92 protein-coding genes, 13 tRNA genes, 2 pseudogenes and 1 riboswitch are annotated in these 97,271 nt (G+C 38.6%); of the genes and pseudogenes, 40 read left to right on the top strand and 67 right to left on the bottom strand.

Annotated elements, in window-relative coordinates:
• Together B0169_RS13315 and B0169_RS13310 are read right to left on the bottom strand one after the other, a co-directional pair.
• Positions 1-591: transposase (locus B0169_RS13315; protein ID WP_412842136.1), on the bottom strand; the 591-nt coding region annotated here is incomplete at its 3' end.
• A 515-nt stretch (positions 592-1,106) separates the two neighbouring features.
• The gene (locus B0169_RS13310; RefSeq protein WP_158077091.1) at positions 1,107-1,895 is read right to left on the bottom strand and encodes a DUF2971 domain-containing protein; all 789 of its coding nucleotides are present in this window, start codon (positions 1,893-1,895) and stop codon (positions 1,107-1,109) included.
• A 391-nt stretch (positions 1,896-2,286) separates the two neighbouring features.
• Between B0169_RS13310 and B0169_RS13305 the strand changes: the two genes are divergently transcribed.
• Positions 2,287-3,180, top strand: coding sequence for an integron integrase (locus B0169_RS13305; RefSeq protein WP_412842140.1), 894 nt, complete (start codon positions 2,287-2,289; stop codon positions 3,178-3,180).
• 289 nt (positions 3,181-3,469) lie between these two features.
• On the opposite strand, the gene recQ is transcribed toward B0169_RS13305, so the two are convergent.
• The 3 genes from recQ to B0169_RS13290 all read right to left on the bottom strand — a co-directional run bounded on the left by recQ (position 3,470) and on the right by B0169_RS13290 (position 7,996).
• Positions 3,470-5,287 (bottom strand): DNA helicase RecQ, encoded by a 1,818-nt coding sequence (recQ, locus tag B0169_RS13300; RefSeq protein ID WP_077286545.1) that lies wholly within the window; start codon positions 5,285-5,287, stop codon positions 3,470-3,472.
• Between the two features lie 346 nt (positions 5,288-5,633).
• Positions 5,634-6,722 (bottom strand): MBL fold metallo-hydrolase, encoded by a 1,089-nt coding sequence (locus B0169_RS13295; protein ID WP_077286543.1) that lies wholly within the window; start codon positions 6,720-6,722, stop codon positions 5,634-5,636.
• A 59-nt stretch (positions 6,723-6,781) separates the two neighbouring features.
• Positions 6,782-7,996 (bottom strand): CaiB/BaiF CoA transferase family protein, encoded by a 1,215-nt coding sequence (locus B0169_RS13290; protein ID WP_077286541.1) that lies wholly within the window; start codon positions 7,994-7,996, stop codon positions 6,782-6,784.
• 206 nt (positions 7,997-8,202) lie between these two features.
• Between B0169_RS13290 and B0169_RS13285 the strand changes: the two genes are divergently transcribed.
• On the top strand, positions 8,203-9,660 hold the full coding sequence (locus B0169_RS13285) for an NAD-dependent succinate-semialdehyde dehydrogenase (RefSeq protein ID WP_077286539.1): 1,458 nt from the start codon (positions 8,203-8,205) through the stop codon (positions 9,658-9,660).
• A gap of 149 nt (positions 9,661-9,809) precedes the next feature.
• Here the strand turns inward: B0169_RS13285 and B0169_RS13280 are convergent, their stop codons facing one another.
• Positions 9,810-11,048, bottom strand: coding sequence for a bifunctional alpha/beta hydrolase/OsmC family protein (locus tag B0169_RS13280; protein WP_077286536.1), 1,239 nt, complete (start codon positions 11,046-11,048; stop codon positions 9,810-9,812).
• Positions 11,049-11,228: 180 nt separating this feature from the next.
• On the opposite strand from B0169_RS13280, the gene B0169_RS13275 reads away from it, so the two are divergent.
• From B0169_RS13275 to B0169_RS13260, 4 genes are all read left to right on the top strand, one after another.
• On the top strand, positions 11,229-12,449 hold the full coding sequence (locus B0169_RS13275; RefSeq protein ID WP_077286534.1) for a M24 family metallopeptidase: 1,221 nt from the start codon (positions 11,229-11,231) through the stop codon (positions 12,447-12,449).
• 149 nt (positions 12,450-12,598) lie between these two features.
• A complete protein-coding gene (locus tag B0169_RS13270) occupies positions 12,599-13,150 on the top strand; it encodes a septation protein A (protein WP_077286532.1) in 552 nt (183 codons plus the stop codon).
• Between the two features lie 45 nt (positions 13,151-13,195).
• Positions 13,196-13,498, top strand: coding sequence for a YciI family protein (locus B0169_RS13265; RefSeq protein ID WP_077286530.1), 303 nt, complete (start codon positions 13,196-13,198; stop codon positions 13,496-13,498).
• Between the two features lie 80 nt (positions 13,499-13,578).
• On the top strand, positions 13,579-13,920 hold the full coding sequence (locus B0169_RS13260; RefSeq protein WP_158077090.1) for a lysozyme inhibitor LprI family protein: 342 nt from the start codon (positions 13,579-13,581) through the stop codon (positions 13,918-13,920).
• Between the two features lie 70 nt (positions 13,921-13,990).
• Here B0169_RS13260 and B0169_RS13255 read toward each other — a convergent pair whose 3' ends face one another.
• From B0169_RS13255 to B0169_RS13225, 7 genes and pseudogenes are all read right to left on the bottom strand, one after another.
• On the bottom strand, positions 13,991-14,794 hold the full coding sequence (locus tag B0169_RS13255; protein ID WP_077286526.1) for a lipoprotein intramolecular transacylase Lit: 804 nt from the start codon (positions 14,792-14,794) through the stop codon (positions 13,991-13,993).
• Positions 14,784-15,503 carry a hypothetical protein gene (locus B0169_RS13250; RefSeq protein WP_077286524.1) on the bottom strand — a complete coding sequence of 240 codons (720 nt, stop codon included), beginning with the start codon at positions 15,501-15,503 and terminating at the stop codon, positions 14,784-14,786. The genes B0169_RS13255 and B0169_RS13250 overlap by 11 nt, the downstream gene beginning before the upstream one ends.
• Positions 15,503-16,315, bottom strand: a complete 813-nt coding sequence (locus tag B0169_RS13245; RefSeq protein ID WP_077286522.1) for a hypothetical protein — start codon at positions 16,313-16,315, stop codon at positions 15,503-15,505. Before B0169_RS13245 ends, B0169_RS13250 begins: the two co-directional genes overlap by 1 nt.
• Positions 16,316-16,430: 115 nt before the next feature.
• Positions 16,431-16,769 (bottom strand): annotated as a pseudogene (locus B0169_RS13240) (cupredoxin domain-containing protein); the annotation flags it as partial.
• On the bottom strand, positions 16,769-18,205 hold the full coding sequence (locus tag B0169_RS13235) for a sensor histidine kinase (RefSeq protein WP_077286518.1): 1,437 nt from the start codon (positions 18,203-18,205) through the stop codon (positions 16,769-16,771). The gene B0169_RS13235 and the pseudogene B0169_RS13240, both read right to left, overlap by 1 nt.
• 8 nt (positions 18,206-18,213) lie before the next feature.
• Positions 18,214-18,873, bottom strand: a complete 660-nt coding sequence (locus B0169_RS13230; protein WP_077286516.1) for a response regulator — start codon at positions 18,871-18,873, stop codon at positions 18,214-18,216.
• 447 nt (positions 18,874-19,320) lie between these two features.
• Positions 19,321-20,049: a hypothetical protein gene (locus B0169_RS13225; protein WP_085328675.1), complete on the bottom strand. Its 729-nt coding sequence runs from the start codon at positions 20,047-20,049 to the stop codon at positions 19,321-19,323.
• 381 nt (positions 20,050-20,430) lie between these two features.
• Here B0169_RS13225 and B0169_RS13220 point away from each other — a divergent pair, with 381 nt between their 5' ends.
• Complete coding sequence (locus B0169_RS13220; protein ID WP_077286512.1) at positions 20,431-20,898, top strand: hypothetical protein; 468 nt, start codon at positions 20,431-20,433, stop codon at positions 20,896-20,898.
• A gap of 142 nt (positions 20,899-21,040) precedes the next feature.
• Positions 21,041-21,529 carry a YchJ family protein gene (locus tag B0169_RS19395; RefSeq protein ID WP_077286510.1) on the top strand — a complete coding sequence of 163 codons (489 nt, stop codon included), beginning with the start codon at positions 21,041-21,043 and terminating at the stop codon, positions 21,527-21,529.
• Here the strand turns inward: B0169_RS19395 and B0169_RS13210 are convergent.
• The 3 genes from B0169_RS13210 to B0169_RS13200 all read right to left on the bottom strand — a co-directional run bounded on the left by B0169_RS13210 (position 21,526) and on the right by B0169_RS13200 (position 24,664).
• Complete coding sequence (locus tag B0169_RS13210) at positions 21,526-22,059, bottom strand: VC2046/SO_2500 family protein (protein WP_235838569.1); 534 nt, start codon at positions 22,057-22,059, stop codon at positions 21,526-21,528. The two genes, B0169_RS19395 and B0169_RS13210, sit on opposite strands and share 4 nt — an antisense overlap.
• A 519-nt stretch (positions 22,060-22,578) precedes the next feature.
• Positions 22,579-23,871, bottom strand: a complete 1,293-nt coding sequence (locus B0169_RS13205; protein WP_077286508.1) for an ATP-binding protein — start codon at positions 23,869-23,871, stop codon at positions 22,579-22,581.
• Between the two features lie 76 nt (positions 23,872-23,947).
• Complete coding sequence (locus tag B0169_RS13200; protein WP_077286506.1) at positions 23,948-24,664, bottom strand: response regulator; 717 nt, start codon at positions 24,662-24,664, stop codon at positions 23,948-23,950.
• A gap of 366 nt (positions 24,665-25,030) precedes the next feature.
• On the opposite strand from B0169_RS13200, the gene B0169_RS13195 reads away from it, so the two are divergent.
• On the top strand, positions 25,031-26,287 hold the full coding sequence (locus B0169_RS13195; protein ID WP_077286504.1) for an MFS transporter: 1,257 nt from the start codon (positions 25,031-25,033) through the stop codon (positions 26,285-26,287).
• A gap of 24 nt (positions 26,288-26,311) precedes the next feature.
• Here B0169_RS13195 and B0169_RS13190 read toward each other — a convergent pair whose 3' ends face one another.
• The 8 genes from B0169_RS13190 to B0169_RS13155 form a co-directional block, all read right to left on the bottom strand.
• Entirely contained in the window at positions 26,312-28,591 is a 2,280-nt protein-coding gene (locus B0169_RS13190; RefSeq protein ID WP_077286502.1) for a hypothetical protein, read from the bottom strand.
• Positions 28,588-31,164, bottom strand: a complete 2,577-nt coding sequence (locus tag B0169_RS13185) for a hypothetical protein (RefSeq protein ID WP_077286500.1) — start codon at positions 31,162-31,164, stop codon at positions 28,588-28,590. The genes B0169_RS13190 and B0169_RS13185 overlap by 4 nt, the downstream gene beginning before the upstream one ends.
• Entirely contained in the window at positions 31,164-32,750 is a 1,587-nt protein-coding gene (locus B0169_RS13180; protein WP_077286498.1) for a BatA domain-containing protein, read from the bottom strand. Before B0169_RS13180 ends, B0169_RS13185 begins: the two co-directional genes overlap by 1 nt.
• Positions 32,750-33,685: a DUF58 domain-containing protein gene (locus tag B0169_RS13175; RefSeq protein ID WP_077286496.1), complete on the bottom strand. Its 936-nt coding sequence runs from the start codon at positions 33,683-33,685 to the stop codon at positions 32,750-32,752. Before B0169_RS13175 ends, B0169_RS13180 begins: the two co-directional genes overlap by 1 nt.
• Before the next feature lie 19 nt (positions 33,686-33,704).
• Positions 33,705-34,700, bottom strand: a complete 996-nt coding sequence (locus tag B0169_RS13170; RefSeq protein WP_077286494.1) for an AAA family ATPase — start codon at positions 34,698-34,700, stop codon at positions 33,705-33,707.
• Positions 34,701-34,737: 37 nt separating this feature from the next.
• Positions 34,738-35,439 (bottom strand): DUF4159 domain-containing protein, encoded by a 702-nt coding sequence (locus tag B0169_RS13165; protein ID WP_077286492.1) that lies wholly within the window; start codon positions 35,437-35,439, stop codon positions 34,738-34,740.
• Positions 35,440-35,567: 128 nt separating this feature from the next.
• Positions 35,568-36,902 (bottom strand): TldD/PmbA family protein, encoded by a 1,335-nt coding sequence (locus tag B0169_RS13160; protein ID WP_077286490.1) that lies wholly within the window; start codon positions 36,900-36,902, stop codon positions 35,568-35,570.
• A gap of 65 nt (positions 36,903-36,967) precedes the next feature.
• Positions 36,968-38,596, bottom strand: a complete 1,629-nt coding sequence (locus tag B0169_RS13155) for a TldD/PmbA family protein (protein ID WP_077286489.1) — start codon at positions 38,594-38,596, stop codon at positions 36,968-36,970.
• A 331-nt stretch (positions 38,597-38,927) separates the two neighbouring features.
• Here B0169_RS13155 and xthA point away from each other — a divergent pair, with 331 nt between their 5' ends.
• Both xthA and rlmA read left to right on the top strand, forming a co-directional pair.
• Positions 38,928-39,737: an exodeoxyribonuclease III gene (xthA, locus tag B0169_RS13150; protein ID WP_077286487.1), complete on the top strand. Its 810-nt coding sequence runs from the start codon at positions 38,928-38,930 to the stop codon at positions 39,735-39,737.
• A 70-nt stretch (positions 39,738-39,807) separates the two neighbouring features.
• Positions 39,808-40,632, top strand: coding sequence for a 23S rRNA (guanine(745)-N(1))-methyltransferase (rlmA, locus tag B0169_RS13145; protein ID WP_202971830.1), 825 nt, complete (start codon positions 39,808-39,810; stop codon positions 40,630-40,632).
• A gap of 88 nt (positions 40,633-40,720) precedes the next feature.
• On the opposite strand, the gene yfbV is transcribed toward rlmA, so the two are convergent.
• Positions 40,721-41,152 (bottom strand): terminus macrodomain insulation protein YfbV, encoded by a 432-nt coding sequence (yfbV, locus tag B0169_RS13140; RefSeq protein WP_077286485.1) that lies wholly within the window; start codon positions 41,150-41,152, stop codon positions 40,721-40,723.
• 170 nt (positions 41,153-41,322) lie between these two features.
• Here yfbV and B0169_RS13135 point away from each other — a divergent pair, with 170 nt between their 5' ends.
• From B0169_RS13135 to B0169_RS13105, 7 genes are all read left to right on the top strand, one after another.
• Positions 41,323-42,537, top strand: a complete 1,215-nt coding sequence (locus tag B0169_RS13135) for an acetate kinase (protein WP_077286484.1) — start codon at positions 41,323-41,325, stop codon at positions 42,535-42,537.
• Positions 42,538-42,539: 2 nt separating this feature from the next.
• Positions 42,540-44,651, top strand: coding sequence for a phosphate acetyltransferase (pta, locus tag B0169_RS13130; protein ID WP_077286483.1), 2,112 nt, complete (start codon positions 42,540-42,542; stop codon positions 44,649-44,651).
• Between the two features lie 457 nt (positions 44,652-45,108).
• Positions 45,109-45,489, top strand: coding sequence for an ACT domain-containing protein (locus tag B0169_RS13125; protein ID WP_077286482.1), 381 nt, complete (start codon positions 45,109-45,111; stop codon positions 45,487-45,489).
• 13 nt (positions 45,490-45,502) lie between these two features.
• A complete protein-coding gene (locus B0169_RS13120; protein ID WP_179143637.1) occupies positions 45,503-45,847 on the top strand; it encodes an ArsC family reductase in 345 nt (114 codons plus the stop codon).
• A 15-nt stretch (positions 45,848-45,862) separates the two neighbouring features.
• A complete protein-coding gene (gene dapE, locus B0169_RS13115) occupies positions 45,863-47,011 on the top strand; it encodes a succinyl-diaminopimelate desuccinylase (RefSeq protein WP_077286480.1) in 1,149 nt (382 codons plus the stop codon).
• Between the two features lies 1 nt (position 47,012).
• Complete coding sequence (locus B0169_RS13110; protein ID WP_235838568.1) at positions 47,013-47,693, top strand: M15 family metallopeptidase; 681 nt, start codon at positions 47,013-47,015, stop codon at positions 47,691-47,693.
• A 42-nt stretch (positions 47,694-47,735) separates the two neighbouring features.
• A complete protein-coding gene (locus B0169_RS13105; protein ID WP_077286476.1) occupies positions 47,736-47,966 on the top strand; it encodes a hypothetical protein in 231 nt (76 codons plus the stop codon).
• A gap of 35 nt (positions 47,967-48,001) precedes the next feature.
• On the opposite strand, the gene bamC is transcribed toward B0169_RS13105, so the two are convergent.
• Positions 48,002-49,087, bottom strand: a complete 1,086-nt coding sequence (bamC, locus tag B0169_RS13100; protein ID WP_077286474.1) for an outer membrane protein assembly factor BamC — start codon at positions 49,085-49,087, stop codon at positions 48,002-48,004.
• Between the two features lie 555 nt (positions 49,088-49,642).
• Here bamC and B0169_RS13095 point away from each other — a divergent pair.
• Both B0169_RS13095 and bcp read left to right on the top strand, forming a co-directional pair.
• Positions 49,643-50,170 (top strand): glycine cleavage system transcriptional repressor, encoded by a 528-nt coding sequence (locus B0169_RS13095; RefSeq protein WP_077286472.1) that lies wholly within the window; start codon positions 49,643-49,645, stop codon positions 50,168-50,170.
• Between the two features lie 182 nt (positions 50,171-50,352).
• Positions 50,353-50,817: a thioredoxin-dependent thiol peroxidase gene (gene bcp / locus B0169_RS13090; RefSeq protein WP_077286470.1), complete on the top strand. Its 465-nt coding sequence runs from the start codon at positions 50,353-50,355 to the stop codon at positions 50,815-50,817.
• A gap of 328 nt (positions 50,818-51,145) precedes the next feature.
• Here bcp and B0169_RS13085 read toward each other — a convergent pair whose 3' ends face one another.
• The 13 genes from B0169_RS13085 to B0169_RS13025 form a co-directional block, all read right to left on the bottom strand.
• Positions 51,146-52,462 (bottom strand): outer membrane protein transport protein, encoded by a 1,317-nt coding sequence (locus B0169_RS13085; RefSeq protein WP_077286468.1) that lies wholly within the window; start codon positions 52,460-52,462, stop codon positions 51,146-51,148.
• A gap of 261 nt (positions 52,463-52,723) precedes the next feature.
• Positions 52,724-52,810 (bottom strand) — tRNA-Leu (locus B0169_RS13080).
• A gap of 77 nt (positions 52,811-52,887) precedes the next feature.
• Positions 52,888-52,963 (bottom strand) — tRNA-Gly (locus tag B0169_RS13075).
• A gap of 39 nt (positions 52,964-53,002) precedes the next feature.
• A tRNA-Leu gene (locus B0169_RS13070) sits at positions 53,003-53,089 on the bottom strand.
• Positions 53,090-53,157: 68 nt separating this feature from the next.
• Positions 53,158-53,233, bottom strand: a tRNA-Gly gene (locus B0169_RS13065).
• A gap of 52 nt (positions 53,234-53,285) precedes the next feature.
• Positions 53,286-53,361 (bottom strand) — tRNA-Gly (locus B0169_RS13060).
• Between the two features lie 66 nt (positions 53,362-53,427).
• Positions 53,428-53,513, bottom strand: a tRNA-Leu gene (locus B0169_RS13055).
• A 2-nt stretch (positions 53,514-53,515) separates the two neighbouring features.
• Positions 53,516-53,589 (bottom strand) — tRNA-Cys (locus B0169_RS13050).
• Between the two features lie 57 nt (positions 53,590-53,646).
• Positions 53,647-53,722, bottom strand: a tRNA-Gly gene (locus tag B0169_RS13045).
• A 147-nt stretch (positions 53,723-53,869) separates the two neighbouring features.
• Entirely contained in the window at positions 53,870-54,448 is a 579-nt protein-coding gene (gene pgsA / locus B0169_RS13040; RefSeq protein WP_143323547.1) for a CDP-diacylglycerol--glycerol-3-phosphate 3-phosphatidyltransferase, read from the bottom strand.
• A 74-nt stretch (positions 54,449-54,522) separates the two neighbouring features.
• Positions 54,523-56,376, bottom strand: coding sequence for an excinuclease ABC subunit UvrC (uvrC, locus tag B0169_RS13035; protein WP_077286464.1), 1,854 nt, complete (start codon positions 56,374-56,376; stop codon positions 54,523-54,525).
• 3 nt (positions 56,377-56,379) lie between these two features.
• Entirely contained in the window at positions 56,380-57,024 is a 645-nt protein-coding gene (uvrY, locus tag B0169_RS13030) for a UvrY/SirA/GacA family response regulator transcription factor (RefSeq protein WP_077286462.1), read from the bottom strand.
• A gap of 128 nt (positions 57,025-57,152) precedes the next feature.
• Positions 57,153-57,407, bottom strand: a complete 255-nt coding sequence (locus B0169_RS13025; RefSeq protein ID WP_077286460.1) for an anticodon-binding domain-containing protein — start codon at positions 57,405-57,407, stop codon at positions 57,153-57,155.
• Positions 57,408-57,583: 176 nt separating this feature from the next.
• Between B0169_RS13025 and fabA the strand changes: the two genes are divergently transcribed.
• Positions 57,584-58,099 carry a bifunctional 3-hydroxydecanoyl-ACP dehydratase/trans-2-decenoyl-ACP isomerase gene (gene fabA, locus B0169_RS13020; protein ID WP_077286458.1) on the top strand — a complete coding sequence of 172 codons (516 nt, stop codon included), beginning with the start codon at positions 57,584-57,586 and terminating at the stop codon, positions 58,097-58,099.
• Between the two features lie 108 nt (positions 58,100-58,207).
• Here the strand turns inward: fabA and gltX are convergent, their stop codons facing one another.
• Complete coding sequence (gene gltX / locus B0169_RS13015) at positions 58,208-59,620, bottom strand: glutamate--tRNA ligase (RefSeq protein WP_077286456.1); 1,413 nt, start codon at positions 59,618-59,620, stop codon at positions 58,208-58,210.
• Between the two features lie 279 nt (positions 59,621-59,899).
• Here gltX and B0169_RS13010 point away from each other — a divergent pair.
• The 5 genes from B0169_RS13010 (at position 59,900) to B0169_RS12990 (ending at position 60,444) form a co-directional block, all read left to right on the top strand.
• Positions 59,900-59,975 (top strand) — tRNA-Val (locus B0169_RS13010).
• Positions 59,976-60,011: 36 nt separating this feature from the next.
• Positions 60,012-60,087: transfer RNA gene (locus tag B0169_RS13005), tRNA-Val, on the top strand.
• 53 nt (positions 60,088-60,140) lie between these two features.
• A tRNA-Val gene (locus B0169_RS13000) sits at positions 60,141-60,216 on the top strand.
• A gap of 38 nt (positions 60,217-60,254) precedes the next feature.
• Positions 60,255-60,330 (top strand) — tRNA-Val (locus tag B0169_RS12995).
• 38 nt (positions 60,331-60,368) lie between these two features.
• A tRNA-Val gene (locus B0169_RS12990) sits at positions 60,369-60,444 on the top strand.
• 321 nt (positions 60,445-60,765) lie between these two features.
• On the opposite strand, the gene B0169_RS12985 is transcribed toward B0169_RS12990, so the two are convergent.
• Both B0169_RS12985 and B0169_RS12980 read right to left on the bottom strand, forming a co-directional pair.
• Entirely contained in the window at positions 60,766-61,494 is a 729-nt protein-coding gene (locus B0169_RS12985) for a DUF1499 domain-containing protein (RefSeq protein ID WP_077286454.1), read from the bottom strand.
• A gap of 349 nt (positions 61,495-61,843) precedes the next feature.
• Positions 61,844-62,188 (bottom strand): DUF3718 domain-containing protein, encoded by a 345-nt coding sequence (locus B0169_RS12980; protein ID WP_077286452.1) that lies wholly within the window; start codon positions 62,186-62,188, stop codon positions 61,844-61,846.
• Between the two features lie 70 nt (positions 62,189-62,258).
• A riboswitch (cyclic di-GMP riboswitch) is annotated at positions 62,259-62,342 on the bottom strand.
• 207 nt (positions 62,343-62,549) lie between these two features.
• Here B0169_RS12980 and B0169_RS12975 point away from each other — a divergent pair.
• Positions 62,550-62,951: an RNA-binding S4 domain-containing protein gene (locus B0169_RS12975; RefSeq protein WP_077286450.1), complete on the top strand. Its 402-nt coding sequence runs from the start codon at positions 62,550-62,552 to the stop codon at positions 62,949-62,951.
• 4 nt (positions 62,952-62,955) lie between these two features.
• Here B0169_RS12975 and B0169_RS12970 read toward each other — a convergent pair whose 3' ends face one another.
• Positions 62,956-63,822: a DMT family transporter gene (locus B0169_RS12970; protein WP_077286448.1), complete on the bottom strand. Its 867-nt coding sequence runs from the start codon at positions 63,820-63,822 to the stop codon at positions 62,956-62,958.
• A gap of 272 nt (positions 63,823-64,094) precedes the next feature.
• Here B0169_RS12970 and B0169_RS12965 point away from each other — a divergent pair, with 272 nt between their 5' ends.
• The gene (locus B0169_RS12965) at positions 64,095-65,171 is read left to right on the top strand and encodes a Kelch repeat-containing protein (protein WP_077286446.1); all 1,077 of its coding nucleotides are present in this window, start codon (positions 64,095-64,097) and stop codon (positions 65,169-65,171) included.
• A 127-nt stretch (positions 65,172-65,298) separates the two neighbouring features.
• Positions 65,299-67,011 (top strand): proline--tRNA ligase, encoded by a 1,713-nt coding sequence (locus tag B0169_RS12960; RefSeq protein WP_077286444.1) that lies wholly within the window; start codon positions 65,299-65,301, stop codon positions 67,009-67,011.
• 127 nt (positions 67,012-67,138) lie between these two features.
• On the opposite strand, the gene B0169_RS12955 is transcribed toward B0169_RS12960, so the two are convergent.
• Positions 67,139-67,726: a C40 family peptidase gene (locus tag B0169_RS12955; RefSeq protein ID WP_077286442.1), complete on the bottom strand. Its 588-nt coding sequence runs from the start codon at positions 67,724-67,726 to the stop codon at positions 67,139-67,141.
• 214 nt (positions 67,727-67,940) lie between these two features.
• Between B0169_RS12955 and B0169_RS12950 the strand changes: the two genes are divergently transcribed.
• Positions 67,941-69,158 (top strand): pyridoxal phosphate-dependent aminotransferase, encoded by a 1,218-nt coding sequence (locus tag B0169_RS12950; RefSeq protein ID WP_077286440.1) that lies wholly within the window; start codon positions 67,941-67,943, stop codon positions 69,156-69,158.
• Between the two features lie 30 nt (positions 69,159-69,188).
• Positions 69,189-69,794 (top strand): 5'-deoxynucleotidase, encoded by a 606-nt coding sequence (gene yfbR, locus B0169_RS12945; protein ID WP_077286438.1) that lies wholly within the window; start codon positions 69,189-69,191, stop codon positions 69,792-69,794.
• A gap of 82 nt (positions 69,795-69,876) precedes the next feature.
• Here yfbR and B0169_RS12940 read toward each other — a convergent pair whose 3' ends face one another.
• On the bottom strand, positions 69,877-70,623 hold the full coding sequence (locus tag B0169_RS12940) for a hypothetical protein (RefSeq protein ID WP_077286436.1): 747 nt from the start codon (positions 70,621-70,623) through the stop codon (positions 69,877-69,879).
• Positions 70,624-70,858: 235 nt separating this feature from the next.
• On the opposite strand from B0169_RS12940, the gene B0169_RS12935 reads away from it, so the two are divergent.
• Complete coding sequence (locus B0169_RS12935) at positions 70,859-71,425, top strand: paraquat-inducible protein A (RefSeq protein WP_077286435.1); 567 nt, start codon at positions 70,859-70,861, stop codon at positions 71,423-71,425.
• A 481-nt stretch (positions 71,426-71,906) separates the two neighbouring features.
• Entirely contained in the window at positions 71,907-72,140 is a 234-nt protein-coding gene (locus B0169_RS12930) for a DUF2789 family protein (protein WP_077286434.1), read from the top strand.
• On the opposite strand, the gene B0169_RS12925 is transcribed toward B0169_RS12930, so the two are convergent.
• Positions 72,137-72,502: a Rieske 2Fe-2S domain-containing protein gene (locus B0169_RS12925; RefSeq protein ID WP_077286432.1), complete on the bottom strand. Its 366-nt coding sequence runs from the start codon at positions 72,500-72,502 to the stop codon at positions 72,137-72,139. The two genes, B0169_RS12930 and B0169_RS12925, sit on opposite strands and share 4 nt — an antisense overlap.
• A gap of 597 nt (positions 72,503-73,099) precedes the next feature.
• Here B0169_RS12925 and B0169_RS19740 point away from each other — a divergent pair.
• The 3 genes and pseudogenes from B0169_RS19740 to B0169_RS12915 all read left to right on the top strand — a co-directional run.
• A pseudogene (locus tag B0169_RS19740) lies at positions 73,100-73,861 on the top strand (PAS domain-containing protein); the annotation flags it as partial.
• A gap of 105 nt (positions 73,862-73,966) precedes the next feature.
• Positions 73,967-74,398, top strand: a complete 432-nt coding sequence (locus tag B0169_RS19735; RefSeq protein ID WP_268875724.1) for a methyl-accepting chemotaxis protein — start codon at positions 73,967-73,969, stop codon at positions 74,396-74,398.
• Positions 74,399-74,698: 300 nt separating this feature from the next.
• Entirely contained in the window at positions 74,699-75,202 is a 504-nt protein-coding gene (locus tag B0169_RS12915; protein ID WP_077286428.1) for a hypothetical protein, read from the top strand.
• Between the two features lie 175 nt (positions 75,203-75,377).
• Here the strand turns inward: B0169_RS12915 and B0169_RS12910 are convergent, their stop codons facing one another.
• Together B0169_RS12910 and B0169_RS12905 are read right to left on the bottom strand one after the other, a co-directional pair.
• A complete protein-coding gene (locus tag B0169_RS12910; RefSeq protein WP_077286426.1) occupies positions 75,378-75,671 on the bottom strand; it encodes a S24 family peptidase in 294 nt (97 codons plus the stop codon).
• Between the two features lie 176 nt (positions 75,672-75,847).
• Positions 75,848-76,273 (bottom strand): tetratricopeptide repeat protein, encoded by a 426-nt coding sequence (locus tag B0169_RS12905; RefSeq protein WP_077286424.1) that lies wholly within the window; start codon positions 76,271-76,273, stop codon positions 75,848-75,850.
• 220 nt (positions 76,274-76,493) lie between these two features.
• Here B0169_RS12905 and B0169_RS12900 point away from each other — a divergent pair, with 220 nt between their 5' ends.
• Positions 76,494-77,300 (top strand): substrate-binding periplasmic protein, encoded by an 807-nt coding sequence (locus B0169_RS12900; RefSeq protein ID WP_143323545.1) that lies wholly within the window; start codon positions 76,494-76,496, stop codon positions 77,298-77,300.
• A 299-nt stretch (positions 77,301-77,599) separates the two neighbouring features.
• Here B0169_RS12900 and B0169_RS12895 read toward each other — a convergent pair whose 3' ends face one another.
• From B0169_RS12895 to B0169_RS19150, 5 genes are all read right to left on the bottom strand, one after another.
• Positions 77,600-79,426, bottom strand: a complete 1,827-nt coding sequence (locus B0169_RS12895; RefSeq protein WP_077286420.1) for a DUF885 domain-containing protein — start codon at positions 79,424-79,426, stop codon at positions 77,600-77,602.
• Positions 79,427-79,655: 229 nt separating this feature from the next.
• Positions 79,656-80,381 carry a hypothetical protein gene (locus B0169_RS12890; protein WP_077286418.1) on the bottom strand — a complete coding sequence of 242 codons (726 nt, stop codon included), beginning with the start codon at positions 80,379-80,381 and terminating at the stop codon, positions 79,656-79,658.
• Between the two features lie 145 nt (positions 80,382-80,526).
• Positions 80,527-81,417, bottom strand: a complete 891-nt coding sequence (locus B0169_RS12885; RefSeq protein WP_077286416.1) for a cation diffusion facilitator family transporter — start codon at positions 81,415-81,417, stop codon at positions 80,527-80,529.
• A 158-nt stretch (positions 81,418-81,575) separates the two neighbouring features.
• On the bottom strand, positions 81,576-82,880 hold the full coding sequence (locus B0169_RS12880; protein ID WP_077286414.1) for an inosine/guanosine kinase: 1,305 nt from the start codon (positions 82,878-82,880) through the stop codon (positions 81,576-81,578).
• A 244-nt stretch (positions 82,881-83,124) separates the two neighbouring features.
• Positions 83,125-83,301 (bottom strand): DUF3545 family protein, encoded by a 177-nt coding sequence (locus B0169_RS19150; RefSeq protein ID WP_143323544.1) that lies wholly within the window; start codon positions 83,299-83,301, stop codon positions 83,125-83,127.
• Between the two features lie 545 nt (positions 83,302-83,846).
• On the opposite strand from B0169_RS19150, the gene B0169_RS12875 reads away from it, so the two are divergent.
• A complete protein-coding gene (locus B0169_RS12875) occupies positions 83,847-84,779 on the top strand; it encodes a DHH family phosphoesterase (protein ID WP_077286412.1) in 933 nt (310 codons plus the stop codon).
• Between the two features lie 170 nt (positions 84,780-84,949).
• Here B0169_RS12875 and B0169_RS12870 read toward each other — a convergent pair whose 3' ends face one another.
• The 13 genes from B0169_RS12870 to B0169_RS12805 all read right to left on the bottom strand — a co-directional run bounded on the left by B0169_RS12870 (position 84,950) and on the right by B0169_RS12805 (position 94,112).
• Positions 84,950-85,684 (bottom strand): outer membrane beta-barrel protein, encoded by a 735-nt coding sequence (locus B0169_RS12870; RefSeq protein WP_077286410.1) that lies wholly within the window; start codon positions 85,682-85,684, stop codon positions 84,950-84,952.
• A 444-nt stretch (positions 85,685-86,128) separates the two neighbouring features.
• Positions 86,129-86,749 (bottom strand): EF-hand domain-containing protein, encoded by a 621-nt coding sequence (locus tag B0169_RS12865; RefSeq protein WP_077286408.1) that lies wholly within the window; start codon positions 86,747-86,749, stop codon positions 86,129-86,131.
• A 520-nt stretch (positions 86,750-87,269) separates the two neighbouring features.
• Positions 87,270-87,593, bottom strand: a complete 324-nt coding sequence (locus tag B0169_RS12860) for a ribonuclease E inhibitor RraB (protein WP_077286406.1) — start codon at positions 87,591-87,593, stop codon at positions 87,270-87,272.
• A 262-nt stretch (positions 87,594-87,855) separates the two neighbouring features.
• Positions 87,856-88,494, bottom strand: a complete 639-nt coding sequence (locus tag B0169_RS12855) for a hypothetical protein (RefSeq protein WP_077286404.1) — start codon at positions 88,492-88,494, stop codon at positions 87,856-87,858.
• 1,097 nt (positions 88,495-89,591) lie between these two features.
• The gene (locus tag B0169_RS12840) at positions 89,592-90,176 is read right to left on the bottom strand and encodes a hypothetical protein (protein ID WP_077286400.1); all 585 of its coding nucleotides are present in this window, start codon (positions 90,174-90,176) and stop codon (positions 89,592-89,594) included.
• 72 nt (positions 90,177-90,248) lie between these two features.
• Entirely contained in the window at positions 90,249-90,527 is a 279-nt protein-coding gene (locus B0169_RS12835) for a hypothetical protein (protein WP_077286399.1), read from the bottom strand.
• The gene (locus tag B0169_RS12830) at positions 90,520-90,831 is read right to left on the bottom strand and encodes a hypothetical protein (protein ID WP_077286398.1); all 312 of its coding nucleotides are present in this window, start codon (positions 90,829-90,831) and stop codon (positions 90,520-90,522) included. Before B0169_RS12830 ends, B0169_RS12835 begins: the two co-directional genes overlap by 8 nt.
• A 108-nt stretch (positions 90,832-90,939) precedes the next feature.
• Complete coding sequence (locus B0169_RS12825; protein ID WP_143323543.1) at positions 90,940-91,326, bottom strand: hypothetical protein; 387 nt, start codon at positions 91,324-91,326, stop codon at positions 90,940-90,942.
• A 105-nt stretch (positions 91,327-91,431) separates the two neighbouring features.
• Positions 91,432-91,800 (bottom strand): hypothetical protein, encoded by a 369-nt coding sequence (locus tag B0169_RS12820; RefSeq protein WP_077286396.1) that lies wholly within the window; start codon positions 91,798-91,800, stop codon positions 91,432-91,434.
• 122 nt (positions 91,801-91,922) lie between these two features.
• On the bottom strand, positions 91,923-92,492 hold the full coding sequence (locus B0169_RS12815; RefSeq protein ID WP_143323542.1) for a hypothetical protein: 570 nt from the start codon (positions 92,490-92,492) through the stop codon (positions 91,923-91,925).
• Between the two features lie 446 nt (positions 92,493-92,938).
• Positions 92,939-93,280, bottom strand: coding sequence for a hypothetical protein (locus tag B0169_RS12810; protein WP_077286394.1), 342 nt, complete (start codon positions 93,278-93,280; stop codon positions 92,939-92,941).
• Positions 93,281-93,395: 115 nt separating this feature from the next.
• Positions 93,396-93,578: a hypothetical protein gene (locus tag B0169_RS19145; protein WP_143323541.1), complete on the bottom strand. Its 183-nt coding sequence runs from the start codon at positions 93,576-93,578 to the stop codon at positions 93,396-93,398.
• A 192-nt stretch (positions 93,579-93,770) separates the two neighbouring features.
• Positions 93,771-94,112 carry a DUF5713 family protein gene (locus B0169_RS12805; protein ID WP_077286393.1) on the bottom strand — a complete coding sequence of 114 codons (342 nt, stop codon included), beginning with the start codon at positions 94,110-94,112 and terminating at the stop codon, positions 93,771-93,773.
• Between the two features lie 360 nt (positions 94,113-94,472).
• On the opposite strand from B0169_RS12805, the gene B0169_RS12800 reads away from it, so the two are divergent.
• A complete protein-coding gene (locus B0169_RS12800) occupies positions 94,473-95,741 on the top strand; it encodes an IS110 family RNA-guided transposase (RefSeq protein ID WP_077286392.1) in 1,269 nt (422 codons plus the stop codon).
• Positions 95,742-95,769: 28 nt separating this feature from the next.
• On the opposite strand, the gene B0169_RS12795 is transcribed toward B0169_RS12800, so the two are convergent.
• Positions 95,770-96,114: a hypothetical protein gene (locus B0169_RS12795; RefSeq protein ID WP_077286391.1), complete on the bottom strand. Its 345-nt coding sequence runs from the start codon at positions 96,112-96,114 to the stop codon at positions 95,770-95,772.
• A gap of 730 nt (positions 96,115-96,844) precedes the next feature.
• On the opposite strand from B0169_RS12795, the gene B0169_RS12785 reads away from it, so the two are divergent.
• Positions 96,845-97,207 (top strand): site-specific integrase, encoded by a 363-nt coding sequence (locus B0169_RS12785; RefSeq protein ID WP_077286389.1) that lies wholly within the window; start codon positions 96,845-96,847, stop codon positions 97,205-97,207.
• The last annotated feature ends 64 nt before the right edge of the window (positions 97,208-97,271 follow it).

The following is a 97,271-nucleotide window of genomic DNA, read 5'->3' as shown; positions in this document are numbered from 1 at the left end:
TGGCGTGTCAGCGATATTGGCGCGAACAGGGTTTAAGTCAACATAAGCCATACAAGCCACTAGCGCTGTTTCATCCAACAGTGCTTGGGATTTAAAGCGTGCTTCCCAAAACCGGCCTTTGCAATCATCTTCTTGATTCGCCTGACGTGCTATTTTTTCATTAATTTCACGCATAAACCAACTGACGTCAATAAGGCGCTGGCGATATATATCAGCCGTAGTATTCACCATATCCAGTAGTGGCTCTGCGAGCGTATCGCCATTGAGGTATTGCTGGGTTAATAGCGTACCTTTGTGCAACCGATGCCAGCGCTCAAGTACCTCATTCATACTCCATTGCTTGGCTTTGTCTTCATCAACAAATACCACCACATGATAATGATTGCTCATCACCGCATAAGCACACATTTCAATAGCAAAAACCGTGGTGAGGAAATGTAATTTATCTTCTATCCACCCTCGCCGATGTTCAAAGCTTTGCCCTGAGTGCTTATCTTCACCGCATAAAAAGGCACGCCTGACACAGCGAGTCATACAGTGATAGTAAGGTGTATCTGCTAAACTAATTTGTTGCTTTCTGGGGCTAGTCATCACGTATCTGATATAAATGAGAAAAGGTCATTTGAGCTTAGTACACAGACTAGGTTAGTTCAATTTGGGATGGGTGTCCTTTATATTAATTTAGGATGGGTGTCCTTTATATTTTTCTCTGAGTGCTTATCTTCACCACATAAAAACGCACGCCTGACACAGCGTGTCATACAGTGATAGTAAGGTGTATCCACTAAACTGATTTGTTGCTTTCTGGGGCTAGTCATCACGTATCTGATATAAATGTGAAAAGGTCATTTGAGCTTAGTACACAGACTAGGTTAGTTCAATTTGGGATGGGTGTCCTTTATATCTACGATCACGCACCTGACATAAATAAGAAAGGGTCATTTGAGCTTAGTAGACAGACTAGGTTAGTTCAATTTAGGATGGGTGTCCTTTATATTGTTGTAATGCTAACGCCCAATTAACAGGCTAAAAATTGTTGGCTAAAATAGCGACGAAGGAGCAAAAGCCAACTGTTTTTTGTCCTTGTTTAATTTCTTGTTATGTTTTTATCTATACTGACCATCAGAAGTTGTAACATTGACATCCTGATAACCTGTAGCTAAAAGCATAAACTCCATATCACCTTTTGAAATATTACACTTAGGCCCTAAGCTAACGGTTTTTATTGAAGTACCATCTTTATTACCAAGGCTCACATTACAAAAAGGAGTTAATCCAAATTTCGATGTACGAAAGTTTAAATCAAATAATTTATGCTTTTTTAGTGATTCGTCTAAATATAACTCTGAACGTTTTGAATGCTCGATTATAGCTCTTACTTCTTGCTCATTTTTATAGAAGTCAGACTTGAATGAAGCAGCTAATCTTGAAAGTCCAATGGATAGTTTGTAACTTTCAACTCTGTCAGTAATGAAGTCACCTATACTATCTAGTAATTTGGCAACAGAATCTTCAAATGCTTTCTGAGAGTATATAACCTCATGAAATTGAACAAAACTAACTTTTCTTTCATCACCTTTATAAAATGAAGGGATAACTGTTGTGTTATTCGAACTCAAGATGGCTTTATCAATACCAATAACTACACCTTTTCCATCATCGCCATAAGCTCTCCATTGACTTAAATCATCTGGATTTTCAGAAAATGAACAGCCTAATAGAAGTTGTTCATTTTCGTTGCCCAAAAAATGATTAGTTTCAAACCAATCAAATAAATCAGGAAATTTACTTTTAAAAAGATTCTCGATCAACTTTATGCCAAATATGAACTCCTGAGGATCATTCATTTTTGAAAGATCTGAAGCCCATAAAGATTGGCTATCAAGGACTTTCATAAAAGTATCTACGCTTGTGTAATGGTAAATTAACATACAGGACTCTCATGAAAAACATAACAGCTTATTATGAGGAAAAAATCCTTGTTTAAACAAGGAAAAAATCCTTCTTTCATATTTTAAGATAATCAAAACATACCCGATTTGTTCCCTATCTACAATAAGTTACTAATAAAACATTTCGTTATGACAAAGACATAAACGAGAATATTTCCTTTTTATTGGATGAAAGCAGGAAACCACACTGAGCTGTATAAATATACAGCACAATTTATGACGTAACAAAATAAATAAGGATAACTATATGAGCTCTCTTTTTCTTACTCATATTAAAGAGCAGATGTGGACAAAAAGATATGCAAAACGCACTATCGAGTCTTATTTATATTAGATAAAAGCGTTTATCATTTTTAATAATAAGCGACACCCGAGCACTTGCCATAATCGTGAAGTTGAGTATTTTCTCTCTCACTTGTCTAATGTTATCAATGTGGCACCTAAAACACAGGCGTTAGCATTGAATGCCTTATCGTTTATGTACAAATATGTACTTAAAAATGAGTTAACCTTGGAATTGAATTTTAATAAAAGCCATATTCAGCAAAAATTACCTGTCGTACTAACTCAAAAAGAAGTATCAGCACTGCTTGTACAAATTGACGCTAACTATCAATTAATTTGTCAACTTATGTATGGTAGCGGCCTACGATTAATGGAAGCTGTTCGTTTAAGAGTACAAGATATAGACTTTGATTTTTACACGGTAAGAGTATGGCAAGGTAAGGGAGGAAAAAACCGCTGCGTGACATTGGCAAAAGAGCTTGTTGATGCATTAAAGATGCAAATAAATAGCGTTGAATTACTTTTTAATGGTGACTTTAAAAAACCTGATTATCAAGGGGTGTATTTGCCTTTCGCACTCAGTAGGAAATACCCAAACGCACGAAAAGAGTTAGGATGGCATTATTTATTTCCTTCAAAAAGACTCAGTATAGACCCTAAAGTTAATGCGCTTAGACGACATCATATAAATGAAACATCGATAAGAAAAGTCGTAAAAAAAGCAGCTAAGCAAGCCCATATAAAAAAGAATATTACTTGTCATACATTACGTCACTCTTTTGCTACACACCTATTACAACGAGGAGCTGATATTCGCACAGTGCAAGAGCAATTAGGCCATACTGACATTAGAACAACACAAATTTACACTCATGTGATTGAATGTGGTGCTGATGGCGTCACTAGCCCTTTATCTGATCTAATGAAAACAATGTCAAATTGATCAATGTAAATGATTTGATATGGAACAAAAAAGCTACAACCTCTTCTTTGAAAGCTTTAGTGTAAGTTTTGTATTGTTGTTTTTGATGCATAAAACACCTCAAGTAATGATGATATTATCCTTAATCAAAGTGTCCTATGCCATTAAACCAGAACAAAATACGACAACACTACATAAAAGAACACTTATCTAGCGTTATTTTTACCATTAAATAATCTCAAGTTGAAAGCCTGATGACAGCTAGCTGGCTGTAAAACGAGACATCAATTATCGATGATAATTGAAGTGATTACGCATCGAACTCGCTGAGCACCGCTAAGAATTGATCCCCGTATTTGTCTAGTTTACTAACGCCAACACCACTTATCGCTAACAGTTGCTCTCGATTACCCGGCTTGGTGGTGATCATGTCAATTAGGGCACTGTCATGAAATACCGTAAAAGGTGGAATACCATGCTCGTCAGCCAATTTTTTGCGTAATGCTCGTAGTGCTTGCCATAACGGCTCTGCATGCTCTGGTACATTAGCTTTTACTTTTGATTTTGATGATTTTCTCGCGTTTTGTTTTTTGCTTAGCTGGGTATTGTCTTTTCGCAGTTCAACGCTTTCTTCACCCCGCAATAAGGGCCGGCATTTATCGGTCAATTTAAATGCGCCAAAGCTATCCATATCAGCGTAAATATAGCCGCGAGAAACCAGTTGCCTGAACACCGAATGCCATTGGTTAGTGTCTAGCTCGGTGCCAATACCAAAGGTAGTGAGTTGTTGGTGTTGAAATTGCGTTATTTTTGCGCTGTTTTTACCCAATAAAATATCAATGAGGTGATTAACCCCAAAGCGTTGGCCGCTACGATAGACACAACTTAGTGCTTTTCGCGCGGCATCGGTGCCATCCCATTTTTCAACGGGTGTAATGCAGGTATCACAGTTTCCGCAGGGCTTGGCCAAGTGCTCAGCAAAATAATGCAGCAGTGTTTGTCGACGACACGTGGTTATTTCACAAAGCCCTAACATGGCATCAAGTCGTTGGCGCTCAATACGTTTTTGTTGCTCGGGGGCTTGTGATTTGTCTAACATTTGTTTTAATTTAATAACATCTTGCAAGCCATAAACCATCCAGGCGTTTGCTGCTTGACCATCGCGCCCTGCTCGGCCGGTTTCTTGGTAGTACGATTCAATGCTTTTAGGTAAATCAAGGTGTGCAACAAAACGCACATCGGGCTTATCGATACCCATACCAAAGGCAATAGTGGCAACGATGATCAGGCCATCTTCTCTTAAAAATCTGTTTTGATGCAGCTCTTTAACCTCGTTAGGTAAACCCGCATGATACGGCAGTGCCTGTAAACCTTGTTGGCATAGCCAGTTGGCGGTTTCTTCGGTTTTTTTACGTGATAAACAATAAATAATACCGGCATCGTGTGCATGCTCGTGGCGAATAAAATTGAGTAACTGTTGACGAGCATTTGCTTTTTGACCAATGCGATATTGAATATTGGGTCGGTCAAAACCGGCAACGAAATGCTTAGCATCGTCAAGCTGTAATTTTTCACTGATTTCTTTGTGGGTTCTGGGATCCGCGGTTGCAGTTAAGGCTATGCGTGGCACCAATGGGAACTGCTGAGGTAGTAACGATAGCTGCAAGTAGTCGGCTCTAAAGTCGTGCCCCCATTGTGAAACACAATGGGCCTCATCGATGGCAAATAAAGCAATATTGCATTGTTGTAGCAGTGATAACATGCGCGGCTGAGTTAAACGCTCAGGGGCAATATAGAGTAGGTCTAACTGCCCTTGCATTAGGGCCTGCTCAACATTATTGGCTTGCTGGTGATCGAGGGATGAGTTTAAAAAGCTGGCCTTAACACCAAGCAGCGTTAAGGCATTGACTTGATCTTGCATCAAGGCAATTAATGGCGATATAACAATAGCGCAACCTGAGCGAATAAGCGCCGGCACTTGATAACATAAAGATTTACCGCCACCGGTAGGCATAAGCACAAGTGCATTGTTACCGTTGATAACCGTGTTAATCACTTCATCTTGGGGCTTTCTAAACTCGGCATAGCCAAAAACAGTATTAAGAACTGACAGTGCTGAATTATTCATAAAAGGCCGCCATTGTTATATTATTTAGGGTGTAAACATGGGTAGTCATTGTTTCTCGCTCAAGTACTTTTAGCCTATATATAACCGAATTATTCGCTAAACAGAATTCATTAGCGTGGGATTATTTTACTGGCTATTAGTTGACTCGCTATGAGTCGGCTCGCTATGTTGAGTATAATGCTAGCCTTTAATAATTATGTAGTCACGCTAGGCTGAGGATATTTAGTGCCAATAGTAAATAGCCATTTGAATTGACTATTTGCTGCTGGCTAATAACGTATGACTCATACCTTCTGATTCATACCTTCTGATTCATACCTCCTAGCTAATCGCTTTTACTTAATCGCTATTGGCTAACAGCAACCGATGGTATTGCCATTACTTGCTGCCACCACGCCATGGTTTTTTTAGGGTTTTTAAGTAGCACCATCTCACCAAAACGTGGCGTTAATACGTTTACCTGCTGCGCCTTTGCTAACGCTGTAATACGCTCAAGCGGTTCAAACCAGTCATGCACAGCTAAGTCAAAGGTTGCATTGTGTACTGGAATGATATATTTGCCTTTTAAATCAAGATGCGCTTGCAAGCTTTGCTCTGGTGTCATGTGTATTTCTTGCCATAGCGTGTTATAGGCGCCTGTTTCCATTAAGGTAAAATCGAACGGGCCTAAGCGTTGGCCAATTTCTTTAAAACCCGAAAAGTAGCCGCCGTCGCCGCTATAAAATAGCTTTGTATCTTTTGACTCAATTACCCAGCTTGCCCAAAGCGTTTCGTTTCTGTCGAATAATCCACGGCCTGAAAAGTGCTGCGCTGGTGTTGCGGTCAATTTGAAATGCGAAAATTGACGGGTTTGCCACCAATCAAATTCAATAATTTTATCTTCTGCAATACCCCAATCTCGCAAATGTTCACCCACTTTTAGCGGCGTGACGAAGTAATCCACTTTATCGGCGAGCTGCAAAATAGTTTCTTGGTCTAAGTGGTCATAATGATCATGGCTAATAATAACCGCGCTTATATTTGGTAGTTGTGCAACACTCATTGGCGGTTGATGAAAACGTTTTGGCCCAGCCCATTGTACAGGCGATGCCCGTTCACTAAAAATAGGGTCTATTAAGATAAATTTACTGTGCAATTTTATCAGTAATGTTGAATGACTAAGGCGATAAAGTACGTCGTTAGTCTCCTTCAGTAAATTCGCCGTTGTTATGCTCTCAACAGGGATTATTTTTGTGGGTACTGGCTCAGCTCTTTTGGCTTGCCAAGACTGCTTTACTATATTCCACATATCAGCCAAGGAGCTGTGAAAAACAATTTCACTGTTTTGAAACTCGCCATTGAGCAGCCTGCTTGTATGGGGTGTATCACGTGCGGCGAATAAACTTAACGACATCACTATCGCGCCCAACGCAATCAAGCAAATTAATTTATACATTTTTACCTACTAAACAAACCAGCAAACCAGTTTTAGCGTCGAACGACCAAGATAGTCAATCAAGCGACAGTATCATTTTCTAATAACGTAGCGACTTGTTCTTCATTATATTGCAAAAATTGCGTTAAAATTTGTTCGCTATGTTGGCCAATGTTTGGCGCCGCATGTTTATATTGCAATGGCGTTTCTGACAAGTTTATTGGTGAAGCAATGGTGTTGATCAATTCGCCATTTTCATCAGGCAGTTGCCTAACCATATTGCGATGCTGCACCTGCGGATGATTAAACACTTGCGCTAAAGTATTCACTGGGCCACAAGGCACCGCTATTGCTTCTAAAGTGGCAACCCAATAATCAGTACTGTGCTTCGCAATAATACTAGCCAGTATGGGGATAAGCGCAGCGCGATTTTCGACTCTTTGTTGGTTGGTTTTAAATAATGTATTACTGGCTAATTCATGACATTGTGCAGCTTGGCAAAACTTTTTAAATTGCAGGTCATTACCTACGGCTAATATTAAACTGCCATTTTGAGTGGCAAAGGTTTGGTATGGCACGATATTAGGGTGGCCATTGCCGAAACGTTCGGGGTTTTGTCCTGTGGCCAAATAATTCATGCCTTGATTGGCCAAAGTGGCAACTTGTACATCAAGTAAGGCAATATCAATATGCTGACCTTTACCGGTATGTGTTTTCGCGAGCAATGCCGCAAGAATAGCGTTAGCGCTATAAAGTCCGGTCATAACATCAACTACGGCAACGCCCACTTTCATTGGCTCACCATCAGCGGCGCCAGTTAAGCTCATTAAGCCCCCCTCACCTTGGATCATCGCATCGTAGCCGGCTTTGTGCGCGTAAGGCCCTTGCTGACCAAAGCCGGTAATTGAACAATAAATCAATTGAGGGTTAAGTAATTTAACCTGCTGATAGCTCAAGCCATACTTTTCAAGGCCACCCACTTTATAGTTTTCTATCAGAACATCGGCTTTAGCGATCATATCTTTGATCACTTGTTGTCCTTCTGGTTGAGTGATGTCGATAGCAATTGATTGTTTGTTACGGTTTGCACAGTGATAATATGCCGCTTGGGCAGGTTGTTGATTATTAGCGGCCTTGATAAAAGGAGGCCCCCAATGTCGGGTATCATCGCCTGTTTTAGGGCGTTCAACTTTAATCACCTCTGCGCCCATATCCGCCAACATTTGCGATGCCCAAGGTCCAGCCAAAATTCGGCTTAAGTCAATTACTTTAATACCTTTTAACGCTTCTGACATTTCAAAACCTTAAATTTTATAAGTTGTGCTGAAAAACTCTCATGTAACTTGCCTAATTATGATAATTTATCGTTAACAGATAGAACAGCTTTAACAGCAATATTACCGAGGTAGTTTATAACACCTCTTCAAGCATGCTTAAATAATCAGCGAGCTTGTGAACACTTTTCCAATAATTTTTACCTCATTAAGTTAAGGAGAATATTTTGCAAAAAATTAAACAATCCGCATTACTTAAAACCAGCTCATACATTAACGGTCAGTGGCACGCATCTGATGTGACATTTACGGTCTCAAATCCTGCAACAAACGAGGTACTAGCACAAGTGTCTGATGCGGGCGAAAACGACGCTAAATTGGCTATACAGGCCGCTAAAAAAGCTTTCAGAGCCTGGGCGGACATGGCTGCACACGAACGCGCAAAGTTGTTACGTAACTGGTTTAACTTGATGATGGAGCATCAGGACGATCTCGCTCGTATACTGACTTTAGAGCAAGGCAAACCCTTAGCTGAAGCCCAAGGAGAAATAGCCTACGGAGCGGGTTTTATTGAATGGTTTGCTGAAGAAGGTAAACGTGTTTACGGTGATACCATACCTAGCTTGTCAGCAGATCAAAAAATACTGGTCATTAAACAAGCCGTTGGTGTGGTTGCTGCAATCACACCGTGGAACTTTCCCAATGCAATGATTGCCCGTAAAGCCGCTGCAGCGCTAGCGGCTGGCTGTACATTTGTGGTACGTCCTGCAGCGCAAACACCTTTGTCAGCACTAGCAATGGCAGAGTTGGCTGAACAAGCAGGTATTCCTGCTGGTGTATTCAATGTCGTCGTTGGTCAAGATGCTCGAGCGATTGGCGAAGTATTTACCACGGATACTGATGTGGCTAAATTTACATTTACGGGCTCAACAGCTGTCGGCAAAAGCCTGATCAAGCAATGTGCCTCAACGGTTAAAAAGGTCTCGATGGAGCTTGGTGGTAATGCGCCCTTTATTGTCTTTAATGACGCTGATATTGCAGAAGCGGTCAAAGGCGCGATCAACTCGAAGTACAGAAATGCAGGTCAAACTTGTGTATGTACAAACCGTATTTTTGTTCAAAAAGAAGTTTTAGCCAGTTTTACTGAACAATTTACAAGTGCTGTTAATAACTTACATGTCGGTAATGGTATTAATGACAATATACAAATTGGCCCCATGATCTCAACTGAAGCCGTTGATAATGTAGCTAAATTAGTTGAAAAGTCGATACAGCAAGGTGCAATCTTACATGCCGGTGGTAAGCGCCACCAGGCCGGCAGAAACTTTTTTCAACCAACCATTTTGACCCAAGTAACGCCAGATATGCCTGTAGCGCGCAACGAAGTTTTTGGCCCGGTTTCACCCATTATTGCTTTTGAGAGTGAAAGTGATGTTATTGCCATGGCAAACGATACCGAATATGGTTTAGCCGCTTACTTTTATGCGCGTGATATTGGTCGTGTTTGGCGAGTTGCACAGGCATTGGAGTATGGCATGGTGGGTATTAATGAAGGTTTAATTTCCAATGTTGCGGCACCATTTGGTGGCGTAAAACAATCAGGTAGTGGCCGTGAAGGCTCTAAATATGGCTTAGATGATTATTTAGCGATTAAATACCTGTGTATGGGGGGTATTAAAGATTAATTGCTGCGCTCAAGACAGCAAATCTAGCCAGTAACAATAAGTGTCATATTTACGTGAAACTTGTACCTAAAATTTATCCCTAAAACTTGTACCTAACGTAGTTCGTTATCGACAAGTTTAGGGACAAATTTCATTGCACAACAACGTAGCTATTGAGCTCGCAATTGACTCACCACCTTGACATTATTGTGCAGTGTTTTATGTACCGGACATTTATCAGCAATGGCTAAAAATCGCGCTTGTTGCTCGGTATCAAGCTCACCGATAAAACTAATTTCACGTACTATCGCTTCAATGCCTTGTGTTTTATTTTCACACTGCTGACAATCTTGTTGATAATTACGATCGTGCCTTAGCTCAACGTTAATATGCTTTATAGCTAAGCCTTTTCGTGTCGCGTACATACGTAAGGTCATGGCCGTGCAAGCACCTAAGCCCGCTAGTAAATGCTCGTAGGGATCTGGCCCCATATTATTACCGCCGACACTTTCTGGCTCATCAGCTAGCCAATAATGGCTATTGGTGCTGACATGTTGGGTGAACTTATGATTTTTTTCTTCCACAATAACATGGCCTTTAGTGACTTGACGATGAATACTAGCGCCCTTAGCATCATTTTTGTTCAGCTCATCAGCTTCAGCAACTATATATCGTCCAGCCCAAGCGGCAATAACATCAGCAGCATATTCGGCATCGCGTTTATTCGTTAACAGGTGATCAGCATCGTCCAAACTAACAAAGCTTTTTGGATGCAAAGCTGCTTGATATATTTTTTCAGCTTCACTGATGTTCACCGTTGCATCTATTGGTGAATGCATAACCAACAGCGCTTTTCGTAACTGACTTATATGACTGGTGTCGTAACGCTTAATATCATCTAAAAATTGTTTTTCTATGGTAAAAACGCGGCCAGCCAAATTAACTTCTGCTTTACCGTTTTGTTCAATATCATCAAGTTGCAAAGCAAAGTTATGGGCAACATGCGCGGCATCAGATGGCGCACCAATAGTTACCACTGCAGCTGCTTCTGCTACATGCTGGGCAACACCAAGTACCGCTGCACCGCCCAAGCTATGACCAATTAACAAGCGCGGCGCTTGATATTCTGTGCGTAAAAATTCTGCAGCAGCAATCAAGTCTTGTATGTTAGAAGAAAAATTACTGTTGGCAAAATCACCATCACTGTTACCTAAACCAGTAAAATCAAACCTTAAAACCGCAATACCTTTACTTACCAAAGCTCGGCTAATGCGCGATGCGGCAGCAATATCTTTACCACAGGTAAAGCAATGAGCAAATAAGGCGTAGAACTTAACTTCAGATTCAGGACTTTCTAGCAAACCACTGAGTTTATGTTCACCACTGATAAATTGTACTTTTTTGCGCATAAATGCTCCTTTGTTAATGGGTTGTCATAGCTAGGGTTTAGCATTGAAGCTTATCAAAACTGACCGCAGCAACTTAAGATAAATTTCCTAGTTGTTAATTTTCTAAAATTTAATTCGATACATATTATCTTTTATTGTATAAAATATACCTAAATTAAGTAACTTTTATAAGGCGTAAATATGACAATAGGTGTTGGTGGCTCTACCGCAAAAATTGAATTAGAAAAACTCGTCAATATGACCAGTAACGTTAACACAATCACAGCAGATGAATTTAAGCAACGCATAGCTAAAGCACAAGCTATTATGGTTGAAAACAATATTGCAGCCACTTATGTTAATGCTGGTACTAACTTGTTTTACTTCACCGGTACTCGATGGTATGCCAGTGAGCGTATGGTTGGCGCTATTATTCCTCAGCAAGGTGACATCAAATATATCACGCCTTTCTTTGAAGTGAATACCCTAAACCAATATATGAGCGTTAAGGGCGAAATCAAAGGCTGGCAAGAGCATGAAAGCCCATATCTATTATTTCGACAAACCTTGTCTGACATGGGCATCAATGCCGGCCGGATTGCCATTGATGAATCAACAGCATTTTTTATAGTCGACGGCATCAAAACAGCGGCACCTGACTTAACGCTGATTGATGCAAAATGTGTAACAGCAGGCTGTCGAGCAGCGAAGTCAGATACTGAAATAGCTTTATTACAGCAAGCAAAAAACATGACTCTTGAGGTACATAAAGCCGCCGCGCGCATTCTACGTGTTGGAATTACCACCCAAGAAGTGACTACTTTTATCGACCAAGCACACCGTAAAGTAGGTGCAACTGCGGGTTCATATTTTTGTATTGTACTGTTTGGTGAAGACTCTTCTTACCCGCATGGCGTAAAATCACCTAAACGCTTAGAAAAAAATGACATGGTGTTAATTGATACCGGCTGCCAGGTTGAGGGCTACAATTCAGACATTACCCGCACTTATGTTTTTGGTGAGCCAAGCCAACGCCAACGCGAAATGTGGATGGTAGAAAAGCTAGCACAAAAAGCGGCTTTTGATGCTGCTAACATAGGTGTGCCATGTGGGGATGTTGATGTTGCTGCAAGAAATTATATCGCAAGCCAAAATATGGGCCCTGACTATGAAACGCCGGGTTGCCCACACAGAACAGGCCATGGTATTGGCTTAGATATTCACGAATGGCCTTACCTAATACGCAGTGATAGAACACCATTAGCTAAGGGCATGTGTTTTTCAAACGAACCCATGTTGGTATTGCCCAATGAATTTGGTGTTCGTTTAGAAGATCATTTCTATATGACCGAAACCGGCGCTAAATGGTTTACCGAACCGTCTTACTCAATTGATGACCCTTTTGGTTATCAAGCAAGTTAAAGCTTTAACCGCAGTGTTTTTACAACCTTATTTATAGTTTGCAAAAACACTGCTATTTAACGACTATGCTCTTTTCGGGCGTGAAATAGTTTGGCGTATGGCTTAGCATTGGATAGAATCGACGCATTGTTATTTTTGATATCGAGCTTATGCACGCATTTTTAGAATATATACCGTTAGTTATTTTCTTCATTTTCTATAAATTTACTGATATTTATTGGGCTACGGCCTCCTTAATTCTTGCATCAGCGATTCAAATTACTTATTTCATCATAAAAAAGCAGCCAATACCGAAGAGAAATTTAATTTTCTTTGGCTTAATTGCCATTTTTGGCGGCCTAACTATTTATATGCATGACGATACTTTTTTGAAATGGAAAGTGACGATTATTCAAGGTTTTTTTGCTATTGCGTTGATTATCAGCCAGAAAGTTTTTAATAAAAATATTATCAAAGAGTTTTTAGGCGAAGCACTAACTTTACCTGAACACATTTGGGATAAATTAAATCTTGCTTGGGCCATTTTTTTCGCCGTCTGTGGTCTACTAAATTGGTATATCGCATTTAACTTTAGCTTAGAAACATGGGTTAATTTTAAAGTGTTTGGCCTGACGGCATTAACCTTTATATTCGCCATCGGCTCAGTGTTATCTTTATATAAATATATGCCTGATGAGCATGCACAAACAAACAAAAAGTAGCGATTATTGATCGCGGTTAATTAAACAATAATTTTGGATGGAAAAATGTTTTATATTATCTATAGTGAAGATGTTGAAAACAGTTTAGCGCTGCGTTTGTCAGTTCGTGAAGATCATTTAGATCGATTACGTGCCTTACAAGCACAAGGTAAATTGTTAGTTGCTGGCCCTTGTCCTGCAATTGACAGTGAAAACCCTGGTGATGCTGGCTTTACTGGCTCGGTGATTATTGCCGAATTTGACAGCTTAGTTGCAGCGCAACAATGGGCAGACCAAGACCCCTACATCGCCGCGGGTGTTTATAAAAACGTTACCGTTAAACCGTACAAAAAAGTACTTCCAGCATAAGCAGTAAATTTTACTTCATGAATTATAAAGCACTTAACACATATATATTGTTCGCCAGTTTACTATTATCTGGTAATGTGATGGCGAAAAACACCATCGCTAGCTGTGAAGAAAAAATGGCCACCACTGACGATATATCAAGGTGTCTCGATAGTGTAAAAGAAAAGAAAGATCGTGAGCTTCAAACCTGGATAAACAATCAAACCTTTATATTAGAAGAGCTGGCGGCTCATAATGGTCGTCATGCTTCACTTAATATGTTTAAACGTTCACAACGTAACTTTATCAGTTATCGAGAAAATAACTGTCGTTGGCAATATTTAGTACTTGCGCCGGATCCCCACGCAGCTGCCGCCTACAAAAAATGTTATATCACGTTAACGCAATACCGTATTGAAGAACTCGCCAGTCTTAATAAATAACAGTGAACTCAGTAAGTCATTTAGGCTTAGTCAGGCAATATACCTTAGTCCACTGCCGTTGAAATTAAGCCTATTGAACGTTTAAATTGCGCTGATAACGACTAATTACCGTGTCAATAATGACGGCAATGACTAAAGCAACACTCAACAACTGTAACGCAATAGCGGCAAAAATATCTGGCGCTTTCATCAGTGTTGCCATTAGCGAGTCTTTGTAATAAAAGAACCACTGATGATCAAGTGGAAACACAACCGTGTGCAAGTAATAAAAAACTTTCGTAAAACCAACGCTTGCAAGTAATACCAGCACCGCTAAAAGTAATATCAACACCGTGAGCGCTTTTTGTTTAGTTGTGGGCATTACCCTACTCGAATTGTCCGTTAATAATTGTCCTTTTTCGATAGCAAGCACTTTAAGTTGCTGACAATAAAATAAAGCTAAAGCTAAGAAAACAAATAAATTACCTAACCAAAAATGGTTAATATTATCAAGCAGGTTAGCGACATCTTGCAGGTGCTCTACCTCACTAGCCGTTAGAAGCTTTCGTAGCTTAAATTGTTTGTTTGTATAAGTTATGTCAGCTAAACCAACACCATGGTGGTGAATAGCCGTAACAATATCAGCAAATTTTTCTTGGTGTAATTTAATGTCATCTATTGGGAAATCACGCTTGCCTTGGGTGTTTCTCGGAACACTTTTATCGACCACTTGATGTATGTCTAATACTTGATACCAAACCCCATAAAAAAAATTATTCACTTTACTCACTTGCCAACTAATGCCTAGCGAAAAAGTCAGCAGGGAGAATGCAAACAACCCCCATACCAGTTGACGAAATAGCTGTATTTTTATCATCCGATGCTTAAAACTCATATTCAATAGCTACACGCAAAATATGATCTTTACTGTCACCATTTAATCCCGTTATAAAGCCAGCCTCCCATTTCAATTGCTTTTGTCCTTCAAACCTTTGGATACCCATAAATGCCGGACCGATACCGGTGTAGTCCTCACCCATATAAAATTCAATCGCGGGTTGGACTTGCGGTAACCAACGATAACGGTATTGCAAACGAAACTCACCTTCAAATTCACTTTCGATATCGCCGCCGGTTTCATAAATTAAGAAAGCATTGAGCGCTAAACTATTTCGGCCAAATTCTTTTTCAAATAATAAACCGGTGGTAACTTCCCAAATATCCAACTTATGCTCCTTTTCAACTTCAAGAAGCATGCCCCAATCAGCCCAATATTCACCTTGCTCAGTTATCATCCACCGTGTTTCCACTTCATAAGCAGATAGACCAAAATCACCGGTACTGTCTCGCTCACCAACAAGATAAACTTCAATCATAAGGTGCTCAGTTAGCGATTGCCCGTACGCTAACCTGTGCCCTAAGCTATTACCATCATCATTTTGATGTGACAACATGCGCCATTCAAATTCACGCTCGTTAGGTAGCACATAAGGATGATACACCTTATCAACAACGACACCATCTGCGACTGCAGTATGGTTGAAAACGACGACCAGGCTAAAGAAAATAATCCGCAGCAGACTTATTAACCTATGACAACGCATTACGCAGCCTCCTTAGGTAGGGTTATGGTGAGGCTTTGCTTACTAATAACAGTAGGTAAAAACATCAAACCAAATGCTATAAAAATAGCTGATAAATAAAGTAATAACTGCAACATTGTTGGCGTAGCATCATAGCCAACAAAAACAGTTAACAACTGCCCTAATTCTGAATTTTCGATAATAATATGGTTTGAGTCCCACAAAAAACGTTCACTTGATAAGATATCAATTTGTATCAGTAAATTCGTGGCTTTCATTAACAAACCAGCACTAAAAAATATCAGTAAAAACTGAGCAATCACTCGACAATAACGTTCAATAAAGGCCATCAAAAAGTACAGTAATACGGCAATACTTGCGCAAATTCCGCCCCCGAGAATAACGCCAGCAACCAGCACATTTGAGGCATTATTTTGGAACCAGTAGCCGGTAATATAAATCAAAAAATTTGCACTGTTGAGCGTTATCACTATGACCATTAAACTGCCAGCACAAAGACAAATGTTCCAATGTTGTCGCGTACTTAATTGCCCTTGCATTTTGGGTAACTGCATCAGTAGTACTAATGCGATAAAATAACAAATAATATAGAGGCACGCATAAAGCCACTCACGCCCTGTGCTATCAATGGTGTGCGAAATATCATCAATAGCGGTTAGTAATAAAAAACTAAAGATCACGCTAACGCCCGCAGCAATAAAATACCATATTGGCTTTATACCCTGGTGTTGCAATAAGGAAATTAAAATAGTGCTGATTACAAATATTGGTAAGGCATCACGTAAAAACAGAATGATAGTATTAATCAGCACGGTTAAGCTCCTTAACCAGCGCCTGCTGTGTAACAGGTTTATCTGGGCTGTTTGAACTTAACGCTGTTGCATCAATGAGTGTGTTTTGGTTGACCTTCGCGTTTAGCTTGCTTGACTTAACAACAATTGCACCTTGGGCGCTATTAGGGTTGAACTCACCAAAAAATTCATAACGCCCAGGTAATAAGGGACCAATAAAAATAACCGCTTTTTTTTGCGGAAAAATCACTTTTTCTCGATTAAGGTCAAAACTGTCAAACTCTTCAGGTGTCTGATCTTGATTATGGATAATCAACTTTACTTTGGTGTTGGCTGGAATTTCTATTTCTGCGGGATAAAAAAGGTGGTTTTTAAGGATCAGTTGAAATTCCGGTCGCTTAGCTAAGCTCGGTAAGGACAACAGAATAAAAGCGACAATAACGCCTTGAACAAATTTACTTCGAACGTTTACCATTAAACGCGCCCTACTGTCGACGGAACATTTTGTTGGCGATCATCGGCATTTTTTTGATTATTTTTGTCAATTTTATTCATACGCGTATTGTCTTCATGACTAAAGATCACTTCAACACATAACCCTGCTAATGTCTCAGATACACTCAAGCTAATATTTGCTTGATGCAATTGTACAATATGCTTAACAATCGACAAGCCTAAACCACAACCAATAATGTTTGAATTATGGCTATCTCCTCCAACCCGATAAAAACGGTCAAATACACGTTGATATTCACTTGGCGCAATGCCTGGTCCGGAATCCTCGACCCGCAGAATAACACCATGATTATTTTGCCAACAAGACACCAATATTTTGCCATGATCTGGCGTATATTTAGCGGCATTAGCAATCAAATTTTTCAATAAGATGCTGATGGCAAAACGATTACCAAAAATAGTGGCGGCTTGACTTTTAAGTTCAATATCATGACCACGACTGGCAATATAAGGGTAGAGTTCACTAATACATGCTTGAGAGAGTGTTTGTAAATTAAGTCGCTCACTTTCAGCCAAAATTTGTTCTGGATTCGTTCGGTTCAACGTCAGAATTTGATCAACCACATGCGCCATACGCTCAACACTGTGCTCTAATTGCTCAAAAGGTAAGGCTTGTAACGTGACTGTGGTGCTATTGTCGGCTTTAGGCATGGCATCGAGGTAGCTTTGCTGCAAGTTATGCAGATTAATTTTTAGCACACTGAGCGGTGTTCTCAGCTCATGCGCAGCATCTGAAGCAAACTGTTTTTCACGCTCAAATGCTAATGAAAGCCTTAAAAATAATTCGTTTAATGTGGCAATAACTGGCGCAAGTTCGTTAGCAGAGTTTATTGATAATTGGCTCAGATCGTTTGCCTTTTTGTTTTTTAATGCTCGGGTGAGTAATGTTAATGGTTTCAAACCTTGCCTTACGGCCAACGAGATTATAAGTGCTAGTAGTGGCATCACAACGATAATCGGCGTAACCGCAGATAAAATAATGCTTTCAGCTAAGTCAAAGCGTTGTTTCAACGGTTGAGCAATTATAACCCATTCATTAGCCATAGCATTGTCGCTGGATTTTTCGCTATAGGTACGCCAGCGTTTGCCTAAAAAATTGACTTTTTTAAAGCCGGAGCTGAGTTCGTGGATCAAATATTCAGGCGCATTCTCACTATGACTAACAACCTGATTATCGACAATAACTTGATATGCAAAGTTACTGGTTATTTTATGCTTAATAATGCCTTTAGGTAGCTCTATAGCACTGATAACTTGAGCTAACGATACAAGTTCATCGTCAAATAAGCTTTCTGCTTTATTCATGCTCGCTTTATAGCCTTCAATTGCAGACACAAAGATCACTAAGGTGATAATGGATAGCAACATCAGCACTAAGTAACGGCGAATAGACATACTCAGCTTTACACCTTATTGATGGTGTAACCAACACCACGCACCGTTTGAATAAATTTTTCCGGTAATTTTTTGCGTAAATTATGAATATGCACCTCAACAGCGTTGCTCATAACCTCTTCACCCCATTCATACAGGCGCGATTCAATTTGCTCTCTCGATTGTATTCGTCCGGCATTTTCCATAAGTGCTTTTAACACCATATATTCTTTTTTGGAACAATTAAGCATTTGATCTGCAATAAAAACTTTATGAGCTGCACTATCAAGTTTAACTGTTGATATTGCGATAATGGCACTATCTGCCGTACCTAACCGGCGCTCTATAACGCGCAATCGAGCAAGCAGCTCACTAATATCAAATGGTTTAACTAAATAGTCATCAGCACCAAAATCAAGCCCTTGAACACGCTGCTCAATAGTATCTCGCGCAGTAAGAATAATAACCGGTGTTGCTTGCTTTTTAGCTCTAAGCTGCTTCAACACCAATAAGCCATCCATGTCAGGCAAACCTAAATCTAAAATCGCCATATCATGAACATTAACAGCCAATGCCGTTATCGCATCTTTGCCTGTTGCAACGTGATCAATAACAAAACCTTCGTGACGTAATGATTGTTGCAATGCTTGTGCTAAGGGCAAATCATCTTCAACGAGTAAAATTCTCATATGATTATCTTAAAACCTTGTTGACTTAATTAAGTTAATTAACTTACTTGTTTTAACGAGTGTTCAGTCTCGCGAAATAATTGAAAAACAGCTGATGAAGTCATAGCTCATCATCAAGCTAAGCGCTTGCACCTTGTCATAATGATGTTCACAGCACAAAATTTGCTAGCGAGTAATATGAGATATATTATAACCTCAACTGATGATAATAGAGGTAAAATATAGCCCTATAAAGCCTTAATTTTCAGTAATCTATTTACCAAACAACGTAATTATATTTTTTCTGTTACATTACCCGCCGACAAACATGACTATCTAACCTACTTTAGCGCAATTAAAATCAGTAAGTATCAAGCCCGAGAGCTAAACTAATAACCAAGCTAATAACCAAGAAATTTATCCGTTCACTTTCCCTTAATACGAAATAATTTAGTGACGACTAAAAATTTAGCGTTTAGGCTCTCTAGCGATAATTTTCTCTACCTGAGCTAATAATAACTCAACATCACTTTGACGATGCTTATCCTCAATCAAGCAATCAGTCCGCAGCGGTATTTGTTTAGCGATTAGTAAGTGTTTTTTAGCATGGTGGTATCGGCGCTCGTTAAATAGGTATTGTGCATAAAATAAATTACTGAGCTTATTATTAGCTGCATTAACTAGCGCTTTTTTGAGCAAAATTTCGGCAATATCGTCATCGCCAAAAGCAATAGGCCAGATAGGTGCTTTATGATAAAGCATACCTAAATGGCTATACACGGTACCTGTCAATGCATTTGCATTTAACTCAATGGCATGTTCAAAATCTTTTTTAGCGGCTTTTATATAATACAAAGCCACTAAACTATGGCTCACCTGGGCAAAGGTTGATTTAATCATACCACTCCAGGCCCAAGCATCAGCTTGCATTGGATGATTAAAGGTGAGCATATCAACCTGCTCAATAAGCTCAACGAAAGCATTGGTTTGGTGCTGACCATTTAATTCAAAATGGGTACGAGCCCATTTATCATTGAGTTGTTGCAGTTGTGCATCAATACTCTTTGCTGCAACGACATGACTAAAAAGATAGCTTATTAAAATCATCAAATAAGCGACAGTAGGCACGATACTTTTATTAGTTTTAGCTACATGCTCTAAATCGCATGGTAAATCATTCATGGCTTTCTCAGTCATATGCATTTCAAATTTAAAACGCTATGTAAACGCCTAGGGTGTCATGGTGCGTCAATCGTCAGGTTACTCAATACAATAGCGGTTAATTCTTAACGTTTACTTAAGTTCAGTTCAGTTCAGTTCAGTTAAGCCAAGTTAAATTAAGTTAAGAAATTACCGAAAATAAATTCAGCCCTCCATGTTATAGGCCGCAATGAACAACAACTATTGATGAAAAAATGACAGAAAGCCTATCTTGACGTGATCAATAAGCGCGCTATGTATTTCAGCTTTTATTCAAGTTATCGATTTCGATACAGAAATAAAAATATTGAAATAATGCTTGAAATAGCAACAAAACCGATATACTGTACATTCATACAGTATATCGAGGTAAGTACAATGATTAACATCAATAAAATAAATTTAAAACTAGATAACAACAACTTAGCTATAAACTCTACGATTAAAAAACCGAGTCAAAGTGGCGTATCTAGTCATTGGTGTAATATTATCGAGGTAAACAATGCTTATGATTTATCTACACATTATCAAAATATTTGTCAAAACCATCATAATGATCACAAGTGGATTTTAATGATCAACCCTGAAAATGACTCATTAGAGCAATTATCTATTATGGGTAAAATTAACCCCGAAAGAATTTTAAAAGTTAATGCTAGTAAGGTTAATGTTAGTTTAGACCATATTAAAAATACTTTACTTAAAGGTACGTGCTCAGCGATGATTCTCTCTAACGCTCATTATAATGAAGCGCAACTAAAGGAAATATCTCACTGCGCTGCTTTAGGAGAAACGCACTGTATTTTGTTGCAAAAAACAGCACAGCAACTAAAGCAATTACATTAAGCTTACTTTGGTTAAATACTGTTATCATTGTAATTAACTGATTATTTTACAAACACAATGAGTGAGTTTACATCAAGTAAACTATTCAATGGCCAACTGCATTTGTGATAAACTAGGCTATTGTTTTTAATTGGTGATCTTAATGTTGTGTCCCTGCGGCTCCGAACGAGCCTATTCTCAATGTTGCCAAGCGATTATCTTGGTAGAAAAACCAGCCTCATCCCCTGAACAGCTAATGCGATCGCGCTACAGCGCCTATGCTACTGGGCAAGCTAAATACATTTTTATGACTTACGCTAGTGCTAGCCAAGCCGAACAAACTATTGACGATATCGCTTTATGGGCAGAGCAAACACATTGGTTAAAACTTGAGATTCATCAAGTCAGCGATTTTGAAAAAGACCTCGCTAACCATCAAAATGCGCAAGTCGAGTTTTCAGCCTTTTATCAGCATCAAGGGCAAATTTGGCACATGCGAGAAACATCTAATTTTATTATGGAACAGGGTCTTTGGCGCTATCTTGATGGTGACGTATCTGACAGCCAAGCTTTACAAAAACCGAAACGCAATGAACATTGCTTTTGTGGTAGCAAAAAAAAGTTTAAACAGTGTTGTGCAAAAAACCTTTAAGCATAAACTTCCATAAGTGGTGATTTTACTATCGTTGTTTGCACCGCCGTTAGCCATGCATTGACGTTAAATTCAGCTCTTTGTTGGCTTTGCGCTGCGTTTTTCTGTTGATGTTTTTGCTGACAATATAAACTGGTGTTCGTCATTACCTGCTGATTGACATATTTTGCATCATCACGAAATGCTAAAGGTTTTGGTTTAAGTGTATTGACTAAACGTAGTTGATCTAATTGCTGATTTTCAACTAAGCTGGCTTGGTTAAATGCTGCTACCCCTTCAATATCAGCTAATGCTAATGGTGCTTCGTCCGGTAACTGAAAGAGTTTACGAAGTTGCTCAGTTGAAGTCGTTTTTTCTTCGCTAGTGCTTAGTGGTAATTTAAACTGGCTATGAGCTCTAACATCATCAGTTAACATAGCGATCATTAAAGCAAAATCAGCACGGCGTGCATGATGAACACTCTCATTAAGCTGTTCGCCTAACTGAAGTTCATGCACTAATATGTCATTTGATAAAGCGTCTGATTTCAAAATAATGTACTGGTTTACTACCGATAATATCCTTATCGGCAACACGATAAATTACTTTAGTGTTAATCGCGGAAAATTTATAAATTTTCTAATAAATACAGAATATTGCCTAAAATAAACTCAACTTTTCAAGCGCGACTGTGAACAAATGATTAAGACTGATTTTTCAGCTCATACCACGAAGGAGATTGAAGGTAGCATGCAGATACCACCGCAAAGTGCATATGATACCATTATGCAAGCTTTCGCTTTTTTTGCTCGTAGTTTTTTATCTCAGTATTGCTGCGTTAATGAGCATTACGAATTGAATTAAATTGAACTGGCTTTAACTAAACTGAATTGAATTGAGAGTAAGAAAAAGCCCTTTAAGCTTGATCAGTGCTTAAAGGACTCCTGTTAATAATTCAGTTACATTAGCTGCAATGCAAGATGACATTACGCGCTATGTTCAATCACTTTTGAATATTAGCAGTGTGATAACATTAGCATGAACTAACTTAGAATTTACAGAGCCGGCTACTAACTAGCAACATGCTTAATTGGCCAGCTTAGAATAAAGCTTGCACCGCCCTGTTCACTGTCAATAACTGAAGCACTTCCCCCATGCCATTCCATTATCCGACAAACAATTGCTAAGCCTAAACCAAAGCCACCAGTTTCTCTATTGCGCGAAGTGTCACCACGTGAGAAAGCATCAAAGATAGTGCATTTAAAATCATCATTAACGCCACCACCATTATCAGTAACACGTATCTGACAATGATCTTGCTCTTGCATAATCGTTATATCGATTTCACCGTTGCCATATTTTATTGCATTAGAAATATAATTATTTAGAGCTCGGCTAATAAAATGTCGATCTGCTTCTACTTTTGTATTACCCATCAGGTTGGTAACGGTAAACTTTTGTTCAAATTGTTGATAATTACTCACCTGCTTTTCAACAATCTCAACCAGCGACTCTTCAAAGAAGTTCAGGGTTGGTTTTTCATTATCAAAACTTGCATAAATGAGCATTTCACTAATTAATTGTTCTAGCTCGCAAATATCTTTGCTAATAGCTGTGCGATATTTTTCTTGCTTCACTTTATCATCGGTACAAGCAAGCATCTGTAAAGCAAACTTAGAGCGCGCCAAAGGCGTGCGTAATTCATGAGCAACTGCTGTCGATAATTCTTTGTGGGCATCTATTAAGCGCTTAATCCGGCTCGCCATCGTATTGAAAGCGGTCACCATTGGCTCGGTCATTGTCGATCTTGCTTGTGGCGCAACTACGTCAAAACTTTCTTGACCAAATTCAATCGCTGTTTTTCGTAACTGATCTAAGTCACGAGAAAGTGGTCGTAACCAAAAAAATAATAAACAAGCTAATGTGGCGAGTAAAATAACACGAATTAATGCTTCCATACGGGGTCTGGTTGGCATTTTTGCTGGCCCTAATACTATGACCGTTGCTGTGTTATTAATCACGTGGTGAATTTCGACTGCGTCATCATCATAATAAATATGGGTATTGTTTTCACTGATGACATCATGTTTGTGGTGACTTATCTCATTAACTTGCTGTTGAGACATTAGTTTTAATGGTAACTGCCATTGCTCTGCCGCCCCAGCAATAATTTCTTGCCATTCATCTTGAGGGTGCTTCTCTACATAATTGGAGAGTGCCAGCAGCATACTTTTATAACCCGTGTATGATTCTATATCTTGTTCAAGATAAGAACTCCAAACTTCATCAAGCATCCAAGAAAAGATAATAAAAATAGAGATGATCAGAAAGTATAAACTAAAAAATGAGCGACCGAGTTTCATTAAAGTGCCTAAAAAGAAGAAATAAAGGCCGATGAGTTGCTATTGCAACCCACCAGTTTGAACAGAATAATGATGCTTAGCTCCATGCGTCTGGTACGAATAAATAGCCTTGGCCCCAAATAGTTTTGATACGAAATGGCGTTTCATTACTATCATGCAATTTTTTGCGTAAGCGTGAGATACGAACATCAACACTACGATCCATGCCGTCATATTCACGCCCAACAACCGATTTATAAATATAATCACGATTTTGCACTTCGCCTGAACGACTCGCCAATAACCACAATAAATCAAACTCTTGACTCGTAAGATCAATATTTTCACCGTGCAAAGTAACTTGCCTTGAGCCGCGACTAATATGTAAGTTACCGCAATCTATTTCAGCATTTTCTTTACCGTCTGTCGGTAACTGACCGCGACGTAACAGCGCATTAACACGAGCAAGAAGTACTCTTGGTTCAACCGGTTTAATAACATAGTCATCAGCGCCAATTTCTAGGCCCAAGACTTGATCAAAATCAGTGCCTTTGGCTGTCAACATTAAAATAGGTCCTTTAAAGTCAGGACGCAGATCTTTACAAACAGCAAAGCCATCTTTTCCTGGTAACATGATGTCTAAAATGATCAAGTCTGGAACAAATTTATCAACGCGCTTTTCAACTGTATCACCTCTAAACTCTTGCTTAACGTGATAGCCTTCACTTTCTAAAAACTCAGTGACGAGATCTGACAACTGGCGGTCATCTTCAACAAGTAATATCTTTTTTACTGACGAATTATTATCTGACATTAATTTCTCCTACTTTAATATGCTGTTTTAACAACAATTTTATGGTCGTATGCTCAACACAGTTCAACGTTTACTTTAGCCAATAAATAACGACCATTGAAAGTATGAATGACTCTAATGACATTAGCTTAAAATGTTTATTATTAATTAACAACGCTATGTACAAGGTGTTACTGCAATAGTACAACTTATTACCCAGCGATTACACTTAATTACACTCCTGCTAACAACTTGAGTTTTATTACCTTTTTCTGAAAATAGTGGATAATTATCTATTTTCACAACATTATATAAACATAAAACTTTACTTAAAAATACGCTAGATTTAGTATATCGATTCGAAAAAAAATTGAAATATAAACGGCTATGAATCACGCTGCTAAACTGGAAAACTCACCAAGTAACAAGCCAAGTGCAGAAGTAATAAAAGCAAAAAAATCTTTGTTTTCTGTTATGCTGGTGGTGCTATTTAGTAGTGCTGGCATTGCTTTACCTTACCCAATATTAGCACCGCTTTTTCTTAATGAAGTAAGTGCATTAACCACATTTGCTGATTTACCTAGTAAAATTCTGTTAGGCATTATCTTAGCTATTTATCCATTAGGGGTTATTTTCGGTAGTTCAGTTTTAGGTGCTGCTTCTGGTATCTATGGCCGAAAGAAAACCTTAATAATTACTTTAGTATTAACCGTTATCGGCTATATATTATCAGCACTGGCTGTTATCGCCGAGAGTTTCTTATTATTAGTTCTGGCTCGATTTATTACCGGTATTTTTTCTGGCAATATCAGTATCGCTAAAGCTATCGCCGTTGATTTATCACCGACATTAGATAAAACCTATACTTTCAACTTAGTTAATGCCACCAGTTATTTAGGTTGGTTGCTCGGCCCTCTTGCGGGTGGTTTGCTCGCGGTATATGGGCTAGATACGGTTTTCTACTTCGCTGCTGCGGCTCTGGTGATTGCACTATTAAGTGTTACCCGTGTTTTACCATCTGATGAATTAAGCTCAAAAGAGCCAACAGTCAAGTTTAGACAACTTTTTAGTAAACAAAACTCATTCGCCTTACTGGCTAATAAACAAATCAGACGTATATTTCTCATTTATTTACTCGCGACCCTGGGCCTAAATGCATACTATGAGTTTTACCCCGTTTGGCTAGTGGAAAAGTTCGACTTTTCAAGTCCCGACATTGGCTATATAACCGTAGTATTAACCTTGTTTATGACCATCACCAGTGTATTTTTTGTTAAACAATTGAAATACTTACTCGGTTTAAAGTTGGGTGCAATTGTTGGTATGGTATTAATGGCGCTACTTTTTTTCCTACACCCATTATTATCAGCCACTGCAGTTTGGCCTATTTACGCGCTAACAGGTGTCGCTATCGCTATTTTTAATGGCTTACTACCGGTCTATATTTCTGAGCAGTATCACAATATTGAGCAAGGTCAACTCATGGGCTTAATTACGACTGTATTTAGTTTAGCAAATGTACTTATTGCCTTAGTCGGTAGTGTGCTCGCGTTATTTGGTGCTCATTGGGCTATTATATTTGGTGCGATTTTACTGATTATTGCCGCCATTGATTTTAATTATAGCCAAGATGATATTCGCTAAGTTTAATGGCAAGTATCATAAAACCTAGCCTGATTGCCACTTACGCTCTATCCAAAGCAGTGACATCGAAATAAACATCAGTAACCAAAAGTAGTGCTTATTTGCCGCTTGGTAGCTCATGACAGGGTTAACGGCAAAATCAGTTTGCGAAAATGGTAGTGCGTATTGTTGACTGATTTGATGCTTATTAGCTTGTTGCCATGCTAAAAAGTCAGCTTCATGATAAAAATAACGTGCTTGTGTGGCAAGTAACGCTTGCGCTGCATTAAAAACCTGAAACTCAAACCAACCTTTGCTATCGGCATTAAAAAGCGCACACTTTTTTAGCTTCGACAATGGCTCAGAAGCTAAGTTCAAGCCCGGTGAATAGACCTCTGATAGTGGAGATAATAAGCAAATATTGTGCTCATGATTGACTTGTTCTAGTGTGGTTGACTTCGGTGCTAACCAACGGGTATGACTTTCGCTACGAGCAATTTTGGAGAATAAATATTGCCAATAATGACTATATAACGCGGGCGTTGCTTGTAATGGCCACTGATAAGTTTGATTTAAACTTGATATCGCTACCATGCCCAAACCTAAGGGTTGCTGAGCGACTAAAATTTGCCCACTGTTTGATTCAACTAAACTCTGCCCTGGCTTAGGTGAAATGGCAATGGTGGGACTGGGTGATAATATACGCTGACTAACCGCTAAATTTGGTTTTGCTGGCCAATTTGCAGTCACTTGGCTCTGTGACTCGTTACCGGCAGTTATCACAAATAAATTCAGTAATTGGCTTAATTTATCTAAACGCGATTTATCTGACGTTAAAAGTGTCGCGTCTGCGTTGATCAATAACCCTAAGCCATTTTTTATCGCTTGATATAGGGCTTCAATTTCAGCTACTTCTAAAGCAAGTAACATGCGACTATCAATAATTAGCAGATCATTTTCGTCTAGTAAACTTGCAGTCAAAAGGTGACTTGGTAGCGAAGTCGTTATTGGCGATTGATCACCTTGATAATTAATGTCATCGGTAAAATAATTTATTTTTTGTTGAGCCCATTTACTTTGGCTTATTTGGCTAATAATGTGCACTTGGCTATCAGTTTGCTTGAGCCACTGTTTTAAACGTCTGGTTTCAAATGAAGGTGCTGATTGTTTGATCAAGACTTTCGGTTTTTGAGCCGATATTACGCTAACAGCAAGATATTCATTGATGGTTTTGTTTATACCTTGATTTGTTGCTGCGCTATTGGTTTTATTTGTACTGACCTCTCGCTGTGCAATATTTACGTGCTTAGCAGGACCTTCAATTAACGGCTCTAACAATAGTTGATAGGTAAATAAGCCGGACACTTTACTGGTTGTGCTAAGTGAAAAAGCTTGATTATCGGTAATATTGACCTGATCAACAACATGATTGTTACTCATCAGACTCAGCTGAAATTGTTGATTATTTTCTTTCGCTTGCTGCAAGCGGCCAGTGACCGTCAGGGCTTGCCCTAAAACTAATTCTCGCTGCCATTGCAAGTCAATTAACCCAAGTTGTTTTTTACTGGCAAAGAAATTAAATTTCAGTGGCTTAGGCGAAACATTGCCGGGTAGATTGCCAGATAAACTACTCGGCAATAAATCGGCGGCTTCTTGAGGATTTTTCTGGTGCTTAAAATTGATTAAATGCTGCCATTGCTCAGTTGTTAAGCCATCCCCCATGATAGTTAGGGTTAACGGTGCAGGATAAGTTATTGAGTCAACTTGTGCTTGCCACTCATTACCTTGGTGAGTAGGCTTGGTTTGCCAAAGCTCTGTTAATTCTGAAATGGAGTTAACCACAATAACTTTGTCTTGATAATATTTTAATAGCCACTGATATAACGGTTTTTTACTGTTTAGGTTTATCGTTGAATCGTCAGCTTGCGCCAGTAACCAAATATGTTGCGCTGAGCCTAATTGTTGCTTTACTTGCTCACTATCTAGGTCAATCAGATTAAAGCCATCTGCTGATGTCGACTTGTTAAAACCCGCGGTAAGTAAAACATCGTACGCTGGCGTATCCACTTTTACCTGCACAGGTAGAATGAACAGTAAAACACTGATAAAAGCAAGTGTGTTGGCCAATATCAATAAAGAAAAACGACCTTTTTCTGATAAACTCCAATAAGTTACCTGTTGCTCATTACCCTGGCTTTTAGCGCTAAAGCGCCGATATATCAAAGTACAAGTAAGCACTAGGCCGATAAAAGCGAATAATACTAAGCTCCAATGTAAACGACTCGTTAGTATCAATTGATAGCTATCGGTTAACGCAATAATCACAAGTTTTCCTCTAAAAATTCACTGTATTGCTTGATCATCGGCTGTTGATCGAAAAAATCTTGCGCTCTCCTAGCGGGTAAGGCATTACTTTGAGGAATTAACTGTTCGATCTTTCCTGATAATAACGTCAAACAGTGCTGACATTGAGACAATGTAAATTTACGCTCAAGTAATATTTGCTCAAGTATGGCAAGCACATCAACCAAAGCAGAACGCTGTTCAACTAACTGCTCTATGCCCTGCTTAGCCAACTCGACTAAGGCTAATTCATCAACAGATAAGCGTTTACTGGTAATTTCAGTCGTAACGTTTTGCTCTGATGTTTGGCTTACTCGATTCAATAGCTGTAAAAGTTGGCGAAAAGCTAACTGTGTTTGATCGGTCAACTGTGCGGTGCTAAAGCGAGAGGATTGCACACTGCCTGAAATAATATCAGTTTGCTCTCCTTGATAACGTCGTTGCTCTGTCACAGGTGGTGGTTCAAAGCCTAAACGCTTAACATAAATACGTTCAGCTTTTTGAGCTTGTTTTAACAACATCAACGCTTGTTGTTCAAAGGGTAAAGCAAGTTCAGGCTCTGCTAACATTAAATGCAATTCAGCTTGCCACATATTTGCTAGACTTTTTTTCATCAAGGCTTTGGGATCTTGACTATTCATCATGCCTACATCACTGTCTTCATGTGTATGACCATAACGACTAATTAACGACATACGACCTGATAAATCAGCATCAGCTGAACCGCTTGCTTGTGCATTAACATGTTCATGTTCATGAGCCGTGGCCGTGATCACGGCATTACTACCACCATGTTCGTCATGTACTTGGATGGTCGGTCGCTGCGAGTCATCATGATCATCTGTGCTATGTTCATCTCCACTGTGCTCGTCTGCGCTATGATCATCAAAACTCACTCCGACACTTTCTAGTCCTTCAGACTCATCGCCCAAATATTGGCCATATTTTTCTTTTAATGCACTTTGTGCAACGCCAAGCGACTCTGAAGTGGCAGCAAACTTAGCCAATTCAAGTTCAGTTTTATCTTCAATCAGCTCGATAGTTTCAATAATAATTTGTCGCTGGCTTTTAAAGTACTCTGGCATAAAATCAAGTAAAATTCCGTCCGCACGCATACCGGCTTGTTCATCTTCTAACCAGCGAATTATTTTAGTTGCTGATCGGGTTTGTTGGGCTTCTGGCTGACGATTATCTGTTGCTAATACCGTAAAATACAATTCATCTCCCGGCTCCATCGCTAAATCAAGCAGTGACCAATTTTTATAATAATGAGTTTTACCGTCGATTTGCTCGGTGCGATCAAAATTAAAGCGTTGATCTCTAAACTTGACACTTTCGCCAGAGCCTTTGGCTATTGAAGCTAAAATTTCAACTGCCGTTAAGGCAAAATCATCTGATATCTGTACTTCAGTAAGCACAGTAGGTGTACTGCTTATTCCAAACTCTGTTACGGTATTTTTAGGACTGATAAAACGAATTTTAGGTGCTTGGTCAGGTGTCAAGGTAATACGATGAATTGCGGCGAATTGCTCAGAAACCTCGGTGCTATTATCTGCTATCGCTAAATGATAAACCATGCTGGTGGTTAGCTGTTTTTCGAAAGTAAAATTATTGTTGTCTTGCTTAACGAGCGGGTAGCGTTCGCCATTAGAAAAGACGATAAAATAATTTGCTGCTTGCTGCGAAAATGTAAATGTCCAACGAGCCTGACTGCCCATTAAAGTATTAATATCAAGTTGCTCTGAATCTATACTTTCAGCTTGATTTTTAGCCACACTATAATTGGGCAAAGTGATGGTAACTTGTTGGGATAATATCAGTATTGCGGTATTTTTTTCGCTGTTTTGTGAGCCACTCTCTATTGTTTGATTGCCTATAGGTTGCGAGTAAAACCAAGCTAAGGTTTTATCGAATAATGTAAAGTGCGCACTCAGTAATAGTATTAACAACAATATCAATAATAAGCCACTGTCAGTCAAGAGGCGCTGTTTAGCTAAAACTGGCGATAATTCAGGGTAACCGGCATGCGCTTGTTGCTGTAAAATATTCTGAAAATTTGTACGTACTTTTTGATATTGTAGCTTTTCCAGCCCTGACAGTTCGCTTTCATCACGCAACAGCAACTGTGCGCTATCTTCGAGCACAGTAAAGCGGTTATTTAAGTGAACAAGCAAGTTCTTTAACGTAATACTTTGATAACGTTCACTGCGTAAAGCAAGCACAATGTTGACAGCTACACCAAGCATAAAGGCTAGCAAAACAACACCAACAGCATACTCAATGGTCAATAAGTTCTGACTGTCCCCTAACGAGCCTAAACTAAATAACAGAAATAAAATCGTAAAAATTATCGCCAGCAGTTTGGGTATAAATAGCAAGGTTTGCTGTTGTAAAAACTGTTTACGCCAACGCCCAACTAACCAGCTTAATTGCTGCAAATTTTGCTGATTACTTTGATCATTATTTTGTTCACTGTTTTGCTCACTGTTGTGTTCAAAACCTTGACGTGACTGTGCTTGCCCCTGCTCAGCGCTATGAATATCAATAGTAGACATCAACTTACCGCCTTGCTAGATATAGCAAAATTATCGTCAGTACCGATAGCTTTGCCTACAGTGGTTTCTGTCGATTTATTGGTGCGATAAACTTCACTAACAATACGCTCGGTTATCCAAAGCATTAACAATAACACCCCTAATAAATCAGTGTAATCATTATGGGTTGTTTGTCGTGCTACTTTCAGCTCGGTAATATTTTTTAAGCGTGGCGCAGCAAGCGCTTTTTCAGCCTGTAAATTTGCTATTTTATTAGCAGTAACAAGCTGGTTAATTTGACTTTCATTCAATGTCTGTTGCGCTATAGCTTGTGATTTTTGCCATGTTGAGAATAACAAATCTTGCAATAAAAGTGGCGATTGCTTAGTGACCAACAGGTTGCTCCAAGCAGGTGAAAACCGTGAGTACAATTGATAAATAGCACTTGTACTGATGGTATTACTGTTTTCAATTTTCGAGAAAAAGCGCAGGCTCGATTTCGTTAACAGGGGCAGATCCTGCCCTGCTTGTTGGCTAAACTGCCAGAGCACTTCATCTGTTTTTGATATCAGGTGGTTTGTTAATTTTTCGGCCAGCATCAAAGGTTGTGCTCGACGATAAAAAGCAATATCTGCTCGCAGTAGAACACTGCTTTGTTTATCTATGATCAAACGCTTATCCGCCATTACATTAATATCGGCTTTATTGGCATCAACCAGTATATTAGTGCCGTTAACTATGGCCTGAGTAACAAGTTCACCAGGCGGTTTTGAACTCAAATAAAACAGCCAATGGGGATTATTTAACAGCGCTTGTTGATACGAAATTGAGTTTTCTGAGTCGGTATTTAAAAATGAGACTAACGAGAGTTTCGGTGCAATTTGTTGTTTAATGAGTGCAAAGGCTTGCTGAAAGTATTTCAAATCGGCAAAGCGGTCTTGATCATAAATAATCACCACATTCATCGGTTTAATGTATTGTTTTAGATGCTCAAAGGTGAGCTTTTTAATTTGCCAATCAATGTTATTGAGCCATGTTAAAGCTGGCTTGCTCTGGTTAACACGGTATTGTTTCGCTCGATTAGTAACGAAAAGCTTTATATTCGTCTCAGGTGTTAATAACGCAGTAAAAGCATTCAGTGCTAATAATGTGTTATGTGGTTCAGATGCTGCTGTTGATGGTTGCCACGCCAGTATTTCAGCTGAACTAATCGGTGCACTATGCTGTTTTAATAGATAAATGGGCTTATTTGAACTGTTTGAGATCAACTCTTGACGTTCATTTTTATCGCTATGATTAAGCCAATCAGGGCTGACAAGGTAGACTTCTTCGTGACTTATTAATGGCGGGTTTAGCGATATTTTTGCCAGCAGTAAGATAGATACTATCAATAACAAAATACGCAATAATAACAACCAAACTTCAGTTAAATGAACTTTGTGCGTGCTTTTCACTGCAAATTTGCTGATTAGTGCGATATTGGAAAATCGAACCAAGGTGGCTCTATGCTTGCTGAGCAAATGTAAAATTAGTGGTATAGCTAAAGCAAATAAAGCCCAAAAGGCTGATGGATTTTGTAAAAAAAGTGCAGGGAAATAACTGGCCATTATTGACTGCGCCCTCGAGCTCTAACACTGAGAAAATCAACCAAGGTTTGATCTAGAGCCTGATCTATATTGGCGTGAACATACTGTATATTTTGCGCCGCCAATTGTGCCTTGATGTTATTATCTGCGCGTTTTTTATTATTGAGGTAATCAGCTTTCACTTGTTTTGCTGACACCTCAAGCTGCTCGCCGGTTTCCAAGTCTTGAAATTGAATTAAGCCCTGGTAAGGAAAATTGATCTCGTCATCACTGTCTAAATGAAAAGCGACAACATCACTATGACGATGACTGAGTTTGGTCGTTAAGGCAAACAGCTCATTATTCAGTTGATGAAAGTCACTGATCACAACAATCAAGCCATTTTTACGCACCGCACTTAACTGGGCCAAAATGGCTTGAGTATCAGGAAAACGACCACTGGCTTTAATTTGTGTTAAGGCCAGTAATATTTTTTGCCAATGACGCTCTCCACCAAAAGCCGGCACTTGCAGTGGTGCTTCACCGGAAAGTGCTAACAAACCGACCGTATCACCTTGCTTTTGCGCCAAGTAAGCGATTGTTGCTGCTAAATATCGCGCATAATCTAATTTATGCCATTGACCAACATTTGCTGACGGTTGCTGATTTTTGGTATTGCCGGTAAGTGATTGTTGCAACATAGATTCACTGCAGTCCAATACTAGCCAAACATTAATATCACTTTCTCTTTCCGCTTCACGTACAAAGTATTTATCTGAGCGTGCAAACAGTTTCCAGTCAATTTTACTTGGCTGGTCTCCTGGTTCATAAGCCCTAAATTGGCTGAATTCAATACCAACGCCACGTTGCTGACTCGCATGAGCGCCATGCAAAAAACCTTGCGCTAATGTTTTAATGGCCAGCGGAAGATCTTTTACACGCAAGAGTGTTTTGACATCGAAATAAGGTTGTTGCACGCGTAATTACCTATGGTTACTACATTGGACTGCTAGGTACGGCAACATGTGCCAACAAATCAGTAATCACATCATCAGGACTAATGCTTAAGGCTTCCGCTTGAAAGTTAACTAAAATTCGATGCCTTAATACCGCTGGGGCAACAAATTGTATGTCATCTAGATGAATGGCATAACGCCCTGACATTAAAGCGCGGGCTTTTGCACATAATATTAACGCTTGCCCTGCTCTAGGGCCTGCGCCCCAACGGACATGGTCAATAACACTTTGACAGCTATGACTACTTTCTGGCCGTGTCGCTCGCGCTAAGCTTGCGGCATAGCTTAACAATTCATCTGAAACCGTGACACTGCGTACAAGATCTTGCAGGGCAATAATATCTTCAGCACTGAGAATGGCACTTAACTCGCTGTGAGTATTGCCCGTTGTGCGCTTAAGGATCTCAATTTCTTCTTGTTCGCTAGGATAACCAACGCGAATAAACATTAAAAAGCGATCCAATTGCGCTTCGGGTAATGGGTAAGTGCCTGCTTGTTCTACCGGGTTTTGGGTGGCTAAAACAAAGAAAGGCTTTGGCAGTTCATAACTTGTGCCGCCATAACTGATACGTCGCTCTTGCATCGCTTCTAATAAAGCGGCTTGAGTTTTTGGTGGCGTACGGTTAATTTCATCAGCCAATAATATATTAGTGAATACTGGACCTTGTTGAAACTTAAAAAAGCGATCGCCCGTTTCGTGATCCGTTTCCAAAATTTCAGTGCCGATAATATCACTCGGCATCAAATCTGGGGTAAATTGCACACGGTTAAAGTCAAGGGCGAGTGTTTTTGATAATGAACTGACCATTAACGTTTTAGCTAAACCTGGTACACCTTCAAGTAAGCAGTGTCCACCAGCAAGAATACTGATCAGCAACTCATCAATAACGTCTTGTTGGCCGACAATAACTTTAGCAACTTCATCACTAATTTGGCTTAATTTTTCTAGTAAGAGTGTTATTTGTTGTGCTTGCATTTATTTTCCATTTATCAATATGACTGAGTGTTACCAATTAGCTATTCATTGCATATATGACAATATTTACCGCGAATCGGGTGTTGTCGACTTTTAGCCAGCGTTTATTACGAAAATCATAATCCCATTCACAGCCTAAATCTTTATTACTGTATAACACGGCAATACGACCATCAATTTCTATGGCTTTAAGGTAGTTATGTACCAAATCATCGCCCCAACCATTGAGCTCGATGGACGTTCGTGGCGGACCATCAAAGTTGAAGAAAGCAGTATATATCGGGTGATCGTTGGGGATTTTTTGCAACGCTTGCTCACCAAATATCGCCTGCATTTGTCGTTCAAAGCTACGGGCAAACATACCGTCGATATCATGATTACAGTCATCAACAAAAACAAAGCCACCATTTTCCACATAACGTTGAAAGTTTTGTTTTTCTTCGCTATTAAATTGAACTAAGCGATGCCCTGCCAAGTAACAAAATGGAGCACTAAGCATTTGAGGATCAGACAATGGAATTATACGTTCTTTGATATCAACCCTTAAGCTCGTGTATTCAATGAGCGAATTCAAGACATTGGCGGGCATTCTTTCGTCGACTTCCCAGTCACCTGATTCATAGCTCAAGCGAGTAAAAAAGAAGTCAATTTGCTCTTGTGCACTCAAACGTAAAAACGGCAAGGCACAGGCGCCAGCAGAAAATAACGAGAGTGTACGAATGAAATTACGTCTATTCATAAAATACCAGAAAACAATCAGGGTAAACGCAGATAATGCCCACGTTTACCCTTAGCTTGTTATCCTTTGATTAAAGTATGCTTAATACCTAGCTTATTTATTAACACAATAAATAAGCTATTAGTCAGTTAAACAGCGTCTGACAAACTACTAAAGGTAAAGTCACGAATTTTCATTGGCGGTACCATATTGCCATTAATGCGTTCAGGTTTACCTAATGCTTCAATATTATTAAGCATAACAATTGGGCTTTCGTTAAATCGGAAGTTTTTAATCGGATACTTTATTTTGCCGTTTTCAATATAAAATGTACCGTCACGTGTTAGCCCTGTTTGTAGCAATGTTTGAGGGTCTAATGCGCGTATATACCATAGACGAGTAACGAGTACACCACGACGCGTGTTTTTAATCATCTCTGCTAATGACTCATCGCCACCAGCCATAATAAAACTGCCACCGCGCGGAACATATTCAGTATCGGTATGCTTAGCCCAATAAGGTGAGTTTGGCATATTGGTGATCACGCCGCCTTTAATCCAGTCGGTTTTACTTCTTGGAAAACCATCAGAAGAAAATGGTGCTGAAGGTGCAATAGGATGATTAGGATCTGAGTAAATATGTACTCGCTCATCAAACATTTTTTCACCGTGTTTATTTTTAGCGCCAGTTTCGCCTTCTTTTAATTTTTTCGATAAAAAGCTGCGACCTTCATCGGCTTGGCGTTGTCCCATAGCGCCCATCAACCGCCCTAATAAACCAACGCTAGCTGCGGGCTCTAAAATAACGGTATATTTGCCAGGCTCCATTTCTTTCGCATCAACTGAGCCTAAAGATTTTTCAATCGCTATTTGTGACGCTTCTTTGGTATCAAGTAAGTTTATATCGCTGTAATCGCGCGTTGCCCAGCCAGAGCCTTTGCCATCTTCGGTGCGAATAGTCACCGAGAAATCAACATTGGTTGCTTTGTTGTAGGCAAACAACCCTTTGCTATTCATTATCGCTTCAAAGGTGGTTTCGTCTTGTAAAAAACCTGACGAAACTAACTTGTTGGCTTTTGAAGGCTTAATGCTGTCTTCTGCTGCCTGCGCTCTGTAATCAGGCGTAACCTTTGAAGTTGAATCAAAAGCAGTATTGGTTTTACTGTACTTTTGCGGGCCAAATATCGGCATGTTCTCTGGGTTTTCCGGCGCGAGTTTTGCCAACTCTTCAGAGCGCTTAACTACTTTCATTAATGACGCATCGTCAAATTCATTAATGGTAGCCACCCCAGTACGTTTACCAAAGGTTGATTGCACCGCCAAGGTTAAATCACTTTGCTCACCGGCTGTTGATACCGTATTTCGGGCTGTACGAATATTCCCGCCCACTTCACCGTTCAAATTACACTCACATTCGTCAGCTTTAGAAAATGAGAGTACTTTTTGTAATAACTTTTTCGCGTGTTGTTCTGTTAAAATTGTCATGACGCTTTGCTTCCTTTTAGACTTTATTTTTATCGCCAAATACTTATCTTCACATATCAGTGAAATTACACTTTTCGAGCGGTATTGATCACGTTAATGTTATTAAAACGTGTCGTTGGACAACCATGAGAAACCGCACTAACTTGCGAAGGTTGGCCTTTACCATCAAAAAATGAACCGCCGACACGGTAATCAGATTTTCCAGCTAACTGTGTACAGCTATTCCAGAATTGTTGCGTGTTAGATTGATAAGCAACATCTTCAATTTGTTCAGTAATTTTACCGTCTTTGATTTCAAAAAATAATTGTCCACCGAATTGGAAGTTATAACGTTGTTGGTCAATTGAAAATGAACCACGACCGGCAATGTAGATACCATTTTCAACGTCTTTAATAACATCATCAGCTGATAAGTCTTTCTTGTTTGGCTTTAATGAAACGTTTGACATACGTTGAAACTGCACGTCACGCCAACTTTGCGAATAACAACAACCGTGTGATTCTTTTTGGTCGATCATATGCACTTGATCACGTGTGGCTTGGTAATTAACTAAAGTACCATCTTTAACTAAATCCCATTCTTTGGTTTTAACACCTTCATCATCATAACCCACGTTACCTAATGAATAAGGCTGAGTTTTATCCGCAACTAAATTAACGATGTCAGAGCCGTAATTAAACTTACCACTTCGCCATTTATCTAGCGTTGCGAAACTTGTACCGGCATAATTCGCTTCATAACCTAGCACGCGGTCAAGCTCTAATGGGTGACCCACTGACTCATGAATAGTCAACATTAAATGCGCGGGGTCTAGTACTAAATCATACTTACCTGGTTCGACTGATTTTGCTTTTAACTTAGCTTGCAATTGTTTACCCGCAGCTGTTGCATCTTCAACCATGTCATATGAGTTTTTGTAGCCGACATTAGCGCCAGAAATACGTATTTTATCTTCTTCTTTACCGTCTAAATATTCAAAGCCCATTCCCACAGGGTTACCTAAACCAGTACGTTGTTTAAAGCCCGACTTACCAATAGCCGTGGCAAAAAATGGTGCCCATAAACGATGTACATCTTGATCGATATACGAACCATCTGTTGAAGCAAAGTATTTTTGTTCATTAACAAGAAATAAAATAGAGGTAATATAGTTCGCACCATTAGACATAGCGGCATCATTAACTGATAACAATAAATCTACTTTATCTTTAATCGGAATTTCTAAGGCATTCTTTTTAATAGGTGTATTCCAACTTACATCCCCAACACCTTTCACTGGTGCAAGTTGTACTGGAACGGTTTGAAACTTTGAGTTAGCAACCGCAACCGCAACGGCTTTCTCCGCGGTTTTAGCAATACTATCAGGTGTCATGTTCGAGGTGGAAGCAAAGCCCCAAGTGCCATTCGCAATGACACGAATACCAATACCAGCAGATTCAGTATTAACAATATTATCAACACGCTTTTCTTGTGTAGTTACAAACTGATTAAGGTAGCGACCAATGCGCGCATCTGCATAAGAAGCGCCCTTTGCTTTAGCTGCGTTTAGCGCAATATCGGCTAATTTTTTTTTGTAAGCAACATCCATAGGCTTATCTAATAACTGATCTGCTGATACAGCGAAACCTGACATCGGCAACATTAACCCACCAGCACCTACGCCAGTGAGCTTAATAAAATCACGTCTTTGCATTTCCCTTTCCTCTATTTATTTTTATATTATCTTGCTAATAACTTTTCATTTTTAGCATTACCTAAGTATGTAATACACTACGTCAATTTGACATTAAAGCACAGGTAACTAACTGAATAAGTTGGATTTGATATCTAAAAATTACTGTTAAACAAATATCATACCGTACGGCAGTTTATAACAAGGACTAAAAAACATACTACTATGCATTGTTAAAAATACGTAACAAAGTATGTATTTTGAAATAAAGTCCTTTATAAAGGTGAATTCTCTTTCGCGCTTAATTACAACTTCTGGTAGCATTAGCGCAAAATAATTACTGAGTTAACACATGAAAATAATCTCTTTTAACATTAATGGCCTACGTGCTCGCTTGCATCAGCTACAAGCTATCATAGATAAACATCAACCGGATATTATTGGCCTGCAAGAAATAAAGGTACATAACGATGCTTTTCCGTTGGCTGATGTTGAAGCGATGGGCTATCAGGTTTATTTTCATGGTCAAAAAGCCCATTATGGTGTTGCCATGCTTTGTAAAAAGCCCGCCGATGTGGTCATTAAAGGTTTTCCTACTGATGATGAGGAAGCCCAAAAACGTATGATTATGGTACAAACAACGGACGAAAATGGCGAAAAAGTCACGGTATTAAATGGCTACTTTCCACAAGGCGATAATATTGCTCATGAAACTAAATACCCATACAAACGACAATTTTATAAAGATTTAATGCAATATTTAAATGAACACCACACACCCGAAGATAATGTTGTGGTGATTGGTGACATTAATATTTCACCAACAGATTTAGATATTGGTATTGGTGAGCCAAACCGCAAACGTTGGTTAAAAACCGGTAAGTGTAGTTTCCAACCCGAAGAGCGCGAATGGTTAGCTACCTTAATGAATTGGGGTTTTAAAGACACCTTCAGAGAGTTACACCCCACTCGAGAAGAAAGGTATTCATGGTTTGACTATCGCTCTCGCGGCTTTGATGATAATCGCGGTTTACGTATTGATGTGGTATTAGCAACAGAAAAATTTGCCAGTCGTTGCATTGAGTCTGATATAGATTATGAACTAAGAGCTATCGAAAAACCTTCTGATCACGCGCCAATTTGGTCAACATTTAGTAAATAGTGCGTTTTATCATGCTGAACCAAAAGGGCTTCTGCCCTTTTTACTTTAATTCAATAAACTTACTGATATTATGACTGCTTTGCACTACGCCTGCCCACTTTGTAATTTACCCTTAGTCGGCCAAGAAAAGCTATACCACTGTGACAACAACCACAGCTTTGATCGCGCGAAAGAGAACTACTTAAACTTACTCCCTGTACAGTTTAAACATTCAAAGAATCCTGGCGATAATAAAGCCATGGTCAATGCCAGACGCGAGTTTTTAGAGCAAGGTTATTATCAACCTTTAGTCGACCGACTAGTGGCTTTATATCACGAAAAAACCGTACTTGAGGAAAATAAAACGGCACCAATACTCGATGCAGGTTGTGGTGAGGGCTATTATACTCACCAACATAAAACCTCAAAAAATACTGTTTATGGTGTTGATATTGCAAAAGAAGCAATCAAAAAAGCTGGCAAAAAATACCCACAATGCCATTTTAGTGTCGCCACCTTGTCCAAATTACCCTTTGCCGATAACTTATTTTCATGGATTGTGTCGATTTATGCGCCAATTTTAGAGCAAGAGTTTACTCGAGTATTATCTAACGGCGGTTTTTTATTAACAGTTACGCCAGCAAAGCAACATTTGATGCAATTAAAACAACAGATTTATACTGACGCTAAAGAGCATGATGAAGAAAGGCTGCCAATTGAGCATTTAACTCTGATCCATCAGGAAAGCATCACTTATCCAATGCATTTAAAAACCGGTCAAGACACACTGAATTTACTTTCGATGACTCCTTTCGCTTTCAAAGCATCAGAGCAAGTAAAAGAGACATTGCGCACTATGCATGACTTTACTTGTCAGGCAGATTTTCTTATCCGTCTTTATCAAAAGCCAGCGTAAAAAGTTCGCTAATTTTGTTATAACATTGAAAGTAAAATACCAGTATTATCTGAGATAATACTGGTATTAATGTATTTATTAGGCTGGTTTATTGTGAACTGTAACGATTATTAAAGGTCAGGTTTAATAACTGAGCTAAATCGAGATAACGAGGTCGTTGGGTAGATAATTTAATATCACCGCCACTTTGATTAACGCGGGCAACACTTTCTTTATACCAGTTTGCCAACGCTGGTGGTAAAAATTTATCCGCTTTAAGCCCCATAAAAATCAAAGCTTGCACCGGAAAGCTTAATAAAAACAAGCTGTATAATAGTGCCTGCGGTAATACTCCCATGGAACCAAAATACAATTGCATAATAAGGCAAAACAACGCTAACCCCGGAATAATTTTACATACCAAGCGACTAAATTTAACCACGCGATATTCAGCAAAATATTCTTCAAGTTCTGCGCGTTCTGGCCATAAATTCATATATTTTCGACCAAGCGATATAATTTCTAATACTGTTAGTTTCATAGGTCACACACTACATCAAGCGTTAATTTAAAGATAGTACAAAGTTGTAACCTTTAGTAAAGCGAAAGTGCGTTTAATAACATTTTATTGTACAACATCAACATTTTTCATGATTTATGGCACTATAATGTACCTTATTAAAATATTGTAGAAATGGCGCTTTGTTACTTATGAATAATAATTTTATTTTAGTTTTAAATTGCGGTAGTTCATCGTTAAAATTTTCCTTAATCAACCCAGAAAATGGTGCAACATTATTATCAGGGTTAGCAGAGCGATTATTATCTGACCAAGCTATCATCAAAATTAAACACAACGGTGAAAAAGAACAACATCTTATTTTAGCACCTTATGATCATCAAAGTGCGGTATTATGTTTAGTAGAACACCTCAAACGTTTACACTTAATTGATTGTATCTCTGCTATTGGTCACCGTGTTGTTCATGGTGGAGAAAGTTATTGTCAACCAACATTAATCAATAATGATGTAAAAGCCGCGATCGAGAAACTGGCGCGTTTAGCACCTTTACATAATCCCGCTAACTTAACGGGTATCCTTGCCGCTGAAGCCGCATTTCCAAACTTAAAACAAGTCGCGATATTCGATACGGCTTTTCACCAAACGATGCCAGAAAAAGCTTATATTTATGGCATACCTTATGAGTTATATAAGCAACACGGGATCAGGCGCTATGGCTTTCATGGCACAAGTCATTATTTTGTTGCTCAACAAGCGGCTAATATCCTCAACAAACCATTAGCTCAATGCAGTTTTATAAGCGCCCATCTTGGAAATGGTTGTAGTATAGCCGCAATCAAAGATGGTAAAAGTGTTGATACCAGTTTAGGCATGACACCACTTGAAGGCGTCATGATGGGAACACGCAGTGGTGACATTGACCCCGGCATAATTTTTCATTTGATCAACCAACTCAACTACACTGCGCAAGATGTGGATAACATGCTTAATAAACAAAGTGGCCTACTTGGCGTGTCGGGCATAAGCAACGATTGTCGCACCATTGAAACCGCTTACATCGAAGATCATAACGTACAAGCCGCGTTAGCTCTTGACGTATTTTGTTATCGTATTGCCAAAGCTATTGCGTCTTTCACGGCTAGTTTAACTTCGCTTGATGGCATTATTTTCACCGGTGGTATAGGTGAAAACTCAGATATTATCCGAGAAAAAATTCTCGCTCAATTAAGCTTATTAAACTTTAAAGTTGATGACGAAGCCAACTTAGCTATGCGTTTTGGTAAATCAGGACTTATTAGCAGTGAAGGCTCCCGTTCTGCATGGGTTATTGCTACCAATGAAGAATGGGTTATTGCTGAGCAAACCTTTCAATTACTTAATCAATCAACAGAACAGGAATCTTAATCATGGCACATCGTATTATGTTAATACCTGCCGGCTTTGGTGTTGGCCTTAGTAGTGTCGCATTAGGCTTGATTCATGCCTGTCAGCAACAAGGGATTAATGTCGGTCACTTTAAACCCATTTCACAACCTTCTAGAAATACCAGAGCCAAAAGTACTCGAGCTGTCAAAGATAGCGAGATAGCGGGATCAATTGCACTGTCATATGTTGAGCAGCAAATGGGTGATGGACGTAACGATATTGTATTAGAGCAAATTGTTGAAAAGTTTAATGCCATAGACCAGGCTCATGATGTGGTCATTATTGAGGGGTTGATCCCAACAACTCGCCAACCCTATGCCGGAAGAATTAATCGTGATGTTGCCCGTGCACTATCTGCTGAAATAGTATTAGTTGCCGCACAAGATAACGACTCAGTAGAAGAATTTGAAGATCGCATAGAAATGAGCGCTGAAACTTTCGGTGGTATTAAAAACCCTAAACTTATCGGCTGCATTATTAATAAGATCAACTCACCAGATAAAGATGAATTCGGTCTATTGCCGCGTGAACATGAATTTAATCAACATTTAGATCTTGCGCCGTTAATTAGTTTATCGATTTTTAAAAACCGTCACTTTGATTTATTAGGTACCGTACCCTGGGAAATGGATTTGATTGCCCCCAGAGTGCTCGATATCGCTAATTATCTCAATGCCGATATTATTAATAGTGGTGATATGGCGCATCGCCGTATTCGCAGTATTAGTTTTTGTGCTCGTAGTGTTGATAACTTAATGAGCCATTTACAACCCAGTCGTTTAATTGTTACGCCAGGAGATCGTACCGATATAATCATTGCCACGTGTTTGTCAGCACTCAATGGGACAAAAGTTTCGGCACTCGTGTTAACTAATGGTTATGTACCGAATAAAGAAATTTTCAGCCTTTGCCAACAAGCACTTGATGCTGGTTTGCCTGTACTTTCAGTCCCTTGGGATACGTGGCAAACGTCTCGATATTTAATGAACTTTAATCCTGACATTCCTGAAGATGATTTACAAAGGCAAGAGAAAGTAAAAGAGTTTGTTGCCGATAATCTTGCTGAAGACTGGTTAAAACAACTAAGCAACAAGGCAAGTATTAGCGATAAAATGTCACCGCCTGCTTTTAGGCATAAACTGACTGAACTTGCTCGTCACGCCAATAAGCTTATCGTATTGCCAGAAGGAACCGATATTCGCACCATTAAAGCAGCTGCTATTTGTGTTGAACGCAATATCGCCCGCTGCCAATTAATCGGTGATAAAGAAACCATTTTGCGCATTGCTGAGCAACAAGGTATTAACCTACCGACGGGATTATTAATTACCGATCCTGAAAATATTCGCGATAATTATATTGCCCCTATGGTAGAGCTGCGTAAAGCCAAAGGCCTAACTGAAGTGGTTGCTAAACAAGAGTTACAAGATAATGTCGTACTCGCGACCATGATGTTACAACTGGGTCAAGTTGATGGTTTAGTATCGGGCGCAGTGAGTACAACAGCCAATACTATCCGACCGGCATTACAGTTAATTAAAACTGCCGAAGGTAGCTCATTGGTTTCATCAATTTTCTTTATGCTGTTGCCCGACCAAGTACTTATCTATGGTGATTGTGCAATTAACCCAGAGCCGAACGCTGAGCAATTGGCCGATATTGCCATTCAATCTGCTGATTCAGCAATACAATTTGGTATTAAACCGAAAGTGGCCATGATCAGCTATAGCACAGGTACATCTGGTTTTGGTGCTGATGTTGAGAAAGTAGCTGCTGCGACAAAAATTGCCCAAGAAAAACGCCCAGATCTTATTATTGACGGACCTTTGCAATATGATGCCGCAATTATGGAAAATGTTGCGCGCAAAAAAGCACCTAACAGCCCTGTTGCTGGGCAAGCAAATGTCTTTATTTTTCCTGATCTTAACACCGGAAATACCACTTATAAAGCCGTACAACGTTCTGCTGACTTAGTCAGTATTGGTCCTATGTTACAAGGCATGAGAAAGCCCGTTAACGATTTATCTCGTGGTGCTTTAGTTGATGATATTGTATACACGATTGCATTGACTGCAATTCAAGCACAATTGTAGTCTCTTGGCTAAAAAAAGCGTAATAATAAAGATCTACAGTATAAATATGTAGATCTTTAACTACTTTATTCATTAATAGTAGATTTTAATCACTTATCTAAAGTGTCGAGGTTATTTTTTTACCTGGTATTTTTTAACCAACCAAATAAAGCCATATAAAACATACTATTGAGTAGTTAAACAACAGTTGCACACAATGATATCCACAGCTTATGTGGATATCATTGTGACTTAATATTACATTTAATAACGTTAATTTTCTTTCTAAGCTCATAATTGAGCTACAAATATACTAACTTCAATGCAATAAGCCTTTTAATAGCGACTAAACACAGGTTAACCAGTGTTATTTAATGAATTAATGCTATATAAAAATGCGTTCATCTCTGCTTTCCCCTCTAGAGTTCACTGCTATTAAACGCTATAGTATTGGCAAACTGCCTAAATAAAATGATTTATGAGTCAGCTAACTTTACGCCGCTTATCTGAAACATTTGCTATTCATAGTTTACGCCGTGAAAGTTCGATTCCAGATGTGGTTTTTAACGCGCCAGTGTTTTTCTTAGCAAAAACCTATGATGAGATATCAATCGTCATACCTGAGCATATCGAAATTGACAGTGAAGAGGTTGAACTTGGTTGGCAAGCCTTTGAAGTTGTCGGGCCATTGGACTTCAGTCTAACTGGCATTATGTCAAATATATCAACGGTGTTGGCAAATGAAAAAATTAGTATCTTTGCCATTTCAACCTTCGATACCGACTACATTCTCGTAAAATCAAATAAATTTGAAGCGGCAAAATCAGCCCTTATAAAACACAATTATCAAGTGATCTAAATCAGGAAATAACATGACAATACTGTATGGCATAAAAAATTGCGATAGTGTAAAAAAAGCCAAAAAATGGTTAGAACAAGAAAATGTCCCTTATCAATTTCATGACTTTCGTAGTGATGGCTTCAGCGCAGCGCTATTGCAGGAGCTTTTGTGCTTAACCGACTTAACCACACTGCTAAATAAACGCAGTACGACATTTAGAAACTTAACTGATGAGGTCAAAAACAACCTAACTGACGAGGTGATGGCTGAGCTTATTTTGGCACAACCGACATTAATCAAACGGCCTTTGCTTAAACATAACCAAACTCTGTTAGTTGGTTTTAAAGATAGTCAATATCAACAAGTATTTAATTAAGGGTATAGTGATCCTATGCAAAAACACAGTGATAGCACGGTTTCATTAGCCCAAGCACTTATTGAACGTCCGTCAGTTACCCCTGAAGACTTTGGTTGTCAGCAGCTAATGGCTGAAAGATTAGCTAAATTGGGCTTTAATAATGAAAGCATGGTGTTCGAAGACACCACTAATTTGTGGGCACGAAAAGGTGCATCTGGACCAGTATTTTGTTTCGCTGGCCATACTGATGTTGTGCCTGCTGGTAATCTAGAACTGTGGCACACCCCGCCTTTTGAGCCTGTTATTATTGACAATATGCTCTATGGTCGTGGGGCTGCAGATATGAAAGGCAGTTTAGCTGCGATGATCGTTGCCACCGAACGCTTCATTACCGACTACCCAGATCACCCAGGCTCTATTGCATTTTTAATTACTAGTGATGAAGAAGGTCCATTTATTAATGGCACCACACGTGTTATTGATACATTAGAAGCGCGAAATGAAAAAATTGATTATTGTATTGTTGGCGAGCCATCAAGTAGTAAACAGCTAGGTGATGTGGTTAAAAATGGTCGTCGTGGTTCAATATCTGCTGAGCTACATATTCATGGTAAGCAAGGACATGTTGCTTATCCTGAGCACGTAATCAACCCTATTCATCTGGCGATGCCTGTCTTAGCTGAGTTAAGCCAAATGCATTGGGATAGTGGCAATGAGTACTTTCCTCCTACCAGCTTTCAACTGTCGAATATTCAATCGGGTACCGGTGCCACCAATGTTGTACCAGGCCATTTAACCGCCTTATTTAACTTACGTTATAGTACTGAATTAAACGCACAGATGATTGTTGATAAAGTGGAAGCTTTATTAACACAGCACGAAATAGACTTTGAAATAAACTGGATATTTAACGGCCAACCTTTTATTACTGAGCCAAGCACACTGGTTGACTCGGTTGTACAGGCGATTGAAACCTGCTGTAAAATCCGTCCTGAACTTTCTACTAGTGGCGGCACCTCGGACGGACGCTTTATTGCACCAACCGGCGCCCAAGTCATTGAGCTGGGCCCATGTAATGCCACTATTCATCAAGTTAACGAGTCTGTTTCAGTACCTGATCTTATACAACTTACCGATGTCTATTATCACACTTTGGTTAATGTGCTAGTCAATCATGGGTAATATGAGCGAGCTCGAGTTAATTTTAACTGGCCAAACGGAGCAACACATACAATGGCTATCTAGCAATATCGGTATTCATCATGAGATGTTATCAGGCTTTAGCAAACTTCAAGCAGAGGCTGAACTTGCTGGTATAGAATTAACGATTGCCAGTGGTTTTCGTAGCTTTGAACGGCAGTTAGCTATCTGGCAAAATAAGTTTTTGGGTAAAACTGCGATTAAAAATGTCAGTAACCAAACTATCGATATTGAGCAACTTAGTGTTGATGAGAAGATCCACGCGATAATGCTATTCTCAGCGCTACCCGGTGCTAGTCGTCATCATTGGGGCTGTGATATTGACGTTTATGCAAAAAATTTATTGCCCCAAGGACAATCTTTAGCATTAGAGCCATGGGAGTATCAAGCATCTGGACATTTTTATCCATTAACTCTCTGGTTAGCTGAACATGCTCAACGCTTTGGTTTCTTTTTACCTTATGATAAATTTCGTGGTGGCGTAGCTCAAGAGCCTTGGCATCTATCATACTTGCCTTTATCTCAGCACTACCAGCAAGCATACAGCCAAGAATTATTAGCTAAAACGTTAGTAAACAGCGATATACAAGGTAAAAGACAATTAATGTCAATATTACCTGAACTCTATCAGCGTTATATTGTTAATATAGCCACCACTGAGTAATCTCATGCAATCAATACCACCCCCTTAACGGAGCGATAAAATATGACCAGCATACTCACTGAAAGCTGGGTTGCCCCAGCAATTGTAATCATTGCTTTAGTTATTTTGATTGGCAACTTAAGTACCTTTCAAAAAAGTGCCAAAACCCCTTTACGTAAAAAAGGCTTGAATGATCTAAAAGAAACATTACCACGTACACAAAAGTCAGCACAAAAAATGCCAAGCTTTTCTAAAACCTCGACAACTAGCCCTAAAACAAAAAACTCCGATTAACGGAGTTTTTTTATTTACGATAAACTTAACAAAGTCTAGAACGCGTCTTTAAATGATAAACCTGACTCCATGACATTAAATATTTTCTCTAAGTCTTGAGTCGATAAAGCGGTTCCTTGTGCATCATATAATGTAACCGAAGATTTCTCAGCTTCACCAGCTAACTTGAACTGATATTTACCGTTAGGCAGCTCTACAATAGGTAAAGTATCTCCCCAAATTCGATCCCAAAGGCTAAATTCAGGCTGTTGATAATCAACATAGTAAGTTTTAGTGCTTTCATTTAGATCTGTTATTTTAAAACCGTGATCTTCAAAAAACAGTGGTAAGTTAGACCATAATAGATCTACAGCAATCTCGATAATATAAGCTGCTTCACCAACGCTATTTTCACCCAAACTAACGAACTTCTGATTAGCACGCATTAAACGATTTTCTTGTTGCTTTAAGCGATACTGATAATCAACCTGACCTATCACTTCATTAAGCATGTTCATTTCAGCACGCTGTTGGTCAATTATATCTATGCGCTTACTGCCGCCTGCTTTATCTGTTTTAAGGTAATCAATTAACTCAACCGTTAACGCAACACTTCGACCATGAGGCTTACTTTCAAAGGTGTAGCGGTATCGAACACTTTCAGAGCTTGCTATTGACTTAAATGGCCAAGTACCTTGTTCAGTTTCACTATTAAACCAATCAGACTCAAACACTAAACCGTTTTCATCCACTTGCTTTAATTCAACGTTAACTGTTGCTAATTGATCTTTTAACGCCTGTACTACAAAAGCTTGTAAGTCGCTGTCATCAAGTACTTGATCAAACCAAACGGTTGACGCTGCAGAATTGCCTTCTGTTCGGGTAGATGCCGCAATAGGTAGCACAAGTGAAGGGGCACGAACATCAACATCAGCACCCACGGGTCCCTGATGATTTATTTTATTGGTGACATGATAAGTGTCAAAACTGGTTGGTTTGTCTAATCCTGCAGGTACTTTTAACGCTTTTGCTTCTTTTTTGTGCGCGTATTCAAAATCGCCTACCGCTTGCTTATTATTTGCAGTACCGCAGCTAGCAACAGCGACACTCAATAATGAAAAATAAAATATCTTGCGATTCATTAACACTCCCGAGGATACAAATCTGAATCTTTCTAAATTAAATTTTGCTTGTTTATTATTTATAATTAACAGTTAAGTTATGATGACGACACGAAAACATGTGTCAAACCATTCAAGCAATACATCATACAATCAATAACGCCGTTTTGATTACTAAATCTGGGCTTAGTTCCCCAGAATCATCTCTTTTATTTAAAACACGCCTAATGATTGTTAATAGCGCCAAATACAGCCGCACCATGGTACTTGCCTGAAAATGCAAACACAAGATACCACAGCATATTTATCATAAAAATAACGAAATAAAAGCAGATGCTTAGTTCTCGACTAAACGCTAATCGAGCGAGCCTAACCTGTTGCTTTTAAACTACAGCCCCAGTGCGAGATATCTGGATGTCACATGCACCGACAACAAGCAGATTATTTAACAATTAATTTGACTTGCACCGTTGAAGTTTAAGCTTCCCATAATAAAAATTTACCTACCTCCTCGTTAGCTTTAATGTCCTGACATGCGTTATAATAGCTTTTTTTGTATAAAAGCTAGGTTTATTGATGAGTGAGTATTTAGTATTAACGGCAATGGGACCAGATCGGACAGGCAGTGTCAGCGACCTAACAAAGTTAGCGAGTGAATGCGGTTGTAATATCCTTGACAGCAGAATGGCAATATTTGGCTTAGAATTCACTTTGATCATGCTACTGACCGGTACTAATAAAGCAATTCATCAATTAGAAAGTAAACTTCCTGCTGTTGCACACGAACTTGAGCTTATTACCATGATGAAACGAACTTCGGGGTATCGTGAGCAAGACTTCGTCCATCATTATCAGGTTGATTATGCCGGTATCGATCAACCCGGCGTGTTAAAAGCAGTAACCGCATTCTTTGCTACCCGTAATATCGATGTTTCATCATTAAAGTCTGAAATAAATCAAAAAAATAATCATATGAGCGCCTCATTACTTATCGCATTGATGGAAGAAACCAGCATCGATAAACTCGAGAGTGACTTTGTACAATTATGCGAACAATTTGATGTGCAAGGCTGCATAAAAAAAATTCAATCAAATCTATTTTAGAAAAAATGTAACGCGACAACCTAAGCCAGCTATTAGTATTGATGGTAACATCAGGTATAGCTGTTTTATAATATTCTTACGTTAGACAGCGTGTTTTAACATCTCTAACATAATAACGCACTCAAGCAATATTCGGTGGAGCCCCATAAGCCCACTGTCTTCATAATAATAAGGAAAATAAAATGGCAATCGACGTTGGCCAAGTAGCCCCTGATTTTACACTCTTAGATCAAGACAGTAACCCCGTTACTTTATCTGAACTAAAAGGAAAAAAGGCACTACTTTATTTTTACCCTAGAGCAAGTACACCAGGCTGTACTATACAAGCTAAAGGACTTCGCGACTCTAAGGCAGAGCTTGATGCACTTAATGTTGTCGTGCTTGGTATTAGCCCTGACACACCAAGAAAACTAACTAATTTCATCAATAAGCAAGAGCTTAATTTTACTTTACTCGCTGATGAAAACCACGCAGTTTGTGAGAAGTATCAGGTCTGGCAATTGAAAAAATTTATGGGTAAAGAAAATATGGGGGTTGTTCGCACAAGCTTCCTGATAAATGAAAATGGTAACATTGAGCATATATTCAATAAATTCAAAACTAAAGATCATCACCAAGTCGTATTAGACTTCTTAAAGGCGCTTTAATCATACTAGGCTATAAAAGCGCTGTTAGTTTTTAGAGTCTGCATGCTTAGTGGCGACAATAATCTTAGTTCAGAGATGCTATTTACTATGCTGTAGTTCACACATTTATACTCTCTGGTTGTGATGCTAACACTCATACGTTTATTATTAGTTGGAGCTACTGAACTTTTTTAGGATTTTTAGTCACACTGTTTCTTAACCATTGAGCTTTTACAATCACCCACATTGAACAAGTCATAAAAAAGCCAACCTAAAACTTGGTTGGCTTTTATGACGTCATTAGGTACTTAATATTTTAACTATTAAGTACCTATTATCGGGATACTAACTAGAAGGTTTTATTATATTGAATCGCAATAATTAAAGCATTGCCTTCAGAACTAAAATTCCAATCCTTATTGCCGACAACGCCATCTAAAGAGCTAGGCAATTGCGCTAATAACGCATCTTCTTCAGTAACAATAACATTATCACCATTGATGTAAGAAACACCAAAATCAATGCTGTCATTGTTATCTAGTTGATAGGTAGCGCCTGCGCTATACCAAAGTCTGTCACTGTCAGGAATTGATATTGAACGATAATCTACGGCTGCAGATTGGTCAAAAGCAATCCCAAGTCTTAAGACTAGATCTTGGTTAACATCATAGGTTGCGCCTAAAGCAAAACGGTAAGTATCTTCAAAGTTTTCTTCTTTCTCAAATGCTAGCGTATCACCAGTAAATGCTTCTAACTTTTCAAAACTCGACCACTGAGTGTACATAATACTGTAGTGTGTAGCCCATTGTTCGGTAAGTTGATGAAAACCTGAAAACTCAGCTATCGCAGGCATATCAACAGATAAGCTAGCGGCTTGCTCTTGCACACCTAATCCAGAAAACTCACCATCAAAGGCTAGTTCAACTTCGCTACGGTAAGTCAGCGCAAAGCGGTGGCTTTTATTAATTTCATAAACCACACCAATATTCCAACCATAACCAAAATCATCACCAGCCATATTGACAATTTCAGTACGACCAGGCACAGGAGCAACAACAGTCCCAACACCAGGGATTGTTACGCCATTTTCGAGAACACGGCCAGCATGCCTAATTAATTCAGCTTCACCATAAACAACATTTAACCCTAAACCTAAGCTTAATTGCTCATTGATTCGGTATGAACCGCTAATATTAGCATTAATAGTTTTTAAATCGGTTTTACCACCAATAGAACCCGCTGCATAATCATTATCGTACTCACTTTTTAAGCCGAAATTCGAGTTAAAGGCAACACCATAAGCAAATGTGTCATTCACTGGGTTAATAAAGTACATTGCAGGGACGATTGCCGTTGGCACGACGCCATCCTGTTTAAGCTCGCTAGCATCATAATCTGCACCAAGTAGGTCTGGAGCATCGATACCTTTGATATTTACACCGGGATCAACATAGGTTGCGGCTAGAGAAAAAGCAGCCTTGTCGAACAATGCCATTGCTGCAGGATTACGCGCTAAAACAGCAGCATCGTCCGCTATTACAGCATCGCCAGCAAACGCTCGCCCTAAGCCTGAGGCACTTGTTTCGTTTAATTGAAAAGAGGCAGAGTAGCTATTAAAAGTTGCTAATGTGATGGCTGCTGCAAGAATTGATTTTTGTAATCTCATACTAAGTTCTCGGAAATTGTGGAAAAATAAAAAGTTTTTATAAAAACACTTCATAATACGCGACAAAAGATAGTCGCTTTGTTAAAAAATGTAATTTCATATTAAATAGTCAGCTGATCATTACTACCAAAAGCTAAAGTTAAGCTGTAACATTTTGCATATAAAACATGTTATAAACACTTTATAAGCCGATAGATTTAATTTAAAAGTTATAATAAAAAGAAATGATAGATATATAGAGTAGGAATAATACTGTCGTAATGGTACCCGGGGCCGGACTTGAACCGGCACGCTCTTACAAGCGAGGGATTTTAAATCCCTTGTGTCTACCAATTCCACCACCCGGGCAACGAGGAGTATTTTTAACGTAATCTTGGTAACTACGTCGATTTTATTTCAATGATGAATAATAAAATCTTAAAGATTGGAGCGGCTAACGAGACTCGAACTCGTGACATTCACGTTGGCAACGTGATGCTCTACCAGCTGAGCTACAGCCGCTTCGTAGAACTATAAAATACAACTATTACTAAACAGTAATGGTACCCGGGGCCGGACTTGAACCGGCACGCTCTTACAAGCGAGGGATTTTAAATCCCTTGTGTCTACCAATTCCACCACCCGGGCAACGAGAAGTATTTTTAACGTAATCTTGGTAACTACGTCGATTTTACTCACGTAAAATCAATAAAAATTGGAGCGGCTAACGAGACTCGAACTCGTGACATTCACGTTGGCAACGTGATGCTCTACCAGCTGAGCTACAGCCGCTTCACTTGCTTAATTAATGCCAATATTAACTAAGACTACACATGTTTGAAATTGGAGCGGCTAACGAGACTCGAACTCGTGACATTCACGTTGGCAACGTGATGCTCTACCAGCTGAGCTACAGCCGCTTCATAGATTTCAAACTTACACTTTACATACGCCAATATGTAATTACAACTTACTATTTCATGATATGGTACCCGGAGACGGACTTGAACCGTCACGCTCTATGAGCGAGGGATTTTAAATCCCTTGTGTCTACCAATTCCACCACCCGGGCAATGGAGGCGGGTCCCGGAGTCGAACCGAGGTAATCGGATTTGCAATCCGGTGCATGGCCACTCTGCCAACCCGCCGTTTTATATCACTACTTGTAAGTAGTATTTCCTTGTAATTCTCACTTAAAGAGAAATTGGAGCGGCTAACGAGACTCGAACTCGTGACATTCACGTTGGCAACGTGATGCTCTACCAGCTGAGCTACAGCCGCTTCATGTGTTGACTCCCTGCCAACTGGAAACGCATTCTACATTGAAAAACTGATGAGTCAACCCTTTAATATCAATTTTATTTTGACTGCTCAAAAAGCGACTAATCTGGTGTTTTTTTAGCTAAAAACACGCGATTTATGAGTAAATTACTTAGTTAACTCAGGCCAAGCAGCTTTAAAATAGATAACCATAGACCAAAAAGTGAGCACAGTTGCGATGGCATAAAAGAAATATGCAGCAAAAATTAATATTTCATGCGGAAATTCAAATAAAATTAATGGAATGTCATACGTTGGATACCAAATTAATCCCATAATGCCGAGCATTTGAGCGGCAGTTTTATATTTTCCCATTTGTGAAACCGCAATAACATCTCTAAGACCACGCGAAGACATAAACTCTCGCAGTGCGCTAATAAAAATTTCACGAGAGATCATTAGTATCGCTGAAATAGATATCCACCACACTTGTAGGTCTTGAATCAAAATAACAAGTGCTGCCACGACCATTAACTTATCAGCAACGGGATCAATAAAGGCCCCAAAAGCAGATGACTGATTAAGTTTGCGTGCTAAATAACCGTCTAAGGCATCACTTATGGCTGCAAACCAAAATACCACAAAAGCGCCAAAGTGATTCCACGATACCGGTAAATAAAATACCAGAATAAAAATCGGGATTAAAATAATTCTAAATAATGTAATTTGGTTGGGAATTGTCCACATAATATGTCTAATATTCTTATCGTTATCTAATCAAAGGTGAGTAGTGTTACAACACATTTTACACAGATCGTGTTCTAATTGTCATGCAAGGCATCATAAATATTTTCCGCCAATACTTTACTAATACCGGGGACTTTCTCTAAGGTCGCTCTATCCGCTTTTAATACTTCTTGTAAGCCTCCTAAGTATTGCAGCAGTGCTTGTCGTTTTTTGGCCCCTATGCCAGGAATTGTTTCTAATGTCGATTTTTTACTTGCCTTTTGTCGTTTCGCTCGATGTCCCGTTATCGCAAAGCGATGTGACTCATCTCGAATGTGCTGTACTAAGTGTAAAGCTGGAGATGTTGCAGGTAATGATATTAATTGATGACTACCCGCTAATATCAAAGTCTCTAAACCAGGCTTGCGTGACTCTCCTTTAGCAACACCTACTAACAGAGGGGTTTTTACTTTATCGATGCCGGCAAAAAAATCTTCAGCTTTTGACAACTGGCCTTTACCACCATCAATAAAAATAATATCAGGCATTTTTTCTTCACTGATCACTTTGCTGTAGCGTTTATCTAAAGCAAACGCCATTGCAGCATAATCATCACCGGGGGTGATACCGTGCACATTATAACGTCTGTAATCACTTTTTAATGGACCCTCTTGATTAAACACTACATTTGACGCTACGGTTTGCTGCCCCATCGTATGGCTAATATCAAAACATTCAATACGTGATATACCATTAGGCAATTCAAACACTTCATTAAGCGCCGAAAATCGTGCTTGCATTGACTCTTTATGCGAATTTCTGGTCATTAATGCGGTGGCTGCATTTGTACATGCTAATTTTAAGTATTGCGCTCGCTCAGAGCGCACATTATGGGAAAGCTTAACTTCTCGCTCAGCTTGACTAGAAATTACTTGCACAATATCTTGTTGATTATCTATCGCACTAGGAATAATGATTTCTTTTGGGATGGCCCCTAGGTTAAGTTCATTGCCAATATAATGCTGGCTAATAAAGGCAGAGATAATCTCCTCATCACTGGTATCAATTGGCACCGTTGGAAAATAGCTTTTACTGCCTAATATTTTTTGCTCTCGTACAAATAATAAATGGATACAAGCTTGAGACTTATGACGATGCAAACCAATCACATCCATTTCAGCAACGCTACCACTAACAAATTGTTGTTGTTGCACTTTTCTTAAAGTCGCAATTTGATCTCTGTATTTTGCCGCAAGTTCAAAATTAAGTGTTTTACTGGCACTTTCCATATTATCGACCAAATGTTCAATCACAGTTGAGCTTTTACCTTTGAGAAACAACTTAGCCAATTGAACTTGTTTTTGGTAATCTTCTGGTGATATTTTATCAACACAAGGCGCCGAGCACCGCCCCAGCTGATACTGCAAGCAAGGTCGGCTTCGCGCTCGATAATAACTATCCTCACATTGCCTTAGTGGAAAAATTTTTTGCATTAAGCGCAAACTTTCCCATACCGCACCTACGGTTGGATAAGGCCCAAAATAATCACCTTTAACTTTTTTTCCACCCCGGTGTAAACCTAATTTAGGATGCTTATGGTCGGTGATCAATAAATATGGGTAAGATTTATCGTCGCGCAATAAAATATTATATTTTGGCTGATATTTCTTAATATAGTTATTTTCGAGGATCAGCGCTTCGCCTTCTGTGTGCGTTACGGTGACATCAATAGCGGTAATTTGTTTGACTAATGCGCGAGTTTTATTACTACCAACATCTTTGCGGAAGTAGCTCGCTAAGCGTTTTTTTAGATGCTTTGCCTTACCAACATAAATAACGGTTTGGTTTATATCGTACATACGATACACCCCAGCTTGTTCAGAAACCGCAGCTAGAAAGGCTTTATGATCAAAAGTTAGAGCATCATTTGATAAGTTTTTTTCAGACAAAAGTTATAGGGCTTCAGTTTTCAACATACCATGGCGAATGGCCAAGTGCGTTAACTCAACATCGTTGCCGACATTAAGTTTCTCAAACATGCGATAGCGATAGCTATTAATCGTTTTAGTACTCAATACTAATTGTTCAGAAATATCCGGCACTTTTTCACCACGCGTGATCATTAACATGATTTGTAGTTCACGTTCAGACAATGTACTGAAAGGGTTTTCATCGGCCGACTTAAATTGGCTCAATGCCATTTGCTGGGCTATTTCAGGCGTAATATAGCGTTGACCACTATTAACTGCACGAATGGCGTTGATCATTTCATCAGGACCAGCACCTTTGGTCAGATAACCGGCAGCACCTATTTGCATAACTTTAGTAGGAATGGGCTCTTCACAATACACCGTTAATACAATAACTTTAACATCTGGCGCATAGCGAATGATCTTTTTAGTCGCCTCTAGCCCACCGATGCCTGGCATATTCATATCCATTAGCACCACATTAGGTTCGTTTTTGCGACAAAACTGTACGGCTTCTTCGCCTGTTTTAGCCTCACCAACCACCTTAAGTCCTTTTACTTCGTCTAGGATTTTTCGTATTCCAGTACGAACCAACTCATGGTCATCAACCAGCAAAACATTTATCAACGTAGAGTTACCTTATAATTACTTTATAAAAAACAGTAGAATTAAGTAAAAAATAATATAGTTAATTGCACTTTAACACAATCTAATTTCTCTTTTTGTTGCATTTAAACAACCAAAAAATATCATGATTAAAGCTCATTTTTGTTTAACCAACTATTTAATAAACCAATTTGACCATTTTTATAGGCAGCATAAGTCAAACGAACGGCATTACTTAAAATAATACTGTCATTCCATTTTGTTTGTTCAGCAATCAATTCGTAGCATTTTTGTGCTTCTGGTGATAAATAACCACGCATTTCTTTTTTGCCTCGGTCTTTCTGCCTTTCACGATAACGCTTTTGCTTTTCTGCATTAGTTAATGCTTTCTTTTTAATACTCATCAATAACTTACCTGTTTTATTTTTAACAATCAAAGCGGTTACGCATAACTAATACTGACAAATTTTTTGACCTTTGTTAAGTGAAAACTATATTTATTTAACTGTTCGGAGTTGTTTAGCGTACAAGTGTTCGCTAAAGTAACGCTTTTAAATTCTCAATAAATGTAAGTGAGCCCATGGAACAAAAAAATTCGTTCTCGAAAGAAGACTTAATAAAAGCGGGTACTGGCGAAATGTTTGGTGCTGGTAACAGCCAATTGCCTTCTGACAATATGTTAATGATGGATAGAATTATTAGCATTAATGATGATGGTGGTGAACATGGCAAAGGAGAAATCATTGCCGAGTTAGATATTAATCCAGACTTGTGGTTTTTTGATTGTCATTTCAAGGGTGATCCAGTCATGCCAGGTTGCCTTGGTTTAGACGCCATGTGGCAATTAACAGGCTTTTATTTAGCATGGTCTGGTGGCCCTGGTCATGGCCGTGCTTTAGGTGTCGGCGAAGTAAAATTCACCGGACAAATTTTACCAACAGCAAAAAAAGTAACTTACAAAATTACTTTAAAGCGCGTTATCAAACGAAAGCTGTTTATGGGTATTGCTGACGGAACGGTTTCTGTTGATGGTCGTGTGATTTACACAGCTAAAGATTTAAAAGTAGGCTTATTTACCGATACAACTAAGTTTTAAAGACCTAGTTTTGTTGCATTAACAAAGCTATTTCTAACCTTCCTAAATATAAAAAGCCAGCAATTACGCTGGCTTTCTTATCTGATGCGCTGAAAAATTACTCAGACACTAGCTGTTAGCTATACGTGCTTCAACCACCTCAATAGCTTGATCAATTCGGGATAATACTTTTTGTTGATCTAATAGCGCTAATGTGATGTCTAGAGATGGAGAGTTACCACCACCGGTTGCTGCAACTCGTAAAGGCATTCCGACTTTCCCCATACCCACTTCTAGTTCTACAGCAGTATCATTAATTGCAGCATGAATTGGCTCAGGTGACCAATCAGTCAGAGCAGCTAATTTTTCTTTTACTAACAATAAAGGCTCTTTAACTACCGGTCGTAAGTGCTTTTTAACCGCTCCAGCATCAAGCTCGGTGAAATCTTCATAAAAGTAACGACTGATTTGTGCCATCTCTTTTAGGGTTTTAACACGATCAGCTTGTACTTTAACAATTTCTGCTAGCGCAGGGCCGTTTTCAATATTAATGCCCTGCTCTTTCATATGCCATTCAAGGTGAGATGCCACGTAAACTGGATCTAAAGTTTTCATGTAATGCTGATTAACCCAAATAAGCTTATCCGTGTTAAAACCTGACGGTGCTCTATTACAGTCTTTCAGATCGAATAATTCAATCATCTCTTCACGAGAGAAAATTTCTTTATCACCGTGTGACCAACCTAAACGAACCAAATAATTAAGTAACGCTTCTGGTAAGTAACCATCATCACGATACTGCATTACACTTACCGCACCATGACGCTTTGATAAACGTTTGCCATCATCACCTAATATCATTGGAATATGCGCGTACTCAGGTACTGTTGCACCCAAAGCTTTTAAAATATTAATTTGCTTTGGCGTATTACTAATATGATCATCACCACGTACCACATGCGATACTTTCATATCCCAGTCATCAACAACCACTGTTAAGTTATAGGTTGGCGTACCATCGGAACGAGCAATGACAAGATCATCAAGCTGTTCATTACTTATGGTTATATCACCTTTAACCATATCTTTAATAACAACATCGCCGTCTAATGGGTTTTTAAAACGAATAGCATAAGGCTTATCTGCGGGGTAATCGGTACGTTCACGCCAAAAACCATTATATTTCTCTATTTCACCTTTTGCTTTAGCTTCTTCACGCATAGCGTCAACTTCTTCAGCTGTACAGTAACAACGGTAAGCATTACCTGACGCTAATAGTTGCTCAATAACGTCTTTATATCGGTCAAAGCGTTGAGTTTGAAAGTAAGGACCGTGTGTCCATGCTAAGTTCAGCCAGTTCATACCATCCATAATGGCATCAACAGATGCTTGAGTTGAACGCTCAAGATCAGTGTCTTCTATTCTAAGAATAAAATCGCCGCCATTTTTTTGTGCATAGAGCCAACTATATAAAGCAGTACGAGCACCACCAACATGTAAATAGCCCGTTGGGCTCGGGGCAAATCGAGTTGTTAAAGTCATAAAAGTCTCAATGAAATATATTTATTTACCAAAATCAGCAAACAAATGAAAAGTTATTTGTAAAGTTGGCAACATTTTATCAGGCAAGAGCCGGAAATACACCTTTTAGCCGGTTAAATTTATTAACAAGTAGTAGTAACAAAGCCAAGAAAGCTCATAAAACCATCAGCCTGTCGAAATATAGAGCGTTTAAGCTAAATAGTTAAAAAAATAATAAAAAATTGCAGTGTTTTGGTTGACAGCTTTTTCGATCTCCCTATAATACGCCCCCACAGAGAAGGACGATTAGCTCAGTTGGGAGAGCACCGCCCTTACAAGGCGGGGGTCACTGGTTCAAGCCCAGTATCGTCCACCACTTCTCTGTTTGTAGTTTTAATATTTTAGTTATATTGGACGATTAGCTCAGTTGGGAGAGCACCGCCCTTACAAGGCGGGGGTCACTGGTTCAAGCCCAGTATCGTCCACCACTTACTTTACAAGTGGTTGAAATAAAATATAAAAATTACGCTGTAATATAAATGGACGATTAGCTCAGTTGGGAGAGCACCGCCCTTACAAGGCGGGGGTCACTGGTTCAAGCCCAGTATCGTCCACCATTTATATTACACAGATTCATATACTATTAAATAGTTATGGACGATTAGCTCAGTTGGGAGAGCACCGCCCTTACAAGGCGGGGGTCACTGGTTCAAGCCCAGTATCGTCCACCATTTAAAATATATCGAGTCATTAACTATTCAATAGTTACGGACGATTAGCTCAGTTGGGAGAGCACCGCCCTTACAAGGCGGGGGTCACTGGTTCAAGCCCAGTATCGTCCACCATACTCCTATTCTACTGCTTCCTAAGATTTAAGCCATTTTACAAATACAAATAAGATCACCTACTGCACTTTTATAAGCTGTATCAGTTATTAGTTATTAGTTAAAATCAAAAAATTATACACAGCTTCATTAGATCATATTTTTAGCTAATGATAATCGCTTAGTCGTAAAACGTTAGATGCAACGAGAACCGAGAAGAATACACAACAAGAAGTGATAGAGTAGAAAATAAAGCCTGAGTAATTTATATTACTCAGGCTCAATGCATGCGGCTAACGTATGAAAACACTATAATAAGTAAATAAATAGCCTCAACGTGGTTTAGTTAGCTGAAAAGTTGCTGATAAACGTTTCCACACGTTTAGCATTTGCCCCTAGATCGGTACCACCAATGCGAGAAATTGACCTCAAATCAATTTTGCTGCCAGAAGTTGTTGCCTGAATACGAATAACCACATCATCTTTAAACGCCCAAAGTAATGTTGTATCTACAGCTTCAATAATGCCTTGCTCAGCATTCTTTGCAACGATCTCCCAACCTAAGTTCATCGCTGTATCAACAGCACGGCTAAAGGCTTGCTGAGTATTTAGCTCACTCATAATCGATTTCACCTTGGGGTAAGCTGCTTTTTGCAAAGGTGCTAACTTTTCGCTGTCATATGCCAATGGATTACTGTTTTCGCCACGCAGCGCTACAATAGCTTGGAATTTAGGAGGGTTAACAGTGTCAGTACTTACATGGTGTATAAAAGGCAAGGACTTAGCTTTAGACGCTTGCATTGATAAACCTATTACAGGTATAGCAAGTAAAATCATCACCAAACCATAGCTTTTCGCGACATTAGCTTGCTTTTTAAATAGCGAGAATAAAGCTAATAGTAGCGCTAATGTAAATATAATGGCACTGCCATAACCGGTAAACTTTATGATCTGAAAAGATGTTGCCATTTGCCAAACTTGTAAACGATAAGCGATTATCGCGATAGGAAAGCCGAGTAACAAAGGAATTGCCGCTAATTTAAAAAATTTTGCTATTGTTTGAATGATCATGATGTTCCCTTAAAGTTATCACTAAAATTGAGATATATTGCTAAAACGTAGATAGTAGATTAACTATCCCTCACTTATCTAGCACCAATAATAAATTACAACACACTTTTGAGCAGTAAAACTTTAAGTATTAAATTGTTATACGCTAACGGCAGCAGACAAATCAGCTGGCTAGAATAAGCCACCAAGCAATAAAAGCCAACTGTATTTTATGGCTAACTCTGTTTAAAAGCTGATAAACACACGTTAGCAGTCATACACTTCAAGAAGCTAAGTTTGTCGATAATGTTGAAATTTAGGCAATAAAAAAGCGGACTATTGTCCGCTTTTTTATTTATGTCATGACATATTAGCCATTAATGCGTTGTTTTGCTGCTGCAGTTAACTCTGGAGAAGTTATTGTTGCTAGTAAATCTTCAACTGTTGCTTTAGGTAATTTACCTAACATTAATGTGCCTGTTTTAATTGCATTGTTTGTGCTAGCAAAAGCCACTAAATTTTGACCATTACACTGCACACCATCAAATACATTGCGGATTTTTAATTTATGAGATTTTAAATAAGAGCGTAAACGAGACTTATCATCAGCTGAAACATACTCACATAATGATTTAGCCACATTTTGTGCCTGGGCTTTTTCTGAGTAAGTTGTTGCGATGAATAAAAATGTGCTCAAGATTAAAATGTTTTTCATGAAAAATATTGCCTTAATATCAATAAAAATTAAATCAATGAAACGAACTATTGATACTAAATCAAATCGCGTTGGAAACCCCGCTATCATAGGTAAGCCCCTTAGATCGGTAGTTTTGCGTAATACCCTTTCAAGTATTTTGCCGTTTCTGCTGGGGGCGCATTATACAGAGCAAGCTAGTTTACACAAGAGGAATGTCCGACTTAATACCTTGCTGATGTAACTAAAATTATATTTCTAGCCAATAAACACGAACTCCACTGCCAAGAAAGTTAAACAAGTAATTAGTTCATGAGCAGAGGACATCACTCACTAACTCAGTTATAATCACGCTTTGTTTTCTTGTCTTTAAAGGTCAGCCATGACTCACGTTATTCCTCTTGTTGATATTTCTGTACAACCCATTGAGCTCTGCAAATTATTAAAAATAGCCAATATGGTTGGCGGTGGCGGAGAAGCCAAAATAGTGATCAGTGAAGGCTATGTTTTATTAAATAACGAAGTTGAATTTCAAAAGCGCAAAAAAGTCTATCACAACGATATTATCGAATTTAATGGTGAAACCATACAGGTTAACCTTGTTAAAGCGAATGACAATATACAAACCGCGCATAAGTTAACAGCGGCAGATAACACCGAAAACAGTAAGCCTAAAAAACAAAAAACGCTATCAACAGCAACTAAAAACAGCTCCAAGAATCAGGTCAAAGTAGTTCAAAAGGCTGAGGCTGTCCGAACAAAACGTAAACCCATTAGTTTTTAATAACCTATTGCCTTAATGTTGTTTTTTGTAATGAGCGTAAATTAAGATTTGCCAGCAAAGCTCCTGATACAATCAGGCACATTGCAATAAAGATCTCCTGACTGAAAACTTGCTCACTAAAAGCAACCAGCATCAATGTCGAGAGTAATGGCGTAAAATAGGAAATGGTGGCAATAACCCTAGGATCACCTTTTTTAACTGCGCCATCCCAGCAATAAAATGAAATCCCCATAGGACCTAATCCTAACAAAAATATTAAACTTGAGTCACCCCATGAAATCACAGGTGTAGTCTCGAAGATTAGATGTGAAGCAGCTGCTAAACCAGCTGATATCAAACAAAAAAGCCCAACAGTAGCAGAACCAAATTGCGCATAAGTTAAAGTTAATTTTTTTGATAATAATGAGTAACATGCCCAGATTAATGCCGATAATATGGCTAAGGTATAACCGAAAATATCATCACTTGAAAATGTCGCACCATCAGCGGCGACAATAAGACCTGCACCAAACAAAGACACTAAAGTGCCGAAAACTTGCCGTTTACTAAGCGTTATTTCACGAAAAAACAATGGCGTAAATAATAAAATAAATAGCGGCCATAAATAATTAAGTAGATTAGCACCAACCGGTGGAGCAAGTCTTAGCGCCATAAACAACAAAAAATGATAACCAAAAATACCGCAAACACCGACAAGTAAGAGTGTTGCTTTTAATTGCCATTGCTTGTAACGCCATAGCGACAAACTGCCACCAATAAATAAGCAACAAGCCAGTAAGAAAAATGGCGGCACATGCCCAAGTTGAGCAACAATAACCGCTAGGCTACTCCATAATAAAACAGCAAAAGTAGTTAATAATAAATAATGCATTACCTGAAAACCTTGAAATGTTAGTCATAAAATTTTTAGCCTAAAACAGACTCTCCAGCGCTCTATTCCCGATACTATTGCTAAAATAGAACATTGGGGCACCATACGTTAACAATAAATAAACTACGTAACATCAGTTATTTGCTTATTTCTCAATACAATAATATTTGCTTTTAGCGCCTGACAATTGAATAAAGCTATAGCGCGTTAATATTATTTGCTAGGCTAGGAGTTCGCTAAATTCTTTCACCAATGAGCATCTAAAATAAACTATGAGCAAATTTATATTCGCGTCCCTGATGTTACTCAACACTTTATTGGCCTTCACATCATTAGGCGTCAAGGCAAATGAAAACAGCTTTCTACCGCCCCCAGTAACAAATAATGCAGTTGCACAAGTGAAAGTTGATCACCATTGGTACTTGCTATCATTTTCTGGTTTAGGCGCCAATAAAGATCATCAAGATGTACACAATCACCTTTATGTTTTTGACGTTACGAATAATCAGTGGCATAGAAAATCGTCCGTTCCTATTGCCCAACCAATTAACAAGTTAACAGGACGACTGGCAAGTGTCGCTACTGCTATCAACGAACTTGCCTATGTTTTTGGAGGTTATACTGTAGCTAAAGATCATAGCGAAGTATCGATCCCTGATGTATATGCCTATGACGTAATAAAAGATCAGTACCGTGCATTAGCCTCAATGCCAGTGCCTGTCGATGACAGCATTGCGCTCGTCTATGAAAATCGTTACATTTATCTCGTCAGTGGTTGGCATAACGACGGTAACGTTAATTTAGTACAACTGTATGACAGCCAAACCAACCAATGGCAGCAAGCATCCCCGTTCCCAGGTAAGGCAGTATTTGGCCAAGCAGGCGGTATTATCGGCAATAAGTTACTGGTATGTGATGGTGTCAGGGTTGATGTTCACCTCAATAAACGTCGCAGCTATGCCGCAGAAGCAGCTTGTTATCGTGGTGAAATAAACCCAAATGATCCTAGTCGTATCTCATGGTTTAAAGTTCAACATCCAACAGGTATATCACGTTACCGCATGGCAGCCACAGGCTTAATAAACCCCGTTACCCAAGCCAAAGAAATTGTCTTCGTTGGTGGTAGCCATAATCCTTACAACTATAATGGCGTCGGGTATAACGGTAATCCATCCGAGCCAAGCAATGAAATTTGGTACTATAACCTCGACACAAATACCTGGAAAATATCGAATACTGAAACAGCTACCATGGACCATCGAGGTTTATTAGTCGTTGATGCTAAGCTACTAACGATTGGTGGTATGACGAAAAATCAACAAGTGATCAAGGGAATTAATCACTATTAACTAGGGTCCGTAATGATTAATCGATAATTTTTAACATTTGAAGCAATTTAAACCTTTTGTGGCTGAAACTGCCCTGCTAGAATACCCGACATATTTATTACTCGCTTACTAATGGAATTTTTTCTCAATGCGTACAAGCCAATATTTACTTTCAACTTTGAAAGAAACCCCTGCTAGTGCTGAAGTTATCAGCCACCAATTAATGTTACGTGCAGGCTTAGTACGTAATGTAGCATCAGGCTTATATACTTGGTTGCCGACAGGTTTAAAAGTATTACGTAAAGTAGAAAATATCGTTCGTGAAGAAATGGAACGTGCTGGCTCTTTAGAAGTATTAATGCCAATGGTACAACCTGCAGATTTATGGCAAGAGTCGGGTCGTTGGGAAGACTACGGTCCTGAGTTATTACGCCTAAACGATCGTCATAATCGTGCTTTTGTCTTAGGTCCAACTCACGAAGAAGTGATCACTAAACTTGTTAGCAATGAAATTAGTAGCTACAAGCAATTGCCACTTAACGTCTTTCAAGTACAAACCAAATTTCGTGATGAGATTCGTCCACGTTTTGGCGTAATGCGTGGCCGTGAATTTTTAATGAAAGATGCTTATTCTTTTCATTTAGGCGAAGACTGCCTAAGAAAAACCTATCAAGTGATGTTCGACGCTTATTGTCGAATATTTGATCGCCTAGGCCTAGATTACCGCCCTGTGATAGCCGATACTGGCTCAATTGGTGGTGAAGCTTCACATGAATTCCATGTATTAGCAGACTCAGGTGAAGATGATATTGCTTTTAGTGATGTTAGTGACTTTGCCGCCAACGTTGAAAAAGCTGAAGCGCTAGCACCAACAGGTGAACGACCTGCAGCAACACAAGGGTTAACAGAAGTTTCAACGCCTAATGCACGTACTATCGAAGACGTGGCAAAGCTGCTTAGCGTTGACCCAACAACTACTGTAAAAACCTTGTTGGTACTCGGCACGTCAACAAAAGAAAATGAAGCACCTATTGTGGCCTTGGTGTTACGTGGCGATCATCAACTTAACGAAGTAAAAGCTGAAAACTTAGCTCAAATTGCCGCGCCATTAACTTTTGCGACTGAAGAACAAATTATCGCTGCAGCTGGCTGCAACGCGGGTTCAATTGGCCCAGTTGGTTTAACCATTGATGTTATTGTTGATCGCAGTGCCGCACATTTAGCTGATTTTGTTTGTGGCGCTAATAAAAATGATATGCACTTTACTGGGGTAAATTGGGATCGTGATGCACAAAACTATCGCGTTGAAGATTTACGCAACGTAGTTGAAGGCGACCCTAGCCCTTGTGGTGAAGGTAACATTGTCATTAAACGTGGTATTGAAGTCGGGCATATTTTCCAATTAGGTGAAAAATATGCTCAAGAAATGAACTGCGGCGTATTAACTGAGGCTGGCAAGAACCAAACGCTAACTATGGGTTGTTACGGTATTGGAGTTTCACGTATTGTTGCTGCCGCAATTGAGCAAAACCATGATAAATATGGTATTAAATGGCCTGCTGCTATTGCTCCATATCAAGTGGCGATTGTACCAATGAATATGGCAAAATCTGCTCGCGTTAAAGAAACTGCTGAAAACTTATACGAACAATTGCAAGCTGCAGGTATTGAAGTTATTTTTGATGACCGCAAAGAGCGTCCAGGTGTTATGTTTGCCGATCATGAACTCATGGGTACACCATTATTACTCGTTATTGGTGAACGTAACCTTGATAATCAAGAAATTGAAGTTAAAAACCGTATTAGTGGTGAAAAATCAATGTTAGCCATCAGCGACGTGATGTCGTTATTTACAAAATAATTTACCCTCTGGTTGATTAAGTGGCTGACCATTACATTGTAACGCTATAAACTCACATAAAAAAATACGGCTTTGCATGCTTATGCAAAGCCGTTTTTTTACTTTACCCACTGTAATTTAATGTGATTTACACACATCGATCCCAATACACAACCCGATCAAATAAATCGGCAACATTAAGTGATAAGGCTTTAAAAGTAGTAACTTTTTTTGAATCCGTTTGAAAGCACTCCCAAATAAATTGGTGACAATTATTATCTAATAGATGATAGTCTCTGACTTGAAATATTTGCGCTACTGCTCGCTGAGCCGCCATTTCACTTGCTAAAGGCACACCTAAAGAGTCGCACGCAATAAAAATACCTTTACCTGTACGTGTATCAGTAAAGCGCTGCGCCGACACAGGTTTTATTAGGCCATTACCATCAAGTTCTATAATGGTATTTTCATCAACCCAAATGCCGCTATGATCTAATACGCCACCAATGCCACAACAAACAATTGCGCCAGCAACCGGTTTAACCTGCTGCACAGTTAGCAACATATCGGTTGGATATGTCGCAATAGCAGACTCATAAGGAGCTAAGTCTGCCAATGTTTGTGCATGATAATAATTAAAACGCTTACGTTGCTGAGACTGTCGATCATCAGCTAACCCTTTAACCGCTAGCGCTGATACAGCAGCAGCGCCTATCCAAAGTAATGGTAAAGGCATAGGTAAGTCTCCTCATAAAGCAGATATTAAACAATATATTGTTGAAAATTTAATCACCACCTCAAGATGACGTAAATATTAGTGCTTTGCCATAAAAAAATTGCAAGTAACTGTTTCAAAGTTAGTCAATATTCGCAACAATGGGTTAAGGTAAACGTGAACACGCGATAGCCAATAAATGACCATATTCATTAACTTTTAAAAGACCAACATTATGAAAACTATTCAAAAATCTTCAAAACTAAAAAACGTATGTTATGAAATTCGTGGGCAAGTCGCCGCCGAAGCTAAGCGTTTAGAAGATGAAGGTCATAAAATTTTAAAACTTAATATCGGCAATCCGGCACCATTTGGCTTTGCAGCGCCTGATGATATTTTAAAAGACGTGATTCATCATTTACCAACAGCTCAAGGGTATTGCGAATCTAAAGGTATTTATCCAGCACGTGTTGCCGTCATGCAATACTTTCAACAGCAAGGCATTTTAGACGTGAGTGTTGATGACATTTTCATTGGCAATGGCGTCAGTGAGCTTATTGTGATGGCCATGCAAGGTTTGCTTAATAATTGTGATGAAGTATTAATTCCGGCTCCTGATTATCCTTTATGGACCGCCGCTGTTGCCCTATCTGGTGGCGAGCCAATACATTACCATTGTGATGAAGATAATCAGTGGTTTCCAAATTTAGACGATATGGCGAAAAAAATATCGTCAAAAACCAAAGCGATTGTATTAATTAACCCAAACAACCCTACCGGTGCAGTTTACAGCGAAGAAGTCCTACAAGGCATTATTGCTCTAGCACGTAAACATAACCTGATCATTTTCAGTGATGAAATATACGATAAAATCCTTTACGACCAAGCCCAGCATATTCCGACGGCAAGATTAGCGAACGATGTTTTAATTATCACGATGGGCGGGTTATCAAAAAATTATCGTATTGCTGGCTTTCGTGCCGGTTGGATGGTGATAACAGGACCTAAAATTCATGCTGAAGATTATTTAGAAGGTTTAAATATCCTTTCATCAATGCGCTTATGTGCCAATGTGCCCGCTCAGCATGCTATTCAAACAGCACTGGGTGGATATCAAAGTATTAATGAGTTAATAAAAGGCGATGGGCGTTTACTAAAACAGCGCAACCTTGCTTATAAAATGATTAATAGCATCGATGGGCTGTCATGTAATCAAGCGATGGGGGCATTATATTTCTTTGTCAAAGTTGATCAGAAAAAATTTAATATCAACGATGATGAGAAAATGATCTTAGACCTACTCAAGCAAGAAAAAATTCTATTAGTACAAGGACGAGCTTTTAATGTCGAACAAAAAAACTATTTTCGTTTAGTATTTTTACCCCATGTTGACGAATTAAAACCAGCACTTGAGAAGTTAGCAAACTTTTTCAGTACTTACCGTCAAGAATAAACAACTTAATATCATTAATAAGGCCTCATAATGCAAAGTACTTTTCTCGCTTGGATGTTCAGAATGCCGTTGATCAAACGTTGGGCATTGATGTTTTGTGTTAAACCGGAAAATGTTGCCGAACATTCGCATCAAGTCGCGATTGTCGCGCACTTGTTGGCTGTTATTAAAAATAAAAAATTTGCTGGTAATGTTAATGTTGATAAAGTGGCGACGGTTGCACTGTATCATGAAGCCAGTGAAACGCGGTTTGGTGATATTGTCAGCCCAACCAAATATGCTAACCCTGAAATTGCTCGTGAATTTAAAAAAATTGAGTATCTAGCAGAAAGGCAATGTTTGGAATCTTTACCTGAAGAGTTTCAAGATACGTTCGCGGATATTATCGTACAAGACAATGTAGAGCCACACTACAAAGAAATCGTTAAAGCCGCCGACATTTTAGTCGCTTATATTAAAGCGCTTGATGAATTGAACCATCAAAACCATGAATTTGACCACGTAAAAGAGCGCTTAGAATTAAAACTCGCCACGCTAAAAACGCAAATGCCAGAAGTTGACTATTTTATGACAACATTTATTAAGTCATGCTCTGCAACCGTTGATAAGCTAAGCGAAGTCCATATTAAAAAGTAATCTGTAATCTGTAATCTGTAATCTGTAATCTGTAATCAAGCGTACTCACCATTAATAGTAAACCAACAAAAAACGAGTACGCTCAATTCATCTGCAACCTATCAAACATCTGTTTTACTTGTAGGTCACCAAAACTGTAAATACCTTCACGTTCAGAAAAACACTGAAATATAGCCTCAAACTCTTGAGTTTTTAGCTCCTGAGCAATAGCAAGTAATTGACGTTCAGGGTAACCTAAACCATTTTCATCCGGTGTTCGACGTGAATGCGCTTCAACAGCGGGTAATAAAAAAGGATAAATATCAATTAACTGCTTTGCAATAACTCGCATAGAAGCAATATCATCTTGCTGATATAAAGGCCAAAGTTGAGCTAAAGCTACCAATGGCTGGGCTAACAATTTTTGCTTATTTTGACAGGCAAATTTTAGCTCTGCTTCCGTCATATTGGCAAAGCTGTATTCGTTTCCTGCATTAGGACGCACTAAATAAATACTATTTTGATGGCCTTTTTTTACCAATAAGTGAATAACAAACCAAAAGTTAACCTGACAGAATAAATCATCCTCAAACCAACAAATAATATCACTACCCACAGCTATATTAGCAATTTTATCAATTTCAAGCGCTGCCATGTCATAGTACCTGGCAACAGTACAACCTGGATATTGTGCGGTAAACTCAGCCCTGTTAGCATAAAAATCTGTTAGAGTTTCACCTTGTACATTACCATCAATTAAACATTCTCTGGTCACAATCAACTCGGCATGAATAATATTTTGCAGCTGAAACTTTAAACAATCACCATTAAGAATATGTACTTGTTTCATTATTAGAATCCATTAAATTATCAATTAAGTACGGCTGTATTCGATATAATATGTTACCAACATACTTTGGCTACCTTAAAGGCGAACTGTAAAATTTAGCCTAATTATCAACCAACAGAGCTGTTAGCGTTATTTACTCGCCAAAATACAAATATATTGCATCATCAGCAGAAAATCGTTCACAATATGCCACAGACTATAGAATACTACTTATCTAGGAATATTACTGCTGATTATGATTAAAAAACACCTTGGTTTTCTTTTAAATTTAATTGCCATTGCATTATTTATACCCGGTATATTATTACCCATGTTTTCTCTCAATATGGCGATGACCGCTAATGTCAGTGGTGCAAAACTAACAAATACAATTGTTGATAAAAGTTTGTCATTGCTACAAACAATACAAGAGCTGTGGCAAGATGAACGCTTACTTGTTGCGGTGTTAATTTTCGCTTTTTCACTTTGCATTCCTGTTATAAAGTTCATTTTGCTTAGCTTAGCTTATGCAAAAAAAGATTCACCGCTTGAAACAACTATCTATAACTTTATTGGTAAAATAGGCAAATGGTCGATGGCTGACGTTTTTGTTGTTGCTATTTTTCTTGCTGTGCTTTCAACCAATCATGCAGAAACAGCTACTGAACAGCAGCTAGCACTGTTTGGATTTAAATTAGATTTTATTGTCAGTAGCCAAACTTTATCGGCATTAGGGCCGGGCTTTTATTATTTTACCGGCTACTGCTTGTTGTCTTTATTAGGCACCGCTATAAGTGGTAGTAGTGTACGTGCAAACACTTAAATATTATTAGCTGTCATATCAATGACCAAGCGATAGATTAAAGCGGCTATATAATATATACCCAAGCCACTTGAAAATGCAGTTACAGAATTAAGCTAGGAAATCAGCGCAAGGCGCAGCACACAGATAATGGTTATTCTCGATAATAGCGCCTGCATTATCCTAATGCCCCACATCCCGGTGGGAACCTTATCAAGCGCTGCACAGCTTTTTTGCTCCAGACAAAAGCTAAGTACATACATCCATGTATGCAACGTTGCACTGTTTTTCTAGCTTAGTTCCCGCAGAGCAAGGCGATAAAGAGCCATCTCCAACGTTATTGATTTTGACAGTGGAAAAACCATTCTCTTCAATCAATGCCTTGGTACTAACCTTTTTTCGACTTGCACAATCCTGTATTTTCAAGTGGTTTAGGTATAGAGTAAGTTGCCTGTAGGTTGGCAGTTATACATTGTATTAACACTTGAAAATGGAGTATTTTATGGATCGTTCAAACCACGACATAGCAAGTTTATTCGCTCAACTGGGTATTAAAAATAGTGACGAAGATATAGAGTTTTTTATTGCCGATCACCGCGGAATTCCAGAAAACCAAGCATTAGCCGATGCTGAGTTTTGGAGCCGTGCTCAAGCGCAGTTTTTACAAGAGGCGATCCAACTTGACTCTGATTGGAGTGAAGTTGTTGATACCTTAGATGCCTTATTAAGGTGCTAGGTTTTGACAATAAAAAACTTATCGGCGCGCTTTTCAACTAAATAAGCATAATTATATTCACTAAAAACACCAATTGGTCGATGATGCAATGAACAATAAACATTGCCATCGGCCTTTAATTCGTCTTGACTGATATCTGCACCTTGATGTGGACACTTAGCTGAAATTGTACGGTATTCTACCTGACCATCAGCCACTGTTTGGCCATAGATAACGACATTTTTTTCTAGCTTTGACAACGGTAATATTGCGCGTCCTAAAATCACATTAGGTCTATCTGTAAAGCTAATATCAGTAATCTCTATTTCTTCGTTAGTTTTCCCGCCTGCCGAAAAATATCTTTTGTTATTTAGCAATGTCACTTTCAACCCTACGTAATTTTAATTAGCCATATTATATCTAAACATAAATGCTTTTATACGTTTTCCCTCAATGACAAGTTAACAAACTGTTAAACGGTGAATGTAGTGTTATTATCAAGAAGCGGAAAATTAATGCCTTTTCAGTATTAAATCAGCAGAATGCCAATTAACGCTTAAATAACCTGAACTCTGGATAATGAGTGCTTGATATTGAAGTGAATCAAAAGCTTAGGTGGCAAAATAAATTTTATAGCAAGGTGAACATCACTGATAGACACCATCAATACTTCATTTTATGCCATTTCCAAGGCAAAACGTTTATCAATAGCGTTAGTTATCGACGTTTTAACACAGATAATGGCTTAAAACACAGGGTTGAGCAAGTGCTGCTTATCCAGAGTTCAGGTTAATTGCTAACATGTTAGCCCCTATTACTATTTGCTTTACCACCAGTGAAAAAGACCTGCTATACTTGCTTTTGTAGGGAAGTTATTTTCTTATGTTTTATCTAACAGATTTAACGTAGATGTATGTTATGGATAACGAGTTGTACAGTCATCTTTAACACGTATTTATGTTAATTTTATTAGGTAGATTATGTTCAATAACAAAATTAAAAATCAATTACAACACAATCAATCTCTGCTAGAGCAATCAAACGCTATTGTAAATTCTATTAAGAATAACGTTGCCACTATCGAGTTTACACCTGACGGTATCATCACTGACGTTAATGATTTGTTTTTAGCTATTGCCGGCTACCAAAAAGCTGAAGTTATCGGAAAACATCATGAAGTTATGTGTCTTTCTAGTTACGCTAACTCATCAGAATACAAAAGTTTTTGGCAAAAACTCCGCAACGGCTCAGCAAATAAAGGAACATTTCAACGACAAAATAAGCAAGGCGATATTATTTGGCTAGAAGCGACCTATTTTCCGATCATCGCTAATGGTCAAGTGACTAAAATCATGAAAATTGCATCAGATGTCACCAAAGAAAAAACTACCGCTATGGAGCAACAGTCCATAATAGGCGCCCTTCATCGCTCTCAAGCCATTATTGAATTTACCCCTGATGGTCATATTATTTCCGCCAATAGTAACTTTACCGATGCCGTTAAATATCAACTTAGCGATATTAAAGGTAAGCATCATAAAATGTTTTGTGATAATGATTTCTACCAGGAAAATCCTTCATTTTGGCAAGACTTACAACAAGGAAAATTCAAAAGTGGCCAATTTCTTCGTAAAGATAAATTGGATAATCAACTCTGGCTAGAAGCCACTTACAACCCAATATTTGATGAGAATAATCAAGTCGTCAAAGTGATCAAGTTTGCAAGTGATATCACGCAAAATATCGAACGCGAATCGTTAGTCAATAAAGCATCTATTATCGCATACGATACTTCTTTAGAAACAGTTAAAATAACTGAGCAAGCAGCTGAATTGCTAAATTCATCGGTGAAAATTTCTGATGAAATATCTGAGAAAGCAAAAGAAACCACCGAACAAATTAACAAGTTAAACCAACAATCCGATAATATTCAAGCCATAGTTTCTACCATTAAAGCCATAGCAGATCAAACTAATTTACTGGCATTAAATGCGGCAATAGAAGCGGCAAGAGCGGGCGAACAAGGGCGAGGTTTTGCCGTTGTTGCAGACGAAGTAAGGCAACTGGCTTCTCGAACAAGCCAATCAACCAATGAAATTGCTACTGTAGTATCCGACAATCAAGAAGTCACGACAAATGTGCAAGACGGTATGAATGCTGTAACAAGTTACCTTGATAAGGGACAGGAACAATTAGCAGCAGTCGCTGAAGTCATGCAGCAGATAAAAGCTGGTGCAACAAACGTATCAGATACTGTAGCGAGTCTATCACAACAATAAACAGGCACTTTAAACGACCAAAACACTAGGGCATGGACGCCAATACTAGCAACGAGTACCACGTTCTTTGCATGCATAAGGTCATAATGCAACGCTATTCCTCAAAGTAGAGTCTCCAACTTAGCTATCAATACCTTAGGCATTAAAATGCTTAGTCAGTGCCATAAACTTCGGCTGTAATATAACTTATCTTTAATTTCAATGCACTCTGGCATGGAGTCTGCTATTTATTAACAGTTCATCGTGTTTTTCAATAAGTTTTTAAAGTGTGTAATTTACAGTGATACAAGGAGCAGTACTATGATGGTCAACATGAACTATGCCCAAATGGTAAGTGTAGCAAAATCTCAACTTGCTAACCAAGTAGATTTCGTCAAAGGTTACGAACACCCGCTGCCTGTTGCTCCAAAAACAGACACGGTTACCCTATCAGATGCTGCTATAGCCAAAATGCAGGGCGAAAATTATAGTGAATCTGCGCCAACATATATTAAACCAGAAACAGCGCAGTCACTTATCGCCGCAAATAAAGCCAAAACCAGCACGGTGGAAAACAAAGTTACCGATAACCGTTTTAATGACATGATGCAGAAAATTCTCGATAAAAGACTGGGTATCGATCGTGAAAAATTGGCGGAGCTAGAAGCAATGATCAAAAACGTTGCTGAAAATGAAAAAATGAGTCCAGAAGAAAAACAAAAGGCGATTGAAGAACTAGAGAAAATGAGAGAAGAAATCATTGAACAAAGCATCAATATAAAAGAAACCGCAACGGAAACCTTTGCAACAAATAGCGAGAATTAAACAAGTTTGAACCTTAGTTGAAGTAGCTCAGCTCTGATCTCTTCATCAGTAACTTTCGCTATGACTACACTGACAAATCGATTAATCGACAATCCAACTTAAACCTGTTTGGGTTTCACGTAAATAAAAACTCAACCTTGTAGCGCTGATATTTATATCCAGTACTTCTTCGTCATTATTTTTTAAAAACGCTTAGCACTCGGCCAATCACTTGTGATTTATCGACAGGGCCTATTTTCTCAACAGAGATGCTCTGGCTGTTTTCCCCTTTTAACCAAATAAAGCCATGATGATCGACTAAAGCGACCGTTTTTACAATCAAGCCATAGGTATTATGCTGAATTAATATTTTTTTGCCTTCACCTAAAAAACAGCCAACAAACCAGCGGCTAGCCAGTATATAGCTGTCATTGGGGATGTTGGGCGACATGCTATTACCTCGAACTTTAAAAAATGTAAAACCTAACATTAATTTTGCTCCCTACTATCGCTAATAAACTCAGTTATGTCCTTGTGCTGCTTTTCAACATCAAAACAATAGGCAAATGCACAATTAAAATTGAAAAAATAATCTAGCTTTCTAATAAGTTGATATGCCATAAATTCGCCCCTTCTAAGTTTGGTTATGTGACCTTTAACGTATTGTTAATGTAAGGTTTTAGCTTCAAACTCTAAAGTTTGTTGCAAGCGTGCTAACTGCTCTAAACAATGTTCACAAGTTGGGTATTTTTGAGTAAAAGACATAATCGCCTGTAAAGAAGTTTTTAAAGCATTAAAAGCCAATGATCTTAATGAGTAAGTGGCACTTTCATCTTGGCTAGTACGATGAACTTCTTGATAGGCTTGTAATAAATACCCGATAGCTTTTTCATGATCGCCTTGAGTTTCGAATAACGTTCCAAGATTATGACAAGTACAGACCCATGCCATGATTAAAGGCTCATGCTCTTCACCGTAATCCCATTGCCCTTCTAACTGACTATAAGCCGACTTATAATACAGCTCAGCTTTAAGCCATTGCTGTTCATCAAAGTAAGTGTTGCCTTTTATCAGTAAATTCTGCCAATTCATCCATTAGCTCCTACTTTAAAAATAAATAAATTTTAAACCAATTAAATGATAATGATTACCATTTACATAATCAAGTTAAATTTTATTTTCTTGTACTGATAGTGAAATTGAGTTTAAACCAAGGTTATGCACACTATTTAACAGTCATGACGATAATTAATTACAATAAAGCATTATCGTGACTATAATTTTCAATAGATGAATTGTTAATGGAATAACTTTGAATAAATTTAAGATGAATGCCCCAATTATTTGTTTGGTATTTTTAATATTAACACTGACGAATGCTTTCTCTTTCGCCAGCAATAAAACCCTTTATGCGAGTGTGCCAGCTTTTCCACCTTTTAATGGCTTTATTGAAAATAAACTATGTACTGGTATAAATAAGCTCGCCATTCAAGCAGTAACTAAAGATTTACCAGTAAGGCTGGATTTTTCGTCTTACCCATATGCAAGAATTCTACACTCCTTGCAAGCAGGTGAATTAGATTTAGCACTGATTTTAAAAAACAACCAACTTAATAATGACATTATCTATATTGGTCCGCTTTCCTTCATAGAAATTGTTCTCATTACCCCCAGTCATATTAACCTTCAACGCTACGAAGACCTTCATCAACTCAAAAAAATAGCAGTGATTAGAAACGCACAATTTGACCTTAAATTTGATCATGACAGCCAGCTAAATAAAGTCAGTGTTGACAGCTATGAACAAGCAATTAAATTGTTTGAAGCACAACGGGTTGACGGTGTTATTGGCTCTAAAATTGGCCTAGAATACGCATTGCACCGACAAAATATGAAAAAAGAATTTATCGACAATGCTTTTCCTGTAGGCAAACATGAATTAGGTATACACCTAGCAAAGAAGTCGCCTTTCGTGGCATTAGTGCCGTTATTGACAAATGCTGTTAAAAGACTGTACCAGGAAAATTTTCTCTATCAGCTTTATCAATACCAAATTAATCACTGCTTACCCCAACAGGTTTTAAGCCAGCTACCGACACTGAACAAAATGCCGAGCTAAATACAAAGTGATGTCTAATTGCTACGCCAATCTTTTTTCGTTGTTATCTTCATTCTGACAGGTTAAAAACCGCTGAAATATCAACTTTAATTGACTGAGCTTTGGCTAGGCTAAACCAAATTGAGTAAACGCAACTCAACTTGCTCTAGCTAAAGAAAATACAACTGCAGTTAATACAAGTCCAGCTAATACAACCTAGAACTGAGGTGATTTCTCTTGATAAAAACCCCAGTAAGCCATAAAAAAATAACAATAAAAAAGGCCGCAAAGCGACCTTAATTCAACAAATAATATCGTCACTAACGAGCTAATGTATCGGCAATATAGCGATCAATAAAACGCTCCAAAATATCTAGCGGTACAGCACCGTTTTTCAATACAACATCATGAAAATCACGTAAATCAAATTGCTCACCTAAAGCCGTTTTAGCTTTTTCTCGCAACGCTAAAATCTTCATCATGCCCACTTTGTAAGAGGTTGCTTGCCCCGGCATCACAATATATCGCTCAATCTCAGATATCACGTCAGATTGCGCCATACCAGTATTACTTTTCATGTAATCGATAGCTTGCTGTCTAGTCCATTTTTTATAATGAATACCGGTATCAACAACCAATCGCACGGCTCGAAATAACTCAGCTTGTAAGCGACCAATATTATCAAAGGGATCATCTTGAAAGCCCATTTCCCAAGCTAAGTACTCGCTATAAAGCGCCCAACCTTCAACATAAGCAGTAAAAGGTGAAAACATTCTAAATAATGGTAAGCCTTCTAACTCCATAGCTACGGCGATTTGAAAGTGATGACCTGGGATCCCTTCATGATAAGCCAATGTTCTCATTGAGTATTTTGGCGTTGCCTTAATATCATACAAGTTTGCAAAAAAACGTCCTGGGCGACTGCCATCAATCGCAGGCTGCTGATAATAAGCACCTGGGGCTGTTTTTTCTTTAAACTCTGGAATTCGAGCAACTTCCATACCCGCTTTAGGGCGAATTCTAAAGGCCGAGTCCAAACCAGCATCTATTTCATCAAGAATTGTTTGATAATCTTTCAATATTTGCGCACGTCCCTCATCAGTGTCCGGGTAATAAAAGCTATCTTGTGCCGCCAAAAATTCAATTGCTGCAGTAAAACCTTGTGAAATGTCATAACCTTGAGCAACTAAAATAGTCAATATTTCACTTTGAATTCGTTCAACTTCCTTTAAACCAACATCATGAATATATTGTGGTGTGTAATCAGTTGTGGTGAAAAACTGTAAAGCACTCGCATAAGCTTTATCACCATCAGGTAAGCGCCAAAAGCCATCATCGTTTGTGGCTTTGGCTTGTAACTGAGTAAAATAGTCAATTAGCAACTGATATGCCGGGTGGACAAAAGTAACAATATTACTTTTTGCTTTTGCTAATAACTGCTGCTGTTCGTCGGCCGAGAAGTTTTCACTGTCGCTCATTTTCTTTGCTAAAGCACTATAGAGAATATTTTCTTGCACAGGCTGTTCTACAAAATTATTCATTTCATCTAGCACGCGTTCAATGACAAATGCAGGTGGAATAATTCCTTTTTCTTCTCTAAGCCTGATACCTTCCAATTCTTGACTAAATTTATGTTTAACTTTTTCTAAGCGTGCTAGATAGTTTTCAGCATCAGCAACACTATTGACTTGGTGTTGAGCTTCCATAAAGCTTGGATAACCATTTTGAATGCCAAACAATTGATTAACAGGATAGTTATGATAGCGATACTGCTCGGAGTTTTTAGCAAAATCTAATAAATAAAGGGCAATTTCCTTTGAAAGACGATCTGCCTCAGTGAGACTTTCATCATCATAAGACTTTAGTGTTTTATGAACGGTTTTGAGTTTGACATACATTTCATCAGCTTTTGCTAGGCTAGCATCATCGAGCTCAGCATTATGCCCAGTAATACCAAGCGACTCTAAAAACCCTAACGAGGTTAACGTTTCAGGACTTTCAAATGCCATCTTCAACACTTCACGATCAACAAATGAGCGAAACCTGAAAGGTTTATCTGCATTCCATTCATAAGCGGCAAAACTGCCACCAAGCAAAACAATGATCAGCAGTAAAAACCCTAACCATTTAAATATTGTTTTTATCATAAATTCCTCTAGTTAAACTCGCACTGATGGTTTATCACCAGATACTCATTATCAACAAGTTATTATTATCATTTTGACGTTAACAAACTAATAACAACATGTAAAAGGAAATGAAAAAGCAATGAGGTGGCCAACCACAAGCGCTAGCTTTTGATATTTATGACAAACTGACTTAGGCACTGCACGGTGAAACTGACTAAGATTAGCTTGGTATCGCCAGACAGTTATTTTATTTCAAACTAGAACAGAGCTTAGCCTCTAATGAGGCCAAGTACTTGCTAGCGATAGTCATAAAAATCCACGTTAACGCTACCGGAAATAGCAGAACAAACAAATACTTCGCGTACATCAGTGGCATAACAACAACAAAGGCTAAACAAAATGCATAAAACAACATCTGTAATTTACATTGTTTCGCAAACTCAAAGGCTGAAACGAAATTCCCCACTACCCCTAAGTTTTTTAAACGAGCAATTAAGCACGGTAATAAACCAAGCGTTAGCGATAATAATGCAAAAAACCAAGCCAAAAATAAATTAAACCAATAAAACTCTTGGTTAAGGCTCGTCGTTTTTTGGCTATTAATATTAAAAGCTTTTGCTAAAAAAGAGTTAGCATCAACATAAATACTATAAACCGCAATCGCATCTGTCATCCAGATCAAAAAGAACGCACCTTGAACAACAGCTACTAATCCAACATTGACCAGCAAACCTGTAGTTTTAAATTGATGATGTTTATCGTTATTCACTAACAATAACGGGTGTAATGCCAGACTTACTAGCGGCGTAAACAAGATAAAACCCGCACAAAACGAAATATACATCGAGCTTAATTCATAACTATTCAAAAAGCGTTCGATAACCTGCGCAATTGCAAAAATGATAATCGATGCCAATAAAATTAAGAAGCCACTGAGCAAGTTATTGCTAGGTATTTGATCGGTATTAGACATGCAAAAGGTCCATAGAAAACATCTTGCTATGATAAGTGATTGTGCTGATCAGTTTATTGATTTAAGTCGTAAATATGCCAAAGCAAGATGCAATACCTCTCACTATTGTTAGAGGTAACACCTTCGCGGCAGCTAACAGCTTCAGTTAGTGATGCTGACAACCATGAATTTCAATTTGTAGCACACTGGTGCTGACATCAAATTGCGCTTTTAAAACTTGCTCAACTTGAAAGCGACATATTTCATCATGCTTTTCTAATGTACATTTATGCTTAAGAACAATATGCGCACCAACCACCACTTCGCCATTATCGCTTTTAACAATTAAGTTATGCACATTATCGATGTGTTCAATTGCCTGTAAAGCTGTCTCAATTTTTTTCAAGGCTGGTAATCTAACCCCATTGAAAAACAAACCTTTGACACACTTATAAAGCAGCTTAGAACCGGTATATAGTACAAAAAATGAAATTAATACGCTGGATAGAGAATCAACAATCGTCCACCCTGTTGCGTAAATAACAATACTGGTAACAAAGGTTACTATGGTCGAGAGTAAATCAAAAAAGGTGTGCAAAAACACAGCATAAACATTAACGCTGTCTTTGCGGCCTTTATATAAAACGTAAGCTGATACGCCATGAAACAAAAAACCCAGTGAAGCAATGGAAGACATAACAAAAGTGTTAATTTCATGCTCGTCATGGTGCTCTTGGCCAAATAATCTATCTGCGCCTTGCAGTAAAACCCAGCAGCTGATCAATAGATACAAACAGCCATTAATCAAACCGCCTGAAAGCTCTAGGCGACGATATCCATCGCTAAAAGTGCGACCAAACTTTATCGCTAAAGTCGAAGCAATTAACGCAATAAATAATGAACTATTGTGGACAAATAAATGCCCAGCATCGGCATAAACAGCAAGAGAGTTTGCGTAAAAAGCGCCGACAAGTTGTAGTACCATAAAAGCACTAGTAATAGCGAGTGCAATAAGTAAGCGACGTTGTGATGATTTATGCGTGGTTAATGTCGTCATGGAAAAAGCTTAAGATTCTCATTAAAGGGGGTAAATTGACCGAACAGTTACAATAGCAGCTAATAAGCGCTGCTATTGTAGTCTTAATTGCACTAATAAAATAGTCGCCTCAAAAACAACGCTATACTCCACGGCATTTTTAATGCTCGCTCGATAAATTATTGAGCCCAGTATGCTTGGTCTAAGCTATCTTCTCGCTCAGGTAATCCACGAGATAAACGTGGTGAATGTTGTACCAACACCTCATAACTTGCTCGGTTAGCATATTTACTCATTTGTGATAATGATGAATACGTTAAAGCAGGTTGTTGATGCTTAATTGAATGGGCAACGGTGTTTTTATGATAAACGTTAGCACTCAAATCATGTAATATTGCGGCAAGTGCAGCATCGCCAGCACCGTTAGTATTTTTAATACGCTCCGGTCCGCCCATATACGGTGCAGAATGGGTATATATCCGCATTGGGTTTTGGCAATCTTTCAATAACATAGGGCGAGAGTATTCATAACGATTATATTCATGGATCTCGTCAGATAATAAAGGGTATTCACTTTCGCGTTTAAACGCTTCGTCAACATAGCCCGCCATGTACAAGCCATCTTTACCAGCAGTACAAATAACTAAATCAACCCAATCAAGACATTTATTGGCCGCAAGCAAAGGTTCTTTAATCTCTGTAATTGCTAATGCTTCTTCTTCATTCATGGTCAGTATATTGACATGCTTTTTAACAAAATCGCGCCAAAATTCAGGTTCTTCTTCGATAAGGAACTTTGTGCCTAATGTTAGCACCACAGGTACGCCAGCGGCATTAGCACACTTCACCGCTTTAATTGCAGCTTCAGTCATGGTATCGCCTGGTTGAGTACGCATTAAATACGAACTTATCACCAATGCTGATGCACCAGAGATCAACGACTCATCAATAGACTCTGGGCGTAAACGGTTAATCAAGCCCGCATTAATACCGAACGTACGCTCACCGGTGTCATCAATCAATGTAAAGCAGCGACCAATAGGCCCATCAACTGGCTGTAAGTAGTTTAGGTCAACACGTGAAGAAGTATTACTAATAAAACGATAAGCGTAATCGCCAACATGAATATTTTCAGACATCACACCCAGCAGCACCGAGCGATCATCTGCTAATACAGAATAATTGTGCATGGTATTACCAATAGTGCCGCCGGCAAATTCGTAATTAATTAACGCTTCATCTTTTAGACGCTTGTAGAGTCGCTGCGTTACTTCATCTGAAATAACTTGTGACATACCCCTTTGCAAACCAAATTCATCCAAAAACGCTTGGTCGACTTTAGCTTCAATATCAACTAATACCTGATCGATACCGACAATATAGTTTTTATCAGCTACAGAACTTGAGCTAACTTGGTTTGTTAATGGGTTTTTATTATCTACAGGAAAATAATGTCTATGCTGACGGCGTCCGGGGAACTTCATGAAGTAATACACGGTTAATGACAAAAAACGAATTATAGCGCAATGCGATTTGGTTTGACCAGAAAACATCGCCTGAAATTATCGAGAAATAGTAAAAAATAGCGAGAAATAGGAATATGTTTAGCTTAATGGTTATTTTTTAGCATTATCTGTCGTCAAAATAGCGTTTAAAAGCGCAGTGTAATAATAAAATAAGTCAGTATTATTGCTATCACATGCGCTTTACACAGCGAAGGTTCGGGTCTTAATGCATTAAATAGTCATCATACGATTCCATTTCTCTTTGCATTCTTTTTTGCTCTTTAAAAGCCTCAATTTCGCGCCATTTTCGTTTCGATTGCTTGTTGCTTTTGCGTTTCTGATTGTCAAAATAATCATCGAGATCATTAACGTTTTCTTCTGGCCAGTCTTTAGCTTGCATAACAAATACTCATATTGAAAATTTTCTTTAAATTAATCAATTTATATGACGGTTATTTGAATGAAAAATGACAATTTAATTAACTTAATAAGTTTTGCTATTTTTTGTTGCCAGTACAAAATAACCATAAGCCATTGAACTTATTAGTTTTATCCACACCCACAGCAGGAAAAGCTTATGCTGATGCAGAAGTAAAAGAAAATTTATTTCTGTATGACTTCATTTAAAGCTAACTTTGATCTTATTCTAAGTAATCAGCTGTTATTATGTTTAAATAAGTCATATAGCCTGGTCTTAGTATCTGAATCACTAAAAAATAAAAATAATGCTGTATTTACAGCAATGTAAACTATCTTTAAGGTGTTATTACAAGTTTGAGTATCGATATTAAAGCTTTATCTGTAGCAAGGTTTATTTGTCTAGCTATTCGCTAGCAAGCGGTCCCAGATTCAGAGTAAGCATTGGTATTCACGTAATTAACTTATTATGGCTCTAGGTACTATCATGTTAAATAATAAGACAATTAAATCTAATGGAGACAATAAATGTCGGATAATAAACAATACCGTTTAGTTACGCGCAGTGATTTCGATGGCTTAGTTTGCGCTATTTTGCTCAAGCATATTAATTTGGTTGACGACATTCTCTTTGTTCACCCCAAAGATATGCAAGACGGAATTATTGCCGTAGGGCCTAACGATATTTCCACCAACTTGCCTTTCGTTGACGGTGTTCATATTGCTTTTGATCATCACCACAGTGAAACCTTGCGTAATGAAAAGAAAGACAATCATATTATTGACCCAGCAGCACCATCAGCTGCACGTGTTGTTTATGATTATTACGGCGGTGCAGCAACTTTTCCAGCAAGTTGGGAAAGTATGATGATGGCGGTTGATAAAGGTGACTCTGCACAGTTTGACATGGAAGAAGTGCTGCATCCAAAGCGCTGGGAATTACTAAATTTCATTATGGATTCGCGCACAGGTTTAGGACGTTTTAGAGATTTTCGTATTTCAAACTATGAACTCATGATGGATTTAATTGAGTTTGGTAAAGATCACAGTATCAATGAGCTACTTGAACTACCTGACGTCAAAGAGCGTACTGAACTTTACTTTGAGCACGAAGAAAAATTCAAAGCACAAATTAAGCGCTGTGCAACAGTGCATGGCAACTTGGTCGTGCTAGATTTAAGAGAAGAAGAAATTATCTATTCTGGTAATCGCTTTGTGATTTACGCCCTATTCCCGCAGTGTAATATTTCCATCCATATTATGTGGGGATTGAAAAAGCAAAATACCGTATTTGCTACTGGAAAATCAATTTTTGATCGTAGTTCAAAAACCAATGTCGGTGAGTTGATGCTGAAGTACAATGGTGGTGGTCATAACGCAGCCGGTACATGTCAAGTTCCGCATGAGCAAGGGGAAGCTTGTCTTGCCGAGCTTATTGAAACAATCAACGCCGATGGTTAACCTGTATTACGTCAGCTGACATAACTCAGCTGACATAACTCAGCTGGCATAACTCACTAAATAATAGCCATTACGTTAGCAGCAAATAATAAAAAGCCTTCAAAATCTTAATAACATTTGAAGGCTTTAATCGTTTCTGGCTTTATTTACTACGGTATTTATTGCGCTATTTAAAAGCGGTAGGTCGCATAAACACCCGCCACTCTATCGAAGCTATTGTCGAGTTTGTAGCCATTTTCTAAAGCGTCAAAACTTGAATAACCCGCAAACATGCCAATATCCGTTTGCTTGCTGTAAGCATAATTTAACCCAACATTGACTTCATGTGCGTCATCTTGCTGAAAGTATTTTAAATCACGGTAGGTATAATTAACACTTGCCGTCCAAGCTTTTGCAACATTAGCTTGTAAACCAATTCCATAACGGTACTCGTCTTTATTACCTAACTTTTCTTCATCCCATTTGATATAACCTAGGTCAAATGTCATCGCGATATCTTTATTAAAGACATACTTACCATTTAAATCAGCTCCGTAGCCTACCGAATCACCATTAACGGTCGACTCTTGAAAGCCACGAACGCCAAGTCCTACAGCTAGCTCCAAACCTGTGCCATTACTTGGGCGTGCTAATAATCGGTATGTTAAACCACCTAAGCCAAGCGTTAAATCATCTGTTAGACCATATGCAGCATCTAAGCCTAGTGCAACACGACTATCGTCACTTTCCTCACCCCAGCCCAAAGCACCACCAATAGCAATCGTACCATCGGTTAAGGTTAATGGTCTTAAAACAGGATTTTCTGGATATTCTGTTGCAGCCAACGCCGATGACGAGGCTAATAATAATGACAAGCTAATAATTGATTTGCTGATAAGGTTATTGTTAGTTTTTAATGTGTACATAAATGTAACTCCCTGAGTTGAGTGTCTTGTTTGTTTATGACGCCATAGTAAAGCCTTGTTGCGTTCGATTCTTTAAGGCTTTTGTCGACGAATTGTAGGACTACGTGAGAAATTGTAAGAAGTGTTTAACGAGTGTTAAAAGCTGATGATAATGTGTCAATCCGCTGAGTGTATAGCAATAATGGCTGCTACATTTTCCATGTGATCTCAAATGATAGCGTGATGACGTCGTAAAGCTATGTATGCCTAACAATAATTTTGGCGTTATGTTAACGGGTCAGCTCACAGCAAGGTAAGAGTGAGATTAAGCGTGAAATTAAGAGTGAAATTAAGAGTGAGGTAATACGATAGACACTACAAACTTGAAAACCACAAGCATCGATTTGATATAAACCGCTAGGATGGTTATAACCTATAACCTATAACCAACCTAGCGTTAACGATCTATTTTTTCATCATTCTTTGTCGTTGGCCAGCTTGGTGCTCAGTAAACTCTGCTGATGATATTTTGCCATCATTATCAGTATCAATATCGGCAAAAGTATTGGTATTAACATTGCCAATATTTTGCATAGAATAGCCCTGTTCAACGCGGTTTTTAATACGTGCTGCTCTAGCCGCATTAAACTCTTGTTCTAAAATCACCCCATCGCCATTTAAATCAAACTTGGCAAATTTGGGCATATGCAAACCTTGCTTCATGCCAGCATTACTACTTTTAAAATTAGCGCTTAGCGCCTTACCTCTTCTATTTTGCATTTGTGCCTGCTGACCCGTACTAAGCTCTTCAGGCGTTAACTGACCGTCTAGATTCAAATCAAAAGTAGCAAACAGCGGAGCTTTATCAGCTCGTTTCATTGCTAGGCCTTGGATGGCCTTTCGCTGCCTACGCGCTTTTCTAACGTCAACAAACTCCTGTTCACTAATCAAGCCATTACCATCAAGGTCATAGTTAGCAAAAGGAATAGGTCCACGCATGGGTAACTCTGCTGATATCGAGGATATAGATGTAACACTTAACAAAGGAACTAAAAATAAAGGAATGATGTTAGCTATATTTTTCATGGTAACTCTCCTACATGTGACGAACAAAGCATCTGTACGATTATTAATAGTATAGGCTTAACTCATCGTGTGAACTTGATCTACATCAAGAGAGAAAGTGTATTAAATATAAGCGTAAGGAAACGAGTAAAGCTTGAGGTGATAGCGACGATAAATCGTAGTTGGAAATCATTGGGCTCGGCAAAATAACATTCAATTAGGCTCAGTTAACAAATATAATGCCAGTAAATAATGAGCCCACCTTAACCACGGGGATTATTGCAAAATAATATCGAATAATTAGAATGCAGTAGCAACCTTAATACCCAGAGCTATGAAGAATATCTTTGGCTTGGCAATAACTACATGAATTGCTCCATGCACGATTATATCGGCTTTATCCATGCAGTCGTCCCAACAAAAAAACTTAATAAAATTTCAAGTGACTAATCTAGTCATGAAAAATCAGCTGTTGCCAATCAATTAAACTAAAAATTTAATACAGGCTTTATGAACAGTTTCCGTTAAACAAAGGAATAACTTAAGCTTCAATCCCCCAGCCATCGGTATAGCCTTTAAATTGAGTAACTATTTGTTCAAATTTAGCTTCGAGCGAAATAATGGCATCATAAAGTGGAATTACTTTTATTGAACAATCTAAAGCCCATACCTTGGGGTTTTCATCAATGTGAACATCACAAATAGTACCAGGCTCTACTTCAGCAAGATGAGCTGCCATCGCCTCAGCTTGCTGCTGTGTACCAAACAAATGAAAAAACACCACTGTATGGGTTTCCGTTAAATCAATACCTGCTTTTTGCATTTCAAACAAGACTTTGCCTGTTTCATCTTTTGGGAACTTCATATTACTCATCTTGGTTATTAAATTAATGCCGGCATTATAAACGCCAAGGTTTTAAATGAATAGCAAACAAAAGGCAGTCAATACTGTTTAATGACACTAACAGGGTTACTTACCATCAAGAAAACCGTATTGTAAGCAGGTAATCTATTGGCGATAAAATATCGAACTGCTGAGCCGGCTGTTTAGATACTCTTTTTTAGGATATCAATGTCCGTCGGTGTAACACTTTTCATAAAAGTATTAATTGGAAGTAAGTGCTGCTCTACAAGTTAGCTGACAACTTTTCACAGTAATAACTTTCATCGCCCTTTCCATAAGGATTTTTGTAAACATCAGGCATGACCTTTGCGTCAATTTTAAGGTTTTGATAAGCCACCTTATCAATGGGGCAAAACATGGTGATCGTTGTTTTCTCGGTTAAGTTTCTAAAAGCAACTTTCACGTCAAATTTAGTGGCGAGAGCTTCGTCATCACCGTAGTAATGAAAACTTTTTATTACTGCGTAACCAGAGATTTTCTGTAAATAATCACTTGGTTTTATAAATGAGGCATATTTGCAAGACGTGCCAGGGAAAATGGTTCCTGAACTCAAGCCGAGCTTAATTGGTAAAGGGCCTGTTTTTGCAAGTAAATCTAAAAGCTTGGCAGTTGCAAGATAGTTGTCTTTACTAATATCGCAATCATATTTTTTAGTGCCCTCTTCATTTACCACATAAGCTTGTAAAAACCACTGCGTTGATGCTTTAAAGGCAGCTTCATCATCTAGCGTACTTTCGCCGCTGTAACGGTAATGTACTTTTTCAATAAAGCCATCAGTTTCAACCGTTTCACTCAAGACGATGGTATCTACCATTAACAAAGCAAACGCTAATACAAATAAGCCAAACAATGCATTTAACATGACTATCTCGTACTCCTAAAGTTATAAGTTTTTATTAATAATATAATTAATCTAACGCTATTTATACTATAAAGCATTCAACATCAGCGCTATTTTTTGAATATTTATAAGTAAACGAGTTGGTTGATGTTGGTAATACGGCAACAATAAAACAACTCCAAAAAGTTAATTTAGAGTGAGTATCCTTCTAATTTTTTCTAACTGAAAAATCAAATGTACCTGACCCCTTTGATTTCTCCCCATGGCGCTCGGCACAGCAAAACACTCCAACTGACTTTCTTTTAAACATAGCGGCGCAATGTTCATTTCTGCCGAAAATCGTCCCTTCACACGGCAGTCTTCGCCATCGACGTGCATGGATGCACTAATGCCGTGAAGGCATGGATGCCTAGGAACGGTCATGGCTTCGATAAACATCGCACTGATCTAAATTCAGGTTCCGCTGCTGTGATGGGATTTAGGGAGCGCTGTAACAGTTGTTAAAGCTAAACGACTGAGGAGAATCACGAACGATGAATCAAACACTAAGCCTGCTTCATTAAACGCCGGAATGATGTCCAATATTCACGTATCACTAGCATGGATGCCAGTGAAAGTGCTGTTGGCACACGGACGTGCCATCAGCACTGGTACGTCGAAGAATATTGGACGTCATGGAGGAAACACGTTTAATGTAGCAGCGCCGAGGGAGTCCAGAGGGAGGCCGGCGTCAGCCTCCCTCTGGGTGTCGTCGGCACCCCGACGCCAAACCAGTAAAACAAACTCCAAGCCGTTGAGTTAGAATGGGTGTCCCTCTAATATCTTATAAGACAAACAGCATTATTTTTTGCGTCTGTTACTTGTGCGCAATATTCGGAATCCTCAGAATCAAACCATTCGAGGTGGGTCATAACCTCCGTATCATTAGCTAGCACAACACTTTCAGTGTCGTCAGCATAATCAATGCTTATTGGATATTCAGGCATGTTTTCCAATGCTCAATCTTCCTTGTACACATAACGCCCCAATAAGGGGCTGATAATAGCTTGCTAAAATGTGAAGCGAAGCGGAACCGAGCAAGCTGTTAGCAGTCCCGTCTTAATTGGCTTGTTATGCTACTAAAACTCGGTGAAAGTTATATTTTTAAAAAAGTCATTTCCATTTTTTTCAAATGATGGGTCATTTGTTTCTGCAAAATGACGAAATGAATATTCCATGTTTACACCAACTGTACTTTTTTCTGGATGTATACAGTTATAACCAATATTTTCCAATAACATTACAGCCGTATCCCCACCCTGAATTTTTGCATTCTTGTCTTTTGAAATAGAGTGATATTTGATACAAACAGCGCCCTTAAGTGAAGAGATATCGGCTGTATTTTTTTGGATTTCAAATCTTCCAATATTCGGTTCTGAAGATCTAAATTTAACAACATATTCAAGAAATTCTTGATCTGAAGACAATTCAGGTAATTGGTGAATAGAAACGTTTGCAACAAGTGATTCATTTTTATTAGTTGCATGACTTACAAGAGACATCTGGTAGCCAGAGGCTGCCATAACGATCCAATCACCATTTTGTGGAGGCAATGACTTAACACCATAGATGCTAATTTCACTATGAGGATTTACAACTGGTGCGACAGTTACGCACGATGTTATAAATAAACCAAATACAAATACTATTATAATTTTATACACTGAACTTTCCTTGTAGCATAACGCTCGGCTTTGCGGTGAGCCACGCAGTGGCGAATCCGAAACAGCCGCTTGTTAAGTTTTTGAATCAATGTTTTTAACATTTTCAGAAATTTCATCGACTGTGCTTTTGCTGTATTTACAGCCTTTCATCAAGTCTCCTGCTTTCATATAACTGGAAAACCTATCGTTTAGCATCGCAAAACGGTTTAACTCTTCTTCGAAGTGATGACGCATACTAGGATGCCGAAACTCATCTTGATCTCGTCTACGCTCGTTATAAACTTCACGTAAAAAATCACCGATTTCTTCTCTGATAACTTTCCGTATCTGTGCTAAATCATTCTCATTCATCGTAAGCTGCCTCAATTGATTTCATTGTTACAGAGGTAAAAATACCCCATAGAATAATTCCAAATAAGTCTAGTAGTAACTCTACAATTCGCCACATTCCTTGGAATGAATCCATACTTGGGGAACCCAAAGAAAGTGCGGTGGAATAGACCAAATACATGGAGTTAGAAAACTCCCCACATCCTTCTCTGATGAATACAAAGATACCAAGTAAGAAAATCACACCAACCCATGACAAAAATAATGGCCAAAGACTGAGCATGATAACGACAAAGTTTTTTAGGGCTTGATAGGGTTTAAACATCTCGCTCTCCTTATAAACTTAACGCCCTAATAATGGGCAAAAAATTGTTGGCTAAAATGTTGAGGAACGAAAACAGCCAACTGTTTTTTGTCCTTATTAATTAGCTTGTTATATGGCATTTGCGCTAATACTAGCTCTAAATGAGTCATTGAGAAATATATAGTAAGACTTGTTTAACTCAAAGTCCTGTCTAATGATAAATTCTCCGTGAATCACAATACCTTCAAGTTCCTCGCAAACACCATTTTCTAGATCTTCCATTTCAGGGATATACGCAATATCCCACTGTCCGGGAGTTAAATAAAATACATTTTCTTCAACTCTAAAGCGTTTATTTGACGATTTTACAGAGTAAACCCTAATACCTTTGCCTGAGCATTCAGCAGTATTTACAAGTTCCTGAACCTCAACCTTAATCAAATCAGTACTCGGCTCTGTTTGCATTGTTGAGCAACCGGCTAGGAATATGAATAAAATTGTGTGGATGAATCGCATAGCTTCCTTTGCCATATAACGCCCCCATAAGCCGTGAGCAGTGCTGGCACAATTTGTTGCGCCTTTTATCTTTGCAACCAATGTGATAGCGTTGCGAATCGGATTTTATGGGCTTGTTATTTGTAAATATGTTAAGGAAAAATCACCACCTAAAACAACAATATCTCCAAAGTCACCAGAAATTTCATACCCATTATCAGTTTTCTTAAAACTATCTATATTTCCATAATCTAAAGAGCCATCTAAATCTCTCGTTGCTATACAAGAGCTCATTTCTCTCACACCAACACATTGTGAGAAGCCACTAAAAATTAAAATAGCCTTTCGGTAACATGTATATTCACCATTGGGTGGTTTGAAATAAAATTTTGATTCAGGCCATACACTAGCTTCAATTACAATTGAAAAAGTATCATCAACTGACCAACTTAAAACAAATGAATCTGCTAGGTCGATGCCTTTTAATCTGTTCAAATTACCACGATCTCATTTACATATAACGCCCTGTTAACAGGCAAAATATAGTTGGCTAGAATAAGGGACGAAGGAGCAAAAGCCAACTGTATTTTGTCCTTGTTTAACAGCTTGTTAAGTTGCTACTTTGCGAGCCAACACTTTTGAAAAACTAATGTATTACCACTTTCAAAGCGAATGTTTTTTACCTTATTATGTTCATGGGTAGTGATTGTTTCATCTACACCCTCCAAGAACCTTACCTGTAGCTTTTTGATTGGTTGATTATTTACTTCAACAAAAGCTGACTCTGTAAATAGCGCAATTACAAAAGCTTCCTGAATACCAGCCATAACATGCGATGCAACTTGTTGCTCTTCACTATTCATGTTGCTTGCATTAAGCCATAGTTCTTTCTCGTTTATGCTCTCTGCAGTTGATAATTTCTGTAAAGAGGATAAAAGATGCTCTTTTGCCTTTTTTAAATAAGGACGATGGCTCCGCATTTCTTTTTCAATAATGCTTTTAAGCTTTAATACAGTGACAGTTACTTTCGAATTGTCATCTTCTCTATATACAGAAGGAAAACTGTTGTCTGCTAAGGTTTTAAACTCTTTAACCGTTGTTACAGGGTAATCAGTTCTTTCACATGGGTCTTCATTTGCCAAAGTTACACTAGAAAAAAATAATATTATTACGGGGAGAAATTTCACGTGTATCCTCAGAGCAACTTAACGCCCAATTAATGGGCTTTTATTGCTGGCTTAAAATGTTGAGGAACGAAACAGCCAGCTGTAAAAGTCCCGTTCAATTGCTTGTTATATGCCTGATAAAACTGAACTAAAATACAAAAGTCAGAAGTAAAAGACGGTAGTAATAACCAAACTATAAATTGAGCTACCCACAAATACCAGTACGAAATAATAGCTTTGCCACAAAAGTCTCTTTAACAAGGCAAAGCTTATTAGTGACTATTGAAAAACTACAATAGCGAAACCCGTAGCAGCGCTTACAAAAGTAAAAGTTAATAACCAAATCATTAGCTAAACCAACAAGACTATTTGAATTGCATATAACGCCCAATTAACGGGCTAAAAATAGTGGGCTAAAATGGAGCGGAGCGAACAGCCCGCTGTTTTTAGTCCTGTTAAATTACTTGTTAGCTACGTTTATCACAGAAAGCGATTCCAACTACTATTGGCCATTCATGTGTAGTTGTAACTGCCCCAGGATTCATATTTAAGTCATGACTTTGTTTTAATTCAGAAACATATTCAGAATGACCACACAGCTCTTCTGCTCGTTTATGCCAATAAGTGAGCGCGAGTTTAGGTGAGGTATTAGCATTAACCTTCGATTTTATTGAATAAACACCTTCCGAAATTATCTTATCTTCGTAACCGCCAGTGCTACTGAAAAAACCAGCTTTTTGATATGGAGTGGTAACACAGGCTGTTAAAAATAATGTAGAACCGATTGCAATATACTTGAATTTATTCACCTAACTTTCCTTAGTAGCTAACGCCCTAATAATGGGCAAAAAATTGTTTGCTAAAATGTTGAGGAACGAAACAGCAAACTGTTTTTTGTCCTGTTAATTAGCTTGTTATATGCCGTTATTCACCACCAGAACCTGAACCACCGTCTGATGAGCCAGATGAATTTCCGTAGAATTCACTACATCTAGGCGACTCTCCAAATTCACTTCCTCGACTAATAGAAAAGCTTAAAATAGAACCTATTATTGGTAATAACACAGCTAACAATATTAATTTAAACTTCTCAGGATTCGTAAGCATCAAATTCTTATAAATTTTGAGACTTACAATAATCCAGAAAATAATATGTATTGTTAATAACACGATATAGAGAATAATAAACTCCGGATTCTTCTAGGCATATAACGCCGCCAGCAGGGGCCGAAAAACCAGAGCGAAGCGGCGGTTTTTTGGTCCCTCTGGCTGGCCTTGTTAACTGTAGAGGTCAATTTACTACCACTCTCTTGTAGCAATCACATCTTCGATATCTACACTATCGAAGCCATAAGCTCGGACGATTAACTCAAAATTCTCTGCCATAATTTCTCTAGCCTCGGTTTCAAGCTCGCTATCGTTATCCTCGAACTCTTCCTCTAGTTCATTAATGCGCTCAGTAGCTGCGTGGGTTAGCTTCAACAAGGAAGCTTCATCTTGTGGCTTTTCTGACTCAATGCTCTCGCATAGCTCGATCAGGATGCTCTTTACTTTATCTGCAAGAAAGTTGGGGAAGTATCCGTCATTGTACATTCCAGTGAGAAAGTCGTGGTTCTTTATTTTGTCGTTTGAAATTGGCACTGAATTTCCTTATTTGTAGACAGTTAACGCCTCACTAAGAGGCAAAAAACAGTTGGTTAAAATAAGCGACGCAGGAGCAAAAACCAACTGTTTTTTGTCCGTTTAAGTGACTTATAGTTGCTCCGTTCCATTAATTAATCTGTTTACCTAACGCATTAATAGGCGGAATATGCTTCTGTTGCTTACGAATATTTAAGCGAAAACATTCGATGCTTTTAACAAGACTTTCGAAGCAACAGAAGTTACTTGTTTCATTACGCATACTCAGGGATTGCCGTCTATATCGACTATCTATAAGACCTGCGAGAAACAATACTACTGCCATATTCCATGGTTAACTTTACGCTTTGGAGGTCAAAAATGAAAGTTTTTAATCCTGCTGACTTTGCCGCCCTTATCGCCATCGATTGGGCTGACCGTAAACATGATATTTGTGAACTCGACCAACAAAATAATGAAACCACTTTTAGTGTGATTTCTGCTAAACCAGAGGCGATTAATGCATGGGCTAATGCATTAAAACAAAAATATAATGGACAGAAAGTTGCGGTCGCCTGTGAATTAAAAAAAGGCCCTTTAATTTACGCATTAAGTAAATTTAAGCACATTATATTGTTTACTATCAATCCATCAACCGTCGCCAAATACCGAAAGGCATTTACACACAGTGGCGCTAAAGATGACCCGACAGATGCCGCAATCCAGTTAGAAATATTGCAGCAACACATGTCAAAACTTAACGTTATCATGCCAGATACACAGAGTATCAGGTCGTTGGCTCAGCTCGTTGAATACCGACGAAAACTGGTGCAAGACCGAGTTGATTTAACCAACAGACTGAGCACGACACTTAAGAACTATTACCCTCAGGTCCTTGATTGGTTTAACGAAAAAGACAGTATGATATTTTGCGACTTCCTGTTGCGTTGGCCATCCCTAGCGAAAGTTAAACGCGCAAGAAAACAAACATTACATGATTTTTTTAACCTACATAACGCCCGTTATCCTAACGTAAACGAAAAGCGTATTAATGACATTAAACAAGCCGAGTCTTTAACAAGCGACAACGCTATCATCGGCCCCAACTTGTTATTGGTTGAATGCTTGGTGGGTCAACTCAAACAATTAATGCTATCCATCGAACGTTTCGACCATGAGATAAAGTCGATTTATAAACAGCATAACGACCGATTTATATTTGATAGTTTGCCAGGGGCTGGTCCGCAAATGGCGCCAAGATTATTAGCGGCGATGGGCTCAAACCGTGAGCGTTATCAATCGAGTGAAGAAGTACAAAAATATGCGGGTATTGCACCAGTAACAGAACGAAGTGGCAAAAAAGAATGGATACATTGGCGCTACTCATGCACCACATTTTTACGGCAGACCTTTGTTGAATGGGCAGGTCAATCAGTGCGATATTCATTTTGGGCCAAGGCTTATTATGAACAACAAAAAAGTAAAGGAAAGCCGCACAATACTATTATAAGAGCACTGGCTTTTAAGTGGATAAGAATACTGTTTCGGTGTTGGAAAACGAAGACCGCGTATGATGAATCAACGTATTTAGAAGCCCTGAAACGAAAGGGCTCTCCCTTGTTGAAATATGCGATGGAAAGCAAGTTTTAGGACTTGCGGTCCACCTCAGGGCGTGTTGTTATGTGTTGGCTGACAACTTACTGTAAATCAATTGTTTTTTAGCCTCAGATTTACAACTATCAAATTGTTCAAATAAACCAAACCAAAAAAGCCGTTCATTCATTGTCATGCCACCGATGTTTCCAATTGCACTTGTATTGAAAGATGACCACAACTTATAAAGGTGATTATGAGTTTCCTCACTCTCTATCCATGAGTGACCAAAAAACCGTTCTATAATAGTTTGAAGCTGAACCACACTTTCATTATTAAGCTTCCAACCTTTCAATACACCTAATAACTTAGCAACATCAGGGTCGCTATCGTACTTTTGGACTTCGTTGACAAATTCATCGTAATTCATAGAAACACATAACGCCTCATTAAGAGGCAAATAATAGTTGGCTAAAATAAGCGACGAAGGAGCAAACAGCCAACTGTTATTTGTCCTGCTTGAATGACTTGTTAGTGCTCTTTGCCTTAATAAGAAACTTCATTGCGCCTAAATGAAAAAATGGCAACAAAACATATACGAGTAATAGTGAATCAAAGAAAAGTATCCATCTAAATAGTACAGCCTTTTCCTCGAAACTACAGAGCTCACGAGTAACTATGTTAAAGCAAACACCGTCAGGCGATCCTAGAATATAAATTCCAATTCCAAACAGAACTAAAGCAATCAAAACTCTTTTAAACATTTCAGCTTTTAACTTTTTAGTAGCCTTGACTCTCAGCTGAAACCTCCTAGAACACTAACAGTATATTATCCATAATTCCGACTAGTAACAGGTTATGGTATAAAAATACCATTAACATTAAGGATAAAACTATTAACTGTCAAAGGTTTATCCTTAAATAATTACCCGTTTAACCTACATAGCTTTTGTAGAAACTAAGAATTGCGTCATACTCAGCCGACATAGGCTGAGTATGACGCAAACGCAAACCCAATAAACACTAAGAATCAGTAACTTACATTATCATGCGTGTAGAAAGTGAGAATATTTGATCTCACTTTCTACACTAAATATTGCAATTTCATATAAAGCCTATTATAACTGTATAAACATACAGTTCAGGGTGAGAGGTTATTTATGATCATCAAATCTCCTTTTTTAGCATCACTTCGAGATGTGATCCGTGTAAAACGATATAGCTTACAAACTGAAAAAAGTTATTTATATTGGGTCAAATATTTCATCATTTTTAATGACAAAAGACATCCCAAAGACATGGGTGCAGCAGAGATAAATCATTTCTTAACCCATTTAGCTGTAAATCGAGGAGTGAGCGCAGCAACAAAAAACCAAGCTTTATGTGCTTTGGTCTTTATGTATAAAAATATGTTCGACGAGCAATTTGATGGTCTAATTTTTTCCTATGCCAAACGCCCCAAGAATATTCCTACTGTTCTTTCACCAGATGAATGGACTTCCCATAGTTTGCTAGACACCTAATGAGTTACATTGTAACTTCTAAAAAGAGGTGTTTTATGAGCAAAGGCAAACGGTATACCCAAGA

It is taken from the genome of Cognaticolwellia aestuarii, assembly GCF_002000025.1.
In the GTDB taxonomy this organism is placed as follows: Bacteria; Pseudomonadota; Gammaproteobacteria; order Enterobacterales; family Alteromonadaceae; genus Cognaticolwellia; species Cognaticolwellia aestuarii.
The sequence above is the reverse complement of the archived record's forward strand: the minus strand, read 5'-3'. Positions and strand labels throughout refer to the sequence as shown.

Bases quoted from the DNA above. Each gene is read 5' to 3' on its own strand.
- B0169_RS13185 (WP_077286500.1), bottom strand. From the start codon at position 31,164: ATGTCTACTATTGATATTCATAGCGCTGAGCAGGGGCAAGCACAGTCA.
- xthA (WP_077286487.1), top strand. From the start codon at position 38,928: ATGAAAATAATCTCTTTTAACATTAATGGCCTACGTGCTCGCTTGCAT.
- B0169_RS13160 (WP_077286490.1), bottom strand. From the start codon at position 36,902: ATGACAATTTTAACAGAACAACACGCGAAAAAGTTATTACAAAAAGTA.
- B0169_RS13255 (WP_077286526.1), bottom strand. From the start codon at position 14,794: ATGAGTTTTAAGCATCGGATGATAAAAATACAGCTATTTCGTCAACTG.
- gltX (WP_077286456.1), bottom strand. From the start codon at position 59,620: ATGACTTTAACAACTCGATTTGCCCCGAGCCCAACGGGCTATTTACAT.
- B0169_RS12830 (WP_077286398.1), bottom strand. From the start codon at position 90,831: ATGTTTAAACCCTATCAAGCCCTAAAAAACTTTGTCGTTATCATGCTC.
- B0169_RS13205 (WP_077286508.1), bottom strand. From the start codon at position 23,871: ATGAAACTCGGTCGCTCATTTTTTAGTTTATACTTTCTGATCATCTCT.
- B0169_RS13310 (WP_158077091.1), bottom strand. From the start codon at position 1,895: ATGAAAGTCCTTGATAGCCAATCTTTATGGGCTTCAGATCTTTCAAAA.
- B0169_RS12980 (WP_077286452.1), bottom strand. From the start codon at position 62,188: ATGAAAAACATTTTAATCTTGAGCACATTTTTATTCATCGCAACAACT.
- dapE (WP_077286480.1), top strand. From the start codon at position 45,863: ATGCAAAAACACAGTGATAGCACGGTTTCATTAGCCCAAGCACTTATT.
- B0169_RS13135 (WP_077286484.1), top strand. From the start codon at position 41,323: ATGAATAATAATTTTATTTTAGTTTTAAATTGCGGTAGTTCATCGTTA.
- rlmA (WP_202971830.1), top strand. From the start codon at position 39,808: ATGACTGCTTTGCACTACGCCTGCCCACTTTGTAATTTACCCTTAGTC.
- B0169_RS13200 (WP_077286506.1), bottom strand. From the start codon at position 24,664: ATGTCAGATAATAATTCGTCAGTAAAAAAGATATTACTTGTTGAAGAT.
- B0169_RS12910 (WP_077286426.1), bottom strand. From the start codon at position 75,671: ATGTTAGGTTTTACATTTTTTAAAGTTCGAGGTAATAGCATGTCGCCC.
- B0169_RS12895 (WP_077286420.1), bottom strand. From the start codon at position 79,426: ATGATAAAAACAATATTTAAATGGTTAGGGTTTTTACTGCTGATCATT.
- B0169_RS12935 (WP_077286435.1), top strand. From the start codon at position 70,859: ATGATTAAAAAACACCTTGGTTTTCTTTTAAATTTAATTGCCATTGCA.
- B0169_RS12940 (WP_077286436.1), bottom strand. From the start codon at position 70,623: ATGAAACAAGTACATATTCTTAATGGTGATTGTTTAAAGTTTCAGCTG.
- B0169_RS12785 (WP_077286389.1), top strand. From the start codon at position 96,845: ATGATCATCAAATCTCCTTTTTTAGCATCACTTCGAGATGTGATCCGT.
- B0169_RS12860 (WP_077286406.1), bottom strand. From the start codon at position 87,593: ATGAAGTTCCCAAAAGATGAAACAGGCAAAGTCTTGTTTGAAATGCAA.
- B0169_RS12960 (WP_077286444.1), top strand. From the start codon at position 65,299: ATGCGTACAAGCCAATATTTACTTTCAACTTTGAAAGAAACCCCTGCT.
- B0169_RS12825 (WP_143323543.1), bottom strand. From the start codon at position 91,326: ATGCGATTCATCCACACAATTTTATTCATATTCCTAGCCGGTTGCTCA.
- fabA (WP_077286458.1), top strand. From the start codon at position 57,584: ATGGAACAAAAAAATTCGTTCTCGAAAGAAGACTTAATAAAAGCGGGT.
- B0169_RS13095 (WP_077286472.1), top strand. From the start codon at position 49,643: ATGAGTGAGTATTTAGTATTAACGGCAATGGGACCAGATCGGACAGGC.
- B0169_RS13290 (WP_077286541.1), bottom strand. From the start codon at position 7,996: ATGTCAGAAGCGTTAAAAGGTATTAAAGTAATTGACTTAAGCCGAATT.
- B0169_RS12915 (WP_077286428.1), top strand. From the start codon at position 74,699: ATGATGGTCAACATGAACTATGCCCAAATGGTAAGTGTAGCAAAATCT.
- B0169_RS12795 (WP_077286391.1), bottom strand. From the start codon at position 96,114: ATGAATTACGATGAATTTGTCAACGAAGTCCAAAAGTACGATAGCGAC.
- B0169_RS13195 (WP_077286504.1), top strand. From the start codon at position 25,031: ATGAATCACGCTGCTAAACTGGAAAACTCACCAAGTAACAAGCCAAGT.
- B0169_RS12800 (WP_077286392.1), top strand. From the start codon at position 94,473: ATGAAAGTTTTTAATCCTGCTGACTTTGCCGCCCTTATCGCCATCGAT.
- B0169_RS13165 (WP_077286492.1), bottom strand. From the start codon at position 35,439: ATGAATAGACGTAATTTCATTCGTACACTCTCGTTATTTTCTGCTGGC.
- B0169_RS12950 (WP_077286440.1), top strand. From the start codon at position 67,941: ATGAAAACTATTCAAAAATCTTCAAAACTAAAAAACGTATGTTATGAA.
- B0169_RS13110 (WP_235838568.1), top strand. From the start codon at position 47,013: ATGAGCGAGCTCGAGTTAATTTTAACTGGCCAAACGGAGCAACACATA.
- B0169_RS13275 (WP_077286534.1), top strand. From the start codon at position 11,229: ATGACAATAGGTGTTGGTGGCTCTACCGCAAAAATTGAATTAGAAAAA.
- pgsA (WP_143323547.1), bottom strand. From the start codon at position 54,448: ATGTGGACAATTCCCAACCAAATTACATTATTTAGAATTATTTTAATC.
- B0169_RS13265 (WP_077286530.1), top strand. From the start codon at position 13,196: ATGTTTTATATTATCTATAGTGAAGATGTTGAAAACAGTTTAGCGCTG.
- B0169_RS12875 (WP_077286412.1), top strand. From the start codon at position 83,847: ATGTCGGATAATAAACAATACCGTTTAGTTACGCGCAGTGATTTCGAT.
- B0169_RS19395 (WP_077286510.1), top strand. From the start codon at position 21,041: ATGTTGTGTCCCTGCGGCTCCGAACGAGCCTATTCTCAATGTTGCCAA.
- B0169_RS19145 (WP_143323541.1), bottom strand. From the start codon at position 93,578: ATGCTTACGAATCCTGAGAAGTTTAAATTAATATTGTTAGCTGTGTTA.
- B0169_RS19150 (WP_143323544.1), bottom strand. From the start codon at position 83,301: ATGCAAGCTAAAGACTGGCCAGAAGAAAACGTTAATGATCTCGATGAT.
- B0169_RS13155 (WP_077286489.1), bottom strand. From the start codon at position 38,596: ATGCAAAGACGTGATTTTATTAAGCTCACTGGCGTAGGTGCTGGTGGG.
- B0169_RS12970 (WP_077286448.1), bottom strand. From the start codon at position 63,822: ATGCATTATTTATTATTAACTACTTTTGCTGTTTTATTATGGAGTAGC.
- B0169_RS13180 (WP_077286498.1), bottom strand. From the start codon at position 32,750: ATGGCCAGTTATTTCCCTGCACTTTTTTTACAAAATCCATCAGCCTTT.
- B0169_RS12885 (WP_077286416.1), bottom strand. From the start codon at position 81,417: ATGACGACATTAACCACGCATAAATCATCACAACGTCGCTTACTTATT.
- B0169_RS13280 (WP_077286536.1), bottom strand. From the start codon at position 11,048: ATGCGCAAAAAAGTACAATTTATCAGTGGTGAACATAAACTCAGTGGT.
- B0169_RS12905 (WP_077286424.1), bottom strand. From the start codon at position 76,273: ATGAATTGGCAGAATTTACTGATAAAAGGCAACACTTACTTTGATGAA.
- B0169_RS12930 (WP_077286434.1), top strand. From the start codon at position 71,907: ATGGATCGTTCAAACCACGACATAGCAAGTTTATTCGCTCAACTGGGT.
- B0169_RS12890 (WP_077286418.1), bottom strand. From the start codon at position 80,381: ATGTCTAATACCGATCAAATACCTAGCAATAACTTGCTCAGTGGCTTC.
- B0169_RS12965 (WP_077286446.1), top strand. From the start codon at position 64,095: ATGAGCAAATTTATATTCGCGTCCCTGATGTTACTCAACACTTTATTG.
- B0169_RS12870 (WP_077286410.1), bottom strand. From the start codon at position 85,684: ATGTACACATTAAAAACTAACAATAACCTTATCAGCAAATCAATTATT.
- B0169_RS13085 (WP_077286468.1), bottom strand. From the start codon at position 52,462: ATGAGATTACAAAAATCAATTCTTGCAGCAGCCATCACATTAGCAACT.
- yfbR (WP_077286438.1), top strand. From the start codon at position 69,189: ATGCAAAGTACTTTTCTCGCTTGGATGTTCAGAATGCCGTTGATCAAA.
- B0169_RS13170 (WP_077286494.1), bottom strand. From the start codon at position 34,700: ATGCAAGCACAACAAATAACACTCTTACTAGAAAAATTAAGCCAAATT.
- yfbV (WP_077286485.1), bottom strand. From the start codon at position 41,152: ATGAAACTAACAGTATTAGAAATTATATCGCTTGGTCGAAAATATATG.
- recQ (WP_077286545.1), bottom strand. From the start codon at position 5,287: ATGAATAATTCAGCACTGTCAGTTCTTAATACTGTTTTTGGCTATGCC.
- B0169_RS13105 (WP_077286476.1), top strand. From the start codon at position 47,736: ATGACCAGCATACTCACTGAAAGCTGGGTTGCCCCAGCAATTGTAATC.
- B0169_RS12865 (WP_077286408.1), bottom strand. From the start codon at position 86,749: ATGAAAAATATAGCTAACATCATTCCTTTATTTTTAGTTCCTTTGTTA.
- B0169_RS12985 (WP_077286454.1), bottom strand. From the start codon at position 61,494: ATGATCATTCAAACAATAGCAAAATTTTTTAAATTAGCGGCAATTCCT.
- B0169_RS12975 (WP_077286450.1), top strand. From the start codon at position 62,550: ATGACTCACGTTATTCCTCTTGTTGATATTTCTGTACAACCCATTGAG.
- bamC (WP_077286474.1), bottom strand. From the start codon at position 49,087: ATGAATCGCAAGATATTTTATTTTTCATTATTGAGTGTCGCTGTTGCT.
- B0169_RS13220 (WP_077286512.1), top strand. From the start codon at position 20,431: ATGATTAACATCAATAAAATAAATTTAAAACTAGATAACAACAACTTA.
- B0169_RS13270 (WP_077286532.1), top strand. From the start codon at position 12,599: ATGCACGCATTTTTAGAATATATACCGTTAGTTATTTTCTTCATTTTC.
- B0169_RS13230 (WP_077286516.1), bottom strand. From the start codon at position 18,873: ATGAGAATTTTACTCGTTGAAGATGATTTGCCCTTAGCACAAGCATTG.
- B0169_RS13260 (WP_158077090.1), top strand. From the start codon at position 13,579: ATGGCGAAAAACACCATCGCTAGCTGTGAAGAAAAAATGGCCACCACT.
- pta (WP_077286483.1), top strand. From the start codon at position 42,540: ATGGCACATCGTATTATGTTAATACCTGCCGGCTTTGGTGTTGGCCTT.
- bcp (WP_077286470.1), top strand. From the start codon at position 50,353: ATGGCAATCGACGTTGGCCAAGTAGCCCCTGATTTTACACTCTTAGAT.
- B0169_RS12955 (WP_077286442.1), bottom strand. From the start codon at position 67,726: ATGCCTTTACCATTACTTTGGATAGGCGCTGCTGCTGTATCAGCGCTA.
- B0169_RS13250 (WP_077286524.1), bottom strand. From the start codon at position 15,503: ATGCGTTGTCATAGGTTAATAAGTCTGCTGCGGATTATTTTCTTTAGC.
- B0169_RS13235 (WP_077286518.1), bottom strand. From the start codon at position 18,205: ATGTCTATTCGCCGTTACTTAGTGCTGATGTTGCTATCCATTATCACC.
- B0169_RS12855 (WP_077286404.1), bottom strand. From the start codon at position 88,494: ATGTTAAATGCATTGTTTGGCTTATTTGTATTAGCGTTTGCTTTGTTA.
- B0169_RS13225 (WP_085328675.1), bottom strand. From the start codon at position 20,049: ATGACTGAGAAAGCCATGAATGATTTACCATGCGATTTAGAGCATGTA.
- B0169_RS13295 (WP_077286543.1), bottom strand. From the start codon at position 6,722: ATGTATAAATTAATTTGCTTGATTGCGTTGGGCGCGATAGTGATGTCG.
- B0169_RS13125 (WP_077286482.1), top strand. From the start codon at position 45,109: ATGAGTCAGCTAACTTTACGCCGCTTATCTGAAACATTTGCTATTCAT.
- B0169_RS13120 (WP_179143637.1), top strand. From the start codon at position 45,503: ATGACAATACTGTATGGCATAAAAAATTGCGATAGTGTAAAAAAAGCC.
- B0169_RS13025 (WP_077286460.1), bottom strand. From the start codon at position 57,407: ATGAGTATTAAAAAGAAAGCATTAACTAATGCAGAAAAGCAAAAGCGT.
- B0169_RS12835 (WP_077286399.1), bottom strand. From the start codon at position 90,527: ATGAATGAGAATGATTTAGCACAGATACGGAAAGTTATCAGAGAAGAA.
- B0169_RS12880 (WP_077286414.1), bottom strand. From the start codon at position 82,880: ATGAAGTTCCCCGGACGCCGTCAGCATAGACATTATTTTCCTGTAGAT.